85 protein-coding genes and 4 tRNA genes (1 of these 89 only partly in view) are annotated in these 99,332 nt (G+C 72.9%); 45 read left to right on the top strand and 44 right to left on the bottom strand.

Annotated elements, in window-relative coordinates; translation table 11 throughout:
- Nucleotides 1–372 precede the first annotated feature (372 nt).
- A complete protein-coding gene (locus C8D89_RS18160; protein WP_423717157.1) occupies nucleotides 373–2,493 on the bottom strand; it encodes a bifunctional copper resistance protein CopD/cytochrome c oxidase assembly protein in 2,121 nt (706 codons plus the stop codon).
- A gap of 118 nt (nucleotides 2,494–2,611) precedes the next feature.
- Nucleotides 2,612–3,082: a hypothetical protein gene (locus C8D89_RS18155; RefSeq protein ID WP_133251959.1), complete on the bottom strand. Its 471-nt coding sequence runs from the start codon at nucleotides 3,080–3,082 to the stop codon at nucleotides 2,612–2,614.
- A gap of 139 nt (nucleotides 3,083–3,221) precedes the next feature.
- On the opposite strand from C8D89_RS18155, the gene C8D89_RS18150 reads away from it, so the two are divergent.
- A tRNA-Arg gene (locus tag C8D89_RS18150) sits at nucleotides 3,222–3,295 on the top strand.
- Nucleotides 3,296–3,358: 63 nt separating this feature from the next.
- Here C8D89_RS18150 and C8D89_RS18145 read toward each other — a convergent pair.
- Together C8D89_RS18145 and C8D89_RS18140 are read right to left on the bottom strand one after the other, a co-directional pair.
- The gene (locus tag C8D89_RS18145; protein WP_165825784.1) at nucleotides 3,359–4,549 is read right to left on the bottom strand and encodes an NAD(P)/FAD-dependent oxidoreductase; all 1,191 of its coding nucleotides are present in this window, start codon (nucleotides 4,547–4,549) and stop codon (nucleotides 3,359–3,361) included.
- Nucleotides 4,550–4,584: 35 nt separating this feature from the next.
- A complete protein-coding gene (locus tag C8D89_RS18140) occupies nucleotides 4,585–5,502 on the bottom strand; it encodes an SDR family oxidoreductase (protein ID WP_116709520.1) in 918 nt (305 codons plus the stop codon).
- Between the two features lie 80 nt (nucleotides 5,503–5,582).
- Here C8D89_RS18140 and C8D89_RS18135 point away from each other — a divergent pair, with 80 nt between their 5' ends.
- The 3 genes from C8D89_RS18135 to C8D89_RS18125 all read left to right on the top strand — a co-directional run bounded on the left by C8D89_RS18135 (nucleotide 5,583) and on the right by C8D89_RS18125 (nucleotide 8,101).
- Nucleotides 5,583–5,951, top strand: coding sequence for an ArsR/SmtB family transcription factor (locus C8D89_RS18135; RefSeq protein WP_116709519.1), 369 nt, complete (start codon nucleotides 5,583–5,585; stop codon nucleotides 5,949–5,951).
- The gene (locus tag C8D89_RS18130; protein WP_243418211.1) at nucleotides 5,951–6,565 is read left to right on the top strand and encodes an SRPBCC family protein; all 615 of its coding nucleotides are present in this window, start codon (nucleotides 5,951–5,953) and stop codon (nucleotides 6,563–6,565) included. The genes C8D89_RS18135 and C8D89_RS18130 overlap by 1 nt, the downstream gene beginning before the upstream one ends.
- Before the next feature lie 105 nt (nucleotides 6,566–6,670).
- Nucleotides 6,671–8,101, top strand: coding sequence for a WS/DGAT/MGAT family O-acyltransferase (locus C8D89_RS18125; protein ID WP_116709518.1), 1,431 nt, complete (start codon nucleotides 6,671–6,673; stop codon nucleotides 8,099–8,101).
- Between the two features lie 13 nt (nucleotides 8,102–8,114).
- Here the strand turns inward: C8D89_RS18125 and C8D89_RS18120 are convergent, their stop codons facing one another.
- Complete coding sequence (locus C8D89_RS18120; RefSeq protein WP_116709517.1) at nucleotides 8,115–9,608, bottom strand: gluconokinase; 1,494 nt, start codon at nucleotides 9,606–9,608, stop codon at nucleotides 8,115–8,117.
- A gap of 153 nt (nucleotides 9,609–9,761) precedes the next feature.
- Here C8D89_RS18120 and C8D89_RS18115 point away from each other — a divergent pair.
- From C8D89_RS18115 to C8D89_RS18080, 7 genes are all read left to right on the top strand, one after another.
- Nucleotides 9,762–9,857, top strand: a tRNA-Sec gene (locus C8D89_RS18115).
- Nucleotides 9,858–9,904: 47 nt separating this feature from the next.
- Entirely contained in the window at nucleotides 9,905–13,165 is a 3,261-nt protein-coding gene (gene fdh, locus C8D89_RS18105; RefSeq protein WP_243418210.1) for a formate dehydrogenase, read from the top strand.
- Nucleotides 13,162–14,247, top strand: a complete 1,086-nt coding sequence (locus tag C8D89_RS18100; protein ID WP_116709514.1) for a 4Fe-4S dicluster domain-containing protein — start codon at nucleotides 13,162–13,164, stop codon at nucleotides 14,245–14,247. The genes fdh and C8D89_RS18100 overlap by 4 nt, the downstream gene beginning before the upstream one ends.
- On the top strand, nucleotides 14,244–15,287 hold the full coding sequence (gene nrfD, locus C8D89_RS18095) for an NrfD/PsrC family molybdoenzyme membrane anchor subunit (protein ID WP_243418209.1): 1,044 nt from the start codon (nucleotides 14,244–14,246) through the stop codon (nucleotides 15,285–15,287). The genes C8D89_RS18100 and nrfD overlap by 4 nt, the downstream gene beginning before the upstream one ends.
- A 73-nt stretch (nucleotides 15,288–15,360) precedes the next feature.
- The gene (gene selA, locus C8D89_RS18090) at nucleotides 15,361–16,647 is read left to right on the top strand and encodes an L-seryl-tRNA(Sec) selenium transferase (protein WP_116709513.1); all 1,287 of its coding nucleotides are present in this window, start codon (nucleotides 15,361–15,363) and stop codon (nucleotides 16,645–16,647) included.
- Nucleotides 16,644–18,452: a selenocysteine-specific translation elongation factor gene (gene selB / locus C8D89_RS18085; RefSeq protein WP_116709512.1), complete on the top strand. Its 1,809-nt coding sequence runs from the start codon at nucleotides 16,644–16,646 to the stop codon at nucleotides 18,450–18,452. Before selA ends, selB begins: the two co-directional genes overlap by 4 nt.
- A 200-nt stretch (nucleotides 18,453–18,652) precedes the next feature.
- The gene (locus C8D89_RS18080) at nucleotides 18,653–19,909 is read left to right on the top strand and encodes a cytochrome P450 (RefSeq protein WP_116709511.1); all 1,257 of its coding nucleotides are present in this window, start codon (nucleotides 18,653–18,655) and stop codon (nucleotides 19,907–19,909) included.
- A 141-nt stretch (nucleotides 19,910–20,050) separates the two neighbouring features.
- Here the strand turns inward: C8D89_RS18080 and C8D89_RS18075 are convergent, their stop codons facing one another.
- The 3 genes from C8D89_RS18075 to C8D89_RS29360 all read right to left on the bottom strand — a co-directional run bounded on the left by C8D89_RS18075 (nucleotide 20,051) and on the right by C8D89_RS29360 (nucleotide 21,803).
- Nucleotides 20,051–20,890 carry an RNA polymerase sigma factor SigF gene (locus tag C8D89_RS18075; protein ID WP_116709510.1) on the bottom strand — a complete coding sequence of 280 codons (840 nt, stop codon included), beginning with the start codon at nucleotides 20,888–20,890 and terminating at the stop codon, nucleotides 20,051–20,053.
- Entirely contained in the window at nucleotides 20,887–21,345 is a 459-nt protein-coding gene (locus tag C8D89_RS18070) for an ATP-binding protein (protein ID WP_116709509.1), read from the bottom strand. Before C8D89_RS18070 ends, C8D89_RS18075 begins: the two co-directional genes overlap by 4 nt.
- Before the next feature lie 92 nt (nucleotides 21,346–21,437).
- Complete coding sequence (locus tag C8D89_RS29360; RefSeq protein ID WP_165825783.1) at nucleotides 21,438–21,803, bottom strand: anti-sigma factor antagonist; 366 nt, start codon at nucleotides 21,801–21,803, stop codon at nucleotides 21,438–21,440.
- Nucleotides 21,804–22,101: 298 nt separating this feature from the next.
- On the opposite strand from C8D89_RS29360, the gene C8D89_RS18060 reads away from it, so the two are divergent.
- Nucleotides 22,102–22,419 (top strand): WhiB family transcriptional regulator, encoded by a 318-nt coding sequence (locus C8D89_RS18060; RefSeq protein ID WP_116709507.1) that lies wholly within the window; start codon nucleotides 22,102–22,104, stop codon nucleotides 22,417–22,419.
- Between the two features lie 47 nt (nucleotides 22,420–22,466).
- Here the strand turns inward: C8D89_RS18060 and C8D89_RS18055 are convergent, their stop codons facing one another.
- Entirely contained in the window at nucleotides 22,467–22,970 is a 504-nt protein-coding gene (locus C8D89_RS18055; RefSeq protein ID WP_423717158.1) for a bacterial proteasome activator family protein, read from the bottom strand.
- A 108-nt stretch (nucleotides 22,971–23,078) separates the two neighbouring features.
- On the opposite strand from C8D89_RS18055, the gene C8D89_RS18050 reads away from it, so the two are divergent.
- The gene (locus C8D89_RS18050; RefSeq protein WP_165825782.1) at nucleotides 23,079–23,879 is read left to right on the top strand and encodes an ATP-binding protein; all 801 of its coding nucleotides are present in this window, start codon (nucleotides 23,079–23,081) and stop codon (nucleotides 23,877–23,879) included.
- 22 nt (nucleotides 23,880–23,901) lie between these two features.
- Here C8D89_RS18050 and C8D89_RS18045 read toward each other — a convergent pair whose 3' ends face one another.
- On the bottom strand, nucleotides 23,902–24,999 hold the full coding sequence (locus C8D89_RS18045; protein WP_243418207.1) for a DNA topoisomerase IB: 1,098 nt from the start codon (nucleotides 24,997–24,999) through the stop codon (nucleotides 23,902–23,904).
- Between the two features lie 75 nt (nucleotides 25,000–25,074).
- Between C8D89_RS18045 and C8D89_RS18040 the strand changes: the two genes are divergently transcribed.
- The 3 genes from C8D89_RS18040 (at nucleotide 25,075) to C8D89_RS18030 (ending at nucleotide 29,237) form a co-directional block, all read left to right on the top strand.
- Nucleotides 25,075–26,826 carry a RecQ family ATP-dependent DNA helicase gene (locus C8D89_RS18040; protein WP_165825781.1) on the top strand — a complete coding sequence of 584 codons (1,752 nt, stop codon included), beginning with the start codon at nucleotides 25,075–25,077 and terminating at the stop codon, nucleotides 26,824–26,826.
- A gap of 61 nt (nucleotides 26,827–26,887) precedes the next feature.
- Nucleotides 26,888–27,250 carry a hypothetical protein gene (locus C8D89_RS18035; RefSeq protein WP_133251957.1) on the top strand — a complete coding sequence of 121 codons (363 nt, stop codon included), beginning with the start codon at nucleotides 26,888–26,890 and terminating at the stop codon, nucleotides 27,248–27,250.
- Between the two features lie 43 nt (nucleotides 27,251–27,293).
- Nucleotides 27,294–29,237 (top strand): 4-alpha-glucanotransferase, encoded by a 1,944-nt coding sequence (locus tag C8D89_RS18030; protein ID WP_116709501.1) that lies wholly within the window; start codon nucleotides 27,294–27,296, stop codon nucleotides 29,235–29,237.
- A gap of 24 nt (nucleotides 29,238–29,261) precedes the next feature.
- Here C8D89_RS18030 and C8D89_RS18025 read toward each other — a convergent pair whose 3' ends face one another.
- The 3 genes from C8D89_RS18025 to rfaE2 form a co-directional block, all read right to left on the bottom strand.
- Nucleotides 29,262–30,233, bottom strand: coding sequence for a type IV toxin-antitoxin system AbiEi family antitoxin domain-containing protein (locus C8D89_RS18025; protein ID WP_207787289.1), 972 nt, complete (start codon nucleotides 30,231–30,233; stop codon nucleotides 29,262–29,264).
- Nucleotides 30,234–30,295: 62 nt separating this feature from the next.
- Nucleotides 30,296–31,138 carry a glycosyltransferase family 2 protein gene (locus C8D89_RS18020; protein ID WP_243418206.1) on the bottom strand — a complete coding sequence of 281 codons (843 nt, stop codon included), beginning with the start codon at nucleotides 31,136–31,138 and terminating at the stop codon, nucleotides 30,296–30,298.
- Nucleotides 31,135–32,712, bottom strand: a complete 1,578-nt coding sequence (rfaE2, locus tag C8D89_RS18015; protein ID WP_116709499.1) for a D-glycero-beta-D-manno-heptose 1-phosphate adenylyltransferase — start codon at nucleotides 32,710–32,712, stop codon at nucleotides 31,135–31,137. The genes C8D89_RS18020 and rfaE2 overlap by 4 nt, the downstream gene beginning before the upstream one ends.
- Before the next feature lie 143 nt (nucleotides 32,713–32,855).
- Between rfaE2 and C8D89_RS18010 the strand changes: the two genes are divergently transcribed.
- Nucleotides 32,856–33,245, top strand: a complete 390-nt coding sequence (locus C8D89_RS18010; RefSeq protein WP_133251956.1) for an STAS domain-containing protein — start codon at nucleotides 32,856–32,858, stop codon at nucleotides 33,243–33,245.
- Nucleotides 33,246–33,271: 26 nt separating this feature from the next.
- Here C8D89_RS18010 and C8D89_RS18005 read toward each other — a convergent pair whose 3' ends face one another.
- The 7 genes from C8D89_RS18005 to C8D89_RS17975 form a co-directional block, all read right to left on the bottom strand.
- Nucleotides 33,272–34,027, bottom strand: coding sequence for an SDR family oxidoreductase (locus C8D89_RS18005; RefSeq protein ID WP_116709497.1), 756 nt, complete (start codon nucleotides 34,025–34,027; stop codon nucleotides 33,272–33,274).
- Nucleotides 34,024–35,487, bottom strand: coding sequence for a PfkB family carbohydrate kinase (locus tag C8D89_RS18000; protein ID WP_116709496.1), 1,464 nt, complete (start codon nucleotides 35,485–35,487; stop codon nucleotides 34,024–34,026). The genes C8D89_RS18005 and C8D89_RS18000 overlap by 4 nt, the downstream gene beginning before the upstream one ends.
- Nucleotides 35,484–36,104 carry a D-sedoheptulose-7-phosphate isomerase gene (locus C8D89_RS17995; protein ID WP_116709495.1) on the bottom strand — a complete coding sequence of 207 codons (621 nt, stop codon included), beginning with the start codon at nucleotides 36,102–36,104 and terminating at the stop codon, nucleotides 35,484–35,486. Before C8D89_RS17995 ends, C8D89_RS18000 begins: the two co-directional genes overlap by 4 nt.
- Nucleotides 36,101–37,342 carry a glycosyltransferase gene (locus C8D89_RS17990; protein WP_116709494.1) on the bottom strand — a complete coding sequence of 414 codons (1,242 nt, stop codon included), beginning with the start codon at nucleotides 37,340–37,342 and terminating at the stop codon, nucleotides 36,101–36,103. Before C8D89_RS17990 ends, C8D89_RS17995 begins: the two co-directional genes overlap by 4 nt.
- A gap of 104 nt (nucleotides 37,343–37,446) precedes the next feature.
- Entirely contained in the window at nucleotides 37,447–38,490 is a 1,044-nt protein-coding gene (locus C8D89_RS17985; RefSeq protein ID WP_243418216.1) for a glycosyltransferase, read from the bottom strand.
- Between the two features lie 123 nt (nucleotides 38,491–38,613).
- A complete protein-coding gene (locus C8D89_RS17980; protein WP_207787288.1) occupies nucleotides 38,614–39,738 on the bottom strand; it encodes a glycosyltransferase family 9 protein in 1,125 nt (374 codons plus the stop codon).
- Nucleotides 39,735–40,280 carry an HAD-IIIA family hydrolase gene (locus tag C8D89_RS17975; protein WP_243418205.1) on the bottom strand — a complete coding sequence of 182 codons (546 nt, stop codon included), beginning with the start codon at nucleotides 40,278–40,280 and terminating at the stop codon, nucleotides 39,735–39,737. The genes C8D89_RS17980 and C8D89_RS17975 overlap by 4 nt, the downstream gene beginning before the upstream one ends.
- Before the next feature lie 215 nt (nucleotides 40,281–40,495).
- On the opposite strand from C8D89_RS17975, the gene C8D89_RS17970 reads away from it, so the two are divergent.
- The 8 genes from C8D89_RS17970 (at nucleotide 40,496) to C8D89_RS17935 (ending at nucleotide 48,266) form a co-directional block, all read left to right on the top strand.
- Nucleotides 40,496–40,969, top strand: a complete 474-nt coding sequence (locus C8D89_RS17970) for an ATP-binding protein (RefSeq protein ID WP_243418204.1) — start codon at nucleotides 40,496–40,498, stop codon at nucleotides 40,967–40,969.
- Nucleotides 40,970–41,217: 248 nt separating this feature from the next.
- Nucleotides 41,218–41,955 (top strand): RNA polymerase sigma factor SigF, encoded by a 738-nt coding sequence (locus C8D89_RS17965; protein ID WP_116709541.1) that lies wholly within the window; start codon nucleotides 41,218–41,220, stop codon nucleotides 41,953–41,955.
- A gap of 60 nt (nucleotides 41,956–42,015) precedes the next feature.
- Nucleotides 42,016–43,002: a glycosyltransferase family 9 protein gene (locus C8D89_RS17960; protein WP_116709490.1), complete on the top strand. Its 987-nt coding sequence runs from the start codon at nucleotides 42,016–42,018 to the stop codon at nucleotides 43,000–43,002.
- A gap of 21 nt (nucleotides 43,003–43,023) precedes the next feature.
- Complete coding sequence (locus C8D89_RS17955; RefSeq protein ID WP_116709489.1) at nucleotides 43,024–43,848, top strand: DUF2127 domain-containing protein; 825 nt, start codon at nucleotides 43,024–43,026, stop codon at nucleotides 43,846–43,848.
- Nucleotides 43,849–43,901: 53 nt separating this feature from the next.
- A complete protein-coding gene (locus C8D89_RS17950; RefSeq protein WP_165825780.1) occupies nucleotides 43,902–44,837 on the top strand; it encodes a YhjD/YihY/BrkB family envelope integrity protein in 936 nt (311 codons plus the stop codon).
- Nucleotides 44,834–45,655, top strand: a complete 822-nt coding sequence (locus C8D89_RS17945; RefSeq protein WP_116709487.1) for a carotenoid biosynthesis protein — start codon at nucleotides 44,834–44,836, stop codon at nucleotides 45,653–45,655. The genes C8D89_RS17950 and C8D89_RS17945 overlap by 4 nt, the downstream gene beginning before the upstream one ends.
- Nucleotides 45,652–46,776, top strand: a complete 1,125-nt coding sequence (locus C8D89_RS17940) for a glycosyltransferase family 2 protein (protein ID WP_116709486.1) — start codon at nucleotides 45,652–45,654, stop codon at nucleotides 46,774–46,776. Before C8D89_RS17945 ends, C8D89_RS17940 begins: the two co-directional genes overlap by 4 nt.
- Entirely contained in the window at nucleotides 46,773–48,266 is a 1,494-nt protein-coding gene (locus C8D89_RS17935; RefSeq protein WP_116709540.1) for a phytoene desaturase family protein, read from the top strand. The genes C8D89_RS17940 and C8D89_RS17935 overlap by 4 nt, the downstream gene beginning before the upstream one ends.
- Before the next feature lie 47 nt (nucleotides 48,267–48,313).
- Here C8D89_RS17935 and C8D89_RS17930 read toward each other — a convergent pair whose 3' ends face one another.
- Nucleotides 48,314–48,943, bottom strand: coding sequence for a CDP-alcohol phosphatidyltransferase family protein (locus C8D89_RS17930; protein ID WP_165825779.1), 630 nt, complete (start codon nucleotides 48,941–48,943; stop codon nucleotides 48,314–48,316).
- Nucleotides 48,940–49,869, bottom strand: coding sequence for a non-homologous end-joining DNA ligase (ligD, locus tag C8D89_RS17925; protein WP_116709539.1), 930 nt, complete (start codon nucleotides 49,867–49,869; stop codon nucleotides 48,940–48,942). The genes C8D89_RS17930 and ligD overlap by 4 nt, the downstream gene beginning before the upstream one ends.
- Nucleotides 49,870–49,994: 125 nt before the next feature.
- Here ligD and C8D89_RS17920 point away from each other — a divergent pair, with 125 nt between their 5' ends.
- The 10 genes from C8D89_RS17920 to C8D89_RS17875 all read left to right on the top strand — a co-directional run bounded on the left by C8D89_RS17920 (nucleotide 49,995) and on the right by C8D89_RS17875 (nucleotide 58,793).
- Nucleotides 49,995–50,207: a hypothetical protein gene (locus C8D89_RS17920; protein ID WP_116709484.1), complete on the top strand. Its 213-nt coding sequence runs from the start codon at nucleotides 49,995–49,997 to the stop codon at nucleotides 50,205–50,207.
- A 67-nt stretch (nucleotides 50,208–50,274) separates the two neighbouring features.
- On the top strand, nucleotides 50,275–52,311 hold the full coding sequence (locus C8D89_RS17915) for an SDR family oxidoreductase (protein WP_116709483.1): 2,037 nt from the start codon (nucleotides 50,275–50,277) through the stop codon (nucleotides 52,309–52,311).
- Nucleotides 52,308–53,933 (top strand): AMP-binding protein, encoded by a 1,626-nt coding sequence (locus C8D89_RS17910; RefSeq protein ID WP_116709482.1) that lies wholly within the window; start codon nucleotides 52,308–52,310, stop codon nucleotides 53,931–53,933. The genes C8D89_RS17915 and C8D89_RS17910 overlap by 4 nt, the downstream gene beginning before the upstream one ends.
- A gap of 58 nt (nucleotides 53,934–53,991) precedes the next feature.
- Nucleotides 53,992–54,498: a PH domain-containing protein gene (locus C8D89_RS17905; RefSeq protein ID WP_116709481.1), complete on the top strand. Its 507-nt coding sequence runs from the start codon at nucleotides 53,992–53,994 to the stop codon at nucleotides 54,496–54,498.
- Nucleotides 54,495–55,970, top strand: a complete 1,476-nt coding sequence (locus tag C8D89_RS17900) for a PH domain-containing protein (protein ID WP_116709480.1) — start codon at nucleotides 54,495–54,497, stop codon at nucleotides 55,968–55,970. The genes C8D89_RS17905 and C8D89_RS17900 overlap by 4 nt, the downstream gene beginning before the upstream one ends.
- An 11-nt stretch (nucleotides 55,971–55,981) precedes the next feature.
- On the top strand, nucleotides 55,982–56,656 hold the full coding sequence (gene orn, locus C8D89_RS17895) for an oligoribonuclease (RefSeq protein ID WP_116709479.1): 675 nt from the start codon (nucleotides 55,982–55,984) through the stop codon (nucleotides 56,654–56,656).
- 98 nt (nucleotides 56,657–56,754) lie between these two features.
- Complete coding sequence (locus C8D89_RS17890) at nucleotides 56,755–57,183, top strand: cupin domain-containing protein (protein ID WP_116709478.1); 429 nt, start codon at nucleotides 56,755–56,757, stop codon at nucleotides 57,181–57,183.
- Between the two features lie 78 nt (nucleotides 57,184–57,261).
- Nucleotides 57,262–57,334: transfer RNA gene (locus C8D89_RS17885), tRNA-His, on the top strand.
- Nucleotides 57,335–57,396: 62 nt separating this feature from the next.
- Nucleotides 57,397–57,469, top strand: a tRNA-Lys gene (locus tag C8D89_RS17880).
- A gap of 100 nt (nucleotides 57,470–57,569) precedes the next feature.
- Nucleotides 57,570–58,793: a tyrosine-type recombinase/integrase gene (locus C8D89_RS17875; RefSeq protein WP_133251955.1), complete on the top strand. Its 1,224-nt coding sequence runs from the start codon at nucleotides 57,570–57,572 to the stop codon at nucleotides 58,791–58,793.
- Nucleotides 58,794–59,151: 358 nt separating this feature from the next.
- Here the strand turns inward: C8D89_RS17875 and C8D89_RS17870 are convergent, their stop codons facing one another.
- From C8D89_RS17870 to C8D89_RS17850, 5 genes are read right to left on the bottom strand one after another with little or no spacing between them, the layout of a single operon-like run.
- Nucleotides 59,152–62,517 carry a DEAD/DEAH box helicase family protein gene (locus C8D89_RS17870; protein WP_116709476.1) on the bottom strand — a complete coding sequence of 1,122 codons (3,366 nt, stop codon included), beginning with the start codon at nucleotides 62,515–62,517 and terminating at the stop codon, nucleotides 59,152–59,154.
- Nucleotides 62,517–63,650, bottom strand: a complete 1,134-nt coding sequence (locus C8D89_RS17865) for a restriction endonuclease subunit S (RefSeq protein WP_116709475.1) — start codon at nucleotides 63,648–63,650, stop codon at nucleotides 62,517–62,519. Before C8D89_RS17865 ends, C8D89_RS17870 begins: the two co-directional genes overlap by 1 nt.
- Nucleotides 63,647–65,110, bottom strand: coding sequence for a type I restriction-modification system subunit M (locus tag C8D89_RS17860; protein WP_116709538.1), 1,464 nt, complete (start codon nucleotides 65,108–65,110; stop codon nucleotides 63,647–63,649). Before C8D89_RS17860 ends, C8D89_RS17865 begins: the two co-directional genes overlap by 4 nt.
- Before the next feature lie 27 nt (nucleotides 65,111–65,137).
- Nucleotides 65,138–66,274 carry an McrC family protein gene (locus tag C8D89_RS17855; RefSeq protein ID WP_165825778.1) on the bottom strand — a complete coding sequence of 379 codons (1,137 nt, stop codon included), beginning with the start codon at nucleotides 66,272–66,274 and terminating at the stop codon, nucleotides 65,138–65,140.
- A 1-nt stretch (nucleotide 66,275) separates the two neighbouring features.
- Nucleotides 66,276–67,787: an McrB family protein gene (locus C8D89_RS17850; protein ID WP_133251954.1), complete on the bottom strand. Its 1,512-nt coding sequence runs from the start codon at nucleotides 67,785–67,787 to the stop codon at nucleotides 66,276–66,278.
- Between the two features lie 369 nt (nucleotides 67,788–68,156).
- On the opposite strand from C8D89_RS17850, the gene C8D89_RS17845 reads away from it, so the two are divergent.
- The 4 genes from C8D89_RS17845 to C8D89_RS17835 all read left to right on the top strand — a co-directional run bounded on the left by C8D89_RS17845 (nucleotide 68,157) and on the right by C8D89_RS17835 (nucleotide 74,299).
- On the top strand, nucleotides 68,157–68,669 hold the full coding sequence (locus tag C8D89_RS17845) for a hypothetical protein (RefSeq protein ID WP_116709472.1): 513 nt from the start codon (nucleotides 68,157–68,159) through the stop codon (nucleotides 68,667–68,669).
- Nucleotides 68,670–69,002: 333 nt separating this feature from the next.
- On the top strand, nucleotides 69,003–70,250 hold the full coding sequence (locus C8D89_RS17840) for a hypothetical protein (protein ID WP_116709471.1): 1,248 nt from the start codon (nucleotides 69,003–69,005) through the stop codon (nucleotides 70,248–70,250).
- Nucleotides 70,251–70,823: 573 nt separating this feature from the next.
- Entirely contained in the window at nucleotides 70,824–71,246 is a 423-nt protein-coding gene (locus C8D89_RS31170; protein ID WP_423717145.1) for a DUF6166 domain-containing protein, read from the top strand.
- 464 nt (nucleotides 71,247–71,710) lie between these two features.
- On the top strand, nucleotides 71,711–74,299 hold the full coding sequence (locus C8D89_RS17835) for a tetratricopeptide repeat protein (protein ID WP_116709470.1): 2,589 nt from the start codon (nucleotides 71,711–71,713) through the stop codon (nucleotides 74,297–74,299).
- Nucleotides 74,300–74,966: 667 nt separating this feature from the next.
- On the opposite strand, the gene mobF is transcribed toward C8D89_RS17835, so the two are convergent.
- The 11 genes from mobF to C8D89_RS17780 all read right to left on the bottom strand — a co-directional run bounded on the left by mobF (nucleotide 74,967) and on the right by C8D89_RS17780 (nucleotide 87,002).
- Complete coding sequence (gene mobF / locus C8D89_RS17830; RefSeq protein ID WP_116709469.1) at nucleotides 74,967–79,412, bottom strand: MobF family relaxase; 4,446 nt, start codon at nucleotides 79,410–79,412, stop codon at nucleotides 74,967–74,969.
- A 301-nt stretch (nucleotides 79,413–79,713) separates the two neighbouring features.
- On the bottom strand, nucleotides 79,714–80,577 hold the full coding sequence (locus C8D89_RS17825) for a hypothetical protein (protein ID WP_133251953.1): 864 nt from the start codon (nucleotides 80,575–80,577) through the stop codon (nucleotides 79,714–79,716).
- Nucleotides 80,578–80,582: 5 nt separating this feature from the next.
- Nucleotides 80,583–80,939, bottom strand: coding sequence for a hypothetical protein (locus C8D89_RS17820; protein ID WP_116709467.1), 357 nt, complete (start codon nucleotides 80,937–80,939; stop codon nucleotides 80,583–80,585).
- Nucleotides 80,936–81,661 (bottom strand): hypothetical protein, encoded by a 726-nt coding sequence (locus tag C8D89_RS17815; protein ID WP_207787287.1) that lies wholly within the window; start codon nucleotides 81,659–81,661, stop codon nucleotides 80,936–80,938. Before C8D89_RS17815 ends, C8D89_RS17820 begins: the two co-directional genes overlap by 4 nt.
- Complete coding sequence (locus C8D89_RS17810; protein ID WP_116709466.1) at nucleotides 81,658–83,112, bottom strand: hypothetical protein; 1,455 nt, start codon at nucleotides 83,110–83,112, stop codon at nucleotides 81,658–81,660. The genes C8D89_RS17815 and C8D89_RS17810 overlap by 4 nt, the downstream gene beginning before the upstream one ends.
- Nucleotides 83,113–83,279: 167 nt before the next feature.
- Nucleotides 83,280–85,181, bottom strand: a complete 1,902-nt coding sequence (locus tag C8D89_RS17805; RefSeq protein WP_116709537.1) for a type IV secretory system conjugative DNA transfer family protein — start codon at nucleotides 85,179–85,181, stop codon at nucleotides 83,280–83,282.
- Complete coding sequence (locus tag C8D89_RS17800; protein WP_116709465.1) at nucleotides 85,181–85,498, bottom strand: hypothetical protein; 318 nt, start codon at nucleotides 85,496–85,498, stop codon at nucleotides 85,181–85,183. Before C8D89_RS17800 ends, C8D89_RS17805 begins: the two co-directional genes overlap by 1 nt.
- A gap of 16 nt (nucleotides 85,499–85,514) precedes the next feature.
- On the bottom strand, nucleotides 85,515–86,063 hold the full coding sequence (locus C8D89_RS29355) for a hypothetical protein (RefSeq protein ID WP_165825777.1): 549 nt from the start codon (nucleotides 86,061–86,063) through the stop codon (nucleotides 85,515–85,517).
- Nucleotides 86,060–86,482: a WhiB family transcriptional regulator gene (locus C8D89_RS30780; RefSeq protein ID WP_165825776.1), complete on the bottom strand. Its 423-nt coding sequence runs from the start codon at nucleotides 86,480–86,482 to the stop codon at nucleotides 86,060–86,062. Before C8D89_RS30780 ends, C8D89_RS29355 begins: the two co-directional genes overlap by 4 nt.
- On the bottom strand, nucleotides 86,479–86,718 hold the full coding sequence (locus tag C8D89_RS17785) for a hypothetical protein (RefSeq protein WP_116709536.1): 240 nt from the start codon (nucleotides 86,716–86,718) through the stop codon (nucleotides 86,479–86,481). The genes C8D89_RS30780 and C8D89_RS17785 overlap by 4 nt, the downstream gene beginning before the upstream one ends.
- Nucleotides 86,718–87,002, bottom strand: a complete 285-nt coding sequence (locus tag C8D89_RS17780; RefSeq protein ID WP_116709463.1) for a hypothetical protein — start codon at nucleotides 87,000–87,002, stop codon at nucleotides 86,718–86,720. Before C8D89_RS17780 ends, C8D89_RS17785 begins: the two co-directional genes overlap by 1 nt.
- A 198-nt stretch (nucleotides 87,003–87,200) precedes the next feature.
- Between C8D89_RS17780 and C8D89_RS17775 the strand changes: the two genes are divergently transcribed.
- The 4 genes from C8D89_RS17775 to C8D89_RS17765 all read left to right on the top strand — a co-directional run bounded on the left by C8D89_RS17775 (nucleotide 87,201) and on the right by C8D89_RS17765 (nucleotide 90,078).
- Nucleotides 87,201–88,265 carry a hypothetical protein gene (locus C8D89_RS17775; protein WP_116709462.1) on the top strand — a complete coding sequence of 355 codons (1,065 nt, stop codon included), beginning with the start codon at nucleotides 87,201–87,203 and terminating at the stop codon, nucleotides 88,263–88,265.
- A complete protein-coding gene (locus tag C8D89_RS29345) occupies nucleotides 88,252–89,400 on the top strand; it encodes a hypothetical protein (protein WP_165825775.1) in 1,149 nt (382 codons plus the stop codon). Before C8D89_RS17775 ends, C8D89_RS29345 begins: the two co-directional genes overlap by 14 nt.
- A complete protein-coding gene (locus C8D89_RS29340) occupies nucleotides 89,318–89,806 on the top strand; it encodes a gamma-glutamylcyclotransferase family protein (protein WP_279323391.1) in 489 nt (162 codons plus the stop codon). The genes C8D89_RS29345 and C8D89_RS29340 overlap by 83 nt, the downstream gene beginning before the upstream one ends.
- A gap of 77 nt (nucleotides 89,807–89,883) precedes the next feature.
- The gene (locus C8D89_RS17765; protein WP_116709461.1) at nucleotides 89,884–90,078 is read left to right on the top strand and encodes a hypothetical protein; all 195 of its coding nucleotides are present in this window, start codon (nucleotides 89,884–89,886) and stop codon (nucleotides 90,076–90,078) included.
- Here the strand turns inward: C8D89_RS17765 and C8D89_RS17760 are convergent.
- From C8D89_RS17760 to istA, 5 genes are all read right to left on the bottom strand, one after another.
- Nucleotides 90,066–91,010, bottom strand: coding sequence for a hypothetical protein (locus C8D89_RS17760; protein WP_133251952.1), 945 nt, complete (start codon nucleotides 91,008–91,010; stop codon nucleotides 90,066–90,068). The genes C8D89_RS17765 and C8D89_RS17760 overlap by 13 nt on opposite strands.
- A 314-nt stretch (nucleotides 91,011–91,324) precedes the next feature.
- Nucleotides 91,325–91,552 (bottom strand): hypothetical protein, encoded by a 228-nt coding sequence (locus C8D89_RS17755; protein ID WP_116709459.1) that lies wholly within the window; start codon nucleotides 91,550–91,552, stop codon nucleotides 91,325–91,327.
- Nucleotides 91,553–91,656: 104 nt separating this feature from the next.
- Nucleotides 91,657–92,886, bottom strand: coding sequence for a sigma-70 family RNA polymerase sigma factor (locus C8D89_RS17750; RefSeq protein ID WP_165825773.1), 1,230 nt, complete (start codon nucleotides 92,884–92,886; stop codon nucleotides 91,657–91,659).
- 601 nt (nucleotides 92,887–93,487) lie between these two features.
- Entirely contained in the window at nucleotides 93,488–94,321 is an 834-nt protein-coding gene (gene istB, locus C8D89_RS17745) for an IS21-like element helper ATPase IstB (RefSeq protein WP_207787286.1), read from the bottom strand.
- Entirely contained in the window at nucleotides 94,318–95,409 is a 1,092-nt protein-coding gene (gene istA, locus C8D89_RS17740; RefSeq protein WP_207787285.1) for an IS21 family transposase, read from the bottom strand. Before istA ends, istB begins: the two co-directional genes overlap by 4 nt.
- A gap of 899 nt (nucleotides 95,410–96,308) precedes the next feature.
- Here istA and C8D89_RS31165 point away from each other — a divergent pair.
- A complete protein-coding gene (locus C8D89_RS31165) occupies nucleotides 96,309–97,013 on the top strand; it encodes an acyl carrier protein (protein WP_116709534.1) in 705 nt (234 codons plus the stop codon).
- A gap of 588 nt (nucleotides 97,014–97,601) precedes the next feature.
- On the opposite strand, the gene C8D89_RS17725 is transcribed toward C8D89_RS31165, so the two are convergent.
- Complete coding sequence (locus C8D89_RS17725; RefSeq protein ID WP_165825772.1) at nucleotides 97,602–98,327, bottom strand: SDR family NAD(P)-dependent oxidoreductase; 726 nt, start codon at nucleotides 98,325–98,327, stop codon at nucleotides 97,602–97,604.
- 155 nt (nucleotides 98,328–98,482) lie between these two features.
- Between C8D89_RS17725 and C8D89_RS17720 the strand changes: the two genes are divergently transcribed.
- A protein-coding gene (locus C8D89_RS17720) for a 2-hydroxyacid dehydrogenase (protein WP_116709456.1) crosses the window boundary here: on the top strand, nucleotides 98,483–99,332 show its 5' portion. Its footprint extends 95 nt past the window's final position; 850 of the gene's 945 nt are visible here — the first part of the coding sequence; its start codon is at nucleotides 98,483–98,485; its stop codon lies beyond the right edge, outside the window.

The following is a 99,332-nucleotide window of genomic DNA, read 5'->3' as shown; positions in this document are numbered from 1 at the left end:
ACCCCACGACACCACAACCACAAAGCCATGGCGCCGACGAGGACAAACACACCAAACATTCAGCACACTGTTGAGTTCTCAAAGGACAACCACACGCAACTCACCCGGGCCGTTTCCGGCCGAGTTCCTCGCGGTGTTTCCCACTGTACCCGACCCGTCGTGGTGGTCCGTGGCGGGGGTCCCCGTCGGTCCGTCCCGTCGCGGGCGGGAGGCGTTCACCTCGGAGCCACCGAGGGCTCCGTCTGACCGCCGTCTTCGACTGTACCCGAGAACCGAGTCCCCGGTCGGCTCCCGGCCGGCCGCTCGTCGCGTCCGTTCCCCGGGTGCCTCACCACTGTACGCGACCCACCGGACCGGGGTGACGACCCGGGGTCAGGTACCGCGTTCGTGCACCTCTTCGCCGGGGCCGGACGCCGCCGAGGCCTCGGTCGTCGCACGGGCGTGCTCGGCGGGCTCCGCCCGTCCCGTGGTCGCGAGCGAGCGCAGCATCGCGTTGTACGCGGCGAGCTCGCTGTCGCCGTCGCGGTCGGCGCGACGGTCCTCCCGCCGGGCGGTGCGCTCGTCGGCACGGGACCACTGCACGAGCAGCGCGATGAGCACGACGAGCATCGGGACCTCGCCGCTGGCCCAGGCCAGCCCCCCGCCGGTGGTCTGGTCGGCCAGGCGGTCGACCCACGGCAGCTCGAGCTGCTGGTAGAAGCTCGCCCCGATGACGGTCTCGGAGCTCATGACCGCGATGCCGAAGAAGGCGTGCAGCGGGATGGCGACGAAGAGCAGCCCCAGCCGGCCGATCGGGGGCAGCTGCCGGGGACTGGGGTCGATGCCCACGATCGGCCAGAAGAAGAGCAGGCCGACCAGCAGGAAGTGGACGTTCATCGCGAGGTGCGCCCAGTGGGACTCGAGAGCCACGTCGAACAGGCCCGAGAAGTACAGGACGTAGAAGCTGCCGACGAACAGCGCGAGCGCGACGAGGGGCTGGGTCAGGACGCGGGCGACCGGTGAGTGCACGGCGGCGAGCACCCACTCGCGCGGTCCGGGCGGAGCACCCGTGCCCGCCGGGGGCAGGCCGCGCAGCAGCAGCGTCGCCGGTCCGCCGAGCACGAGCAGGATCGGCACCAGCATGTTGAGGATCATGTGCTGACCCATGTGCACGCTGAACATCACCGGCGCGTGGCGGCCGATGCCCGACGAGGTCGCGACGAGGAGCGCCAGGCAGCCGGCGAGCCACGCCACGGTGCGACCCGCCGGCCAGGCGTCGCCGCGGCGACGGAGACGGCGGACCCCGGCGAGGTAGAGCCCGGCGAGGACCAGCGCCGCCGTGCCGAAGACGAGGTCGAAGCGGGACTGGGTGACGAGGCCGGCGACGGTCAACGGCTCGTCGACGGCGTACCCGACGAGCGCCTCGACACGCGTCGGCGCCGGTTGCGGTGCGACGGGCGGTGGCGTCCGGCCCAGCGCGACCGCGACGCCCATCGTGGCCGCCATCAGCAGCACCTCGAGCCCGGCGAAGCGCACCAGTGCGCCCGCCCGTCCCGCGTCGAGGGCGGGGATCCCCCGCCGGCGGTGCCACGCGCCGAAGGCGCCCAGCGCCACGAGGGCGAGCGCCTTGGCGAGCACGAGCGCCCCGTAGGTGCTCGTCACGAGGTCGCCCGGCGTGATCCTGACGAGGGCGTTGACCACACCGGAGACGGCCAGGAGGATCCAGCACACCAGCGCGACCGCGGAGAAGCGGCGGACGGCGAGCCCGGGGTGGCGTCCCCCGGCCACCAGGTGGGTCACGACGGCGACGAGCCCGCCCACCCAGACGGCGGCGGCGAGGACGTGCCCGAGCAGGCTGTTGGTGGCGACGTCGTGATCGCTGCCGCCGGCCGAGTGCCCGGTGAGCGCCAGTGGCAGGAGCCCGAGGAGCGCGACGCCGAGACCGACGACGGCCGCGCCCCAGCCGAGGACGACGCGCGTGACGCCGAGGGTCACCAGGGCGGTGAGCGCGGTGAGCGTCCAGGCGGAGGTGGCCTCGATGCCCGGGACGGCGGCGGCGAGCACGCGCGCGTCGAGCATCTCCGACACCGGACGTCCGTAGGCGTCGGCAGCGCTGAGGGGGATCATGAGCAGCGCCGCGACCGACCACGTCGCCGCCCCCCACGACGCGACCCGCACCGCGCGGTACCCGTCGGCCGACAACCAGCCCGAGGACGCGGGCGGCGTGAAGAAGCCCGCGAGCAGCAGGAAGCCGATGGTCACGGCGGCGGCCGCCTGGCTCACCGCCCGCACGACGGGCAGCGCGTAGACGGTCAGCGGGCCGGGGTCGGGCAGGCCGAGCCGTGCGAAGGTCGCCGCGCCCGACAGGGTGCTCAGCGCCAGCGCGACGACCGCCGCCACGGCCAGCAGCGGACCGACCTGGGACAGGAACAGCGCAGCGGGCGTGGCGGGACGGGACGCCGGCGCGGCGTCGCTCGCCGGCGCGTCGGAGGGCGGCGGGGTCGTCGTGGCCACCTCCCCAGGGTAGGTCGCGGCGCCGGGGAGCACGTGCGGTCGGGCTCGGGTGCTCCACGAGCCGCCACCCTTGTCCTCGCGGGCCGCGGCGGTCCGTGAGCCCGTGTCGTCCGACACGTCACACGACGAAGAGGACGGGGATGTTGTTCCGGATTTGCTCGGTGGTGACCTGCTGGGTCCACCGGCTGTTCTCACCGAGGGCGACCGTGTACCGATCCGGGTCCTCGGGGATGCCGGCGACGGTGAACGGGAGCACGCACCCGGCCGGAGCGCGGTCGGTGTCCGTCCGACCGGGGCCGAGAGGCGCTGACGAGACCAGGGCACCCCAGGAGTCGATGACCCGCACGACGGTGCCGCTGTGGACCGGCCCGCTCGCGGGGACCGGACAGGGCTGACCGGCGACGGTCACGGTGCCGCCGACGACCAGACCGGGTGCCCCGTTCTCGTCCTCGAGGAGTCCGCAGCCCGCGCCGGTCAGCGCCACGACGAGGGCGACGAGGAGGGCCGGCAGGACGCGCAGGGGCCGAGGTCGCGTCGCGCCCCGGTCCCGGCGGGGTGGAGCACACGAGCTCGGCGGACGACGAGTCATGCCGCCACCGTCCGCGCCGGGACGAGGGATCGATGTGAGCCGACGCGGACGATCGCCTTGCGGATCGCGCCCGAGTGCGTTCCGGGCCGTCGCGAGCGTCGAGGGAGGGATCCGGACGTGCCGCTAGTCTGTCCGCCGAGCCCCCGTAGCTCAGCTGGACAGAGCATGGGCCTTCTAATCCCGTGGTCGCAGGTTCGAGTCCTGCCGGGGGCGCCCGCGGGCCCCGCACCTCCGCGCGTAGGCGCCCCGCGTCGGCGGTGAACTCCACGATGCGGCTCACGGCGCGCTCGCGACGGCGGCCCGCGGCTCGGCGCCGGGCCAGCGCGCGGTGCCGGGCAGGCGGCGCTCGACACCGATGGCGGCGACGACGCCCCGGACCTGGACCAGCTTGGCCAGCACGGCGGCCCGGCCGGTCCAGGCCCGGCCCCGGGCCACGTCGTCGCGGGTGGTCGGCTGGAGCACGGCGCGCCGGGTCCCCAGGCTCACGGCGCGTGCGGTGAAGCCGAGGTCGAGGGCGTCGTCGACCGGCTGCCCGAGCGCCTCGGCGCGCAGGAGGTCCGCGGCGTGTGCGGCGGAGGGGAAGGCGAACTGGCAGGACATGCTGTAGCGGTCGCCACCGGGTCCGGGCGTGTGCCCGGCGTCGCCCACCGCCAGCACCGCCGGGTGGGACACCGACCGCAGGGTGGCGTCGGTGAGCACCGCGCCCCGGTCGTCCACGGCGATCCCGGCCTCGCGGGCCAGCGGCGGCGCCGCGAACCCACCGCACCACACGGTCAGCTCCGCCGGCACCTCGCCGCGGTCGTCGAGGTGCAGCCGGCCCGGCTCGACGGCGCGGACCCGCGTCCCACCCCGGGCCTCCACTCCCAGCTCCCGCAGGGTCGTGCGCACGTGCTCGGCGCCCCGTCGTGTGAACCACGCCCCGACCTCGCCCGCGGTGACCAGCCGCACCCGCACGTCCGGGCGTCGCCCGGCGAGCTCGGCGACCGTCTCCAGGCCCGTGAACCCGCCCCCGACGACGGCGACGTCCGCGCCCGGCCGCAGCGCGGCGAAGGCCGGGCGCAGCCGCTGCGCGGCCTCCAGGTCCCCGACGGCGTGCACGTGCTCGCCGCCCGCGAGCGGAACGGCCGTGGTGCTACCCGTGGCGAGGACGACCCGGTCGAACGCGACGACGCGCACGCCCTCCGGCCCGGCCACCGTGGCCCGCCCGCCGGCGGGATCGAGGTCGACGACGCGGCCCGGCACGAGGGTGACGGCCGTCCCGAGCAGGTCGCGCAGGCCCGGCGCGGCCACCCGCCGCCCGATCGCGACGTGGTGCAGGAGGAGGCGGTTGACGAACCGGGGCCGAGGGTTCACGACCGTCACGTCGACCCGGCCGCGCGACCGGCCGGCCAGGCGTACCGCCGCGGTCGCCCCCGCGTAGCCGGCGCCGACGACGAGGACCCGCATCGCGTTCTGTGGTGTGCTCATGCTCACGGGACGAGACGGCGGTGCCCGCCGTGACATCACCGGTAGCCCGTGGTGTCCGCGGGCCGACCGGCGTCCTGGACCTCGACGAGGTAGCGCCAGCAGTCGGGCCGCGAGCCGTCGAGGTCGGTGACGCCGTAGACCGCGGCGAGCTCCCCCGACGAGGTCGACGCCGCGGACCACCGCGCCCGGTCGGGGTCGGCGGCGAGGGCCGCGACGCCGCGCCCCAGGAACCGCGGCGTCTCGGAGATCGCGAAGTGCGGCTCGCGGACCAGGGCGTCGCGCCAGGTCTGCTCGGTGACGCCGAAGTGCTCGAGCATGATCTCCGAGCGCAGCCACCCGGGCGTCACGGCGAGCGCGGTGCCGCCGTGCGGCGCGAGCTCGTGCGCCCACGAGCGGGCGAGGCGGATCGGCGCGATCTTGGCGAGGTCGTAGAAGACGTTGAGGCGGTAGTGGCGGTCGTTGTACGCGGCCGTGCCGTCGGTGACCTCGACGACCAGCCCGCCCGGCCGCCGCGCGAGCAGGCCCAGCGCGTGGTGGGCGGTGACGAGGTGGGTGTCGATCGCCAGCCGCAGCGTCCGCAGGCCGTTCGCCAGGTCGTGCTCCCACACCGGCACGTCCCACTCGACCAGGAGCTCGCCGCCCCAGATGTCGTTGACCAGCACGTCCAGCCGGCCCTGCTCGCGCTCGATCCGCGCCACCAGCGCCGCGACGGCCTCGGGCTCGAGGTGGTCGGTGGGGACGGCGACGCCGCGGCCCCCGGCGGCCGTGACCAGGTCGGCGGTGTCCTCGATGGTCTCGGGGCGGTCGTACTCCGAGCGCCGTGCCCGGGTGCTGCGCCCCGTGACGTAGACGGTCGCCCCCGCGGCGCCCAGCTCGACCGCGATGCCGCGGCCGGCCCCGCGGGTGGCGCCGGCGACGAGGGCGACGGTGGCGGCGAGGTCGGCGGTGGTCATGCCGGCACCCTGGCACGACCCCCCGACAGCCCTCGGTACCGCGCTTGACTTATATAAGCGAAAGCTGTTGATTATCGGCCGTGCACGCGATGGACGTGCTCGGCGACCCGGTCCGCCGGCGGATCCTCGAGCTCCTCGCCGACGGCGAGATGACCTCGGGCGCGGTCGTCGAGCGCATCCGCGACGAGTTCGGCATCTCGCAGCCCGGGGTGTCGCAGCACCTGCGGGTACTGCGGGAGAACGGGCTGGCCACGGTGCGCGCCGTGGGCACGCGGCGGCTCTACGCCGTCGACGCCGACGGGCTGCGCGAGGTGGACGTGTGGGTGGGGCGCTTCCGGCGGTTCTGGGAGCAGCGCCTCGACGCCCTCGGCACCGAGATCGCCCGCGGGAAGCGCGCACGCAGGACGTCCCGAGCGCACGCACCCGACCCCGACACCGAGGACACCTGATGGACCTCTTCTCCGAGCTCGACGCCATCCACCGCGAGGTCGCCCTCGACGACGTCGAGGGCGACACCGTCCGGGTGCTGCTGCGGCGCCGTTACCCCACCGGGCCCGAGGACCTGTGGAGCGCGCTCACCGAGCCCGAGCGCGTCGTGCGCTGGTTCCTGCCGCTGCACGGCGACCTGCGCGAGGGCGGGTCGTTCCGCTTGGAGGGCAACGCCGGCGGCGACATCCTGACGTGCACCCCGCCGCGCCTGCTGCGGGTGACGTTCGGCCACGAGACGAGCGTGGTCGAGCTGCGCCTGGCCGCGGACGGCGAGGACACGGTGCTCGAGCTGGAGCACACCGTGCCGCTCGCGATGGCCGGCAGCGCGGCGGGCTCCCTGTTCGTCGGCCCCGGCTGGGACGGCGCGCTGATGGGGCTCGGGCTGTTCGTGCGCGGCGAGGCCGTGGGCGACCCGGTGGCCGCGGCGAACTCGCCCGAGGTGATCGAGTTCAACCGACGGTCGATCGAGCGCTGGGTGGCCGCCACGCAGGCAGGCGGCGGCGCGACCGCCGAGGAGATCGAGGGCGGGAGGCAGGCCGCGCTCGCGCAGTTCGTGCCCGACGGCCCGCCCTGAGCCGCGACGGCCCGCGACACCGACCGACGAGTAGGTCACACTGGCGGGCGTCATGCTCGCCCGGTCGGCGCATCGGGTGGGGCTCGGGGGTCGGGAGGGGTGTCGATGGCGACGATGTCGTTCCGGGACGCGATGTTCCTGCTGGCGGAGTCGCGCGAACGGCCCACCCACGTCGGGTCGCTGATGCTCTTCGACCGCCCCGAGGGCGCGGGCCCCGACTACCTCGCCGACCTGCACCGCCGGCTCGTCAGCGGCGACGTCGACGTGGCGCCGCTGTTCCGCCGTCGGGCGATGCGCGGGGTGTCGACGCTGGGCCAGTGGGCCTGGGTGAACGACGACGACATCGACATCGAGTACCACGTGCGGCTCTCCGCGCTGCCGCGCCCGGGCCGCATCCGCGAGCTGCTCGAGCTCGTGTCCCGCCTGCACGGGAGCCTGCTCGACCGGCACCGCCCGCTCTGGGAGTTCCACCTCATCGAGGGCGTGGAGGGCGACCGCTTCGCGGTCTACAGCAAGATCCACCACGCGATGATGGACGGGGTGCGCGCGATGCGGCACCTCGAGAAGGCGCTGAGCACCGACCCCGAGCGGCGCGACATGGAGCCGTTCTGGGCGGTCGACCCGCGGCCGGGGCGCAGCAGCCGACCGGTCGGCGAGTCGGCGCCCGCACCGTCGGGGGTCATCGGGTCGGCGCGCGAGTACGTCGGCGGGGCGCTGCGCACCGCGGGGACGCTCGCCGAGACCGTGGGCCAGACGCTCAACGTCGGTCCGGCGCTGCTGGGGTCGCTCTACCGCGGGCTGGTCTCCGACGACCTGGCGCTGCCGTTCGAGGCGCCACCGAGCATGCTCAACGTGCCGATCACGGGCGCGCGTCGGTTCGCCGCGCAGTCCTGGCCGATCAAGCGCATCCAGCGCGTGCGGGAGCGCACGGGCACGACGTTCAACGACGTGGTCCTGGCCATGAGCGCGGGTGCCCTGCGGCGCTACCTCTCCGAGCGCGACGGCCTGCCGACGAAGCCGCTGGTGGCGGCGCTTCCGGTCGCGCTCGAGGACTCCGGGTCCGGCAACGCCCTCGGCGCGATCCTCGTCAGCCTCGCGACCGACGAGCCGGACCCCGCCGAGCGACTGCGCAGGATCCGGCAGTCCGGTCTCGCCGCGAAGCAGAACCTGCAGGGCCGCGACCCGATGACGGTGGCCGCGCTCAGCGCCGTCGTGGCCGCCCCCATCGGCCTGGGCCTGGTGCCCGGATCGTCGGCGGTCAACCAGGGCTTCAACCTGATCATCTCGAACGTGCCCGGCCCGAAGGACCCGCTGTACTGGGAGGGCGCGAAGCTCGACGGCATCTACCCGATCTCGGTGCCCCTCGACGGCCAGGCGCTCAACATCACCGCCATGTCCTACGCGGACGACATGGAGTTCGGCCTGACCGGCGACCGGCGGGCCGTGCCGCACCTGCAACGCCTGCTGGGTCACCTCGAGGAGGCGCTGGTCGAGCTCGAGGCCGTCGCCGACGCGACCGACCCGGCCGTGGGGTGACCGCGCCCGCCGGCTAACGGTCCAACGCCGCGCCGACGTCCGCGAGCGCGGCGTGGACCTGCTCGAACAGCGGCAGGCGCGCGTCGTACACCTCCGCGTCGGGGCCGGGGTGCAGCGTCTCGCCGAGCGGCACGCGCTCGGCCGCGGCCTCGAGGCCCTCGGGTCCGGGCGGCAGCAGCCCGACGCCCTGCATCCCGAGCAGGGCGGCGCCGAACGCCGAGCCCTGGTCGACGGCGGGGAAACCGACGGGCAGGCCAAGAGCGTCGGTGAGCAGGCGGCGCCAGAGCTCGCTGCGCGTGGCCCCGCCCGTGGCGCGGACCTCGTCCACCGCCTGGCCGGCCTCGCGCATCGCGTCCAGCACGAGCCGCAGCTGCAGGCACACGCCCTCGAGCAGGGCGCGCGTGACGTGGCCGGCGCCGTGGCGACGGTGCAGGCCGACGAACGCCCCGGCACCGACGGAATCCCAGTGCGGCGCACGCTCGGCGAGCAGGTGGGGCAGCGCGAGCAGGCCGTCGGCGCCGGCGGGGACGGCGGCGGCCGCGGCGAGCAGGTCGTCGACGTCGCGGTGCAGCGTCTCCCGCGCCCAGTCGAGCACCAGCCCGCCGTTGGTGATCGCCCCGCCCACCACCCACCGCTGGTCGGCCAGGCCGTAGCAGAACACGCGGCCGCGGGGGTCGACGGCGGGGCGGTCGACGGTGACGCGCAGGGCCCCGCTGGTGCCGATCGAGCAGGCGGCCACGCCGGGGCGGACGCCGCCGACCCCCAGGTTCGCCAGCGGCCCGTCCCCACCCCCGGCGACGACGGGCACACCGGTGGGCAGGCCCCAGTCGCGCACGCGCAGCCGGCCGACGACCGCGGTGGGCGCCACGGGTTCGCCCAGCGCGTCGGCGGCGATGCCGGCGATGTCGAGGGCCTCCGGATCCCAGGTGCCGGTGGCGAGGTCGAGCAGCCCGGTGCCCGAGGCCCCGGAGGTGTCGGCGACGCGGGCCCCGGCGGCCCGGGCCAGCACGAACTCCTTGACCCCGCCCCACGTGTGCGCCGTGGCGTGCAGGCTCGGGCGGGCGCGGCGCAGCCAGGCCAGCTTCACCAGCGGGCTCATCGGGTGGATCGGCGTGCCGGTGCGCCGGTGCAGGGCCAGCGCGCCGTCCCGTCGGCGCAGCTCGCGGGCCGTCTCGGTGGCGCGGCTGTCCGCCCAGGTCATGAGCGGCCCGACGGGGTCGCCCTCGGCGTCGAGGGCGAGCAGCCCGTGCATCGCCGAGCTGAAGGCGACGGTGGCCACGCGCGCGGGATCGAGGTCGGCGACCGCGTCGCGCACCGCGTCGCCGACGGCCTCCCAGAGCGCCTCGGGGTCCTGGACGGCGGCGCCGGGCTCGGGCTCGTCGAGCCGGTGCGGGGACTCGCCGCGGCCGTGCTCGGTGCCGTCGGGGGCGAAGGCGACGGCCTTGGTGGCCGTGGTGCCGATGTCGACGCCCAGGACGAGGTCGGGGACGAGGTCGGGCGCCGTCATCGGGGGACCGGGCTCGACGGCAGCACGACGGCGGCGGCCGGGGGCCGGGTGTCGCTCGCGGTCCACACGCCGGTCCTGTTCCCCCGCCGGCGGCCGCCCACCCCGGCGCGCCCCGATCTGCGCCGGGCCGGGGCCGCACCTAGGCTCCCGAGCGGAGGCGTCTGGGTGCCTGGTGGCCCCCGCGGTCTTCAACACCGTAGTGGTCGAGCATCTCGGCCAGGCGGGTTCGATTCCCGTCCGCCTCCGCCAACACCACCACCGCAGCACGACCTCCTCGACCCCCCGGGAGGACCTCGATGGGCGTCCGCACGTGGCTCGGCGAGTGGCCGATGGTCCGCCAGGCGACCGGTCCCGACCCGCTCGCGCGGGGCGCCGCCGTCCAGTCGCCGCGGACCCGCACCCTCGAGGCGCGCACGCACGGCGCGGACGAGGTCGTCAAGTCGGTGTGCCCGTACTGCGCGGTCGGCTGCGGGCAGAACATCTACGTCCGGGACGGGCGCGTGACCCAGATCGAGGGCGACCCCGACTCGCCGGTCTCCCGCGGACGGCTCTGCCCCAAGGGGTCGGCGTCGACGTCGCTGGTCACCTCCCCGACGCGGGTGACGACGGTGCGCTACCGGCGCCCGTACGGCACCGAGTGGGAGGACCTGGACCTCGACACCGCGGTCGACATGATCGCCGACCGGGTGATCGACGCCCGCCGCAAGGGCTGGCAGGACACCGACGACGAGGGCCGCGTCCTGCGGCGCACGCTGGGCTTCTCGAGCCTGGGCGGCGCGACGCTGGACAACGAGGAGAACTACCTCATCAAGAAGCTGTTCATGGCGCTCGGGGCGATCCAGGTGGAGAACCAGGCGCGCATTTGACACAGCGCCACCGTCCCCGGTCTGGGGACCAGCTTCGGCCGCGGCGGCGCCTCGAACTTCCAGCAGGACCTGCAGTTCGCCGACTGCATCGTCATCGAGGGCTCCAACATGGCGGAGGCCCACCCGGTGGGCTTCCAGTGGGTGATGGAGGCGAAGGCCCGCGGGGCGACGATCATCCACGTCGACCCGCGCTTCACCCGCACCAGCGCGGTCGCGGACCTGCACGTCCCGTTCCGGGCGGGCACCGACATCGCGTTCCTCGGCGGACTGATCCACTACGTGCTCGACAACGAGCTCGACTTCCGCGAGTACGTCACGACCTTCACCAACGCGTCCGAGATCGTCGGGGAGGACTTCGCCGACGCCGACGTCAGCGGCATCTTCTCGGGCTACGACCCCGAGACCGGGCGCTACGACCCCATCTCCTGGCAGATGGAGGGAGGGGTCTACGAGGCCCCGGCCGCCGGCCAGCGCGACCACTGGGAGCCCGAGCTGCGCGAGCACCACGCCGCGCACGCGTCGGACACCGCCGGGGGCGCCGGCGAGCAGGCGCACGCGCCGGCCGCGCCCGAGCGCGACGACACGCTGCAGCACCCCCGCTGCGTGTACCAGGTGCTCAAACGGCACTACGCCCGCTACACCCCCGAGGCCGTGTCGCAGGTGTGCGGCATGAGCGTCGAACAGTTCCTGGAGGTCGCCCGCGCGATCACGCGGAACTCCGGCCGTGACCGGACGACCGCGTGGGTCTACTCCGTGGGCTGGACGCACCACACGGTCGGCGCGCAGTACATCCGCGCCGCGGCGATCCTGCAGACGCTGCTGGGCAACATGGGCCGCCCCGGGGGCGGCATCCTCGCGCTGCGCGGCCACGCGTCGATCCAGGGCTCCACCGACATCCCCACGCTGTACGACCTGCTGCCGGGCTACATCCCGATGCCCAACGCGCACCTGCACACCGATCTGCAGAGCTTCCTCGACGCGGACGCGGCGAAGACGGGCTTCTGGGGCCACATGGACGCCTACCTCGTCAGCCTGCTCAAGGCGTGGTGGGGCGACGCGGCGACGCCGGAGAACGACTTCGCGTTCGACTACCTGCCGCGGCTGACCGGCAACCACGGCACGTACGGCATCGTCCGCGACCAGATCGACCGCAAGACCTACGGCTACTTCCTCGTCGGCGAGAACCCCGCGGTCGGCCACGCCAACGGCAAGATGCAGCGCCTCGGGCTGGCGAACCTCGAGTGGCTCGTCGTCCGCGACATGCAGATGATCGAGTCGGCGTCGTTCTGGAAGGACGGCCCCGAGATCGAGACCGGCGAGCTGCGCACCGAGGAGATCGGCACCGAGGTCTTCTTCCTCCCGTGCGCGAACCACACCGAGAAGTCGGGGACGTTCACCAACACCCAGCGGCTGCTGCAGTGGCGCCGGGAGGCCGTGCACCCCCCGGGTGACGCCCGCTCGGAGCTGCACTTCTACTTCCACCTGGGACGGAGGATCCGGGAGAAGCTGGCCGAGGCCCACCGCCGTGGGACACCCACAGCCGAGCAGATCGAGCGCGACCGTCCGATCCTCGACCTCACCTGGGACTACCCGACGTTCGGGGTGCACTCCGAGCCGGACCCGGAGTCGGTGCTGGCGGAGATCAACGGATTCGACGCCGACGGGAACCCGTTGTCGAGCTACACGCAGATGACGGCCGACGGCTCCACGTCGGGCGGCTGCTGGATCTACACCGGTGTGTACGCCGGCGGCGTCAACCAGGCCGACCGGCGCAAGCCCGGGTCCGAGCAGGACTGGGTCGCGGCCGAGTGGGGCTGGGCGTGGCCGGCGAACCGGCGCACGCTCTACAACCGGGCCTCGGCCGACGCCGAGGGACGGCCGTGGAGCGAGCGCAAGGCCTACGTGTGGTGGGACGCCGACGCGGGGCGGTGGACCGGGCACGACGTGCCCGACTTCGAGGCCACCAAGGCGCCGTCGTACCGGCCGCCGGAGGGCGCGCAGTACGAGGACGCCCTCGCCGGCACCGACGCGTTCATCATGCAGGCCGACGGCAAGGCGTGGCTGTACGCGCCGACGGGGCTGGCCGACGGGCCGATGCCCACGCACTACGAGCCGGTCGAGTCGCCGGTGGCCAACCTGCTGCACGACCAGCAGGACAACCCGGCGCGCGAGGACATCGACCGCGCCTGGAACCGGCTCAACCCGGCGATGTCGGACACCTACCCCTACGTCTTCCTCACCTACCGGCTCACCGAGCACCACACCGCCGGCGGCATGAGCCGCTTCCTGGGCTACCTCTCCGAGCTCCAGCCGGAGTTCTTCTGCGAGGTCTCCCCCGCCCTGGCCGCCGAGCGGGGCCTCGAGCACCTCGGGTGGGCGACGCTGATCTCGACGCGCACGGCGATCGAGGCGCGCGTCGTCGTGACCGAGCGCATGAAGCCCCTGCGGATCGGGGACCACGTCGTCCACCAGATCGGACTGCCCTACCACTGGGGGTCCAACGGCCTGTCCGTCGGCGACCCGGCGAACGACCTGCTCGGCGTGACCATGGACCCCAACGTGCACATCCAGGAGTCGAAGGTGGCCACCTGCGACATCCAGCCCGGGCGTCGACCCCGCGGACCCGCGCTGCTCGAGTTCGTCGAGTCCCACCGGCGCAAGGCCGGGGTGGAGCCGGGAGGCATCACGTGACCAACCTCTTCGATGCGTTCACGGGGACGGCGAACTCGCTGTCCGGCCCGCTGCCCGATCCCCAGACCGACGCCGGCTGGTCGGACGCGCACCCCAAGCGGGTCGGCTTCTTCACCGACACCTCGGTGTGCATCGGCTGCAAGGCCTGCGAGGTGGCGTGCAAGGAGTGGAACCTGGTGCCCGACGACGGCACCGACGCCTCCGACCTCTACCGCCTCACGGGGATGTCCTACGACAACACCGGTGACCTCGGGGCCTCCAGCTGGCGGCACGTGGCGTTCATCGAGGACGTGCGCCCGCACGGCACGGCGACGCCGGCGCACGGGGGCCAGGAGACGGGCTTCCTGCCCGCCGGGCTGCCCGCGGTGCACGGCGGCGGCAACGGTCACACGCCGCGGGACGCGGCGAGTGCGCCGCCGGGCCCGGATCCCGCCCAGCCGGGCACCGTCGACCTGCTCGCCCTGCTGCCCGACGGCGGCGCCCACGGCCAGCAGACCCCGGACGACGAGCGCGACGTGCGCTGGCTGATGTCCTCGGACGTCTGCAAGCACTGCACCCACGCCGGGTGCCTCGACGTCTGCCCGACCGGCGCGCTGTTCCGTACCGAGTTCGGCACCGTCGTGGTGCAGGACGACATCTGCAACGGCTGCGGCTACTGCGTCCCGTCGTGCCCCTACGGCGTCATCGACGTGCGCGAGTCCGACGGCGGCGCCCACAAGTGCACGCTGTGCTACGACCGTCTCGGCGAGGGCCTCGAGCCGGCGTGCGCGAAGGCGTGCCCCACCAACTCGATCCAGTTCGGCGACCTCGACGAGCTGCAGGCCGCCGCCGACGCCCGGCTGGCCGAACTCCACGGGCGCGGGGTGCACGAGGCCCGCCTCTACGGCCGGGACCCCGACGACGGCGTCGGTGGCGACGGGGCGTTCTTCCTGCTGCTCGACGAGCCCGAGGTCTACGGGATGCCGCCGGACCCGATCGTCACCACCCGCGACCTGCCCGAGATGTGGCGCAACGCCGCGCTGACCGCCGTCGGGCTGGGTGCGGCGCTCGTCGCGGCGTTCTGGAAGGGGGGTCGGCGGTGACCGACGCGAACACGGAGATGCCCGAGCGGTTCGGGCACGACCGGGGCGACGACCGCGACCGCGGCAGCGGGAAGCGCCGCGGGCGCAAGGGCGAGCAGCTGCAGGTTCCCGAGGCCGACTTCCGCTCGTACTACGGCCGGCCGATCATCAAGGCGCCGGTGTGGAAGAACCCGGACGTCCCGCTGTACCTGTTCCTCGGCGGCCTGGCCGGCACGTCGGCCGGGCTCGGGGCGCTCGGCGCGGCCACGGGCCGGCCGACCCTGCGGCGCACCGGGCGGCTCGCCGCGGCCGGCGGTGCCGTCGGCGGCACCGCCTTCCTCGTCCACGACCTGCACCGCCCGTCGCGGTTCCTGCACATGCTGCGGGTGCTCAAGCCGACGTCGCCGCTGTCGGTGGGCACGTGGATCCTCTCGCCGTTCGCGACCTTCGCGGCGGCCACCGCGGCGTCGGAGGTGACGGGCCTGGTGCGTCGCGCCGGCGACGCCTCCGGGGTCGTGGCCGCGGTGATCGGGCCGGCGCTTGCCACCTACACCGCCGTGCTGTTCTCCAACACCGCCGTGCCGACCTGGCACGAGGCGCACCGGGAGCTGCCGATCGTGTTCGCGGGCAGCGCCGCCGCCGCCGGTGGGGGCATGGGCCTGGTCGGGTCGTCGGTGCGCGACAACCTGCCGGCCGCGCGCCTGGCCGTCGGGGGCGCGGCGGTGGAGCTCGTCGCGGGCGAGGTGATGGAGCGCAGGCTCGGCCTGCTCGGCGACGTGTACGGCAAGGGCCGCGCCGGGGTGCTGATGAAGGCGTCGAAGGCGTGCCTGGCCGCCGGCGCCGTGGGCGCGGTGCTGGGGCGTCGGCGGCGGTGGTCGGCGGCGCTGTCCGGGCTCGCGCTGATGGCGGGGTCGGCGCTGACCCGCTTCGGTGTGTTCGACGCGGGGATCGCGTCGGCCAACGACCCCGCGCACATCGTCGTCCCCCAGCGCGAGCGCATCCGGGCGCGGCAGGCGACGAACCAGGTGGACACGGCGCCCTCGGATCGGGCCTTTGCCTGATGGCTTGTGAGTGCTTGTCCGTGCTGGGGCACGGACAAGCACTCACAAGCGCGAAGCGCCAAGATGGGCCTCGATGAGTGAGGACCCCCGCCGGCGGGTGCCGCGCACCGACGCCGTGCTCGCCGACGCCCGGCTGGGGCAGGCGCTCGCCACGCTCGGGCGTGCGCGGGTCAAGGAGGTCGTGGTCGCGGCACAGGGCCGCGCCCGAGCCGGAGAGATCGCCCCGGAGGCGGTGGCCGACGAGGTCGTCGCGACGCTGCCGCGCACGGCCGCCTCGATGCGGCCGGTGATCAACGCGACCGGCGTCCTGCTGCACACCAACCTCGGGCGCGCACCGCTGTCCGGCGCCGCGCGCGACGCCCTCGACGCGGCGGCGGGCACCACCGACGTCGAGCTCGACCTCGCGACGGGCGGGCGCGGGCGGCGCGGCGCGGGCGCGCTCGCGGCGCTGGCCGCGGCGGTCCCGGACGCCGGGGGTGTGCACGTGGTGAACAACGGGGCCGCGGCGCTGACCCTGGCCGCGACGGCGCTGGCCGCCGGGGGTGAGATCGTCATCGCCCGCGGCGAGATGGTCGAGATCGGCGACGGCTTTCGGCTGCCCGACCTGCTGGAGTCCACCGGTGCCCGGCTGCGGGAGGTCGGCACCACCAACCGCGTGCGCCGCGAGGACTACGCCGCGGCGGTCGGCCCGCAGACCGGGATGATCCTCAAGGTCCACCCGTCGAACTTCGTCGTCACCGGGTTCACGTCGTCGGTGCCGGCGGGCTCGTTGACCGACCTCGGGGTGCCGGTGGTCAGTGACATCGGGTCCGGGCTGCTCGCGCCGCACCCGCTGCTGCCCGCCGAGCCCGACGCGGCGAGCGAGCTGCGCGACGGCGTCCCGCTGGTGACCGCGTCCGGGGACAAGCTGCTCGGCGGCCCCCAGGCGGGGCTGCTGCTCGGTGACGCCGACCTCGTGCAGGGCCTGCGCCGCCACCCCCTGGCCCGGGCGTTGCGGGTCGACAAGCTGACCCTCGCCGCGCTGGAGGCGACGCTGCGGGGGCCGACGCCGCCGGTGCGGGCGATGCTCGAGGTCCCCGTGTCGGAGCTGCGGGCGCGGGCCGAGACCCTGGCCGCGCGCGTCGGTGGGGCGGTCGAGGTCGTCGCGTGCGACGCCGAGGTCGGCGGGGGCGGCGCGCCGGGGGTGGCGCTGCCCAGCGCGGGCGTGGCGCTGCCCGCCGCGGCGGCGGACGCGCTGCGGGCCGGTGAGGATCCCGTCGTGGCGCGCGTCGAGCAGGGGCGCTGCGTGGTCGACCTGCGGTCGGTGCCGCCGGAGGCCGACGCGCGGCTGGCGGCGGCGCTCGCCCGGGTCCTGCGATGAGGGTGGTCGCCACCGCCGGCCACGTCGACCACGGCAAGTCGACGCTGGTCCGGGCGCTCACCGGGATGGAGCCCGACCGGTGGGCCGAGGAGCGGCGCCGGGGCATGACGATCGACCTGGGGTTCGCGTGGACGAGGTTCGCGGGTCTCGAGGAACCCGTCGCGTTCGTCGACGTCCCCGGCCACGAGCGGTTCGTGACGCAGATGCTCGCGGGCGTCGGTCCGGTGCCGGCGACGATGTTCGTGGTCGCCGCCGACTCGGGGTGGATGCCTCAGTCCACCGAGCACCTCGACGCGCTCGACGCGCTCGGGGTGCGCCACGGGCTGCTCGTCGTCACCCGCAGCGACCTCGCCGACCCGGAGCTGGCGCGGGACGAGGCGCTCGAGCACCTCGCGGAGTCGTCGCTGGGGCGGCTGCCGGCGGTGTGCGTGTCGGGGGCGACCGGCGCGGGCCTCGACGCCCTGCGTGCCGCGCTGGCCGACCTGGTCGGCGGGCTGCCGCAGCCCGACCTGGACGCCGACGTCCGCTTGTGGGTGGACCGCGCGTTCACGGTGCGCGGTGCGGGGACGGTGGTCACCGGGACGCTGGGGGCGGGCACGATCCGCGTCGGGGACGAGCTGGCGCTCGGCGAGCGGACGGTCGTCGTGCGGGGGATGCAGGCGCTCGGGGAGAGCGTCGACCCCGTGCGCGCCGTCGCGCGCGTCGCGCTGAACCTGCGCGGGGTGGGGCTCGACGAGATCGGGCGGGGCGACGCGCTGACCACGCCCGGCCGGTGGCTGCGCGGCGACGTCGTCGACGTCCGCGTCGGGCCGCCGCGCGGCGCGACGGCCGCGGTGGACCTGCCGCAGCAGGTGATGCTGCACGTCGGCTCGGCGGCGGTGGCCGCGCGCGTGCGTCCGCTGTCGCGGGAGGACGCCCCCGACGACCCGTCGGGCGTGACCCGGACGGTGCGCCTGACGCTGCGCGAGGCGCTGCCGCTGCGCCCCGGTGACCGCGCGCTGCTGCGCGACCCGGGCGCGCACCGGGTGCTGGGCGGGGTGATCGTGCTCGACGTGCGCCCGCCCGCGCTGCGCCGGCGGGGGGCCGCGAAGGCGCGCGCCGGGGAGCTGGCGGCGGCCGAGGGCGTGCCGGACGCCGCCGACGAGCTCGCGCGGCGGCGCCTGATGCGGCGTGACGACCTCGTCGCGCTGGGCGCCGAGGTGCCGTCCGACGTCCCCGGGGCGGCGGGCTGGCTGGTCGACCCGGCGTGGCTGACGGTGCTGGCGCAGCGGCTCGTGGCCGCGGTGGCCGCGCACGCCGAGGCGCAGCCGCTCGACCCGGGCCTGCCGGCGAAGGCGGCGGCGCGGGCCCTGGAGCTACCCGACCCCCGGCTGCTCGACCTGGTGCTCGCCGAGCCGGCGGCGTCGTCGCTGGCAGCGGTCGGTGGGCGGGTGCGGGCTCGGGACGCGGGCGGGCTGCCCGACACGGTGCGGAAGGCGGTGGCGACCGTGCTCGCCGACCTCGCCGACGCCCCGTTCCAGGCACCCGAGGCGCACCGGCTCGCCGAGCTGGGGCTGCGGAGTCGCGAACTGGGCGCGGCGGTGAAGGAGGGCGCGCTGCTCAAGGTCGGCGACGGGATCTACCTGGCGCCGGACGCGGTGGAGGTCGCCGTCGCCCGGCTGGCGGACCTGCCCTCGCCGTTCACGCTGTCCGAAGCGCGCCAGGCGCTGGGCACCACGCGCCGCGTCGCCGTGCCGTTGCTCGAGTACCTGGCGAAACAGGGCCGCACCCGCCGCGACGCCGAGGGCCGCCACGCGCTGAAGTGACCGACCCGCGGCGGGCCTTCGTGCTCGAACACGGGGTGTTCGAGCAATGCGGCTTTGCTGGCGTTCAACGCCAGGATCACCACATCGTCGCGGGCGCGACACGCCGGGAATCGCCGGCGCGGCGGGGGGCTACGTCGGCGTCCGACGACGAGGTCGCCGGCTGGCTTCCACCGCGTGCCGGCGCCGAGCAGGATCGCGTCATGGACCTGCGTCGCGACGTCGCGCTCGGCGCGCGGCTGGCGGTCGTTCGTACCGGGGGCCTCGCGTTGGCGCTGGCCGGCGACCCGGTGCTCCGCCTGCTCTACCGGCCCTGGATCGACGACCCCGTGCCCATCCAGCGCCGCCTGCGGGAGGCCGCCCAGCCGTACCCGAGCCGCAGCGGCGTGCTCGTCGTCGCCACCGCCGCCATGTGCCGCGACCTCGTCCGTGACCGCCGGTTCATGGTCCGGACGCGGTCCGGGGGTTCGCTCGGCGGCTCCGTCGACGGCGGGCGTGACCCGCTGCTCGAGCCCGTCGACCTGTCCTTCCTCGGGATGGACCCGCCCGAGCACACGAGGCTGCGGCGGTTGGTCGGCGGCTGGTTCACGCCGGCGCGGGTGAACGCGTACGAGCCGCTGGCCACCCGGCTCGCGGAACGGCTGGCCGACGACGCGGCCCGGCGTGGGCGCTTCGACCTCGTCGCGGACGTCGCGACCCCGCTGCCCGTCGCCGTCATCGCGGAGATCCTGGGGGTCCCCGACGACGACGCGGACGTGTTCGCGCGGTGGGGGCAGGCGGTCGGGGCGGGGCTCGGCGGGGTGCGGTCGCTGCGCGCGCTGCACCGTCTCGACGCCGCCGTCGCCGAGCTGCGGGGGCTGCTGGGCGGCCTGCTCGAGCGCCGGCGCCACGACCCGGCCGACGATCTCCTCAGCCACCTCGCCGCCGAGGACGTCGACACCCACGAGACGATCAGCCTGGCCGCGCTGCTGCTGCTCGCGGGGTTCGAGACGACGAGCACCCTGCTGGGCAACGCCGTCGCCGCGATGACCGACGCCCGCGAGCCCTGGGCGCAGCTCGCCGCCGACCCGGCGCGTAGCGGCGACGCCGTCGAGGAGAGCCTGCGCCTCGACGCGCCCATCCAGTTCACCGCCCGCACCCCGCACGAGACGGTCCGGCTGGGCGAGCGCGACGTCACACCCGGCACGGTGGTCATGGCGATGCTCGGGGCCGCCGGCCGCGACCCGGAGGTGCACGACGACCCCGACGTGTTCGACCTCGACCGGCCGACGAAGGGCGAGCACCTGGCGTTCTCCGGGGGCATCCACTACTGCCTCGGTGCGCCGCTGGCCCGGCTCGAAGGGCGTGTCGCGCTCGCGGCCCTGGCCGAACGGACCCCGTCGCTGCGTCGGGTCCCGGGGGCGGTCCGACGGCGGTCACTGTTGCTGCGGAGCTACCAGAGCCTGCCCGTCACCGTGTGACCTGCGGGCCCTGTTCACGCCCGGCGTGTCGTGCACGCGAGGATGTGGCGTTTCTGGCGTCTGACGCCAGCAAAGCCGCATTGCTCGAACACCCCGTGTTCGATCCGCCAGCGAACGCCGACGTCGGGGTCGGCGCGGGGCTCAGGACGGGGGCGAATCGGTGAGGTCGGCGCGCAGGGTCGCGAGGGTGCGGGTGAGCAGGCGGGAGACGTGCATCTGCGAGACGCCGACGCGCTCGGCGATCTGGGTCTGCGTCATGCCGCCGAAGAAGCGCAGCATCACGATGGTGCGCTCGCGCTCGGGGAGCTTGCGCAGGGCCGGCTGGACGGTCTCGCGGTGCTCGACCTGCTCGAGCTCGGCGTCGGCGCTGCCCAGCACGTCGGCCAGGCGCCCGGACGACGGGTCGTCGACGAGCATGTCGTCCAGCGAGCTCGACCGGTAGGCGTTGGCGGCCTCGAGGGCCTCGAGCACCTCCTCGCGGCTGCGCTGCAGGTGCTCGGCGAGCTCGCCGGCGGTGGGCGCGCGGTTGAGCTGCTGGGACAGCTGCGGCATCGCCGACCCGATGGCCAGTCGCAGGTCCTTGAGCCGGCGGGGCACGCGCGTCGACCACGCCTTGTCGCGGAAGTAGCGCCGCACCTCGCCGGTGATCGTGGGCACCGCGTAGGACAGGAAGTCCGAGCCGCGCTCCGGGGAGAAGCGGTCGACCGCGTGGATCAGGCCGACCGTGGCGACCTGCTCGAGGTCCTCCTGGGGCTCGCCACGCTGGGCGAAGCGCCGGGCGATGTGCCGGGCGAGCGGCAGGTAGCCCTCGACGAGGCGATCGCGCAGGGCCTCGCGCCGGGGGTCGTCCGCCGGCAACCCCGCGTGCTCGGTGAGCAGCGGGACGAGGTGCTCGTAGGAGTCTTCGTTGCGGGAGCCCGACGAGGAGCGCGGCGACGGCCCCTCCGCGTCGCCCGCGAGGGCGCGCGCCGGCTCGCTCACGGGTTGAGCCGTTGCTTGCGCAGGTGGATGCCGAGCCACTCGGGGTCGGCGTCGAGGACCTGGGCGTCGTCGGTGAGCGTGGTGAGCACGCGCCAGCCGAACGTGTCCTGGCGCAGCGTGGCCCCGTCCGACACCGGGACGCGGCAGATCACGTCGATCCGGCCGTCGGCCATGGCGAACCCGCACCGCAGCTGGCCGCCCTCGCGGGCCAGCGGCACCAGCGCCGAGCAGGCCTCGTCGACCGCCATCCGCAGGTCGGACACGGCGTCGAGGTCGAAGTCGGCGCGGGCGGCGAGGTCGGCCGCGACGGCGCGGACCGACGGGATCAGCGCCGGGTCGGCGTGCACGCGGACCTCGACCGGCGTCGGGGTCTCGGCCAGCCCGCCGGGGCCGCCGGCACCGGGATCGGTGGCGGTGGACGAGCGATCACGCTGCTGCGGTTCCGGCGTCTGCACGGCTGCTGATCTCCGTTCGCGGCAGGTGAGGAGGTCGATGGCGGCGCCACCGTATCGGCGGAGCCGGGGAGGGCGGCAGGCCCCCGGCCCGGTCACCCGGCGAGGGCGGCCTCGACCGACGGGTAGAGCGCGAACAGGTCGGTGAGCCCGGTGGCCTGCAGCGGCCGGCTCACCGGACGCGAGTTCGCCACGAGACGCAGCGCGACGTCGCGGTTGCGCGACTCGTCGAGGGCCTCGACCAGCAGCGCCAGGCCGCTGGAGCCCAGGAACTCGACCGAGAGCATGTCGAGCACGAGCACCGAGGGCTTGCCCTGGAGCTCCTCGTTCACCTTCGCGCGCAGCGCGGGCGTCGTCAGCATGTCGATCTCGCCGGCCAGCCGGATCACCGACGCGCCGTTCGACCGCTGCACGTCGACGCCGAGCGGGTCCTCAGCAGTGAGGTCGTCATCGGTGGCCACGACGTCTGGTCCCCCTCCGGTGGGTCGGTCCGCTCCGAGTCGGTCGCGGGACGGCGCCGCACTCGTCGCCCGTCCCGCCGCAACGTAGCGGGTAGTGGGCGACAGCCTACTCGTCACCCCCCGTGGACACCTCGACACGCCGCCCCCGGCCCGGTCACATCCGCACGCTCCACCATCGTGGCGTGTCCTGGGCCGTTCGAGGGTGTTTGCCGCCGCAGGCCCGAGGGGATACCGGCGCCACAGGACCGAGCCGGGGGTACAGCTCCTCCGTCCGGGCCCCCCGACTGGGAGGAACGCCATGGCCGACATCCGCCTGCTGCCCGGCCCGATCATCGACGAGTGGGACTGGCAGCTCCACGGGGCCTGCCGCGGGATGGACTCGAGCTTCTTCTTCCACCCCGACGGTGAGCGTGGCCCGCGCCGCGAGCACCGCGCCGCCGAGGCCAAGAAGGTCTGCGCCTCCTGCCCCGTGATCGAGCCGTGCCGCCGCCACGCGCTCGCCACCCGCGAGCCCTACGGCGTCTGGGGCGGACTGACCGAGGACGAGCGTCGCCTCGCGCTGCGCGGACGGTCCGGCGACGCCGAGCGGGGCGCCGTCGTCTACGAGGCCCGCTGACCCGTCCCGCTGACCCGCCCGTCGACCCGTCAGCCGCCGGCGGCGGCTCACAGGTACTGGCCGCCGCCCTCCCCCGCCGTGGCCGCCCGGCCCGGCACGCCGGCCACCCCACGACCCTGACGCATCTGCTCGAGCTGGCCCCGCGCCGCCATCTGCTGCGCGAGCACGGCGCTCTGGATGCCGTGGAAGAGGCCCTCGAGCCACCCCAGCAGCTGGGCCTGGGCAATCCGCAGCTCGGCCTGCGACGGCGCCACCTCCCCCGCGAACGGCAGCGTGATGCGGTGCAGCTCGTCGCGCAGCTCGGGCGCGAGCCCCTGCTCGAGCTCCTGGATCGAGCGCTCGTGGATGTCGGCGAGCCGCGCGCGTCCCGCTTCGTCGAGCGGGGCCGCCCGCACCTCCTCGACGAGCTTGCCGACCATGCCGGCCACCCTCATCACCGCGCCGGGCGAGGCCACCAGGTCCCCCGTGCCGGCGCCGTCGCCCGCCCCGGAGGCGGCGGCCGCGGCGAGGGCGGAGGAGGGCCGTTCGTCCTGCTCGCTCATGCGCCTCATCATGTCGTGCCGCGGCGCACCCGTCGCGTCGACCCAGCCGCCGCGAGGCGTCGACGAGCCCGTGCTTGGGTGGGGAGACGGCGGGGTACCAGGGGCCGGAGGTGAGTGGTGGACACGAGTATCGAGCTGGCCCTCGAGACGGTGGGGCACAGCGACGCGGACGACGAGGCGGCCGCCGCCGACGGGGATCCCGTCGATCCCGGCGCGCCCGGGACACCGCTCGTCCTCACCCTGCGCGGGCCGCTCTCCGAGCGGACCGCCGGGCCGCTCGTGGACCGGCTCTGCCACCTGCTCACCCGGCACGGCGGCGTGGTCGTCGACCTCTCCGGGGTGTCGCTGACGCACTCCGGCGCCGTGCACGCCTTCTCCGAGGCCGCCGCCCGCGCCGGGGAATGGCCCGACGTGCGGCTCGTGCTCGCCGCTCCCGACGCCACCCTCGCGGCCCTGCTCGTCACCTCCCGCGTCGCCCAGCGCGTCCCCGTCCATCCGGACGTCCCCACCGCGGTCGCCCACCTCGACGACCGCCCCGAGGTACTGCGCGGGTACTGGCACTTCGACGTCGACCCCCGCGCCCCCGGTGACGCCCGCGGCCACGTGCGGCGGGTCTGCCGGCACTGGGGCATCGACGAGGACACGCGCGAGGCCGCTGAGATCGTCGTCACCGAGCTCGTCACCAACGCCGTGGAGCACGCCTCCAGCGCGTCCGTGGTCGAGGTGTGGCGCCGTGACCACTCGCTGCGCCTGACCGTGCGCGACTTCGACCTGACGGTTCTCCCCGAGGCGCACCTGCCCGACCCCTCCGCCCCGCGCGGGCGCGGCCTGGCGATGGTGGCCGCGGTGGCGCGGACCTGGGGCGTCGAGGCGCACCGCGACGGCAAGACCGTGTGGGCGGAGATGGAGACGGTCTGAGCCGGCCGGCCGCAACCGCCGGTCAGGCCGCGGCCACGGCCACCGTGTCGGCGCCGCCGGCGAGGCGTTCGTCGAGCAGCTCGAGGACGGCCCGCTCGATCCGCGCCCGCACGGCGTGGTCGTCGTCCCCGGCGCCCTCGCGCAGGACCCGGGCGATCGTGCGCCCGCTCTCGAAGTGGGAGACGAGCACCGGGTCGACGTAGGAGCGCTTGGTCACCGCCGGCGTGTTGCCGAGCTGCTCGGCGACCGTCTTCATCGTCTTCGTCACCGCGCTGCGGCGGCGGCGCTGCGCACGCGGCGGACAGCCCGACTCGTCGCACTCCCCCGCGAGCGCCACCGCGGCCTGCACCCCGGCATTCCAGGTGCGCAGGTCCTTGGCCGTGAACTCGTCGCCGATCAGCTCGCGCACCGCGTCGTTGACGTCCTGGGCGGTGACGTCGTGCCACGGACCGCGGTCGCCACCGCGCCCGCCGCGCCGGTAGGCCAGCAGGTCCTCGCCGCCCCCGCGACGGCGCTTGAGCGAGGTCACGAGACCGTGGACGTGCTCGTCGTAGAGGGTGACGCGCCGGGGCACGCCGGACTTCGCGGTGTAGCTGAACTCCACGCCGCCATCGCGCCGGGCGATCGCGTGCTCGCGGCGCAGGGTGGCGAGGCCGAACGACGCGTCGCCGGGCGAGTCGTCGCTGGCGTACTCCTCGCCGCCGACGCGGAAGACCCCGAGGTCGAGCATCCAGACCGCGCCGGCGAGCACCCGGTCGCGCCCGAGACCCCGGCTGCCGGCCAGGCGCGCGGTGATCTCCTCGCGCGCGCCGTCGAGCACGTGGCCCAGGCGCGCGACGCGGACGAACTTCTCCTGGTCGCGTTGCCTGGTCCACTCCTCGTGGTACCGGTACTGCCGTCGACCCGCGGCGTCGTTGCCGACGGCCTGGATGTGGCCGTCGGGGTCCGGGCAGATCCAGACGTCCTCCCACGCCGGCGGGATGACGATCGCCTTGATGCGGTCCAGGGTGGCGGCGTCGGCCACCGTCTCGCCGGTCTCCCGGTCGAAGTAACTGAAGCCCTTCCCCCGCTTGCGACGCCCGTAACCGGGGCCGTAGGGCTCCATGTGCACCAGTTCCACCGGGCCGGGCTACCCCCCGGGTGTACGCACCGAACGCCCCGTTTCCGGCGGCGCCCGGTCGGCTACCACCCGCCGGTGACCGACTCCTCCTCCCGCTCCGACGAGGGACTCCTGGGCCCCTGCGGGCCCGTCACCCCCGAGGCCCTGGACGCCGTCGCCGCGGCCACCGCCCGGGTGCTCGGCGAGGGCGCCGAGCTCGGCGACGGCCAGCGCGACGCGGTGCTCGGCGCGCTCGTCGACGACTGCCTGGCCGTCCTGCCCCCCGCCGCCGGCAAGACCGCGGTGTACGCCGTGACCGGCCAGGTGCTGGGCGGACCGACCGTGGTGGTGTCACCGACGCTGTCGCTGCACCACGACCAGGTGTCCCACCTCGTGGACGCGGGCCTGCGCGCGGAGATCCTCAACTCGACGCTGGCGAAGGGGAAGCGCTCCGAGGTGCTGGACGTGTTCGGTGCCGGCGACCTCGACGTGCTCGTCACCTCGCCCGAGCAGCTCGCGCGCGCCGACGTGCTCGACGCGCTGGCGCAGGGCGCACCGCCGCTGCTGGCCGTCGACGAGGTGCACTGCGTGTGCGACTGGGGCCCCGACTTCCGCCCCGACTACCTCACCCTCGCCGTCGCCCGCCGCCGCCTGGGCCACCCGCGGGTGCTGGGGCTGACCGCGACGGCGTCGGTGCCCGCCCGCGGGGAGATCCTCGAGCTGCTCGGCGTCCCCGACGCCTGCGTGGTGGTGCGCGACCCCGACCGCCCGAACATCCACCTCGCCGCCCACCTCGTGCACTCCGAGGACACGAAGTGGGACCGCGTGGTCCGCGAGGTCACCGGGCTCGCCGCTGACGGAGCCGCGGGCATCGTCTACGTCACCACGCGCCGCCACACCGAGCTGGTGCGCGACCGGCTGCGTGACGAGGGGGGTGGTCTTGTCGCCACCGAGGCCTACCACGGGGGGATGAAGGCCGCCGAGCGCGGCCGCATCCAGGACGCGTTCATGGCCGGCGAGGTGCCGGTCGTGGTCGCGACCAGCGCGTTCGGCATGGGCATCGACAAGCCCGACGTCCGCTGGGTGGTCCACGGCGACACCCCGACCTCGATCGACGCCTACCACCAGGAGGTCGGCCGCGCGGGCCGCGACGGGCAGCCCGCGACCGCGGTGCTGTTCCACCGCCCGCAGGACCTCACCCGCCCCAAGCTCTTCGCGTCCGGCCGGGACGCCGGGCCCGAGGCGCTGTCGACGGTGCTCGCCGCCGTCGCCCAGAACCCCGACGGCGTCGACCAGGGCTCGCTCGCCGAGCCGGCAGGGCTGTCGAAGGCCGCGCTGTCCCGGGCCGTGCCGGCGCTGGTCGCGCTGGGGGCGGTGCGCCGTCTGCCCGGGCGCAGGCTCGCCCCCGGCGACGCGCTCGGCAGCGACGGCAGCGACGGCATCGACGTCGCCGAGCTCGCCGCCGAGGCGGCCGGGCTGGTCACGCGTCGTCGGGAGCGCGAGGTCAGCAAGGTCGAGCTGGTGCGCCGCTACGCCGAGTCGACCGGGTGCCGGCGCCGGACGTTGCTCGAGACGCTCGGTGAGCCGCGCGACGAGCCGTGCGGGTACTGCGACGAGTGCGATGCCGGGCACCCCGGCGACCCCGGCGACCGGTCGGGGCTGCACGAGGAGGGCGTCCGGCAGGAGGGTGACCCCGTCCCCGGCGAGGCCGTGCAGCACGAGCAGTGGGGCCGCGGCACGGTCACGACCGTCGCCGAGGAGTCGGTCGTCGTGCTGTTCGACGAGGGCGGCTACCGAACGCTGTCGTTGCCGCTGGTGCGCGAGAAGCACCTGCTCGAGCCCGCGTGAGCGTCACGTTTCCCGTGATCCGCGCCCGCCGATCCCGGGGGCACGACGACGGAAGGTGATCGTGCTCCACGAACCGATCGACACCACCCTGGCCCCGCCGGCCGCCACCCCCGACCTGACCACCACCGACCTGACCACCACCGACCCGGCCCGCTCCACGCCGGAGGCGCCGGACGACCTCCGCGCCCTCGCCCGCCGGGCGCGCCGTGACGTCACGGCCGCGCGGGAGCTCGCTGCGGCGCTGCTCGCCCGCGGCTGGGCCGCCCGCCGTGCCGCGGCGCTGTCCGGGCTCGCCGAGACCGCGGTCGCCGCGTTGGGTCGTGTACGCCGGCCCGGTACGGCGGCGGGCTTCGTCGCCGACGACGTCGCCGCCCGCGCGCGGCGCCGCGCCGACGCCGCCCACACCGCGCCGTCCCGCACCTGACATCCTGCGCACCCCGTCCCGCCGAACCCCGTAGGAGCAGCCGGTGGCCGTCGAGCCCGACCTGGCCGAGCTCGCGTCCGCCCACGGTGTGGCGGTGCGCTATCGCGACGCCGACGAGCGCGAGGTGGAGGTCGACCGCGACGTCGTCGTCGACGTCCTCGCCGCCCTCGACGTCGACGCCTCGAGCCCCGCGGCGCTCGAGGCGTCGCTGCAGCAGCTGCGCGACCGCGATCCCGACGCGCTGCCGCCGACGCTGGTGGTCGACGAGGGCCACGGACGGGCGCTGCCGGCGCCGGGGCGGATCACGCTGGAGGACGGCGGGGTGCGCGAGGTCGGCGGGTCGGTGCCCGCGGACCTGCCCGTCGGCTACCACCGGCTCGCGTGCCGGGGGCAGGACGTCACGCTGATCGTCGCGCCGCCGCCGCTGGAGCCGCCGCCGCCGACGTGGGGCTGGATGGTGCAGCTCTACGCGCTGCGGTCGTCGGGGTCGTGGGGCGGCGGCGACTTCGCGGACCTCCGCGTGCTGCTCGAGCGGTCCGCGGGCGAGCAGGGGGCCGGCGCGCTGCTGGTCAACCCGCTGCACGCGCTGGCGCTGTCCGCGGAGGTGGAGCCCTCGCCGTACTCGCCGTCGACCCGGCGTTTCCTGCACCCGCTCTACCTCCACGTCGAGGACACCGCGGCGTACGGCGCGGCGCCGGCGTCGGTCCGTGCCTCCGTGGACGGCTTGCGACCCGAGTCGGGGGACCTCGTCGACCACGACGCGGTGTGGGCGGCGAAGCGGCGGGCGCTGGAGACGCTGCAGCCGTACGACCCCGCGGCGCCGTCGGACGTGGACGCCCTGGACGAGGAACGCCGCGACGTCGCCACCTGGTACGCGCTGGCCGAACGCCACGGCAGCGACATCGCGGAGTGGCCCGAGGACCTCCGGCACGTGGACGGCAGCGGCGTGGCGCGGGCGCGTGCCGAGCTCGCCGACCGGGTGCTGTTCCACGCGTGGTGCCTCGACCTGGCCGACGCGCAGCTCGCCGCCGCCCACGAACACGCGGCGGGGATGGCCGTGGGGCTGATCGCCGACCTGGCCGTCGGGTGCTCGGCGGGCGGCGCGGACGCGTGGACGCTGGCCGGGGCGCTGGCACCGGGGGTGACCGTGGGCGCACCGCCCGACGACTTCAACCAGCAGGGCCAGGACTGGGCGCTGCCGCCGTGGCGACCGGACGCGCTGGCCGCGTCGGGGTACGCGCCGCTGCGATCGATGATCCGCGCGGTGCTGCGGCACGCCGACGGCCTGCGCGTCGACCACGTCGCGGGCCTGTGGCGGCTGTGGTGGATCCCGCCGGGGCGCGGCGCGCGCGAGGGCGCGTACGTGCACTACGACGCGCGGGCGATGCTCGCCGTGGTGGCGATCGAGGCGTTGCGGGCCGGCGCGGTGGTGGTCGGCGAGGACCTGGGGACCGTGGAGCCGGAGGTCACCGAGGGGCTCACCGAGCACGGGATGCTCGGCTGCGCGGTGCTGTGGTTCCAGCGCGACGACGACGGCGCGCTGCTGCCCCCGCGGCGGTGGCACCCGGACACGCTCGCGAGCATCTCCACCCACGACCTGCCGACGGCGGCGGGGTTCCTGCGCGACGAGCACGTGCGGGCACGTGCCGAGGCGGGGGTGCTCACCGACGTGGACGCGGCGCGGGAGGACGCGTCGCGGGACCGCGCCGAGCTGCTCGACCTGCTGGAGTCCGAGGGCTTCGGCGTCGACGACCCGTCCGACGAGGCCGCGGTGATCGTGGCGATGCACCGGCTGCTCGCCACGGCGCGCTCGCGGATCGTGCTCGCGGCGTTCACCGACGTCGTCGGCGACGTGCGCCAGCCCAACCTCCCGGGCACGGTCGACGCCTACCCGAACTGGCGCATCCCCCTCTCGACCTCCCTCGACGACCTCTTCACCGACCCCCGCGTCACCGCCGTGGCCGCAGCGCTCCGCGCACGTGCGTGATCTTCTGAGCTATAGCTCAGAAGATCACGCACGACAGCCGGCGCAAGGGACCAACGTCCCCTCCCAGCCACAGAGGCGCAGGACGGCCTCGAGCTCGCGGGCCGTCCGGCACGGCGCCTGCGTCACCTCGTCCCAGCCGTACGCGAGCGAGATGGCGCGGGCCAGGACCGCGGCGAGCCCACGGCGACGGTCGAGCAGGGCCGACTCCCTGTCGCGGTGGTATCGATGGCCATCGAGACGGACGATCACCCGACCAGCTGGGCAGTCGTACGCGATGTCCTCGTAGCGCCGCACCCCGTCGACGAGCACCGGAGACTGCCGCCGGCCGACGGGCAACCCGTGGGCGACCTCGACGTCGAAGGCGTAGCGGCGCTCGAGAGCGGAGAGGACGCCGTCACGCAGCATCGCCACGGTGTGAGCGATCGCGCGGCGGTACCGCGGCGGCCGCCGCAGCTCCGACGCCCGCTCCAGAGCGGCGGCCGGGACACCGGCATCGAGCGCGAGCTGGTGAGTACGTCGCATCGCCTCGGCCGCGTCCGGCGCCCCGACGGCCAGGTCGAGCACGGTGTGGGCACGACTGGTCCGTGGCGGCACGGCACCCGGTGCCGCGATGTGGACGAACGCCCGCGACCGGTGGACCCGCAGCCCGTCCGACCGGAACGCCGACGTGCCGTAGGGGACGGTGACGTGGATCGGACGGGCCGCGTCCGGGGCCACGAAGCCGTGGAGCTCGCCCGCCGTCTCGTGGCTGAGGAGCGCGACCCCTCGGCAGGCGAGGAGTGCCGCGATGCGAAGCGCATCCGGGCTCGGTGGCCCGGAGAACAGCGCGTAGACGCCCTCGTGCAACCGCTGCCACCGGCCGGCGTCCACCTGGGCGGCGATGCCGCCGTCGGTGAAGCCCCTGGCCAGGAGCTGGGCGCGGGTGACGACCTCGTGCTGGTCCTCCCGCAACCGTCGCCACTCGTCGAACTCGTCCATGCCCTGTTCGACGTGCATGGTGGACCGTGGGATCCACCGGAGGCCTACGTGCGTGATCTTCTGAGCTATAGCTCAGAAGATCACGCACGTAGGGCGTCGACGGCTGAGACGCCGCGGTCCGGGAGGGCGGTGGGCGATTCCTGGTGGTAGGCGCCCGGCGGGAGGATGCCGGCGGCACCGCGGCGCGCCATCACCCGCTGCTGCGAGTACACGTCCTCGCCGTGCGCGTCGGAGGGCACGTCGCGCCAGAAGTCGAAGCCGCCGGCCTCGAGCAGCGCCTCGCGATCGAACAGCACGCATCCCGCGACCCACGCCACCTTGTACGGCACGTACTCCTCGGGCGGCGGGACCGGGCGCGACGGCCCGTCGACGCCGAGCGACTCGGCCAGGTGCAGCGCGTTGGCGGCGTTGTGCAGCCGCCAGCGCTCCCACCCCGGCCCGTCCTTGACTAGCGTCTCGGGCTCCACCCCGCCCCGCCACACCTCGAACGACGTGACCTCGTGCGGGCGGCGGTCCTCGGCGTGCCCGAGCCCCTGCATCGCCGCGCCGACCATCCCGCACCGCAGCTCCCGCAGCGCCCCGTGCAGCCGCGCCAGCACGCCCGGCTCGAGCCAGACGTCGTCGTCGAGGTAGAGCACCGCCGGCGCCGAGGCGCACGACAGCAGGAACGCGCGCTGCTCGGCCATCCCCCGCGGCGGCAGGTGGCGGTGCAGCGCGACCTCCACCCCGCGCCGGCGCAGCCAGCGGATCAGCGTCCACGCCGGCGGGGTGTCCCACGAGGGGTCGCCGTCGGACTGGTCGGAGATCGTCACCCGGTACGGCACCCCGGTCTGCGCCGCCAGCCCGGCGAGGGTCGTCGCCAGCTCGACGGGCCGCCCGCGGGTCGGGACGAGGACGTCCACCAGCACGTCGGGAGCGGTCACGACGCCGCCCCGCCCCGGATCCGGTCCACCAGCGACGTGGTCGAGCGGTCGGGCAGGTAGTCCAGGATCACCACGCGCCCGCCGTAGGACGCCACCGTCGCCGACTCGCGCAGCATCTCCGGGGTGTAGTCCCCGCCCTTGGCGTAGACGTCGGGGCGCAGCAGCTCGAGCAGCTCGGCCGGGGTGTCGGCGTCGAACGCGGTGACGTGGTCGACGCAGCTCAGCGCGCCGATCACCGCCGCCCGGTCGGCGAGCGGGTTCAGCGGCCGCTCGGGGCCCTTGAGCCGCGCCACCGAGTCGTCGGAGTTCAGCGCCACGACGAGCACGTCGCCGAGGCGCTTGGCCTGGTTGAGCGACGCGACGTGCCCGCGGTGCACGACGTCGAAGCAGCCGTTGGTGAACACCACGCGCCGCCCCGCCACGCGGTGCTCATCGACGATGGCGGCCAGCGACGTCGCGTCGAGCAGCGGGCCCTCGGCCGCGGCCACGCGCTCGGCGAGCTCGCCGGTGCCGCACACCGAGGTCCCGGGCCGGCCCACGACGACGTCGGCGGCGGCCTGGGCGAGCTCCACCGCCGTCGCCGCCGGCGTGCCCGCGGCGAGCGCGAGCACCAGCGCGGCGGTGAACGTGTCCCCCGCCCCGCACGTGCGGCTCTCCGGCGCGGGGCGGGCGAAGGTGCGGTGCGCGGGCGCCCGCTCGTCGCCGGTGGGGTCGGGCAGCAGCAGCGCGCCGTCGCGGTCGAGGGTGACGACGACGGCCGCGGCGCCGGAACGCTCGCGCAGGTCCGGGCCCGCGGCCTCGGCGGCGGCGACCCGGTCGGGCCCGCCGAGCTCGCGGCCCAGCAGCAGCGCCGCCTCCCCCGCGTTGGGGGTGACGAGGTCGGGGCGGGCGGACGCCCAGCGGGCGGGGTCGTGGGCGTCGACGACGAGCCGGCAGCTCCGGTGCCCGGGCGGGCCGACGACCTCGGCGACAGCCGCGACGACCTCCTCGTCGAGCAGGCCCCCGTCGTAGTCGCACACCACCACGGCGTCCGCGCCGTCGACCGCCGCGCGCAGCGCGTCGCGCACCGCCGCGCGCGTGCCCGCCCCGGGCGCCGCACGCGGCGTGGTGTCGAACCGGGCGACCAGGGCGTCGTCGGCGAGCACGCGGCGCTTGGCCGCGGTCGGGCGGGCCGGGTCGGTGACCACGCCGTCGAGACCCACGCCGTACCCGGCGAGCAGCTCGCGCACCGTGGCGGCGTCGGCGTCGTCGCCGAGCACCGAGACCAGCTCGGTGCGCGCGCCGAGGGCGGCGAGGTTGGCTGCGGTGTTGGCGGCGGCGCCGGGCGAGCCGGTGGTGTGGTCGACCTCGACGACCGGCACCGGCGCCTCCCGCGACAGGCGCCGCGACGGGCCGGTCAGCCATTGGTCGAGGACGGCGTCGCCGAGCACGACGACGCGCGGGGCGGCCTGCGCGAGCCGCGCGGGCAGGTCCGCGGCCAGCGGCGCCGACGCGAGCGGCGGCACGGCCGGGTGCGCGCGCAGCGCGGGGTCCGTGCGCACGCGGCTGCGGCGGGGCACGTCGGGGGCTGCCATCAGCGATCCGTCCTTCCGGGGGAACACGCACAGGTCCGGTCGGCGGCGGGCGTTCCCGCCGGGCGGCGCGGGGCGGATGGTCTCGGTACTGTCACCGTTCGTTCCGTCACCGACGGGGTGACCGGCCCGTCCCGGGAGTGCCGATGGCCAGCGACCAGTCCCAGCCCGACACCGCCACCGTGGGCGACGACACGCTGGACGTCTCCGCCCGCCGCGTGACGCCCTCGGTGGCCGTGCTGCGGCCGGTGGGCGACGTCGACACCGCGACGGCGGGCCCGCTGCGCGCGGCGATCGGCGAGCAGGTCGCGGCCGGCGCGGTGCACGTCGTGCTGGACCTGTCGGCCGTGGACTTCATGGGTTCGGCGGGCCTGGCCCTGCTCATCGCCGAGCGCGAGGCGGCCATCGCCCGCGACGGCGAGCTGCGTCTGGCCGGGGTGCCGCGCACCGCAGGGCGGGCGCTGAGCCTCACCGGCCTCACCGAGCTGTTCGACACCTACCCCGACGCCGAGGCCGCGGCCGCCGACCTGCGCTGAGGGCACCGGGCCCGGCACCCGCGGGCTCACGGGTACGAGCCCTCCTCCGACGACGTCACCACGAGCTCGCGCACCTCGCTGCCGGGCGGGCGGGTGAGCGCGTAGAGCACGGCGTCGGCGGTCTGCGCCGGGTCGTTGAGCTTGGCGTCCGCGCCCGGCTTGTACTGGTCGGGGCGGTCGTCGAAGAAGTGGGTCCACATGCCGCCGGGGATGAGCAGCGTGACGCCCACCGAGCCGGCGGTCTCCGCGGCGAGCGCGCGGGTGAAGCCGACGACGCCGAACTTCGAGGCGCAGTAGGCCGTCGCGTCCGACACCGCCTTGACCCCCAGCGTCGAGGAGACGGTGACGACCCGGCCGCGCCGCGACTCGAGCTCGGGCAGCGCGGCGCGCACGACGGCGGCGGTGCCGAGCAGGTTGACCGCGACGACGCGCTCCCACTCGGCGGCGTCCACGTCGACGAGGCGCCCGCAGCGGTCGATGCCCGCGGCGGTGACGACGGCGTCGAGCCCGCCGAGCTGCGCGGAGGCCTGCGCGACGGCGGCCTCGGCGGCGCGGGTGTCGGCGAGGTCGACCTCGACGAAGGCGTGCCCGGCGTCGGGGGCCTTGAGGTCGAGGACGACGGGCGTGCCGCCGGCGGCGACGACGGCCTCGGCGACGGCGGCGCCGAGGCCCGACGAGCCGCCGGTGACGAGCACCCGTCCGGGGCCGTCCCGGCGGTCGCCCGCAGCCGTGGTGGCGGCGGGGTCGGCGGCGGGCACCGGCGATGCGGCGGCGCTGGTCATGGGGTACCTCCGGTCAGGCTGGGGTCGGTTCGGGGTTTCGTGCCGGGCTCGAGGCGGGCGAGCAGCCGGGTCGACGAGCGCCCGGCGTGGTACGGCACGGCGACGACCTCACCGCCCCAGCCGCGCACCAGCGGGGTCTCGAGCAGCTCGTCGGTGGCGTAGTCCCCGCCCTTGACCCAGACGTCGGGCCGCAGGCGGTCGAGCACCGTGCGCGGGTCGTCCTCGTCGAAGACCTCGACGGCGTCGACGGCGGCGAGTGCGGAGATCATCTCGACGCGGTCGGCCTCGGCGACGACGGGCCGGTCGGGGCCCTTGAGGCGGCGCACCGAGGCGTCGGAGTTCAGGCAGACGACGAGCACCCCGTCGTCCCCGGCCAGGCGGCGGGCCGCCTCCAGGGTGCGGGCGTGCCCGGCGTGCAGGAGGTCGAAACACCCGCCGGTGGCCACGACGGTGCCGCCGCGGGCCCGCGCGGCGGTGATGACGTCGTCGGCGGTGATGGCGCCGTTCGGGGAGGAGGGGCCGGGCGCCGGCTCCGGCGGCGCGTCGTCGGCCAGGGCCGCGGCACCGCCGGCGGCGACGAACGACGCGGCGGCGGCCACGGCGGCGCGCACGGCGTCGTCGACCGCGGAACCATCGGCGAGCGCGACCGCGACGGTGGCGGCGAACCGGTCGCCGGCCCCGCACGGGTCGCCGCCGCGGGCGGGCCGGGCGGGCGTCACCGAGGTGCCGGACGCCGAGCGCAGGACCGCGCCGTCGCGGCCGGCGGTGACGGCGACGGTGTCGACGCGCCAGTGCGCGCGCAGCGCGTCGCCGAGCGCGGCGGGTTCGTGCGGGAACCTACGTGCGTGATCTTCTGAGCTATAGCTCAGAAGATCACGCACGTAGCCGCGGGCCTCCGACAGGTTCGGGGTGACGACGGTGGCGCCGGGGACGGGCGGGGAGCCGTTCGGGTGGGGGTCCCACACGAGCGGGACGCGGGCCGCAGCGGCCTCCAGCGCCTCGCGGACGACAGGGTCGGCGGTCAGTCCGCGCCCGTAGTCGCTGACCAGCACCACGCCGGCGCCGGCGATCGCGTCGAGGACGTCGGAAGAGGGCGACACGGCGACGGGCTCCAGCCCGCCCTCGTCCACGCGCAGCAGCACGCGGTCGTCGGCGAGCATCCGGGTCTTGGTCGGCGTGGTCCCGCCCGCGGTCACCGCGACGACGTCGACGCCCTCGAGCAGCCCGCGCACGTCGTCGGCGTCCTGGCCGAGCACGGTGACCAGCCGCACGGGCCGGCGGGTGCTGCGCGCGGCCAGCAGGGCGGTCAGGCCCGCGCCGCCGGGGCGGGCGCGGCGGCGGTCGGCCGCGAGCACGGGGGCCGGCGCGTCGGGGCACAGGCGCTCCACGGCGCCGTGCACGTCGACGTCACGCAGGCAGTCGCCGACCACGACGATCGACTCGCGGGTGCGGGGGCTCACGGGACGAGCTCCTCGGCCTTCGACGCCGGGGCGCTCGGCGCGATCACCGACCGTCCCAGCGTGCGGTCGACCATCTCGCACAGCAGGTGCACGGTCACCAGGTGCGCCTCCTGCACCGACGGCGTCGCGCCCGGCAGGCAGAGGGCCTCGTGGCTCGCGGCGGCGAGCGGGTTGGGGCCGGGGCCGGTCAGCGCCCACACCGTGAGCCCGAGCGAGCGCCCGGCCTCGGCGGCGGCGACCAGGTTGGGGCTGCGCCCGCTGGTCGAGAGCAGGACCAGCACGTCACCGGGTCGGCCGTGGGCGCGGACCTGGCGGGCGAAGACCTCCTCGTAGCCGTAGTCGTTGCCCAGCGCGGTGACGGTGGAGGTGTCGGCGTGCAGCGCGATGGCCGAGAGCGGCTCGCGCTCGCCGCGGTAGCGCCCGACGAGCTCGGCGGTGAGGTGCTGGGCCTCCGCCGCGCTGCCCCCGTTGCCGGCGGCGAGCAGCCGCCCGCCGCGGCGCAGGCGCGTGGCGAGGTCCGCGCCCCAGCGCTCGAGGCGCCGGGACTCCCCCGCCAGCCCGTCGAGCGTGGCGCGCAGCCCGCCGAGGTGGTCACCCACGACGTCGTCGAGGCTCATGCCGGGCTCCCCGTCGTCAGGACGCCGACCCGCGGCGCCACCGCGGACGCCGCCACCGCGGCGTAGACCCGCTCGTGGGCGGCGGCGACGCGGTCCCAGCCGTACTCGGCGACCGCGCGGCGGCGTCCGGCGCGGCCCTGGGCGCGGGCCCGGGCCGGGTCGGCGCGCAGGGCCTCGAGCGCGGCGGCCACCGCCGCCGGGTCGCCCGCGGGCACGTGGTGGCCGGTCACGCCGTCGACGACCGTGTCGGCGAGCCCGCCGACCGCGGCCGCGACGACGGGCCGCGCGCACCCCATGGCCTCGAGCGGCACGAGGCCGAACGGTTCGTAGGTCGGCACACACGCCACGACGTCGGCGGAGCGGTACAGCGCGGGCAGCGCGTCCTGGCCGACCGCGCCGACGAACACCACGCGGTCGGCGACGCCCTCGGCCCGCGCCCGGTCGCGCAGGCGTGCCACCTCGGGGTCGTCGTCGAGGCCGGCGGCGGGCGGCCCGCCCGCGACGACCAGCTCGACGTCGTCGGGCAGCCGGCCGAGCGCACCGATGACGGTGTCGACACCCTTGCGCGGCACCAGACGGCTGACGGTCAGCACGCGGAAGCGCTCGCCCCGCGAGGCCGACTCGCCCCCGGGCGTGAAGTGCCCCACGTCGACCCCGCACGGCACGACGGTGGCCTGACCGGCGGGGACGCCGAGGGCGAGGAGCTCGTCGACCTCCTCGCGGCAGGTGGCGAGCACCCGGTCGACCGAGGCGCCGAGGTCGCTCTCGACCGCGACCCGCCGCGGCGGGCTCGTGTCCTCCGCGCCCTGGTGGCGACGCTTGACCGACCCGAGCGCGTGGAACGTCTGCACGATCGGCACCCCGAGCGCGCGGGCCGCGGGCAACGCCGCCATGCCCGACATCCAGAAGTGGGCGTGCACGACGTCGGGCAGGTCGCAGCGCCAGCGGGCGGCGAGCTCGTCGGAGAAGACGTCCATGTGGTCGACGAGGTCGTCCTTGGGCAGCTCGCGGGCCGGACCGGCGTCGACGTGGTCGACCACGACGCCGGCAGCGAGCGGGACCCGGCGCGGCGTGGTGGGATCGGTCCGGCGGGTATGGACGACGACCTCGTGGCCCGCGTCGGTCAGGGCCAGCGCCAGCGCGCGCACGGCGACGTTCTGGCCGCCGGCGTCGACCCCGCCGAGCCCGCTCGACGCGGCCAGCGGGCTGGCGTGCTCGGACACCATGGCGATCCGCATGCGCACTCCTCCCTCGGTCCCGCGAAGGGACCGGGTGTTCGTTCGGGGACGGCGACTGGCGCGCCGGGACGACGAGGGATCGCGGGACCGTCCCGCGACCCGCCTCAGAGGGCGGGCTCGAGCCGGCCCGGGGGCCGGTCGGTGCCGGCGACGTCGTCCTCGACGTCGCGCCGTCCCCGTGCGGGCGCCCCCTGGACCACCTCGTCCAGCAGGCGGTCCCACTCGACCAGGAAGCGGTCCACCCCGTGCCGGGCCAGGGCGGAGGCCCGGGCCGCGGCGCCGGCGGCGCGCGCCAGCTCGGGGTCGTCACGGTAGGCCCGCAGACCCTCCCGCAGGACCTCCAGGTCGGTGGCGACGACGCCGGCCTCGGCCGGGACGTCGACCGCGGCCTCGGTGGTGGCCAGCGCCACCACCGGCATCCCCAGCATCATCGCCTCGATCAGCGACAGGCCCAGCGACGTCCACCGCACGGGGTGCAGATAGACGCGGTGGCGGGCCATCTCGGTGTGCAGACGGTCCTGCGGCAGGTCGCCGCCGATGGCGACGTCCGGATGGGTCACGGCCTCGCGGAGGCGTTCGCTGCCGATCCCGTAGACGTCGAGACCGACGGTGTCCGCGAACCCCGCAAGGAGGTCCGTGCCGGTGACCCGGCCGCGGCGGACCGGTTCGTTGACGACGACCGCGGCCCGGTCCAGCTCGCCGGTGTAGCGGTCGCCCGGGTCGAGCACGCCGTGCTCGACGACGCGCACCGGGGCCCGGCCCGTGTCCCACATGAGCGCGTTGAAGTGGGTCACGTGCACCACCGGGATGTCGTCCCGGTCGGCGAGCGGGTGGCGCGTCGTCGGCACGTCACCCTTGGGGGTGTTGTGCTCGACGAACAGCGCGGGCAGGTCCCGCCCGGGCCGCCGTCCCGTCCAGCGCTCCGTGAGCTCGATCTCCTCGGGGCGCTGCAGCACCACGACGTCGATCTCGTCGGCACGCTCCCGCATCTGGGCGGGCGTGGCCTCCTGCGCCTGCGCGGGCCAGTCCCACGCGGCCGGTCGACCACCGCCCCACGGTCCGCCCTCGGGCAGCACCGGCAGCAGGCACGTGTGGCGGCCCTGGACGAAGGCCGTGCTCCACGAGCCGTGGACGTGCCAGTGCAGCACGGTGCGCGCCGGGCCCCGGTCTGGTCCAGGGGCCGGCGTCCGGGCGGGCGCGGGGGTCGGGTACAAGGTCACCGGCGAGGTATTGGTTACGCGTCGAACCCATAAACTCCGCCCGGCGAACTACTACTCTCCGTATAGCAATGCGGCGACCGCGTCGACGATATGTGCACCCCGGACCGAGTCCAGACACGGATGACCAGGCACGGGACACGTCCGGGCGCGGGTGCCGCGGCAGGGAGCGTCCTGGTCGCCGAGCAGAATCCGTCGCACTCCGTAAGGGGCCCACCGCTCCGGCGGCACCACGGGGGCGAAGAGGGAGACGACCGGCACACCCACCGCGGCGGCCAGGTGGGCGGGGCCCGTGTTGCCCACCACGACGGCCTGCGCGCCGGCCAGGACCGCGGCCAGCGACGCGAACGAGGTGCGCCCGCCGAGATCGACACCGCGCCCGCCCGGGACGGCCGCGGCGACCTGCGCGGTGAGCGCCCGCTCCCCGGGCGCGCCGGTGACGACCACCCGGTGCCCGGCGGCGGCGAGCGCGGCGGCACCCTCGGCCGCGCGGTGCGGCGACCACGCCCGCGCCGGCACCGAGGCCCCCGGGTGCAGCACGACGTAGCCGCCCTCGCCACCGCCGTCGCCACCGCCGTCGCCACCGCCGTCGCCACCGCCGTCGCCGCCCCCGGCGGCCAGCAGCGCGGCCGCCGCCCGGCGCGCGTCGTCGTCGATGGCCACCGCCAGGCGGCCGTCGTCGCCCGCGGGCAGCACGTACCCGGCCCGGGCGGCCACCGCGAGCGCCCGCTCGGGCTCGGGCAGGTCGTCGGGCAGGTCGACGGTCGGGTCGACCGCGGGGTCGCCGGGACGCAGCCGGGCGTCCAGCAGGCTCCCGGCGTAGTCCACCGACGCCGCGGTGATGCGCGGGACACCGGCCAGGCGCAGGACGAGCGCGGTGGGCAGCGGCGACTGGTGGAACGAGGTGAGCACCACCGCCTCGTCGGCGTGCAGGGCCGCGAGCGCCTCGACCACCGCCTCCGTGTCCCCCCGCGTCACCGGCGGGGGGTCGCCGTCCACCCACGGGCAGCGCCACACCGTCACCGCGTCCACCCCGGGCAGCAGGCCCGCGGCCTGGCGACCCTTCGGCCCGACGACGGCGACGACCTCGTCGGCGCCCGCCGCCACCGCCCGGACCGCCGGGCCGGCGAGGAGCACGTCGCCGTCGCTGTCGAGGCGCACCACCAGCACGCGTGTCACGGCCGGAACCCCAGCAGCGCCACCGCGCCCAGCAGGTCCCCGGCGAGGATGCCGCGCTCCGCGGCCGCCGCCACCTCCTCGCGGCGGGTCGCCGGGGTGGGCACGAGCACCGCGCGGGCGCCCGCCGCGTCGGCGGCCCCGACGTCGGCGGCGATGTCACCGATCACGGCGACCTTTGACGGCGCGAGGCCCAGCGCCGCCGCGGCGTCGAGCACCATGCCGGGCGCGGGCTTGCGGCACGCGCACCCGTCCCCGGCGCCGTGCGGGCACCAGCGCCACACCGCGAAGGGCCCGAGCAGCTCGGCGATGCGGGCGTTGACCGCCTCGACCTGGCCCGGCGCCAGCAGCCCGCGCGCGACCCCGGACTGGTTGCTGACGACGCCGACCGGCACGCCCGCCGCCCGAATCCGAGCGAGCGCCTCCGCGGCGGCCGGCACGGGCTCCACCGCGGCCGGGTCGCCGTTGTAGGGGACGTCGACGACGAGGGTGCCGTCGCGGTCGAAGAGCACGGCGCGGGGTGGGGTGCTCACGGCCTCGGGCACGGACGGGAGCACACCACGAGCCGCGCGGGCGGGCGAGACGGGACACGCTGAGGGCCGGGTGGCGCTCCGGTTTGTGGTCGGGGGCCCCGGGTACACGCCGGGAGACCGGAGCCTCGCCGGTCTGTCCGCGGTTCCGCGGACGTGACCGATCGGGAGGAACCACGTTGATCCGCCCCCAGCCGCCCGATGACCGGGGACCGGGTGCGCCGCGTGACGTGGAAGTGCGCGTGCTGGCCGTCCCGGAAGCGCTGGTCACCGTGCGGACCGTCGCCGGTGACCTCGCGTTGCGCGCGGAGTTCCCCCTCGACGCGGTGGACGACCTGCGTCTCGCCGTGGACGAGGCCTGCACGTGCCTGGCCGAGCTGGCCCGTCCGGGGACGAAGCTGACGTGCACGTTCGTGGTCGACGACGAGCGCCTCTCCATGACCGCCTCGGTGTCGACGACCGGACCGACCGGGCTGCCGACCGACACGTTCGCGTGGCGCGTGCTGACGGTGCTGGCCGACGACGTGCGCGTGCTCTCCGAGGCCCCGACGGCGCCGGGTGAGGCGCACCGGCTCGCGCTGCGCATGACCGTCCGCCGCCCGGACACCACCCGACCGGACGGGATCGCCCCCTCCCGTCGGCCCGCTCCCGATGCCGCCGCCGTCGCGTCGATGCACGATCGTCCCGGGACCTCGGGGCCGTGACGCCCCCGCCCCACGCCGCGGCGGACACCGGTCCGTCCCCCGCAGCGTCCGACCCGCAGGGCCCGCCCACCCCCGACACCACGGACGTGAGCTCCATCGACACCATGACCGAGACCGCTGCGACGGACGCCACCTCGGACGGGACCCAGGACGGGCGTCAGGACGGCGACCAGGACGGTCGGCAGGACCGGTCCTCCGACCGCGACGACGGTCGGCGCAGCTCGTCCCGGGGCGAGTACGACCACCTCATGCCGAAGCTCGCGGAGCACGCCGCGCACGAGGTCGGCAGCCCGGAGCGGCAGCGCCTGCGCGACGAGCTCGTTCGTGGGCACCTGCCGGTGGCCCAGCACATCGCGCGGCGGTTCTCGCGACGCGGGGAGCCGGAGGAGGACCTCGAGCAGGTCGCCACCCTCGGTCTGATCAACGCCGTCGACCGGTACGACCCGGCCCGCGGCACGGACTTCCTGTCCTACGCCGTGCCGACGATCACGGGCGAGGTCCGGCGGCACTTCCGTGACCAGGCCTGGTCGATGCGCGTGCCGCGCCGGCTCAAGGACCTCAACGTCACGCTGTCCTCGGCGATGTCGCAGATGTCGCAGACGCTCGGGCGCGCGCCGAACGCCGCCGAGCTGGCCGAGCACCTGGGCATCGCGAAGGAGGAGGTGCTCGAGGCGCTCGAGGCGTCGAACGCCTACCGCAGCGGCTCGCTGGACGAGATGCTCGTCGACGACCCCGACTCGGGCACGGTCTCCGACCTGCTGGGCGAGGCCGACGCCGCGCTCGAGCAGGTGGAGTACCAGCAGTCGCTGGCCCCGCTGCTGGAGAAGCTGCCCCAGCGCGAGCGCACGATCATCATGTTGCGCTTCTTCAAGAACATGACGCAGTCGCAGATCGCCGAGCGCGTCGGCATCTCGCAGATGCACGTGTCGCGGCTGCTCGCCAAGACCCTGGCCCAGCTGCGCGACGGCCTCGGCGACGCCCGCTGAGCGTGGCGCTGCGCGCTCGTGCGTGCTTGCGCGTCCCCTGACACGGGCAAGCACGCACACGTGACCACCCCGTCCCCGCACGCCGTCGTCCTGCGCGACCTCGGGCTCGGGGACCTGCTCGTCGCCGTCCCGGCGCTGCGCCTGCTGCGCCGGGCCCTGCCCGGGCACGAGATCGTCCTCGTCGCCCCCGCCGCCCTGGCCCCGCTGGTGGCGCGGATCGAGGCGGTGGATCGGCACGTGCGTGATCTTTCGAGCTATAGCTCAGAAGATCACGCACGTACGGACGTCGCCGTCAACCTCCACGGCCGCGGGCCGGAGAGCCACGCGCGGTTGGACGCGCTGGCCCCGCGTCGGCGGATCGGGCACGCCCTGCCGGACGCAGAAGGGCCGGACGGTGACGGGCCGTCCTGGGCCGGGCCGCCGTGGACCGACGACCCCGCCCGCCCGGAACGGCGACGCTGGTGCGACCTGCTCGCCGCCGCCGGTCTGGTCGACGAGGCCACCGCGCGCGACGCCGCCGACGACCTGCGCCTGCCCGGGCGGCGCGCCGCCCCCGCCGGGCCGGTCGTGGTGCACCCCGGCGCCGCCTACGGCGCGAAGCGCTGGCCGCCCGAGCGCTTCGCGGTCGTCACCGGCGCCCTCGCCCGCCAGGGCCACCCGGTCGTCGTCACCGGCGGGGACGGCGAGCGCCGCCTCACCGCCGAGGTGGTCGTCCGCGCCGGCCTGCCGCCCGACGCCGACCTCGGCGGGCGCACCGACCTCGCCGGGCTGCTCGACCTCGTCGCCGCCGCGAGGCTCGTCCTCGCCGGCGACACCGGCATCAGCCACGTCGCCACCGCCTTGGGCACACCCTCGGTGACGCTGTTCGGGCCCGTGCCGCCGAGCCAGTGGGGTCCCCCGCCCGGCGGCCCGCACGTCGTCCTCGGTGACGCCGCCGCCCGCCGCGGCGAGCGCTTCGCCGACGATCCCGACCCCGCGCTCCTCGCGGTCACCCCCGACGAAGTGCTGGCCGCGCTCGCCCCGTTGATCCCTGCCGTTCCCGCCTGACCCCGCCTAGCATCACCTTCCGTGAAGGTGGGCTACGAGCTGCTGGGCTGTTCGCTGCACGGCCACGCGCTCGTCGGCACCGACGCCGCCACCGTGCGTGCCCAGGACGCCCTGCTGGTGCGCGAGGACGCCGACGGCCTGCGCTGGCACCGGTGCCTGCGCTGCGACGCGTGGCTGCCGCGCGCGGCCCCCGCCCGTCCCGCCCGCGCCACGGTGCCCGACCCCGGGGAGGTCGAGGTCCCCCTGCGCGGACGTCCCCTGCGCGACCGGTACGTGCTGCGCCTCATCGCGCTCGACCGCGCGGTGCACGTCGTCGTGCTCACCCTGTTCGGGACCGCCGTCCTGCTGTTCGCCGCCTACCGCGAGGCGTGGGGCCCGACCGCCGGGCAGATCGTCGGCATCCTGCAGGCGGGCATCCCGGGCCCCGTCGGCCACGGTGGTCCGACGCTGCTGGTCGAGGTCGAGCGGGCGTTCGCCGTCCCGGCCGCGACGCTCTACTGGCTCGCCGTCGCGCTCCTCGCCTACGCCGTGCTCGAATCCGTCGAGGCCGTCGGGCTCTGGTACGCGCGGCGGTGGGCGGAGTACCTGACCTTCGTCGCCACCACCGTGCTGCTGGTGCCCGAGGTCTGGGAGATCACCCACGGACCCACGCCCGTCAAGGTCGTCGCGCTCGTCGTCAACGTCGCCGTCGTCGCCTACCTGCTGGTCGCCAAGCGGCTGTTCGGGCTGCGGGGCGGCGGGCGGGCCGAGGAGGCCGAACGCGCTCACGACACGGGCTGGCCGGCCGTGGAGCGCGCGGGACCGGGGACGCGCGCCGCCCCCGTCACGGCACCTCCGGGGCCGTGACCCCCCGGGGCCGCCCTCGGTTGCCGGACACCGGGCGCGGGTACGCAGACGCAGTGCCGAGCCGCCCCCTGTCGTCGACCGCACCGGTGGAGCTCGCCCGCGCGGTGGCGTCCACGCTGCGCGGCCGAGACCTGGCCGCCGTCGCCGCCGGGCTGACCTACTTCGCCGGCCTGGGCGTCGTGCCGTGGTTGCTGCTCGCGGTGTGGGGCGCGTCGGTGATCAGCTCGCCGGAGCAGGTCGCCGTGTGGCTCGCCGACCTGCGGCTGCTCGTGCCGCCGGAGATGGGGGCACGCCCGGTGTTCGACGCCCTCGTGCGTGCGGGGCTCGAGCTGGGTCCGTGGGGTGCGCTGGTGACGATCCTGCCGGCCACCTTCTACGGGGAGGGCCTGCGTCGCGCGAGCCTGCGGCTGTCCCCGCGCCGCGACCGCTTCACCGGCTGGCGCGCGCGGTTGAGCCTGCTGCCGCTGGTGCTCGCCGTGCCGTTCCTCGCCCTCGGGGTGTTCGCCACCGCGCCGCTGCTGGCCCACCTCGCGCGCATCGGCGGGTTCGCGGGCACCCTGGGACAGGTGGTCGTCGCCTTCCACGTCTCGTTCGTCGCGATCGGCGTCGTGGTGACCTGGGGGTTCCGCGTCGTCGCGCCCGGCGGGCCGGCCTGGGTCCCGGTCCTGCTCGGGGCCTTCGGGACGTCGGCGGTGCTCTCGGGCTTCCTCCAGGGCTTCCTGCTGTTCCTCGCGCTGCCGATCGACCTCGGCATCCCCTTCGGCGGGCTCGACATCGTCGGGGCGATCGTCGCGATCGCGCTGTGGATGTTCGTGCTGCACGTGCTGCTGCTCCTCGGGTGGGCGGCCACCGAGGCGCTCGACCGGCGCCGGCGCGGCCACCGTGACGGCGTCCCGGTGGCCGACGAGGCGCCGGGCCCCCAGGGCACCCCGGACACCCCGGACGGCCCGCCGCCGGCCGCCGCGGTGACCGTCGGGGCTGGCCGGTGAGCCCGGCGACCCGCACCCGCACGGTCCTCGGCGGCGTCACCGGCCGCCCGACGCGGCACGCGGTGCCGTGGGCGCTCGGTGCCGGGGTGATCGGCGTGCAGATCGCGTTCCCCCTCACCGGCGGCGGCACCCCGACTCTCACCGTGCTCGCGGTGGCGCTCTTCGCGTGCGCGTCGGTGGCCCACGCCCTGTTCACGCGCGGTCCGGGCGCCGCGGCGGGCCTCGTCCTGGTCGCCGGTGGGGGTGGGCTGCTGGCCGAGTCGGTGGGGCTCGCGACCGGTCTGCCGTTCGGGGAGTACCGCTACACCGGCTCGCTGGGTCACGCGGTGCTCGGCGTGCCGGTGGTGGTGCCCGCGGCGTGGACGATGATGGCCTACCCCTCGCTGATCGTCGGCCGGCGCCTGACCGCCGCCCTGCGGCCCCGTCACGCCCGGCTCGCGACCACCGTGCTCGGCGCCTGGGCGCTGGCCACCTGGGACGTCTTCCTCGACCCGCAGATGGTCGAGGCCGGGCACTGGTACTGGCTCGAGCCGACACCGACGCTGCCGGGGGTGCCGGGCATCCCGGTCTCCAACTTCGCCGGCTGGCTGCTCGTGTCCCTGCTCATGATCGCGGCGCTGGACCGCGTCCTGCCCGACGCGCAGGCCGGCGACGACCGGCTGCCCCTCACGCTGTGGGTGTGGACGTTCCTGTCCTCGACGATGGCCGCCGCCGTGTTCTTCGGGCGCCCCTCGGTCGCCCTCGTCGGCGGCGTGCTGATGGGCCTGGTCGGGGTGCCGCTGCTGGTCGTGCTGCGCCGGCGCGGGGTCAGCCCGTGAGACCCCTCGTCGGTGCCGGCACCGCGCTGGCCCTGGCCTCGCTGGGCCTGACCCTCGACAACCTCCGCCGCCTCCGCACCCCCGACACCAGCGCGGGGCCGCCCACCGAGCGCGTCGCGGTCCTCGTCCCCGCCCGCGACGAGGCCGCCGGCATCCGCGACTGCGTCCGCGCCCTGCTCGACGCGGTCGACGGCTGGCCCGGGCCGGTCGAGGTCCTGGTGCTCGACGACGGCTCCACCGACGGCACCGGGACGCGGGTGCGGGAGCTCGGCGACCCGCGGGTGCGCGTGCTCGACGGGACGCCGACCCCGGCCGGCTGGCTGGCCAAGCCGTGGGCCTGCCACCAGCTCACCGCCGCCGCGCACCCCGACACCGGCGTGTACGTCTTCGTCGACGCCGACGTCCTCGTCGCGCCGGCGGGCCTCGCCGCGACCGTGGACCTGCTGCGCCGGACCGGGCTCGACCTCGTCTCGCCGCATCCCCGCCAGCTCGCCGAGGGCCCGGCCGAGCGGCTGGTGCAGCCGCTGCTCGCCTGGTCGTGGCTCGCGATGCTGCCCCTCGGGATCGCCGAGCGATCCCCGCGCCCGTCCCTGTCCGCGGCCAACGGCCAGGTGCTCGCCGTCGACGCCACCGCCTACCGGGCCGCCGGCGGGCACCCCCGCGACCGGGTCCTCGACGACATCGCCCTGTTGCGCGCGCTCAAGGCGGCCGGCCGGCGGGGGGTCGTCGCCGACGGCACACCCGTGGCGACGTGCCGGATGTACCGCGGCGCCGACGAGCTGCGCGAGGGCTACGCGAAGTCGCTGTGGGCGGCGTTCGGCTCGCCCGGCGGCGCGGTGGGCGTGCTCGCGCTGCTCGGGCTCGTGCACGTCGTGCCGGCGGTCGCGGCGCTCGCCGGGTCACGGGTCGGGCTCGTCGGCTACCTCGCCGGGGTCGCGAGCCGGGCGCTGGCCGCGCGGCGCACCGGGTCCCGCGTCGGCGACGCCGTCGCCCACCCGGTCTCGGTGCTGGCCGTCGCCGCGCTGACCGCCGACTCGTGGCGCCGCCGCCGCGCGGGGACGCTGCGCTGGCGCGGGCGCCCCGTCGAGGCCGCGCCCGAGTCCCGGCCGGCCGCCGCGTGACCGACGCGCGCGTCGTCGTCGTGGGCGGCGGGCTCGGCGGGCTGGCCGCGGCCGCGCGCCTCGCCGCGCGGGGCCACCGGGTGACGCTGCTGGAGCAGGCCGAGCGGGTCGGGGGCAAGCTCGGGACGGTCGCGGTCGACGGGTTCCGCTTCGACACCGGGCCCTCGCTGGTGACCATGCCCCCGGTGCTCGAGCGGCTCTTCGCCGACACCGGCGCCCCGCTGCACGACGTGCTCGACCTGCAGCGCCTCGAGGTGGCCGCCCGCTACCGCTTCGGCGAGGGGGCCGAGCTCGACCTGCCCGGGCGCCGCGACGAGATCGCGCCCGCCCTGGACCGGGCGCTGGGCGCCGGCGCGGGCGCGCAGTGGGAGGCGTTCCTGGGCCATGCCGAGCGCGTCTGGCACGCGACGCACGAGCCGTTCCTGGAGTCACCGGTGTCGGCGGGCGGGCTCGCCCGGCTGTCGCTGCGCGTGCGCGACCTCGCCGCCGTCGCCCCGTGGCGCAGCCTGCGCGGGGTCGGCGCGCGGTACCTGCGCGACGAGCGGCTGGGGCTGCTGCTCGACCGCTACGCCACCTACTCGGGCTCCGACCCGCGCCGGGCCCCCGCGGCCCTGGCCGTCGTGCCGTACGTGGAGCAGGAGTTCGGGTCCTGGTACGTGCGCGGGGGCCTGCGCCGGCTCGCCGAGGCGGTCGCCGACCGGTGCCGCGCGCTGGGCGCGGAGGTCCGCACCGGGGCGCGCGTGGCGGGCATCGACGTCGCGGGCGGGCGGGTGCGGGGGATCCGCACGGCGGACGGGGACGCGCTGCCGGCCGAGGTCGTCGTGGCCAACGCCGACGCCGCGACGGTGTACGGGGGGCTGCTGCCGGCGGGGGTCGGGCGCGCGACACGGTGGCGGCTGGCGCGCACGACGCCGTCGTCGTCGGGGTTCGTGCTGCTGCTGGGACTCGACGGCCGGGACCCGGCGACGCCCCACCACCGCGTGCTCTTCCCGCCCTCGCGCGCCGCGTACGACGCGGAGTTCGACGCCTACCGGGGACGCGAACCGGCGCCCTCCCCCGCCGTCTACGTGCACGCCCCCGACGACCCGGCGCTGCGCCCCGGCGACGCGAGCGAGGCGTGGTTCGTGCTGGTCACGGCCCCGCGGCACGACCCCGGGCGCGGCGTGGACTGGGACGCGCCGGGCCTGGCGCAGCGGTACGCCGAGCGCGTGCTGGCGCTGATGGCCGAGCGCGGGGTCGACGTGCGCCACCGGATCCGCTCGTGCACGGTCCGCACGCCCGCCGACCTCGAGCGCGAGACCCTCTCCCCCGGCGGCTCGATCTACGGCACGTCGTCGGACGGCGCGCTGGCCGCCTTCCTGCGCCCGGCGAACCGCTCGCCGGTCGACGGGCTCTACCTCGTCGGCGGCTCCGCCCACCCCGGCGGCGGCCTCCCCCTCGTCACCCTCTCCGCCGAGATCACCGCCGGACTTTGCGCTGCGCGCTTGTGAGTGCTTGTCCGTGCTGGGGCACGGACAAGCACTCACAAGACCGGAGGTCAAAGGCGACGGCGCACCGTCACCAGCACCTGGGTGAAGCCGACGACCGCGAGGACGGCGGCGATGGCCACGGCGATGGTCGCCGCCGGCAGGGTCGGCGTCACCACCGTCCCGAGCAGGCCCAGCGACACGAGGATGACGCGCGACGGCCGCTCCCACACGCTCACGACGCCGACGTCCGGCAGCCGCGCCGACGCGCGCACCGACTCCTGGAGCAGCGTCAGCACCCCCACCCCGACCGCGAGCCACCCCGGCGCCCCGGCCAGCACCAGCGCCACCAGGAACGCCACGTCCCCCACCCGGTCCACCAGCGGATCGAGCACCCTCCCCCACGCCGAGACGGTGTCGGTGAGCACCGCGACCGCCCCGTCCAGCCCGTCCAGCAGCGCGCAGCACACGGCCAGCACCGCCCCCGCCAGCGCACCCCACCGCCCCGCGAGGACCGCCAGCGGCACCGCCACACCGCACGCCAGCGACGCCGCCGTCAGCACCCCCGGCGGCACGCGGCGCCGCACCAGCGGACGCACCAGCACGTGCACGACGCGCAGCCACGCCAGCACCACGCCCCGCGGCGCGATCCCGCCGTGCGCCGCCGACCAGCGCGCCAGGTAGTCCTCGAGCGAGCTCACTGTTCCCGCACGACGTCCGCGGGGTCCTTGTCGACGCGCAGGCCCTGGTAGCGCGGGTGGCGCAGCCGCCCGTCGGTTGTCCACTCGCTGAACCCCACCGCGCACACCAGCTCCGGGCGCACCCAGTGCGCCCCGGACTCGCGCACCCGGTCGGCGAAGGGCGACTCCGCGACCGCCAGCGGGTCCAGCCGCTCCCGCAGCATCGCCAGCGCCGCCGCGTCGAACCCGGTGCCGACCTTCCCCGCGTAGCGCAACGCCCCCGAACCGTCGTGGTAACCCACCAGCAGCGCCCCCAGCCCCTGCCGCGCCCCCGACGGGTCGGTCCAGCCCCCGACGACGAACTCCTGGTCGCGGACGCACTTGAGCTTGAGCCAGTCCCTGGTGCGCGCACCGAGCACGTACGGCGCGTCGGCGCGCTTCGCGATCAGCCCCTCCCAGCCGTCGGCGCACGCCTCGGCGAGCAGCGCGGACGGGTCACCCTCGAGCGTCGGCGAGCGGTACAGCGGCCCCCCGAACCCGACGGCCTCGTCGAGCAGGCCGTGCCGCGCCGACTGCGGCAGCCCCGTCACGTCGTCGTCGCCCAGCACGAGCACGTCGAACAGGTGCGCGTGCACCTCCACCCCGGTGCGCCGCGCCCGCTCCGGGTCCACGACGTGCATGCGGGCCTGCAGGCTCGCGAAGGTCCCGTCGGCGGCGACGATCTCCCCGTCGACGACGAAACGCTCCGGCCCGTGCGCGTCGAGCGCCTCGACGATCTCGGGGTAGCTCGCGTCCATCGGCTTCCGGTTGCGCGACCACAGCCGCGGCGCCTCGCCCCGCTCCCGGGAGGCGATCACCCGCACACCGTCGAGCTTGCGCTCGAACACCCACCCCGCCGCGTCCAGCCCCGCCCGCCCAGGATGCTCCTTCGACAGCGTCGCGAGCATCGGCGCCCGGAACCCGGCGTCGTCGGCCCGGCGCAGCGCACGCTGCTGCTCGGACGGCAGGTCCCGGGAGTCCACCCCGCCCTCCTACCCGACCGCGCCCGCCGCGATGCCCTACCGTCGCGCCCATGAGCGAGCCCCCGAGCGAGCCCCCGAGCGAGCAGCGCCGCGAGGCCGCCGACATCGAGCAGCGCTACGTCGGCGAGTACAACGAGGAGGAGGCGCTCGTCGAGGGCCTCGACCCGGCGCAGCCCCGCGAGCAGAAGACCACCGAGGAGGTCGCCGCGGTCGGCGACCGGGTCGACGAGGACGTCGAGGAGATGGCCGACCCGGATCGATGAGGGGCGCGGTGACCCGCCGGTAACCACCCGTGGCGACGGGAGGTGGCCTGTGCCACGATCCTGCGCCATGCGGTATCTGGTGACCGGCGGTACCGGGTTCCTGGGGCGGATGGTCCTCGCGCGGCTGCTCGCCCGCGACGACTGCGAGGCCGTGTACGCGCTGGTGCGCGAGGGCTCGCGCGACCGGCTCCTGCGGCGGCTCGCCGACACCGAGGGCCACGAGAAGGTCGTGCCCGTCGTCGGAGACCTGACCCGGCCGCGGCTGGGCCTGCACGACGCCGAGGTCGACGGGCTCGCCGGGCGGGTCGACCACGTCCTGCACCTCGGCGCGGTCTACGACATCACCGCCGACGACGAGGTCAACCGCGCCGCCAACGTCGACGGCACCCGCGGGGTCGTCGAGGTCGCCGCACGCCTCGGGGCCTCCTGCCTGCACCACGTCTCCTCGGTCGCCGTGGCCGGCGAGTACGCGGGCACCTTCACCGAGGACGACCTCGACGTCGGGCAGACCTTCGGCAACCCGTACCACGAGACCAAGTACCGCGCGGAGCGCATCGTCCGCGAGGAGTCGACGGTGCCGTGGCGCGTGTACCGGCCCGCGGTCGTCGTCGGCGACTCGCGGACCGGCGAGATGGACAAGATCGACGGGCCGTACTACCTGCTGACCGCGATCTCCCTGCTCGGCCGGTTCGCCCCGGACAACTGGCTCAGTGCCCTGCGCATCGCGGTACCCGAGCTCGGCGCCACCAACATCGTCCCGGTCGACGTGGTCGCCGACGCGATGGTGCACCTCGTCCACCGGCCCGGGCTGGACCACCGCGCGTTCCACCTCGTCCACCCGCGCCCGCAGCCGCTCTCCGAGGTCTACAACGCGTTCGCCGCCGCGCTCGGCGCCCCGCAGCTGCAGGCGACGATGCCCGCGCCGGTCGGCGACCTCGTGCGCCGGGGCGCCGCCGCGGCCCAGCGGCTCGCGCCGGTCGCCGCCGCGCGCGACATCGCGCTGGCCGAGCTCGACATCCCGCCCGAGGTGCTGCCCCACCTGACCTTCGGCGCGCGCTTCACCACCGACGACACCCGCCGCGCGCTCACCGGCAGCGGCGTCACCTTCCCCGAGATCGGCGACTACGCGCCGGCGCTGGTCGCCTGGTGGCGCGAGCACCTCGACCCCAACCGCCACCGCCGCCCCCGCCCGGGCGGGCCGTTGCAGGGCCGCCGCGTGGTGATCACGGGCGCGTCCTCGGGCATCGGGCGCGAGACCGCGTTCAAGGTGGCCCGCGCCGGCGGGGTCCCGCTGCTGGTCGCGCGCCGCACCGAGGAGCTCGAGGAGGTCAAGCGCGAGATCGAGCGCGACGGAGGGCAGGGGTGGGTGTACTCGTGCGACATCACCGACGGCGAGTCGGTGGACGCGCTCGTCAAGACCATGATCAACGACCACGCGGGGCCGGACACCGGCATCGACATGCTGGTCAACAACGCCGGGCGCTCGATACGCCGCGGCGTGCGCCTCGAGCTCGACCGCTTCCACGACTTCGAGCGCACGATGGCCATCAACTACTTCGGCGCGATCCGGCTCACCCTCGCGCTGCTGCCGCACATGCTCGAGCGGCGCTTCGGCCACGTCGTCGACATCTCCTCGATCGGCGTGCAGACGGGGCCGCCGCGGTTCTCCGCCTACGTCGCCAGCAAGGCCGCGCTCGACGCGTGGGCCGACATCGTCGCCACCGAGGTGCTCGGCGAGGGCGTCACGTTCACGACGGTGCACATGCCGCTGGTGCGCACGCCGATGATCGCTCCGACACGGATCTACGACGCCTTCCCCACCGACTCCCCGGAGGAGGCGGCGGACAAGGTGATGCGCGCGCTGATCGACCGGCCCAAGCACGTCGGGACGCTGCTCGGCACCTTCGGCGCGGTGTCCGGCGCGCTCACCCCGCGGGTCAAGGACGCCGTCATGCACGTCGCCTACCGCGTGTTCCCGGAATCAGCGGCAGCGCGCGAGGGTAGTGCTCCGTCCGACCACGACGACGCCCGGACCCTCGACACGGGCCCGCTCTCCCGCGGCGCCCAGGCCATGGCCCGACTTCTCCCTGGAGTGCACTGGTGAAGACCCCGTTCGGCACCCCCACCGAGCTCGCCACCGGGGTGCGGCTGCTGACCGGCGCGGGTGTCGTCGCCCCGATCCCGCCGCACCGGCTGGCGATGTTCCCCCAGGCGCTCTACCGCTACGGGTTCACCCCGACCACGGCCTACGTCGTCTCGCGCTGGCGCCACCCCGACCGCGTCGCGGTCATCGACGACCGCGGCACCGTCACGTTCCGCGAGATCCACGAGCGCACCGACCGGCTGGCCCGCGCCCTCGCCGACCGCCGCGTGGGCCCCGGCTCGCGCGTCGCGGTGCTCTGCCGCAACCACCGCGGGCCGATCGAGACGATGCTCGCGGTGAGCAAGCTCGGCGCCGACGTCGTCCTGCTCAACACCGGCCTCTCGCCCGCGCAGATGAAGGCCGTCGCGGAGGAGCAGGGGATCACGACGGTCGTCGCCGACGGCGACCTCGCCGACCGCCTCGAGCAGGTGCCGTCGGACGTGACGCGCGTGTGGGCGTGGACCGAGAGCAGCGGGCGGTGGGGCGACGACACCCTCGAGGGCCTCATCGGCGCCGACGGCTCGCAGGACCTGCCCACCAAGCCCCCGATCGGCAGGACGATCGTGCTGACCTCGGGCACCACGGGCACGCCGAAGGGCGCCGAGCGGCCGTCGATCAGCGGGATAGGGCCGGTCAACGCGATCCTCTCCCGCATCCCGCTCACCGCCCGCGAGCCCGCGCTGGTCTCCGCGCCCCTGTTCCACACGTGGGGCTTCGCGGCGTTCCAGATCGGGTCGCTGATGGGCTCGACGCTGGTGCTGCGCCGCAAGTTCGACCCGGAGGACGCGCTCGCCGCGATCGCCCGCCACCGCTGCACGTCGATGTTCGCGGTGCCGGTGATGCTGCAGCGCATCCTCGAGCTCGACGACGACGTCAAGGCCCGGTACGACGTGTCGTGCCTGAGCACGGTCACCGCCACCGGCTCGGCGATGCCGCCGGCCAAGGTCACCGAGTTCCTCGACACGTTCGGCGACAAGCTCTACATGCTCTACGGCTCCACCGAGGTCTCCTGGGCCTCGATCGCCAAGCCCGAGGAGCTGCGCCAGGAGCCGGGCACCGCGGGGCGCCCGCCGGCCGGCACCGTCGTGAAGATCCTGGGCGACGACGACCGGGAGCTGCCCGCCGGGGAGACCGGGCGGATCTTCGTGGGCAACGAGATGCTGTTCACCGGCTACACGGGCGGGCGCGGCGAGACCGAGCAGGTCGACGGCATGCTCGGCACGGGCGATCTCGGGCACTTCGACCGCCACGGCCTGCTGTTCATCTCCGGCCGCGCCGACGACATGATCGTCTCGGGTGGGGAGAACATCCACGCGGGCGAGGTGGAGAACCTGCTGGCGGAGATGCCGGGCGTCAAGGAGGCCGCCGTCGTCGGCGTCGACGACGAGGAGTACGGCCAACGCCTGGCCGCCTACCTCGTCCTCGAGTACGGGGCCTCGGTCGACGCCGATCAGGTGCGCGACCACGTGAAGAACAACCTCGCGCGCTTCGCCTCGCCCCGCGACGTCGAGTTCGTCGACGAGCTGCCCCGCAACAACACCGGCAAGGTCCTCAAGTCGGAGCTTGGGCCTTCGGCCTCGTGAGTGCTTGCCCGTGTCCCAGCACGGGCAGGCACGCACAACGCCCAGGCAGACTGGAACCGTGACGACGCCGGAGGCGCCCGGCCCGCGGCTGCGCGCGCCGGCGCACCGCGTCAGTCCGCGCGCCCGCGCCTGGTGGACGCTGCGCTCGGTGATCGGCACGCTCGTCGTGCTGCTCCCCCAGGTCGTCGCGGCCGTCGTGGTCCCCCGGATCGCGGACGTGCTCCTGGTCACCGGCGCCGCCACGCTCGTCGTCGGCGTCGTGCACGGGCTCGTCGTCCCCCGCGTCCGCTACGCGCTGCACCGCTGGGAGATGACCGACGACGCGGTGCACACCCTCTCGGGCTGGCTGAGCCTGGAGTGGCGGATCGCGCCGATCTCGCGCGTCCAGACCGTCGACACCGACCGCGGCCCGCTGCAGCGCCTGTTCGGGCTGTCGTCGGTCACCGTGACGACGGCCTCCGCCAGCGGCGCGCTGGCCATCGACGGCCTCGACGCGGACGCCGCCGTCGCGCTCGCCGACCGGCTCACCCGCGTCACCGAGACCCTCGGCGGCGACGCCACGTGAGCGCCGCGGCCACCGACTGGCGGCGCCTGGACCGCCGCATGCTCGTCGTCCACCCCGTCGTCGACCTGGTCAAGCTCGTCCCCGTGCTGCTCGTCATCGCGATCACCGGCGGCTCCGCCGACGACCGGTGGCGCCTGTGGGGCGGGCTCGCGCTCGCCGTCGCCGTGCTCGTGTACGGCGTCTCGCGCTGGTTCACGACGACCTACCGTGTCGGCGTCGACCGCGTCGAGCTGCGCACGGGGCTGCTGCGCCGCCACCACCGCAGCGTGCACCGCGACCGCATCCGCACCGCGGACCTCACCGCCAACCCGGCGCACCGCCTCTTCGGCCTCGCCGTGGTGCGCGTCGGCACCGGACGGCGCGAGGGGGGCGACGACGCCGAGCTGACCCTCGACGCCGTGCGGCGCGGTGAGGCGGAGCGACTGCGCGCGCTGCTGCTCGGCGGCGACGAGGTCGGGACCGGCACCGACGAGCCGCCCGAGCTGGCGCGCCTGCGCTGGACGTGGGTGCGGTTCGCCCCGCTGACCTTCTCCGCGCTCGCCGTCGTCGGCGCCGTGTGGGTCGGGCTCTTCCGGCTCGCCGAGGAGTTCTCCCTCTGGCCCGACGCCGAGACCGTCGAGGAGACCGCCGGGCAGGCCCCGATCTGGCTCGGCGCGGCGGCGCTGCTGGTCACCGCGGTCGTCGGCGCCGCCGTGGTGTTCGTCGAGGGCTGGTGGGGCTACCGCCTGACCCGCGCCGAGGACGGCGGGCTCGTGCTGCGCCGCGGCCTGCTCACCCGCCGGACGCTGTCGCTGGAGGGCCGTCGCCTGCGCGGGGTTGAGCTCGACGAGCCGCTGCTCGTGCGCCTGGGCCGCGGCGCCCGCCCGCTCGCGCTCACCACGGGACTGCGTGCCGACGGGCAGGGCGAGCACGTCGGCGCGCTCGGACCCGCCATGCCGCGCCGGGAGGCCCACCGCGTCGCGGCCGGTGTGCTCGGCGTGCCGGACGACGAGGGGACGCGGGCGCCGCTGCAGCGCCACCCCCGCGCGGCCGTGCTGCGCCGGCTGATCCGCGGGTTCGGGCCGGCCGCGGTGGTCGCCGCGGTGCTGCTCGCCCTCCCCGAGGCGCCCGCCGACGGCGTCGTCGTGCCGATCCTGCTGGTCGGCGCGGCGCTGCTCGCGCTCGACCGGATCCGCTCGCTGGGCCACGCACTCACCCGTGAGCACCTCGTCGCGCGCCAGGGCGCCTGGGTGCGCCGCACGGTCGTGCTGCGCCGCGGCGGGGTGATCGGCTGGCGGCTGACGCAGTCGCTCACCCAGCGCCGCGCCGGGCTCGTGACCCTGCACGCCGTCACGGCCGCCGGGCGCGGGCGCTACGAGGTGCTCGACGTCGGCGTCGACCGCGCGCTCGAGCTCGTCGGCGACGTCACCCCGGGGCTGCTCGACCCCTTCCTCGTCGACGGTCGAGGGGCCGGGCGCCTCGTGCGGCGTTAGGGTCTCGTCACGTGAACGCCCGGCTCGTGTGGATCGACTGCGAGATGACCGGCCTCGACCTGCGCCACGACGCGCTGATCGAGATCGCCGCGCTGGTGACCGACGCCGACCTCGTGCCGTTCGGTGAGGGCGTCGACGTGGTCATCCACGCGTCCGACGAGGCCCTCGACGCCATGCCCGAGGTCGTGCGCGACATGCACGCCACGTCGGGGCTGACCGACGAGGTGCGGCGCTCGACGGTGACGCTGGCCGAGGCCGAGAAGCTCGTCCTCGACTACGTCCGCGCCCACGTCCCCGAGGGCCGCTCGGCGCCGCTGTGCGGCAACTCGATCGCTACCGACCGCGGCTTCATCGCCCGCGACATGCCCGAGCTCGACGGCTACCTGCACTACCGCATGGTCGACGTCAGCTCGATCAAGGAGCTGTGCCGGCGCTGGTACCCGCGGGTGTACTACGCGCAGCCCGAGAAGGGCCTCGCGCACCGCGCGCTCGCCGACGTCCGCGAGTCGATCCGCGAGCTGGAGTACTACCGGCGCACGGCCTTCGTGCCGCTGCCCGGTCCGACCAGCGAGGAGGCCCAGGCCGCGGCCGCCTCCGTCGTTGCCGACGACCGCGCCGGCGTCGTCGCCGCCGAATCCGCCGAGCCCGGCCCGGCCGGCGGGCAGGCGCCGCCGCCGGGGGCCTGAGTCACGTTTCCGGCCCGCTCCCGGCCGGACACCCTCTTGTCGTACGCCTCCAGCATCGCGGGGCTCGTCCACGTCCACGCCCTGCACGAGGAGGCTGGATGGCGCACGCCGTCACGACGTTGGGGGCCGACCGGTCCCCGGGCCTGGTCGCCACGCCCGAGGACTGCGAGTGGGTCGTCTGGAACGACCCCGTGCGCGGGCGCCTGCGCTGGTGCCTGATCGGCGACGGCGCGGACACCGTGCCGGCTGCCGTCACCACCGGCGTCGCGGTGCTCGACGAGGACGGCTGGATGGGCCGCCACCGCCACAGCGCCCCGGAGATCTACTACATCCACGAGGGCGAAGCCGTCGTCGACGTCGGCGGCGAAGCCGTGTCCGTCGGGCCGGGCGCGGTCGTACACCTGCCGGGCGACGTCGAGCACGGCATCCGAGCCGCCGGCAACGGCTCGGTGCGCGTCTTCTTCGTCTTCCCGACCGCGGCCTTCAACGACGTCGTCTACCACTGGGACGATGAGGGGTCGGTCTGACGGGAGCCGGTCGCAACCGGCTCGCACCCGGCTTGTACGCTGGTCCACGGCTCACCGGGGCGTCCCGGAGAGACCATGGTGGGTGTAGCTCAGTTGGCAGAGCACTGGGTTGTGATCCCAGGTGTCGCGGGTTCAAGTCCCGTCACTCACCCGGACGGCAGTGGACCACCCGCTGTCGGATCGAGATCGCTGGCTTGCTAGAGTCTCGATCACGCGCCGTTAGCTCAATGGGCAGAGCAAGTGACTCTTAATCACTGGGTTCGGGGTTCGAGTCCCTGACGGCGCACCCATCGTTGCAGGTGTCGGGCCTGCGGTGCTTTCCTCCCGGAGATCGACCGGCCGTTTACCGGCCGGAAACTCCTCCGAGCCTCGTCCGGGAGCCTTCGATGGCCCGTCCACCACTCCCCCTCGGCACGCCTGGCGCGATCACCACTAAAGAAGAGTCCGCCGGCGTCTGGGTGGCCCGCTGCCGCTTCCGCGATCACGACGGAGTGACCCGTCGGCTGTGGAAGCAGGGTCCTTCGAAGACGGCGGCGCGGGGCGCGCTGCACCAGACGATCCAGGACCGCCAGCGAGGTTCGGGCGGTGGCAGCACGCTCACTCCCGCGTCGCGGTTCAAGGACGCGGCCGAGCTCTACCTCGCGAAGGTGGACCGCAAGCGCGAGGACTCGACCCATGCGCTGTACGCGTACCACCTCGGCCGTACGGTCCTCCCGGCCCTGGGCGCCCTCCATCTGCGCGAGTGCACCGTCGCGCGCCTTGATGCCTTCCTCGAGGCCCTCGGGCCCCGCTACGCACCCTCCACGCGCCGCACGCTCCGCTCAATCGTCAGCGGTGTCCTCCAGGTCGGGGTGCTCCACGAGGCTCTCCCAACGAACCCGGTGCGGGAGCTCGACCGGATCGAGCAGCCGAGGGGCCAGGCCAAGAAGAAGCCCCGGGGCCTGACCATCGACGAGCGTCAGGCCCTGCTCGACTGGTTCGACCAGACCTCGGACGACGACCGAGTCCGGCGCCTCCAGCGGGTCGCGCGGGCCGCGGAACTGCCGGAGCTAGTGCGCTTCTCTCTCGGCACGGGCCTGCGCATTGGCGAGGCACTGGCGGTCCGTCGGCTCGACGTGAACCTCGACGGCGTGCCGGTCCGCGCCCAGGACGGCCCGATGAGGGTGCCGGTGGTCACCATCGCGGGCAACGTGACGTGGGTGAAGGGCAAAGGCCTCGTGCGCCACGACGGCAAGAGCGAGGCCGCTCTCCGCGTCATCCCGCTTCCTCAGTTCACCGCTGACCTCCTCCGCGAACGTCTCGCCCAGCCGGGCGAGGACCGGTGGCCGCTGTTCCCAGCAGCCGCGCGAGACGGGCGCATCACCTACCGCTGGCCGTCGAACGTGCGTCGCACGCTGCGCTCCGTGCGTGAGGAGGTGGGACTCGGCTGGATGACTCCACACACCTGGCGCCGCACCTACGCCACGATCCTCGACGACGAGATGACGCTTACCGACCGCATGAAGGCTGACCTCATGGGCCAAGCTGACTTCCTCAAGAACACGTATGTCAGCCGCGGCGAGCTCCACGCCGGCGCCGCCGTCCTCATTGATGCGGCCCTGGCTGGATGAGGCGCAGCACAGTTCGACAAGACGGCGCTCTCCGAACAACGGCTTGTAAGACACCGGAAGTTGTGTCCCGAGACTCCTACCAGCGACTTTGTTCTCACTCGCGTCTCTCTGGAGGCTCCAGGAGTCCCCCATAGCCTCCAGTTCGCACCACGATCCACACCACGCGGGCGATCTTGAGTTGCCCTTGGAGCCCGGACCGCAGCTCGCCGCGGTCCACGACAGTGACCGTGCGCCAGTCTTGAGCGTGCGATCATGAGCTCCGGGGCACCCGAGACGACGCCTTCGGGAAGGCTCGCGGACGACGACTGGGCAGGACCGTCCTGGGCCGCCCGACCCCATCACCCCTAGCGGCCGCGGCTCAGGCCACGTCCGCAGGAGCAGCGTGGCTCTTCACCTCGTGAAGGATGTCGACGATCACATCGACGTCGGAGCTCGGGAAGTAGTGATCGATACCCGCCGAGGAGCGGTCGGTGTAAGGCGACTCGAAGAGCCGCCCTGGTTCCATCACGCCGTTGGCGGTCAGCTCGTCGACGATGAGGTTGACGAAGCGAATCTGGTCGACGCTGAACGTGCTGCCGTCGAGGTAGCCGGCGAAGGCCTCGGTCGCCGCTTGCCGATCGAGCCCGATGAGCGAGCGAACGAACAGCCCGAGCCCCTCGGCCTGCTGCGCCGCCGACTCGATGTCGTTCTGCTGTCCAGCGCCACTGGCCAAGAGCATCTCCTCGAGCGACGACAGATCCTCGGGCGTGAGCTGCCTGTTCCGCCGTAGTTTCTGGAGCGCCACGTGGTCATCGTGCTGCCGGAGGTAAGCAGCGGCCTTGGCGCGGAACCGTGCGAAGTCAGTGCTCGGAGTGATGCCGGGCAGGACGACGTCGACGGCGTCGCCGAGCTGGTCGGCGAAGTCGATGTAGACGGGGTTGCGCGAAGTCTTATCGACGAAGCGGACGAGCCCGCGGATGCGGAGACGCGCGAGTTCGAGCATCGGCAGGGTGACGTCGGTCCACCAATGCTCGCCCGCGACCTCGTCGAGCAGTTCCTGTTGCTGGGCCACCGCGGGAATTGCGGTCTTGCCAAGCAAGGCGGCGGCGACGTCCTGGATCTGCTCGCGGAGCCGTTCGGCGGTGACCGCGTCGCCTTCGAGCTGGGCGAGCTGACGACGCAGCACGAGAAGGTCGAAGCGCTTCGCGTCCTCCTCGTCCTTCGCTGCGGCCGACGGAAGGCCGGCGAGGTGGCTAAGGATCTGTTCGGCGTCGTCGTCCGAGACCGTCGTCCAGGCATCACGCTGCGCGAAGCGCTCCACCCATTGGCGGTGCGGACGGACGAGGACGTTGTCCAGGCTCATGCCGGCGACGAACTCGTGGAGAATCGTCGCGGCGCTTTCGCGCAATTCCGCGTGGGTGTGGGCGGCATCGAGGTGTACGACGAGGCCGAGGCGGGCCTCGAAGAGCCGCTGGGTCAGGGACTTCTGCAGTGAACCCTCAGCGCCTGGCAGGTCTTGGCTGAAGAACTCGAGGTTGCCGCAGAAGTCGAAGACGAAGAAGTCCTCCTTCGGGTGGCCCGGCCCGTAGAGGTCGGGGCGAAGCCGCGTTCCGCGGCCGATCATCTGCCAGAACTTGCTCTTCGACCGCACCGTTTTGAAGAAGACGAGGTTGACCACCTCGGGCACGTCGATGCCGGTATCGAGCATGTCGACCGAGACCGCGATGTGCGGGGGCTTCTCGACGGTGGAGAAGTCGTCGATGAGGTTTTGGGCGTAGTCCGAGCCGGAGGTGATCACACGGGCGAACGATCCGGCCAAGTGCGGCCACTGGAGGTCGAAGCGCTTCACGATGAACTCGGCGTGGTGCTGGTTCTTGGCGAAGATGATCGTCTTGCCGAGTCGGTCACCACCGGCGACCTTGTGGCCCTTGTTCATGACGTGTGCGAGGACCTGGTCGACAGTGTCCTCGTTGAACAGGAACCGGTTGACCTCTTCGGCGCCGACTGCGTCGGGCGCGCCGTCCTCTCCCCAGTCGAGCAAGTCCCACTGGTCCTTCTCCTCGGGACTTAGATCCGCGTAGCGGATGCCCTGCCGCAGGAACGTCGAGCCGACGGAGATCCCGCGGGCGGGTACGAGGTAACCCTGCTCCACGGCCTCGTCCAGACTGTAAGCGTCAGTAGGCACCCCGTCCTCGAGGTGGAAAAGGCGGTAGGTGTTGTGGTCAACCTCGTCTTTCGGGGTCGCAGTCAGCCCGACGAGCATCGAGTCGAACCAGTCGAAGATCGCACCGTACTTCTGGTAGACCGATCGGTGCGCCTCGTCGATCACGACGAGGTCGAAGTATCCGGGCCCGAACTTCCGCCGCCCGCCGTCGATCTCGTTGATCAGGTTGAGCATCGTCGGGTACGTCGAGATGTACACGCGGCCGTCGACAGCCTTCTCGGTGACCAGGTTGACAGTCGTCGCCGACGGCAGATGAGCCTTGAAGGCACTCAAGGCCTGGTTCACCAGCGCGGTACGGTCGGCGAGAAACAGCACCCGCTTGACCCAGTTCACCCTCATCAGCTGATCGACGAGCGCGATGACCGTGCGGGTCTTGCCCGATCCAGTGGCCATGACGAGCAGGGCGTCTCGCTGCTTGGCGTCGAACGCGCCGTCCACTGCGCGGATCGCCCGGTGCTGATACGGGCGCTCGACGATTCCGCCGTCAATCGGGGCGTCTGAGAGCGGCGTCCGGGTCTGCCGCCGCTGGATCATCAGCTCCAGCTCGTCGCGGGTGAAGAACCCCTGGACCTCCCGCGGCGGGTAGCCGGCCGCGTCGTCCCACACCCAGTGCTCGTAGCCGTTGGTGAAGAAGATGACCGGGCGGCGGCCGAACTGCTTCTCCAAGCAGTCGGCGTAGAGCCTCGCCTGCTCCTGCCCGTTCGAGGCGCTCTTGGTGGTCCGCTTGGCCTCGACGACGGCGAGCGGAAGACCGTCGGCGCCCCATAGCGCGTAGTCGACGTAGCCGGTCCCGCCGTTGTTCGGCATCCCGGAGACCGCGAACTCACGGTCCCGGGCGTCGGCGAGCGGCCAGCCGGCCTCGGCGAGCAGGACGTCGACGAATAGGTCGCGGGTCTCGGCTTCGGTATAGTCGTGGTCGTCGACCCTCGTCTTGGCCGACTGAGCGGCGCGGATCGTCGCCCGGAGCTCGGCGATCTCGGCGTCCTTCGCCTGCGCCAGCTCGTCCTTCTCCGCGAGCGCCTTCGCGTGGGCTTCGTCCTGCGCTTGAAACTTCTCGGCGAGCTTCGCGACCTCCTGCCGCGAGAGGGGCGCTGCTCTCGCGGCGAGCGCGGGGTCGAACTGCGTCTGCGTCGGCACGGTTTGGGGGTTCGCCGAGTACCGGAACGCGGCCCACACCATCACGTGGTGCAACTCCCGCAGGACGTCCCGCGCGGCTCGTGGAGGGATCGGCTGCGTGTCATGGACCGCGGTGTTGCCAAGCTTCCGTATCAGATTCAGCTTCTGGGCGATGCCCGCTCCGGCGACGGCTTTGAAGGCGGCTTCGTTGATCCGGGCCGAGAGGTCGTCCCTGTAGGGCGCTGGGAGGGCGAGCACGTCGTACAGGTGGCCAACGAGAATCTCCTCCGCGCGACGGGCGTAGAAGCAGGCGGAGCGCGGGTCGCTCGCCAGGTACGACTCGGCCCTCTCACAGTCGGGATAGACCGTCGGCATGGTCTCGCGAACGAAGTCGAAGTTGCCCATCAGAGTTCGCCCCCGAAGGCACGAGACTGCAGAGACCGAAGCATCTCTTCAATTGCCGCCAGAGATCGCTGAGCGTTCGAGCGCTCGATGTCGACCCGCTGCTTTCGCGCTGCGAAATCTCGTTGTACCTCAAGCGGCGGAAGAAGGATGTGGAATCTCTCCGCGACGCGCTGGTAGATAGTTCGATGAATAGAACCGTCACTCGCAGAGAGGAGATGCAGGCGCGAAAAGCGTAGTGCGGCCATCAGGTAGTCCGAGTCGAGTGAGTCGCCGGGGGTCCAATTGTGAAAGTCCTGGGATGTGGCCATGGGCCGCCCTAGCTTAGTCACGAAGCCGACAGATGCGGTCCTGGAGAAGCACACCGTGCCCGCGGGAAGGACCACCGCCGAGGAGTTCGCAATACCCGCTTCAGTAACCTTGGGCTCGACGTCCACGGCCATCCGACCATCAAGCTCTCTGATCTTCGGGAGCGAGACCCAAGGAATATCACCATCCCAGTAGCCTTGCCGCGTCCGATCCGGGGTGTGCCCGGTCGCCATCCGAGCGACGCGATTCAACGGAACCCATTCCCAGCCGGCAGAGTTCTTTCCTCGGCGAGCCGTGGTGACCGAACGCCAGTCGTCGTCTCCGACCAATTCGTGAAAGATTGACCGCTCGAGCAGGTCTAGATGATGGAGGGCCTTAGATCGCCACGAGCGAATCGCATCGACTTTGTCGAGAATCGACGCGATACGATGTTGCTCGACCAGTGGTGGCTTCGGTACGTCGATCCTCTTCAAGAACTTGAAGTGTCGAGAATAGCCTGCACTCGGAAGGTCGTAGGACCGCAAGTAGTGATAGACGAACTTCGGGTAGAATTCGTCGCGACAACGGAGAAGTTTAACACCGTCGGCCCCCATTGCGAATGGAAAGTCCACGTACTTGAACGCTCGCGTGTGGTCGCCGAACACGATGATTGGCCCATTCGTCCTAGCGAGGAGGTCGGCGCTGTCGGTGTAGCCGGCGATGAGCTTCTGTCCCTGATCGACCACGGGGTGGCGGCCATATTCCGAGAACTCTGCCCGAGGAATCTTTCGGTTCCCTGCTGAGACGTCCTCGACGGCGTCGAGAAATGGCACCATTGTGAAATTCACTTGAGCATCGTTCTCAACTCTTCCAGCCCCTCGGCAATCTGCCCTTCGAGGTCCTGGATATCGGCGATTATCTCGAGGGGGGACCGGTGCTCGGTTGCGTCAGTCACGACCTCCTTATATCTACTGAGCGATAGGTCATAGCTCTGAGCGACGATGTCGGCCTTCGTAACGACGAACGACTGCTCGGTGCGTGCGCGACCGTGTTCGGTCGTGGTACGCAAGGTCCAGCGGTTGAGGGCATCGGGCAAGTCGTTGGCCTGGACCGCGTTGCGCTTGTCGTCGAGGGAGAAGCCGTCGGCGCGGACGTCGTAGAACCAGACGTCGTCGGTGCCGCCGGAGTCGGTCTTCGTGAAGACCAGGACCGCCGTCGAGACCCCTGCGTAAGGGCGGAACACGCCCGACGGAAGCTTAACCACGGCGTCGAGTTTCTGGTCCTCGACGAGCGCCTTCCGTATCCCCTTGTGGGCCGTGGACGAGCCGAACAGCACGCCGTCCGGAACGATTACGGCCGCGCGACCGCCCGGCTTGAGCAGCTTGAGGAAGAGCGCGAGGAACAGCAGTTCCGTCTTCTTCGTCTTGACGACCCGCTGGAGGTCCTTCGAGGTCTCCTCGTAGTTGAGCGAGCCGGCGAACGGCGGGTTGGCGAGGATGACGCTGTACTTCGCCGTGTCTTCGCTCGCGCCCTCGGACAGCGAGTCGCGGTAGCGAATGTCGGGCGAGTCGATGCCGTGCATCAGCATGTTCATGCTGCCAATCCGCAGCATGGTCGAGTCGAAGTCGTAGCCATGGAACATGCCGCGGCTGAAGTGCTGCCGCACAGCTGGATCGGTGAGGACCGTGGAGTGGTTCTTCCGGACGTACTCCGAGGCCGCGACGAGGAAACCCGCCGTGCCGCAGGCGGGGTCGCAGATCGAATCCTCGGGGCCGGGCGCCATCATGGCCACCATGAGGTTGATGATGTGACGTGGTGTGCGGAACTGGCCGTTGACTCCGGCGCTGGCGAGCTTTCCGAGTAGGTACTCGTAGAGGTCACCGTTGGTGTCGCGCTCCTCCATCGGGATGTCGTCAAGCATGTCGACGACACGGGAAAGCAGCGATGGGGTGGGGATGGTGAACCGTGCATCCTGCATATGCGCGGTGTAGGTGGACCCGTCGCTACCGAGCTCGCGGAGGAACGGGAAAACCTCTTCGGAGACAACCTGGTACATGGCCTGTGGGCTCCCAAGCCCCTTGAAGCGGCTCCAGCGCAGGTGATCCGTGTCTTGCAGGAAGATCGGGTTCTCGAGACCCTGCTTCGTGACGCGCGCCTTGCGCTCCTTCGTCGTCTGAAGCTCGTCGAGTCGGCGGATGAAGAGCAGGTAGGTGATCTGCTCGATGACCTCGAGGGGGTTCGAGATGCCGCCGGACCAGAAGGCGTCCCACACCCGGTCGACCTTGTTCTTCAACTCGCCCGTGATCACGCGCACAGGGTAGTTGGCCGGTAGATCTCACTCCACGCCACGCGCCGCAAGGACCGGCAGACCGCGGAGCGCGATCGTCACCTCGCCCATCCCGACGGTCCAGCTCTCCCCCTGGCCCGGAAGCACCAGGACGCCGCGCTCGCAGCGGAGGCGCCGGCAGTAGGTGAAGACCTGGAAGAGGTCGTCGGTGCTCGGGCGACCGAAGTGCTTGTACTTGGCGTCGTAGACGGCGACCGGGCGGCCGTCGTCGTCGTACTCCACGACGTCGGCGTGACCGGTTGTGCGGTCCGGCGGCTCAGTGATCGGCACGGGCACCTGCCGAGCGACGCGGTGTTCGGAAGGGGCCTCGTCGGAGATCGCCTTCTCGACGTACGCCTCCCACACCTTCGGCATCGGGAACAGAACGGCGGCCCCCTGTCGGTCGACGCCCTCGGGAAGCAGGCTGGTCCCGCGGACGACGAGCACTGCGAGGTCGAACACGTCTCGGCAGTGGGCGGGCAGCCGGGGTCGCGCGAGGCGGATCGCGCGGTCGACGTCGACGGGCCGGCTGATGGCGGAGAGGGCGGGGACCATCGCCGTCAACCGACTACGAGTGCGTGGGCGCCGCAGCGGTGCTCGCAACAACAGGGCGTGGGCATGGGCCAGTACCTGGTTCACCGCGATGTCCTGGGTGATCCGCTGCGCTCGGGTGACAAGGCGGTCCGCGCGACCGGCGTGTCGGCGCAGGTGGGTGGCGACGTCGGGCCGGCCAGCGAACGGCGGCCGGGTGAAGGTGCGCTCGACGTACCCCTTCGGCAGGCCGCGACCGACGAGTCTCTCGAGCTCGTCGACGAACGCGACGGCGATGAGGTCGACGAGGCCCGCGTCGTCCTCACCGGAGGGGACGGGGTCGTCACGGAGGAGGGACGGCGCGCCGACGTAGGTGGCGAGCAGTGCCGTGAGCTCGGCGAGGTCGAAACGGCTGCGAATGTCGATCACGAGTCCGCTGGGTAGGCGGAGCCGCCCGACGAACGGCCCAGGAACGACGACGTGACGCCCGGTTCCTGTCGGGGTCACCGACTGCAAGACCCGCGCCTCGTCGCCGCGGGTCAGCGCGACGATCGCGCGGAGGTCCTCGGGCGCGAGGTCGGCCTCCTGGGGCGCGTACTCGCGGAGGCGGAGCACCTCAGCTGCCCTCGCCGAGCAGGAGGCCAACCTCCCGATCGAGCTCCTCCAGGCGATTGGGCCGGTCGAACCAGAGCTCTGCGAGGTAAGGGTGCACCTGGAAGGTCCAGGTGCGCTCCAGCGTCGCGGCGTCGTCGCTGTTCATCCAGTAGGAGTGGCCGGGCGCCGCCGGGTCCGCGCCGACCCGTTCTGCGATCAGGTCGAACACCCGGAGGGGCAGGTCGGACGGGTCGTCGTGGGCCTTGAGCCAGTGGGACAGGACCTCCCGGTCCGGGCGCAGACCAAAGGCGTGGAACCGGCGGCGCAAGGCGAAGTCGACAAGCGCGAGGCTGCGATCGGCGGTGTTCATCGTCCCGAGCAACAGCAGGTTCTCCGGTACCCCGAATGGCTCCTGCGAGTACGGGAGCCGGGCGGTCTGCCCCCGGTACTCCAGGAGCAGGAGGAGCTCGCCGAACACAGCTGCGAGGTCGGCCCGGTTCATCTCGTCGACGACGAGGACGAACCGCTCGTCCGGGGAAGCGGCGGCCTCGGCGCAAAGTGCGCGGAACAGCCCCGGCCGCACTGTGTACGTCAGCCCGCCGGAGCCGGGATCGACCTCGGGCCGGAGCCCCTCCACGAAGTCCTCGTAGGAAAAGGCGGGATGGAACTGCACGAGGCGGACGTGCTCGGGCGAGCTGGCGAGGTGGGCCGCGAGGTGTCGGGCGACCCACGTCTTCCCCGTGCCCGGTGGGCCGTGGAAGAACGCCTGCCGGAGCCGTCCCTCCATGAGCGCTCCCACCCAGTCGTCCACAGTCTCGACCGGCAGGTGGCAGGCGCGAGCGACGTCCGCACTCGTGGTCGGCGCGGCGGTCGGTGAGGTCCCCAACGGGCCCGGCGGGTCGACGACCGGATCGGGCGCGGTCTCGCCTCCGTCCTCGCGGGACGCGCGAAGAAGGGCCGTCAGGATGGCGTCGTGCTCCTGCGGAGCGACCTCCCAGGTTCGCCGCCACGCGAGGAGTTCGTCATTGAACCGCGCGTAGCCCTCGCCGCTACGGGCTGAGTAGGGCTTGTCGACGGCCGTCGCCACCCTTAGGCCGCGCATTGTGGCGTTGATGAGAATGCCGAAACGCTCCGGATCGCGGAGGTACATCATCATCGTCAGCAGCGACGAACCAGCGCCGTGGAGTTCGCTCCGGTTCTGGAGAACGCTGCCCACGAGCGTCAGAGCATCGGGCTCCGACGGACCCCACAACACGCGCATGGCGTCGTTCAGCTCGTCGATGCGCTCGGTGGCCCGCAAGATCGAGTAGCCCGTGAAAGCCGGTGAAAATCGGTTGAGCTTCACGACCCCCTGGACCTCATGGCGGTTGAACGCCGACCCGAGTTCCACGAACTCCTCGCGGGTCATGCGCCCAGCCCTAGCGTCGAGAAGACGCCGGGCCTCGTTCTCGGCCTCCACGCGGGCAGCGACGAAGCGCGGCCCGAACTCGTCGCGCACCTGATTCAGGACCTCACGCACGGACGGGTTGGTCATGGGCGCGGAGCGTAGGAGATCGCGAAGCGTGCCCGGGCAGGCCCTTGCGATCGACGGCGGGGCCCGCCCACCCCGCCGACGAGCGTGCTGCCTGCGTCGACGGGAGACTCGCGCACCGTCTCGGCCCGGCCAGTCCGCCCTCGACAGCTCGCGACCCCGAGGGTCTCGATTCAGACATGCTGGGCGCGGCAAGGTTCGAAGCTGCGACTGACGGCTCCCCGACGCCTCCCCGTACACGACGGGCGTCGCCCCTATGCGCTTGCGCGTCACCCGACGCCGAACTTCCTCACGGTGGCCGCTACCGTGCGTGCATCCAACCCATCCGGGGCGCCCGGGCTCCGTGCGGCCGCCCCATTGGAGGTTCGGCCGATGTCGGAGATCACCCGTCAGACCATGACTGATGCACTCGCCCGCCTTGCTCGCGAGGACGTCCCCGGAATGGAGCTGCTGACCCTCGACGCCGTCATGACATGGGTGTTCTCCGACGAGAACCCGCGCGAGAGTTACGACCGCTCACACGCTTCCCTACTCGGTGGCGTGCTGTTCACCGGCCTGGACGACGCGGCGACTGTCGCCCTGAATGACCAGCCGCCAGAAACCGAGACGATCGCCCGGGCACGGGACCGGCTGGTGGAGGGCGCGCACGAGCTCGCGTCCCACGGCGAGGCCGGCCTCGACATGCTCATCGAACGCAGGATCGTACCGGCCACCATCGGAGAGCTGGAGCGCTCCGTGGACAGCCCCACCCAGCAAGGCGCGTGCACCTGGGCCTACTTGCTCTATGCCATCGCAATGGGCGAGCGACAGGACCAAGATGAGCAGATCATGGCCGGCATCTTCGAGTCGTTCGATGCCTGGAACGCGCTGCTCTCGGCACAGTGAGCGTCTGCGTCCGTTGCGGGCAGCGCCGCTGGGTGTAGGGGGGGCGTCCGAACGGCCGGAACTCCGGAAACGATGGCCGCCCCGCTCCCGATCTAGTCAACGGGCCTCTGCTTGCTCGACGTCACCCAGCGCCAGTAGCTGGGCCCGCGCGATGAGATCATGCTGCCCCGGACGAGACCGCTGCCCACCGCCGCAAGCGAGCGTCGATCAGTACCGCCGCCAGGCTCGATGATCGTTACGCGAAGTTACAGGACGCCACTCGTCCAGGGTCGGTGTCGAACCGTCGAAGCCGGAAACAGCCATGGTGTCGAGTGCGCGAGCGGGGGAGGCCAGGTGCCGGACAGGGCCGAGGTAGTGGTTTACGAGGGCGACGACGATGACGACCAGGTCGTGGCCTGGGCTGAAGGCGGTCGGCTCATCGTCACGGGCGAAGCGCTGGCGGTCGATGCCTTCATCGCCGACCTCAAGCCGGACAGGACCCTCGACCTCGAGTCGGTCAGGGCGCTCTCGACAGGGGTCGCTTCCTTCGCCACTCCCCAAGCCGTGCAAGCAGGAATCGTCGCAAAACGCTACGTCGAGCTCGGCGTCGAACGATGGAAGCAGCTCGCGCCAACAGCCGAGACCCGCAGTGAGCTCCGCAAGATCACAAGAAGCGTGAAGACTGGTCGGTTCGTCTCCAACAAGCCCGTCAAGAGCATCGCTACAGCCACTCAGCCCGAAGTTCTCATCGCCCTCGCTGCGATCCAAATGGCGATCCAGTCGCTGACTGACGCTGTCGAGGAGGTGGCGAAGAACGTCGACGACCTCAAGCGTCTCGCCGAGACCACGGAGGTCGGCAACCTCGCAGGCTTGTATCGCGTCCTCGCTAATGCCCGAGCGCAGGTCGATCGGACCGGTACCATCTCCCGCACGACCTGGGAGTCGATCGCGACGCACGAGGTGACCGCCCAGCAGTCGGCGGACCGCCTGCGCGCTTACATCCGCCGGATCCTTGAGGACATGCCGCTGGCGAAAGGCATCGGCGACCGTCAGGATTTCGCCCGCAGGCTCGTGAAGGAAGGGACCATCCGACGCTCGCTGCGCCTCCTCGTGCTCGCCGAGCAGTGCCGGCTGTTGTGGCGCTCGCTGAAGCTGGACGAGGTCCGCGTCGCGGAACCAGAGCATCTCGAGTCGGAGGCGGAAGCTGCGAAGGCGCTGCTCGCCGAGAACGCCAAGGTCGACCTCGAGTTGGTCAACGCGCTCCGCGACAGCGTCGCTCGGCTGACGAAGGTAACCCCCCTCGATGGGGTGCGCCTACGCACCCGGGGCGAACTGCCCGCTGCCGCCACCGAGCTTCGGTCACAGATCGACGAGTTCGCGACAGCTCGGAGCCAGCAATTCGACTCGTGGGCGCCAGATGACACCCCCGGCTTGAAGGATGCAGCTCGCGAGGTTAGGGACATCGCGAGCCGCGCGACGAGGAAGAGCCGACAGATCGTGGGCGGACGTATCGGTGACTTCGCATCGTGGGTATCGGGCCCGGCCGAAGAAGAAGAGAAGGCCGGGGCGAGCCGGCGACCGCGGCCCCCTGATCCCAAGTAAGACACGCCGGCAAGTGAGGCGCTCGGTTGTCACGTGCTCGCCTCGTCACGGTCGGTGAAACGGTGGGCGCGGCAGGATTCGAACCTGCGACCGACGGCTTGTAAGAACTCGGGAAGGCGCTTCTCAAGCCTGCTACCAGCGTCTTTGTTGTCGCTCGCGTGGCTCTGAGCGCTCCACGAACCTCTCGTGGCCTCTAGTTCGCACCACGATCCGCACCACGGGAGCGAAGCCATGGCTCGCCTGACGACGACCAGTCAGAGCACCTGGCCGCCACCGAGCCCGCCCTGACGGCCTGTTCTTGATCTTCGACGGCGAGGACGAGGCCCGCGACCCGCACGACGCTCTGGAGGTGACAGCCAACGCACCTCTGAGTGGCTCGAGTCGCCCCTCGCGGAGAGCCGCCGAACCTCCGCCCTCTGGGGCCGAGCTGCACCTCACCACCCCGAGGGCTTGACCGTGGACTGGCGCCACCGGCCGGCGTGCGGCACGGGAAGCAGAAGCGAGGCGAAGCAGACCTAGCTCGTCCTCGGATGGACGAGCAACGAAGTACTCGCGCCGAACGATGACCAACACGTGCTTGCTCCTAAGAGCCCGTCCGACTGGACCTACCACGGCTACAGCCTTGGTCACGACGTTGACGACGAGCCATTCCGCATCGATGTAGTCACAACCCAGCTCGACGGACCGCCAGATCGGCGCGAGCACCTTCGGAGTCTGTCCCGGGAGGGAGGGCCGTTTAACTGGGGGTACGAGGGCGGCGGGCCGCACAACGCAGCCAACGCTATGCTGGCCGATGCGCTCGAGTTGGACGAAGCGCCACCCGAACTCGTTCTCTGCTACTGCGCCGACGTGGTTTCACAGCTGCGCAGCCCTTGGCGCCTGCGCCGCGGCGCGGTCCTCCGCTACGCTCGCGGTTGGTTTGCAGAGCAGGGGAGCCAAGCGATGCCAGCTGCCTTGCGACAAATCCCACCTGCCTTGCCAACGTGGGATGACTAGTAGCCCGGCGGCTCGTAGGAACAACTGACTCTTGCTCAAGACGCCTCACGGAGACTTGCCCGACGGGAGCGCCGCCACCAAGCACGTGGCAGTGTGCCCGCAGGTTCAGAAGACGCGACAACATCCGCATCAGCCTCGAGGATGGAACGCCATATGACTCGCCGAAACTGGTTCCTGGCGGTTGTGATCGGCTGCGCGTTCACGGCTGTGCTCGGTGGGTGGACTTACTACCTGTCGGGCCAGACTCTCGACGTCATGGATAAATCCTCTAGCATCTTGTCGGGGATCCTAGCAATTGTCAGTCTCTTCGTCACCGCTCTAGCGATCGTGCAAGCGGCTCGCTCTAAGCCAGCGCCGCCGAACAGAGAAGCGACAGAACAATCACGAACTCTTGAGGCCGGCGATGTCTCAAACTCAAACATCACCCTGGGAGACAATAGCCCTATCACTCGACGAGACCGCTGATGGTTCGCGACGGCCGCCGATCAATCCAGATAGAGAACGCTACCAGCTCGTTGATAACCGTCGGCGACAATAGTCCGATCTCGGTGACGAGAGCTGACGAGCCGATCTTCGCACTCCAACCCCTTCAGGCGATCTCGTCGGTCTCCCGAACAGCCAGCCCTGCGCGCCTCCTAACGCCGCGCTACGAGCTTGTGGGTTTTGTCGGACGCGACCAAGCTGTCGGAGCCGCCAAGCAGTGGCTGAAATCCGAAGACAAGCATTCTGCGCGACTGTTAACGGGCGCGGGCGGACAGGGTAAGACACGCTTCGCGATACACTTGGCGAGATTGGCCGCCGACGAGGGATGGGCGACCCTCTTCGCGCGCCACAAACTGGATGGGGGCCTCCTCGCGCCAAGAGCCCAGGATGAGAGTACAACCGAGCGCGATGATTGTGACACCCTAGCAACACTTGTTGTGATCGACTATGCAGAGCGGTGGCCTCGGGACGACCTCCTGGAGCTCCTCAGCAGAGTAGACACGCGTGGCGGCAAGGTTCGATTCTTGCTGCTCGGCCGGTCGGGCTGGTTCTGGCCAACTCTCGCAAGGACTTTGGACGACGCCGGGTTCTCCACCAGCAGAGACAGTCTGCCCGCCTTCAGCGACGTCGACGACCGGTTACGGATGTACCTAACCGCACGAACAGCTTTCGAAACGGAGCTGTTTGGAACGCTCGGGCGGGCAAGCGACCGACAACCCACACTTCATCCGCCTGCTTTCAGCTCGCCGCTTGCGATACAGATGTCGGCCTTGATCGACACCCTTCGAGCCGAAGAGGACGGTCTGAATCCGACGTCTCGCGAGTCTCCCCCTGATGATCCGACATTACTCACGCGCGAACTCTTGGTGCGCGAGGTCCAACACTGGAACGGACTCCGCACGGCCTCGCCACCGCCGATCTCCATCTCGGATCGAGATATGGCCTGCGCGGTCGCCGTCGGAACTCTGTGCAAAGGACTTACCCCAGAAGATGCACTCCATCTACTTCCTGCACTGAACCTCGGTAATGATGCCAAGACCATCGTGCGCGATCACAGTGTGCCGTACCCGTCCGCGACTAGCGGTCAAGTTCTCGAACCACTTCAACCGGATCGCCTCGGGGAGGATTTCTTAGCATCATTCCTTCCTGGAGACAACTACCCTGAAGACAGATTGCTGGACCTACTTCGTGATCCGTTCGCGCCGGACCTACTTGCGGAAGTACTCGATCGGCAGACGCCCGCCCAAGGTCGGGTTGTACCACTTGTGGTCCTGATCGAGGTCGCACGCCGATGGCCCCACGTCGCTGCTCGCTTGTACAACTTCCTAAGTGAAGATCCCGGCAAGTTGATCGCCTACGGCGCTGAAGCAATCGCTCGAGCCGCTCCCATCCCGGCCCTGCGCCCCTTGATGCCACGGCTGGGAGAGGTTATCGGTGAGATCGTTGGAGTCCGCCAGCATGTCGACCTGGATGTGGCGGCACTGCTGGTCCAGGAACAGATCGTCGAGATTGAACGCCTCGACAACCAGGGCCCTACGCCCGGCTTAGCAAGCTCTCTCAACACTCTGTCGATCAGGCGCTTCCGAGTCGGCCAATACGACGAGGCGATTGACGCATCACAAGAGTCGATCAACTTATGGCGTCAGCTCACTGTAACTGACCCCGTCACCTACACGATTGAGTTAGCTCGCGCGGTCGGGAATTTGGCCGCCACTCAGGCCGAACTCGGAGACTTCCGACTTGCCTTCGAGAATTCCGAACTTGAGCTATCTCTCACGCGGCAAGCTGATCGATACCACGGAGGCGCCTTCCGCGGAGAGGTGGCGAGCGCACTCTCAAATCAAGCCAGCTACCTCTCCTCTCAGGGCGAACACGGCCGAGCTCTAGCTATTTCACGAGAGTCTGTCGCTCTACACGAGGCCCTCCTCAGAGAAGATCGTCAGAGTCACCTTTCCAATACCGCAGCGGCACTTGAGAGCTTCGGTCGAGTTCTCCATCACCTTAACGATAAGCATGAGTCAACCAGCACCTTCAGGCGCGCCATGGATATGCGACGCGAACTCGCAGAGATGGACCCACCTAGCCACCTTTCCGGTTTGGCGTCGTCGCTCACCAACCTTGCTATCTCTCTTGAATCCTTCGCTCCAGGCGATGCCTTCGATGTTGCCATGGAGAGCGTTGAATTGTTTCGAACCTTGCATCGTAGAAATGAGCGCGCTTTCGCCGGTAAGTTGGCTTCGGCGCTCCATGTGAAGGCAACGAGTTTAGTTCTACTGAATCGCATAAGCGAGAGTATCGCGATCTTCGACGAGGCCGTCGAACTACACCGGGCAAGCGCGCGATCTCAGCGCGCGGAGTTTGCGGCCCCGCTTGCCGAATCGCTTTTCTCGCAAGCGCTGGCCCTACTGAGCGTCGGGAGCATGCACGAAGCCCTTGCGTCGGCCAGAGAGGCTGTCTCGCTGTACGAGCGCCTGTCGACACGCGACCCGGAACTGTTTGGACCCCGCCACGCTGAGACTAGGCACCTCATCCACGCAATATTGCACGACCTCGACGGACCTGGCGACTAGTGCTCGATGCTCATTCAGCCTCTGCGCGCAACGTGCGAATCTCCGATCAGCAACTGAAAGTTCAAGACCGCCAGCGCAATTATTGCACGGGGCCAATGGGAACCGCGGTTGGTGCTAGTCGTCGCGGTTACGGCCTGTTCCCTGCGCCTGCCAGCACGAGAAAGAGATCGTCAAGTTCTTCGTTGACTTGCAGTACTCAGCGTCGACTCGCATCTGTCGCTGAGCGATGTCATCCTCTGCCGATGGAGGTAACGCAGTCAGACGTCGTCGGGATCCCTGTCGGTAACGTGCGCGTGCCTCGGCAAGTGTTCGTCGCTCAATGGCAGGCTGCGAGCGCTCGTGACGCGGAGCAGGCGGCTCAAGGCGTAACGGACTGGTACGCGGGCGCGGTCGCGTTGACCTGCCGCTGGATGGCGGCTGCCCCGACCCGAACACGGCGTGGCGGTGGTCTAACCCGCTCGCCTGCCACGCGGAGGAGGGCGCTGGCCTACGAGGAGTTAATCGAGGAGGAGTTCCTCGCGGCGCAGGACCTCGAGCAGCGGCGTCCGGACCTTGCCTCTCGCCCAGGGTGGTGTGACGGTGTGCGAGCAACGTTGCGGTGGGCTTGGCGTGCGGAGGGTCCGCCTCCATTGAAGCTGCCGGCGACCGCCCACGGCGACATGATCGATCACACCTCGGCCTGATCGAACGCGTCGACGTCATCGTGGTCGGCGCCCTCGTCAGTGCCCGTCTCGTCGGAGTGGTCGTCGGTCTCGTCCCGCACCTGCCACTCAGCGAGCTGGTCGGCACGGTGTTGCTCTTCCTCGCGCGCGTCCATCTCCTCACGAGACCGCATCTCGGCGAGGGCTCGGTTGGCGCGTTCGATGGCTGCTGAGGTCTCGTCGGCGGTCGGCACCCGGATGTTGTCCTCGGCCACCTGAGCCGGCTCCGCGTCAGCGACCTCGCGGATGTCGGGCCCGGGCGGCGCGTGCGCGCCCTGCTGCTCGTCCGCGGCTGGCTCGTCGTCGAGGACGTCGCTCGCCTCGGGCTGATGCCGCTCCGCCCGGTCCCTTTCCTTGGCGTTGATGTCTTCGGGCCGATCCGTGACGTCGGCATCAGTCACATTGCGGTGGGCCTCCTCGTCCGCGACGGCCTGGCGGTGCGCGGCGAGCCACTCCTCGGCGGTGACCTCGGGCTCGGGCGTTACGTCATCGGCGTGGCGGGCGGCGAGCTCGGCCTTCGCGCGTCCCGCAGCCGCACGAGTCCCGGCGGTATGCGCGAGCCAGCGCGAGCGCGCGTCGTCGAGCTCGGCGAGCTCGCTAGCGCGAGCCGTGAGCGTGCCTGCGAGCGCTTCCGTCGCGTCGGCGGCCTCGCGCAGGCGGGCCTGTTCGGCTTCGTCAGCGGCGGCCTGAGCCTCGGCGCGGCGGAGTTCGGCGTCCTGGCGGGCGCGCTCGGCGGCCTGGTTCGTGCCGGCGAGCTCGTTGGCGACGTAGCGCGGCGCCCAGGCCGCTTCGCGTTCGTGTGCCCGGACCCGGACCCGGAGCTGCCCGTCAGAGAGCTCGAGCTCCTCGCGATCGATGTCGGGGCGGCCGAGCGCTTGCCAAGCCGCGCGGTAGGAGGCGTACGCCTCGACCTTGCCTGGTGCGGGCGCGGGACCGAGGGCGTCGTCGGGATCGTCGTAGCCCTGCAGCTCGCGCCAGTTGCCGACGGTGCCGGCCGCGTCGAGCCACTCCTCTCGTTCCTGCGCCTGGTCGGGCACGGGACCGAGCGACTCGGTCAACCAGGGCGGGGGTGCCTCGGCCAATTGCTCGGCGAGCTCGGCGGAGCGCTGGTCGGCGGCGTCGGCGAGGGTCTCGAGGTAGCGGTTCCAGTCGGCGCGTCCGGTCGCAGGGCTCCATTCGCGCCAGGTCGTGCCCTGCGGGTCGAACGTGTGGGCGTCGCGGATGCGGGCGTGGATGACGTTGGTCAGGTTGCGGGCGCCGTCGAGTGGGCGGTCGGTGACCGCTTCGCGCAGAACCTGTTCCGCGCCCTTGCCGGCGATCTCGGCGCGCCGCAGTACGCGGGTCAGCGAGGCGGCGCCGTCCTCGGCGGCGAGCTGGGCGCGGTCGTCACCGGTGATGACACCATCGGCAGCCAAGCGGTCGAGCCAACGGCCGGTGCGTTCGGTGGCGGCGAGGGCCGCGGCGTCGGCGAACAGCTCGCCAGCGGTGCGGGTCGTCGCGGCGTCGGCGGCAGACTCGGTGGCGATGGCCAGCGCGGACTGGGCGTCGAGGCCGTCGTCCTTACCCATCACTGCGGCGAGGACGGCGACGGGGTCGCGGTGCAGTGAGTGGTCGGCGGCGAGGCCACGGGCCGGGTCGGTGGGTCCGGTGATGGTGGTGACGTGGGCGGTGTTCGCGTCGCGGCCCCGGGTCAGGCCGACGTAGGCGGCGGCGCGGCTCGTGGCCGGCGTGGCGACGAGGTGGCTGGTGTCAACGGTGGCGCCCTGGGCGGAGTGGACGGTGCCCGCGTAGGCGAGAGAGAGGTCGGCGGCGACGTACTCGGCGGGCAGCACGATTTCCTGCTGAGCTGTGGTCGGAGAGGTGTCAGTGAGGACGACGGTGAGCGAGCCGTCGTCGCCGATGGCGGTGACGCGGTAGGTCTCGCGGTTGATCGGGCCGCGTTGGTTGCCGGCGTGGCCGGTGAGTTCCCAGCCGTTGCGGCGGGCGGCGACGAGGTCGCCGATGCCGGCGTAGGTGCCATCGCGACCCAGGAAGGCGCCGTGTTCGGTGACGCGTCCGAGGCGGACGAGCTCGGCGCGTAGGGCGGCGTTGAGCCGGTCGGCTTGGTCATTGGTGTCGACAACGAGGAGCGAGCGGCGCCCGGCGAGGGTGTCGGCGAGCCAGGCGCGGGAGGCGGAGGCTTCCGCGGCGTCGAGGGTGCCGGCGTCGAGGAGGCGTCCGTGGCGGTGGTAGTCGCGCACGACGGTTTCGTCGCCGTCGCGCAGCCGCAGGGAGGCGGGGCCTTCCCAGTCGTGGCGGAAGCGGCGGGCCTCGGCGAGCTCGTAGCGGGTGCCGGTCTGGGCGACGAGGTCTATGGCGCCGCCAGCGCCGACGGCGGCGAGCTGGCGGTGGTCGCCGACCAGCAGCAGCTTCGCGCCGGCAGCCTCGGCACGGGCGTGGATGGCGGTCAGCGCGGCGGTGTCGGTCATCGCGGACTCGTCGACCACGACGAGGTCCCCGGCGTGCAGGGCCCACGGCGCGTCGGCCGGGTGGGGCCGGTCAGCATGGTCCAGTCGGTCTTGGGTCTTGAGCCAGCGGGCGACGTTGCGGGAGGTGAGGCCTTCGTCGGTGAGGATGTCGGTGGCGGCCTGGCTGGTGGCCAGCCCGAACACCCGCCCGGCGCCAGCCCCGCGCAGGTCGGGGTCGGACCAGCCGCGGGCGATCATGCCGACCACGAAGCTCTTGCCGGTGCCGGCCGGGCCGATGAGGGTCTCGACCTTCGCCCCGGAGGTGAGCACCCCGCGGACTGCGGCCTCCTGGTCGGCGCCGAGGTCGATGCCCTCGCCCTGCAACCGAGCGAGGAAGCGGTCGGCGATAGACCGCGGTGCCGCCGCGGCGTCGCCGCGGCGGCCGGCGGCGACGACCGCGCGTTCGGTGTGCACGTGGTCGGGCGTGGCGTAGAGCCGTGCCCCGGGGGCTTGGTAGGCCGACGAGCCGTCGGCCAAGCGCAGCTCGTCGGGCAGCTCGTCGGCACCGGGGCGGGCGGCGTCCAGCGGCGTGGCGAGGGCGATGCCCTGGTCGGTGAGCCGGTCGAGCAGGGTCGCAACGTCCTCGCCGTCGGCGATCCCGAGGGTGTCGGGCAGGGCATCGTTGATCGCCCGAGTGAGATCGGCGCGGGTCCACCCGGCCTTCTTGGCCTGCACCTCGGCCAACGCGGTCTCCAGCACCGCGGTCGGCGACCACGACTGCGCCGCCGGCGGGCCGTCGTGGCGGGCGGCGAGGACGTCCTCGGCGACGCCACGTAGCCCGCCGGCGACCTCGTCGCGCAGCTGGCGGTCGATGCGGTCGAGCAGCTGCTCGCGGGTCTCGCCCTCGTGGGACTTCGCACGTCGGGTGGCCATGGTCGCCTGGCGGGAGAGCCGGTCACGTTCGAGGCCGTTGGCCTCGCGACCGTGGCGGGCCTCGAACTCGGCGATCAGCTCCGCGGCCCTGGCGGTGACCGCGCGGCGGCGCGAGGAGAGCAGTTCAGTGGCGGCCTCGTCGACCCCGATGACCTCGCGGGCCTTGCCGTCGGGCCGCATCGCCAGCCGGACCCCGAGGGTCTGGCTGAGGCGCTCCTCGGTGGTGCGTTCCCCGACCGCGGCGGCGGCCGGGCGGAAGCGGTAGATGCTGCGCCCGTCGAGGGTGCGCCACTGCCCGTCCGGGCCCTCGACCCGGTTGAGGATCGGGTTGTGGATGTGCAGCTGCGGGTCATGATCACGGGAGTCGTGCTGGAAGAACGACGTGACCACCCAGTCGTGCGCGTCGACGTAGCGCCCAGCCGCTCCCCCGTGGTGCCCGACGCGGGCATAGCCGGCGCGCTCGGACAAGTAGGACAGGGCGGCGTTGTTGCCGGCCCAGATGGCGTCCTCGAGGGCCTGGCGGTACTCGCCCCACGCCGCCGCGGCCTCGTCATCACCTGCCGCCTGTGCGGCGACCTCCTGGGCCTCGAACGCGGTGTGCAGCACCGTCACCGACTTCTGAACGCTGAACGTCGCGTCCAGGAAGGCGACGTTGTGGCGGGCCTGCTTGCCCGCCTCGACGCGCAGTTCGGCCCGGCGTTCAGCCGACGCGTCCGGCTCGCGTTCAAGCGCCGCGGCGTACAACTCGTCCTCAGTGGCGTACCGGCGCCCGCGGTGACCGAGGGTCGGGCCCTCGTCCCACCGATCCGGGTCTCGGAAGGCTTCGTGGTGCGGGTCGAGGAAGTGCTCGTAGACCGCGCGCATGTCCTGGGGGTCGACCAGGCCCGTCAGCCCGAGCTTCTCCGCGCCTCTCCCCCACCAGCGACCCGGCGGCTCGCCGTCGGTGACAGCACCGGTGTAGTAGTTCTCGCGGCCGGCGGCCACTTCCTTGAGCAGGTAGTCCGGCGAGTAGCCCGACGCGACGCTCAGCATCCGGACGACCAGCTCAAGATCGATGCCGACTCCGAGCCAAGATCAACGGCGTGCGCGGGTCGATGGCAGCGGTTTCCGGGCCGGCCGAAGGCCGGCTCGTGCCCGGGGATCGTGATGCATAGGTGTGCAGCTCTTGATCTTTCCCTTGATCCTTTCGTTCTTGGGTCTTGTTGCTCGTGTCTGGCCGTCTGTTCGGCGTACTGATCGGTGTCGGGAAGTGATGTCGCTCTTGGCTCTTGCTCTTCTGCTGGCCGGTGGGTCTGGTCGGTGCTGCTGGTCGTGGTGATCGGCGCATCGGTGGTCACGGGTGGGCCTCGTCGGTGGTGTCGGGGTCGGTGGTGTTGATCAGGTGCAGGGGCAGCGGTCGGCCGCGGAGCGCTTTGAGCGCAGCGGCGGCGGTGCCGCGGGAGACGCCGGCGGCGGTCTCGAGCTCGGTGACCGTCGGCCAGGCGCCATGGCGCTGGGCGTGCCGCGAAGCGGCTGCCTCGGCCCGGTCGCGCGCCGGTGACGGCGCGGCGCGGGGCGTCGAGGCGCTCGTCGGAGCGCGGCCGGCGCACTCCGGCTCGGCGTCCTCGACCTCCGCGTCTCCTGGCGGGTGAACGGCGCCGAGGAGCGTGTCGGGTTGTACGAGGGGCGGAGTGAACGGGGGCCGTTGAACGCCGTGGTGCTGAACGGACACCACGGCGAACGCTGGGTCCCGCGGCGGCGGGGGCTGAACGGCGTGATCGGGGTGCGCGGTCGCGAGCAGGTAGAGCAGGTGCGCGACGACCGCCGCCGCGATCGCCGGCCAGGCGCCGACCCCAAACCGCAGTGCCGGCGCGACCTCGACCGCCGGCCCGCCGGCAAGGTAGGCGGCCTGGGCGAGCCCAGAGAGCCCGGCCGCCGTGACGACGACCGACCACGCGTAGCGGGCCGCGCCGTCGCGCAGACGGGCGGTGGCGCTGTAGGCCACCAGGGCGAGCCCGTCGGTGATCAGCGGGTAGAGCCACGCGATCCCGGTCGGCACCCGCGCCGCGACGGCGACCTCGAACAATCCGTGGGCGGTGGCGATGGCCGCGCCGAGCGCAACCGCCAGACCTGGGAGCCAGAGCAGCGCGCCCCTCGCGCCCGCTCGGGGCGCCTGGTTGTCGACGTCGCCCACAGGGTCGGTCTGATTCCCGGCCACCGCGATCACTCCGCGTCGGCGTCGCCGGCAGCGTGCGCGGCGTCGTGGTCGTCGCCGTGCCAGCGGGTGAGTTGCTCGCGGCGGGCTTGGTCCTGGAGGGCGCCGTCCTGGTGGGCGGCCCCGCAATTCGCGTCCCGGACTTTGATGGGCCGTCCTACGGGGTCGCGCGCCGCCTCGCGGTCCAGCTCGGCGACCGCGGCGCGGAGGTCGTCGAGAGAGCCGCAGAAGCAGTGGAACTGGTCCGGCGCGATCGCGCTCATGTGCGCGAAGTAGATGTCGCTGAGGCGGTCCCACTCGGTGCGCTCGGCGGCTTCGCATGCGCGCTGCTCCGCGCGACTCTCGGACTGGTCGGCAGCGGTCATCGCGCCAATCCCTCGCGGCCGCCGGTGCCGTTCATGGCCGTGCTGATGCCGGCCCCGTTCGGCCGGTTGGTGTCCTCGGCCGCTGGCTCCGGGGGCGCGTCATCCCGAGCGGCGGCCCACCACCAGGCGATCGATGTCGCCGCGTCGGCTCCGGGGACAGGCGTGGCGCCGAGCGGGGCGCTGTTCCACCCGGGGCGGGTCTGGTGCCGTTCCCGCGAGCACGACGCAACCGAGGTCTTGAGCCGGCGCACGACCCCGGGGCGCTGGCGGTCGTGCCAGTCCCCGGCCAGTTGGACCGACGCGCCCCGGCCCTCGTAGGCCGCGCGCCATGCGTGCATGAGCCAGAGCAGCTCCTCGACGACGTCGGGGTGCCAGAGCCAGCACTCGGGCAGCACCGCGACCCCGTCGGGGTAGCGCAGGAAGACCGCGTACAGCCACCGGCAGAGCTCGCCGAGCAACGCCGCGAGGGCTTCGGAGTCGGTCGGCGCGGCCAGCCACGAAGACGCGACGGTCGGGCCGGGCCGTGCGGGCACGGCGGCGACGGCGTCGGCGAGCTGGGCGACGGTGCGGGCCAGGTCGTCGACCCGCGTCGGCGTCCCGACGAGCGCCTCCAGGCCGCGACGCAGGCCGTCCACCTCACGGGCGAGGCCGGCGAGGGCCTCGACCCGGGCGAACTCGTCGCCGCCGGTCCCGCCGGGCTGTCCCGGTGGGCGGCGGGTCACCGGGCCCACCCCGGCTCGCCGTCACCGTCGCCCCGCGTGTCCAGCTGCACGTCGGTGGCGCGGTGATCGTCGTCGTGCCAGCGGATCAGCTGGTCGCGGCGCTCACCATCAACGCTCGCTTCCCGACCGGCGATCGTGGCCCGCAGGTCCTCGACGCGCTGGCGCAACCGCTCGGGGCCGTCAGGTTGCGGCGCGTCGTCCGCGGTGACGGGGCCATGAGCACCGGCCGCCTTGGTGGTCACCGCACCGGTCGACGACCCGCCGCTCCTGCTGTCGTCGAAGCCTTCCTTGTGGGCGACGTTCTCGGTGACGTGGCGGTCCTCGCCGTGCCAGTCCTGCACCAATCCACGGTCCGGCTCGTCGCGGCCGATGCGAGGTAGGTCGTTGAGGGCGTCACGCTCGGGCAGCGGGGCGAGCTCGGCGAGGGCCTCGAGGCGTCGGTACTGCGCCCACGCGTAGGGGTCGTGGTCGTGGGCCCAGTCGGAGTGGATCGCCCGCTCGCGGGCGTCATTCAGGGCGTCGTCGACTTCGGTGCTCGGCGGCAGCGACCAGCCCGCCGCGGGCGGGGTGTTCTCCTCGAGCCACGCGGTGCGTGCCACGGCTTCGGCGTCCGAGGCGGGCTCGCGCCAGTCCGGGTCGCCGTAGTCCGCGGCCGGGTTGAACGGCGAGGTCTCGCCGGGCCGGCTGTCGAGGTATGCCTCGTGCTCGCCCGCGGTCCACCGCGCCGGCGGCGTCGATTGGCCGTTGCGGACCTGCTCGGCCAGCGTCGCGCGCTCGTCGGCGGCCAGCGGGCGGACGCCGCCGAGCGCGGTCCGGTCGAGCAGGACGAACCCGTCTCGCTCGGCGATCGCGGAGGACGCCTCCCAACCGACCGCGCCCTGATTCCCCGCCGCGGGCAGCCCGTCGAGGCGGACGACCTGCCCGGTGTCGGGGTCGGTGTAGACGTCGGTGTCTGGGTCGTAGCCCGCGACATCGAGCCCCGCGGCCTGGGCCAGGCTCTGCGCGCGGTCCGCGCGCTCCCCCACCGTCAGCTCGCCGCCAGCACCGCGCGCGGCGGCGGTGCTTGGGATGCGGTCGGCGGCGAGGTCGAGGGCGTGTCCGCTGGACGGCAGCGCGGTGTCGAGCTGCTGGCGCCAGGTGGCGGCCTCGGCGGCCAGCGCGTGGTCGTCGTCCTCGCGGACCAGCCCGATGTAGCCGGCCACCTGCGCCGGCACGCTGACCGGAGGCTGCCCGGCGGCGCGGCGCTCGGCCTCGTCCCACGCGGCGTCGAGGTCGCGCAGCGCCGCGGCCTGGTCGGCGGGGCTGCCGGTGTGGGCGATCTCGTCGCAGTAGGCGGCCCGTGCGATGAGCTCGCGGTCGGTGAGTTGCTCGGGTGGCAGGGTCGGGTCCGGCGTCGGCCATGCGGTCTCGGCCTCGACGGTGCGGGCGTGCTCGTCGGTGGGCTCGTTCATCCAGGGCTCCTGTACGAGTGCGGCGCGCTCGACGCGGTCGAGGTCGTGCCGGGGTTCGTCCGCGCGTCGAGCGGTAGCGGTAGCGGTCGTGGTCGAACTCGGGGCCTGCCGTCAACGCGGCTGCCTCCGCGCGCTCGACCTGCTGGGCGGCGGCAGGTCGGGAGTGGTCATCGCGACCACGTCCGATCACCGCGGTGCTCGTGGTCGTGCTCGCCGAGCACGGGAGGGGCGACGGGCTCGACATCGATCACCAACGGCGGCCCGTCCTGCGTTCGTGCAGGGGGCGCCGAGCTCGTGGTCCGCCGGCAGGCGTTCACCAGCCAGCGCCACCAGGCGTCAGTGCCAGCGATGCGGCGGCGCCGCGGGTCGGCGACCCGACGCCGCAGGGCGGCGAGTCCGACCTCGGCCCACGCGCGGGTGCGCTGCCACCGGCCTCGCCACCCGGTCGCGACCTGCTGACGCTGGGCGCGCACGTCGCTGCGGGTCCAGGCCATGCGCGCCCGGCCGATCACCGGGGCGATCCCGCGCCGGTAGACCACGACCTTCCCCGCCGGGAGGTTCGCGATCTGCGCCGGTGCGAGCACCGGCACCTTGCGCACCGTCCGCGAGGCGACTCGCCCGCGCATGTCGGTGGTGGTGATCCGCTCGTCGCGCTCGCCGGCCAGGGTGGACCAGAAGTGCAGGTCGGCCTGGTCTCGAGTGCCGCCGAACAGCAGCACCGAGCCGGTGTTGTTCAGGATCGTGGCGGTCTTGTGCTCGCCATAGCGGGCGAGCAGCTGAGCCCGCGATTGGAACGGGGCGATGATCGTGACCCCGCGCCCGCCCATGTCCGCGGTCCAGTTCTCCAGCGGCACCGGACTGATCAGCGCGGCCTCGTCGAGCGCCAGCAGCAGCGGCGGGTCCAGCCGCCCGGATGGCTTCTGCACGGCAAGCCGGCGGGCCTCGCGGGCGATGTGCCCGGTCAGCGCGCACACCAGCGGGCCGGTGTCGGCCTCCTCGGCGCCGAGCAGGAACACCGTCGCCCGCGCCTCGAGCAGCTCCTCCACATCGAAGTTGCGCCCGGACGCCGCGGACGCGGCAGCGGGATGGTTCAGCCACCCCAGCGCCGGCATGATCGAGTTGGTGATGCTGGTACGGGTGCGGTCGTTGGTCTCGACGAACTGCTCGGCGGCCTTCTCGAACGACTCCACCTGAGACCGGCGCAGCAACGCCGGCACCTCACGCGAGGCACGAGCGTTGTCCGCGACCCACCCGAGCACGTCGCGCATCGACCCGCCCCCGAGCGCCGCGGCGTGTAGCAGCGCCGCCAGCACCCGGCGGGCCTGGGCGTCCCACCGCTCCGCGTCCCCGTGGGTGGCGCGGGAGGTGGCGGACACCATGTCGGTGGCGCGCTCCATCGCGGTCACCGGGTCCGTGCAGCCGGTCAGCGGGTCGAAGCTGATCGTCGAGCGCAGCCCGCCGAGCCCGACCGGGTTGAACACGAACACCGGGCCGCGGTTCTTCTGCCGGATCGGGGCGCACAGCTCGAGCAGGTCGGTCCGGGTCGAGGTCACGACCGCCGCACCGGGGGCGTCGAGGACCCGGCCGGCGAGCCAGCCGGTCTTGCCGGTGCGCGGGCCGCCGAAAACCAGGGTCACGTCCTCGACCGAGGACCACACCCGCTGCAGCCCGACCCGGCACAGCTCCACCCCGACCGCCGAGGTCGGCGTCGCCCACCCCTCGCGGCGCAGCAGCGGCCCCAGCGACGGCCTCACCGTGCTCCCGCGGCGTCGTGTCGCGACCGTGCCCGCGTGCCGCGCGATGTCGATCGTGGACGCGACCCCCGCGCGGCGTCGCGACCGCGCCGACCATCGCGTGACCGTCGCCCGCGACCGCGACCAGCGATGCCACACGACCAGCGCGAGCACGGAAGTCCCGACCAGCAGCGCCGGCCACGACAGCGCCTGCAGCAGAGTCGTCGCCGGCAGCGCCGCCAGCGCCCCGCACACCATCGCCGGCCGGATTGCCCCGCGCGTCAACGACACCGCTGTCGCCGCGACCAGCAGCACCAAGATCACGAGTGTGCCCATCACCGTGACCACCCGCCGTGGCCGGACGGGGCGCGATCAGCCCCGTCGGCGAGCCAGTAGCCACCGTCGCGATGGCCGAGCTGGAAGCGCGCGCCGTCGCCGAGCATCCGGCGTGCCCATCCCTGGGCCGCCTCGTCGGTCATGAGCTCGTCGGTGCGGCCGACCAGCACCGCGTCGACGAACAGCGCCCACGTCACCGGCCCGCCGGCCGGGACCTCCCCCAACGGCAGCCCGAGCATCGTGGCCGCGACATCGGCACGGACCAGCTCCGTGCCCAGCAGCAGCGGCGCGGTCTGCCCCAGCGCTGCGGTGGGCACCGACCTCCTGCGACCTCTACTCCTCGACATGGGACCCTCCCTCCGTCTCGCGGCGCCACGCCTGCAGGGCGGCGGCCCGTCGGGTGCAGCCATCGACGTGGCCGGTCTCGCGGTCGTCCGGGTGTGAGGCGAACGGGCCGGTGTCCCGCACACGTCCTCGGCACGTCGTGCACGTCCACACCGCCGACCCAGGGCAGCCGGGCTCGCAGGACGGCGCGGGCGGGCGATGCTCGACCAGCCACTCCCACGCCGCCTCAGCGCGCGTCCCGCCCTCGACGAGGGCGGCGGGCAACTCCAACGCCTCGCCGACGTCGTCCCAGGTACGACCGGCACCCCGGGCGCGCAGCGCCCACTCCCGCAGCTGGCCCGCGGCGACGTCGGACACCAGGCGCCCCGCGCGCACCCCGGCCAGCGGGTCGTCCAGCGCCGGACGTGACAGCTCGTGGAACCCCTCGATGGGCTCCCGGTGCTCGATCGAGTCGAACGCGGTCACCGCCACTCCGCGCACGAGCTCGCGGGTCCTCCACGCCGCCTGCTCACGCCGGCTCACCTCGGGCGCGCTCATCGGGCACCTCCCTCGGCTCCGGTCTGCTGATCACGGCGCAGTCGGGACGCCCAGCGCTCGACGGTCCGCACGCTCACGCCGAACAACCGCGCCACCTCGGGATGCGGCCGGCCGGCCTCGAGGAGCGCGCGCCACCGCGGAGCGCCCAGGCCGGTCGCGGGGCGCAGGTGGCGGCGTTCCTGCTCGGTCAGTCCGCCGGCGATCCCGTAGGGCATGCGGCGCAGCGCTTCGGCGAGACAGCTCGACCGCACGGGACAGCGACGACAGACCGCCTTGGCAGCCATGACCTGGGCCTGGTAGGCCGGGCCCAGCGACGCCAGGGGGAAGAAGAGCTCAGGATCCTCGCCGCGACAGGCCGCCCAGGCTCGCCAGTTCTCGCGCGCTGCGCCCGCATCGGTGCCGGGCGTGGAGGGGTTCATCGCGGCCCTCCCTCGGCATCGGCGTCTTGCGTGCCCGACAGGGCCGGGGTGGTGGCCTGGTCGACCGTCGACATGAGCGTGGAGATCGCTCCGGGCAGGCTCTGTCCGGCAGGAGTGCCGATGAAGAGCACCAGGGCGACCAGCGAGAACACGACGGCGCCGGCGGCGGAGCGGGTCTTGGCGCAGATGAAGGCGCCGAGGATCGCGAAGAGGATCAGAAGGCCGACGCTGGGCATCACGCGCCTCCCAGCATCTGGCTGTCGGGGTGCGCCATCGCGGACGCGGCGTCGGACCCGGCCGCCCACGCCTCGGCGATCGCCCGGTTCACGTACCAGCGGTTACCGATACGGCGGGCCGGGAGGACGTGAGGAATGAGCCGCCGAATGCGTTGGCAATTCGTGCTGGCCGAACCGTTCTTCCCGACCTCACCGAACCAGAGGCGCGCCACCTCCTCCACGGTGATGAGTAGTCCGCTGTCGCCGCGCTCGATGACCTCGGGCGCTTTCTTGCGCTCTTCCATGTCCGCTCCCGCTCTCACGTCCCTCGTGCTGCGGCCCTGACGGCCACCACCCGTTGACGTGCTGAACGGTGCTGTGACGAGGCGTCGCGTTGCGACGCCTCAGATGTCGCATCTCCGCCGTGAGCGTCTCCCGACGTTGCGTCCGTGTCTCGTTTCGTCGTACAATTGACGCTTCCGGGAAAGAGTTGGGGAGTCGGAATGGCCGATCCCGTTGTCCTGCGCGACCTACTTCGCGAGAAGCACTGGCAGAAGTACCAGACGTTTCTTCGTGAGTACGACAAGGCCGCGGCGAGCATCGACAGCTCGTTGGTGGGCACGGCGCCGAGTCGTGCGCAGCTGCACCGTTGGCAGTGCGGTGAGCTGAAGGGCCTGCCGCATCCTCAGCACTGCGAGGTCCTCGAGGCGATGTTCCCGGGCCGCAAGGCGGCCGAGATGTTCGTCCCCGCTCAGCGCAGTGCCGCGCCCAGCACCGCCGACCTCGCGGCCGCCGTCGGGGACGGCCTCGAGGGCGTGGCCCCGGTTCCTTCGGCGTGGTCGACGCCCCTCCGTCCCGTGCCCGAGTCCTCCGGCCCGCTGCCGGCCAAGACGCTTCGTGGTCCCGCCCACGACCAGGCCGAATCCCTGGCGAGAGCGCTCCAGCTCCTGGGCAAGCGCCGGCGCATCCCCGACGAGGAGATCGCGGAGCTGGCACTCCTCGCCGGCCACCTCGTCGACCTGGAGATGGAGTGCACCATCGACATCGAGCCCGACGGGTGGTCCTCGGTCACCTACCGGTTCGAGCTCCTCAACCTGACGAACGCACCGATCAAGCGCCTCCTCCGGGAGCAGTGGTTCGAGAACACCGACGGAGTCCGCATCGAACCGCATCCCGACGGTGAGCGACGGGTCTCGATCCAGCGGCTGCACGACATCGGCAACATGACGAAGTTCGCCTGCGTGCTCTCGCCGCCGATCGAACCGGGCGGTATCGGAACGGTCTCATACACTTCCCGCGGGGGCCGCTTCGTCCATGACCATTATTGGCAACAGTCCACTCCGCGGAACACTCGGCACCTCACGCTGACGATTCGTCACCGCGGCGTGGACATGCTGGTGGGTTGCACCGCCGTAGAAGACCAGCCGGATGGCGCGCAGGTCTCCGCCATCGATGACCTGTTCTGCGTCGAGGACGACGAGGGCGCACTCATCACACTGACGCGCGATTATCTCCAGCCCGGCCAATCGGTAACGATTCGATGGGAGGTCGCACGTGGGGGATCGTGACCGCTTAGAACGGCTCGTCCGCGGGTGGCACGACCTCGAGAAGAAGGCCGGCTCGAGCGCGGTCATCGACTTCGACTGTGCGCCCGATGTCGTCGGGGATGACGTCCAGGACAGGTTGGATGTTCTCGACCGTCTCGTCGCGTTGCGGTCCGAGGTCCACGGGGACGACGTCGGTGCCGTGCTGGACGCCCACCTCGCCTACCTGCGGGCGTTGCTCGGCGAACGACTCGCCCTCACCGAGTACGTCGACCTCACTCAGGGCTCGCGCACCAACGGCTGGTCGCCCGACTATGTCGCTGCGGTCGGCGACGTCGCGCGCCGCGCTCTCGCGGACGTCGACGTCGCGTGGGACAAGCAGACGCGGACTGCTTTCGACGCCTTGAGCCCCACCGTACCGGCGGAGGACGCCAGCGACGTGATCCGCGATTACGCGCGCGAGTACGAGGCGCAGGTCAGGAGTCTGACGGGGGCGGAGACCACCTTCGAGCTCGACGTGGAGACGGTGGAGGTCGACGCATACTGGTCGTACTGGCTGGACGGCGATGGCCGACGAGCTCGGCTGCGGATCAACCGGCGCAACGCGTCCTTCACCCAGGTCGACGCCTACCGCTTCGCGCTCCACGAGGTGCTGGGGCACGCGCTGCAGTACGCCAACCTCACCGACGTCTCCGAGCACGCGGAGACGTCTTGGCCCCGGCAGCTGGCCATCCACTGTCCACACCAGGTCCTCTTCGAGGGCCTGGCGCAGGTCCTTCCTCTCGCGGCGAGCCCGGACGACCCCCTCGTGCAGGCGCGGACCCGGCTCGACCACTACGTGCAGCTCGTCAACGCCGAGCTCCACCTCATGGTCAACGCCGGCGCCAGCGCGTCGGCCTGCCGTGACCACGCGCTGTCGAGGTTGCCGTTCTGGCGACCGGCCGACGTCGCGTCCGCCCTTCGCGACCGGTCGCTCGATCCCCAGCTGCGCTCCTACCTCTGGGCGTACCCGGCCGGCATCGACTGGTTCCTCAACGTGCACGATCACGGCGGTAGCCTCCTCGCGGAGGTTCTGCATGCCGGTTACCAGCGACCGCTTGTCCCGCGCGAGCTCGAGCAGCTCTGGCCCGCCGGACCGCGGATCGGCGGGAACGCCTGACCTGTTCGTCTACGGCACCCTCGCGCTCGACGACGTGGTGCGGACGTTGATCGACCGTGTTCCGGCAAGCGAGCAGACGAGCGCTCCCGGGTGGCGGGCGGCGCGGCTGCCGGACCTGCCGTACCCGGGTCTCGTCCGAGACCCCGAGGCCGAGGCGACGGGTCGGGTGTACACCGACCTCAGCGAGACCGAGTGGAGCGTCCTCGACGCCTTCGAAGACCCGACGTACTCCGTCGAAGTCGTGCGCCTGAGGTCGGGACGGTCGAGCCTTGCCTACGTCTGGCCCGACGAGGTGCTGGACGACAGCTGGACGACGGGCTCGCTCGTGGGCGCCGACATGCAGGCCTACCTCGAGCGTTGCTCCCGTTGGCGCGCCGGCTGGGAGACCCGCAGCGGAAGTGGCTGAGCGCCGCCTCACCCGCTCGCGCGACATGCCGGTGTCGTCTCCCCGTCGATGTCGGTGGTGCTTCCTACCGTTCCTCCGTGCCCGAGGACTCGCCGCAGGGAGAAGACGCCCGCCCGCTCACCGTGCTCGAGCGGCTCGTGCACGCCGGCATCGGGGAGGAACGGGCGCGCACCTGGATCCACTCGGGTGGTGCTCGGGTCGATGGCGAGCCCGTGACCGATGTGGACTACCCGGCCGCGCCTCCCCGCCGCGTCGTCCTCTACCCCGCGTGACTCCTGAAGTCCTCTCGGCCTCCACGCGACTCAGCGGTCGGTGCTGAGGCGAGCTGTTCGAGGAAGCGGTCGAGACCGACGCGGTCGTAGAGGTCCTTGGCGTCCTCTCCGAGCTCGCCGACGAGCACGCGGGCGTGGGGCAGGGCGACGACGAGGCGGGCGAGGCAGGCGAGCCCCGCGTCGTCGTGGTCGGGGACGATGACGACGTCGGCGCCCTCGAGGACCCGGGTGAGGGTCTCGACGGGTGGGCTGCCAGCACCCCCGGCCCAGGTGGTCGCGTAGACGCCGTGCAGGGCGTCGCAGGAGGACTCGCTCTCGCAGAGCACGACACTCTCGCTGGCGGCCGCGGCCATGCGGACCTCGTCCTGACGGTAGAGGGGCAGGTCTGCCTCGCGGGTGCCGAGCAGGCCCGGGACCCACTCCCCCCGCGCGTTCCGCGACTCCCACCGCATGGTCTTGGAGCCGTCGGCTCGGCGCATCCGTTGCTTCGCGTGGTCGGGGCCGTAGAGGTGCCAGGCCTCGTGGCGGTAGCCGGCCCTCTCCGGGTGGGCGGCGTTCTTCAGCTCCGGCCATTCCCGACGCAGCCCGCGGAGGTGGACGTAGCGGCTGGGGGTGATGTGCGGCGGCCGTTGCAGGTGGTTGGGGCGCAGCCCGAGGGCGCGCAGGACGGCGGTGACCGAACAGCCGGCGTGGCAGTGGAGCCAGGCGCCTCGATCGTCGTCGCGACGGCCGATCGCGAGGGCGGCGGAGTGCAGCCCGGTGTGTCCGTGCGCGGGGCACTGCCACTTAAGTCCGGCACGGCGGCAACCCATGGCCGCGAGCACCTCACCGAGCCAGTGTTCGGGCGAGGGCGTCGGCGTGCCGGGACTGCTGCGTTGGCTGGGGACCCGCGTTGTCGGGCTCGACGTGGTGCGGGCCTCAGTGTCGGTCATGACGTTCTCCTCGGACTTGTTGAGAGGGTCCCCGTCCGAGCGGTGTCCCGATCCGCGTGTGGTGCAGATCGGGGCTCGGGATGATGGGTGGAGGCGCGCTGTCTGCCTCCACCACCCAGCGGGCGCGGTGCGGGCTGCGGAGGCTCGTGGTCCAGTGGCCGGACGCAGTCCGGTCGCGTTGCGACGCGCGGCGCCCTTGACCGCGAGGGCGGCCCGATCAAGCTCCGCCGGGTCCCGACAGGAACAGGGACAGCGACGCGAAGCGGCTCCGCCGCCGGTCCGGAGGGTCGCTCGGCCCGGGCGGCCTTGAGCCCTCACTCGATACCGCCCTGGTCGCGGACGAACTCGGCGACGGCGAGGGCTTCGAATGCAGCAGCGGCGGTCGAGTCCCAGGGGGCCAGGTCGGCGAGCTCCTCGCCGGCGAGCGGATCACCGTCGAGGGCGGCGGCGAAGAGCCGGCCGACGTAGCAGCGTCGCGGCGCGGCCGTGTCGTCCTCCGAGCGGCCAGCGGTGGTGGTCGGCGGAGTGCCGTCGTAGCGCATATCGGTTGGAAGGTCGGAGCCGCGCTCGGGTTCCTCGCCCGCACGGCCCTGTGGACAGGGGCCTCCGGAGCGGCGCCCTCGTTGCGAGGGCGCCGCCCGGCGGGTCAGAGCGGGAACCGCAGACCCCTCGCAGCGGCGGCGGCGCCCATAGCCGCGCGGGCACGGGCGCGCCGGGACTTGAGGGTGCCCTCGGCGACCTCGAGGCGGGAAGCGGCCGCACCGATGTCGAGGCCCTGCAGGTCGACGAGTTCGACGGCAGCGCGCTGCGCGGGAGTTAGCACCGCCAACAAGTCGTCGAGGACTGCGGTCGCCTCCATCTGTTCGACCGTTCCGGGGGCCTCAGAAGGACCGTCGAGAGCGCGCCGCATGTCGGTGGCGACCTGTGCCGGGTCGCCGAACAGCTCAGCCGGGCGGGACTGGGCCCGGCGGGTCGCGTCGAGGGCGGCGTTGTGCGCGATGCGGTAGAGCCAGGTGCCGACGGCGGCATCCCCGCGGAAGGTGTCGGCCTTCGTCGCCACCTTGATCCAGGCGTTCTGCACCGCGTCGTCGACCTCTCCGCGCGCGCCCAGCACACGACGGGCCGCGCCGACCATGACGTCGTGGTACCGGGTCGCCAGCACCGCCAGCGCGCCACGGTCGCCGTGCTCGGCGTAGGCGCTCAACAGCTCGCGGTCCCCCCGCTCGTCGTCGGCGGACGCAGCGACGCGTCCGGTCGTGGGCGTCGTCGCCCTGCGGGCCAGGTCGCTCGGGTGGCACGCCGCGACGGCGTCCGCCGTCCCCGGCTGGCTCAGCGCCGGCGTGCTCCGCTGCGGCGCGGGCTCCACGTCGTCAGGGCGGAGGAACGGCGCGGGAGGAGCGGTCGGTGAGGTGAGAAGTCGCGCGCAGTGGGTCCAGACCTCGGCGAGTCGGCGGGCGGCCACACGGTCACAGATCTGCCAGAGCACCGGTCCCACGCGGACCCAGACGTGGGCGGGAACGATCTGCCCGCTGATCTCGCGGCGGGGCTGGTAGCCGACGGAGCTGGCAGCCGGGGTGTCGTACCGAAGGAGCAGGGTCGGCGGGTACGTGCCGGGCTCGATGCCCAGCCAGGTCAACGACGCGGTCCAGGCGAGCTGCTGGCGCTCGGCCAGGGCCAGGGCATCGGTGAAGGCTCGCGCGATCCCCGCCGCAGCATCGCCGGTGGTGACGTAGGTCAGCGTGTCACCGGCGCGGACCCCGATCTGCTGGGACGGGGTGCCGTAGTGGTGGGCGAACGCTTCCGTGGCGAGCCGTCCGGCCACCCGGGTGGTGACCGAGCGGATGACCGAGGTGTGCGAGCTGGGGTCGACGGACATGCGAGCCTCCTGGGCCATGGCCGGGGCTGGTGGGCCCCGGGGCGATAGGTGGAGGCGCTTGCCTGCCTCCACCGCCCGAAGGGCGCCGACCGGGCCGCCGAGGCTCGCGGTCAAGGGCCGGACGCAGTCCGGTCGCGCAGCGACGCGTAGCGCCCTTGACCGGGAGAGCGGCCCGATCAAGCTCGCCGGGGCCCACCAGACCTCGCCGCGCAGCGGCGTCCGCGCGGGCCGAAGGCCCTCGGCGGGTGAGCGCCCGATCGCGCGTGCCGTCACCGCCGCGTCGACCGAACTCGCGAACCTCGTCGCCGATGAGTACTGATCCTCAATGTTGCGCTGAGCGCTGACCGCTCGGCACCGGACGCCTTCGCGCCGCGGCAACGGACCGTCGCCCGTTCCAGCCTCCCGGACAGCCGCCCGAGCGATGCACGTCGACGAGGCGCGAACACGGCCCGGAGCCCACCCGGACGCCGACGCTCAAGGAGGAACACCATGCAGTAGCTCATCGACGAGGTCTCGGCTACTACGGCTGTGGGTCTGGACTCGGTCACCGGCACGGCGTTACATGGATCAGGTCATCTGTGCTCTCTGTCGGAGGACGGGCTCACGTGTCGGTCGGGGGACGACCTGACGTGTCGGTGGCCAGCGCGGGGTGACTATGGCACGGCGGCTGCCGCAGGGGTGAGGGTTCGGTCCTTGAGCCGATAGCTGGGGCCGTTGATGGCGACGACGTCGCAGTGGTGGAGCAGCCGGTCGAGGATGGCGGTGGCCCAACGTCGTCGGTGAAGACCTGGCCCCACTCGGAGAAGGCCTTGTTGCTGGTCAGGATGATCGTTCCGCGTTCGTAGCGGCGGCTGACCAGCTGGAAGACCATGTTCGCGGCGGCCCGGTCGCAGGGCAGGTAGCCGACCTCGTCGAGGACGAGGACCGAGGGCCGTAGGTAGGTCTGGAGCTTCTTGGCGAACCGTCCGGCGGCTTCGGCGGCGCGGAGCTGGCGGACGCAGTCATCCAGGGTGGTGAAGTAGATCGAGTAGCCGGCCTGGCAGGCCGCGACCGCCAGCGCGACCGCGATATGGGTCTTGCCGGTGCCTGGTGGGCCGAGCAGGGCGACGTTGCTCGCGGTGGCGCTGCTGTGTCGGGGCAGGAACGGCAGGGCCGCGAGGTCGCGGACCTTGCGGGGGTCGAGGTCGGGTTGGAAGGCGAAGTCGAACTCGTCGAGGGTCTTGTGATGCGGCAGCCCGGAGAGCTTCAGGGCGGTGCGCAGGCGGCGTCCTTCGCGCAGGCCGAGTTCTTCGCCGAGGAGCAGGTCGACGAACTCGCGGTAGCCCATGGTGTCGGCCTCGGCGCGGTCGACGAGGGTCTCGAGGTGCTCGGCGAGATGCGGGAGCCCGAGCCGGGTGGCGTGGTCGTGGATGCGGGTGGTGACCAATTCGGTCATGCCGCACCGACCAACGTCTCGGGCAGCGTCGCGGTGGTGTCGAGGTCCGCGACCGGTGTCGGTGTTGGTGGGGTGAGGCCGGCGACGACGTCGTAGTCGGCCAGCGGCCGGTGGACGACCTCGACGGCGAACCCGGGCCTGGCCTCGGTGCGGACCGCCGGTGCCCGGTGGGTGTCCTCGACCGCGACGCTGGTGTCGATCGGGGGCTCGGGGTCGATGGTGGTGGCGCGGGTGTGGCCGTCGGGCAGCTCGGCCCAGTGCGCCGGGTCCACGACGCGCTGAGCTTTGGTGCTGGCGTGTGGGTGGCGGGCGAGCTCGATCGCGGTGCCGGTGGGACTGTCAACGGGTAGCCGACGGATGACCAGCTCGGTGGCCTCAAGGCGCACCTCGACGCGCTGCCCGGCACGGGTGACCCGGCCGTCGCCGGCGCGGGCGGCCACCGAGTAGCTGGAGCCTTCGAAGGAGATCATCGAGTCCCGCCCGACGCGACGCAGGTGCGACTCGGCGACCAGCAACGGGAACGCCGGCAACGCCGCGAGGGCGGCGTGATCAGCCCCGGCGCGGTGACCGATGACCTGCCCGTGGGTGCGATGGACCTGGCCACGCCGGATCGGCACCCACGCCGCGAAGGCGGCGTCGAGCTCGGCCAGCGTGCCGAACTCCCGGCCGGCCAGGACATGGTCGCGGATGATGGCGACCTGCCGCTCCACGCGGCCCTTGCCGGTAGGGCGGTAGGCGGCGAGCACGTCGATAGCGAACCCGTAGTGGGCGGCGAACGCGGCGGCCTGCGGGTGCAGCGGCACCGCCTGGCGGGGGGCGACGTGGCGGCGCACGACGGTCTTGGTGCGGTCGTAGACGATCGTCGCGGGGACCCCGCCGAAGTGGGCGAACGCGCGGCGGTGACAGTCGAAGAACGTCGCCAGGTCCTGGGAGTGGGTGAAGCAGACGAACGGGTCCCGGGAGTAGGACAGCGTCATGTGGAACGAGTAGACCTTCCGCGGCTCACCGGCCGCGGCCAGCAGGGCGCCTTCGTCGCCCCAGTCGACCTGAGCCTGGGCGCCGGCGACGGTCTCGAACCGGCGGTGCACGCTGGCGGACGCTCACTCGGGTCGGCCTCGAGCTCGAGGCGCTCGCGGGCTTCGCGGACGTAGTTCTTGATCCGCTGGTAGTGCCCGGTGAACCCCGTAGTCGGCCAGCAGCCGCTCGTGGATCACCGAGGCCCGCAGCCGCGGCTCGGTCTCAAGCCAGGTGTCGATCACCTCGACAAACGGGTCCACCAACCGCGGCTGGGTCCCGGCCCGCGACGGCGCCCGCGGCGGACCCGCCGGCGCGTCCGGCGAGAGATACTTCCGTGCGGTGCGCCAATCGCAGCCGGCCTCGGCCGCGATCTCGGTCCACGTCGCCCCCGCCGCGCGTAGCGGGGCGAACCTCCTGATGTCCATCCATGCCTCCACAGGCAGGATCACGGGCGACCCCCTCCGGGCTGGTCTGTTTGGCGGCTGACAAGCCCGGAGGGTGGTCCCTCCCTGAGATGAGCAATCGGTCCGACGCGCCGGACCAACGACATGTCAGGTCGTACCTACAGCGACACGTGAGCCCGTCCCCGGACACTCTCCACCCCTGAACGGGGCGGAGCCACAACCGCCTGCCCCGCCGGGCCGTGCTCTCCCCGAACAAAGTGTCGCGACCTCCGGGACCCGCGAGAGGAGCAGATGATGGACGAACGCCCCGCCTGCGCGGCCACGTGGAGCTCGACGGCCGCGAGCTGCGCTCCGACGACGGGCGCCGGTTGATCTCCGCGATCGACGCCCTAGCCGCCGCCCAGACGCGCGTCTCGGCCCCGTCGCTGACCTGTCACTGCAGAGCGACCGCGAGCTCGTGGTCGGAGCCGGCTACGGTCCCGTCACTTCCCGGTCTTCGCGCCCGGTGCACGAGCTCGTGCGCGCCGCTGCCGGCCGGCGCCCCACGCCGTCGCACTGCTTGCCGCATGACACGGGCTCTCCTACGCGACGCTGGCCAGCGCGGCCTCCGTGATCGCCCGGCAGCTCCTCGCCGCGGGTTGGCGCTCCCGACTTCCCCGCTCGGTGGACGCGCTGGCACGGTCCGGCCGCACCCATCCCGACCCGCGGGGAGTCCCCGGGCGACGGTGCCCAGGCGCGCGCTCGACGAGGCAACCGACGGCGTCAGGGCCGCAAGGGCCGAGGTTCTGGGCCGAGCCGACGTGGGCCCTGCCGACACGCTCGGCGACCTGGGCGGGGACTCCCTCGCTGCCACTCGGGTGGCAGCGCGAGTGCGGTCCCGCTGGGGCGACGACGTCCCGCTCCGGCGGCCGCTCAAGGCCAAACCCGTCGAGGACATGGTCGCGGCCGTGCGCGGCACGACCCAATTCTTTCCCGCGTCGGCGAGACGCCGCGACCGACTTTGCCGGCTCGGGGTCGAGCCCAGCGGGATACTCGACGAGCGGCGGTACCTGCTCTTCCAACCCGCCGACGCCGATACCCTGACCTGGGCGTGGCGAAGCGGCGTCGACTCAGTCGACTCCGCTGAGCTGTGGCTGCCCGCGGACCCGTTCGAACCGACCTTGCAGTCGACGAACCCGATCTCGACCCTGCCTGCGCTGCGCGCAGGGCTACCGCGCGGCTCGGAACTGCGCTCGGTCGACCCGCCAGGGTGCACGCCCTCCGCCCGATAATCGACGAGGTCCTCGGCCTGGCCGGTATCAATCTGGACTTCACCCGGGAGAAGTCGGCCTACCTCAGCCTAGCCGGCCTCTTGGACGCTCCACTGGACCCGTCGTCCCGGGTCGCCGTGGTGATCTCCGGATCTCGAAGCTTTCGAACGTTCCTCGACCCACCGGCCCGGTTTCAGAAGGCCATTTGATAGCCTCGAGCTTCAGGTCGGGACGCCGAGCACGCGCAGGGAGGCATTCCGGCAGCGCGACGGTAGCCGCCGCGGAACCGGGTGGTGGCGCTGGTGCCCTACTAATCCGGGCCGGCCAGCGAACGGGGTGCCCGGTCATGCGAACGCGGGCGCATCGTCATGCGGTCGCCCGGGTGTGCGAAGCACCATCGCGCCGGGGCAAATCACCTCGTCGATCGACCGACCAGCCTGGCAAACGCCTGGGGTCGATGGCGTGGGAGTGGGTCGCCCAGCGGCGACCGGCGTAGGCACGTGGTCAGCATGACCTTCCCCCGGCTTCGCGGACACCCACCTGAGGTGGCTCGGGCTGCCGGGGAGGCCGTGCTTGCGGAAGCCACCTTAATCCTGCCCAACGACGACTCTATTTGATCGTGAGCGACCATCCGCCATCAATAATCATGTTCACTCCCGTAACTGCCCGATTACTCGCAAGAAACAACACTGCGTCTGCAATCTCCGCCGGCTCTATCAGCCGACCAATCGGGACACCTTCTAACCACTTCTTCACCTGTTGGGGTTGAACGCCATCAAGATAGGCAGTTCGAACATAACCGGGAATTACGCAGTTCACACGGACCCGTGGTGCCAACGCTCGGGCTAGAGATGCCGTCAAAGATGAAACTCCTGCCTTTGCAGCGGAATACACAGCGCTGTCCGTCGTACCACGATTCTCTAGACCACGGATCGAACCAAGGTTGACGATGACCGCTTCGGCACTACCAACCGAACGCAAGAACTCCTGCGACGCGAATGCCGCGCTCCGCAGATTATTGTCGAGAAGCTCGTCCCACGCTTCCTCAGACCACCCGCCGAGCGGCAATCGAAGGTTCTGACCGGCACAATTGACTAGAATCTTCGGATCCGAAACGTCCCTGAAGAGCGCATGGGCGCCTGCGACGGTCGAGACATCGCTTTGCACAAAATACGAGTCGACCCTCCCCAGGTCCTTAACCGATTCCAAGGTGTCGAGACCGCCACTAGTGTCTGTTCGTGCGTTAACAACTACATCGTAACCCTCCGCTGCAAACGCTAGGCATATTGCTCGACCGATTCCAGTCGAGCCTCCGGTAACTATCGCAGTGGGCAAGGACAATCCCCAATCCCGTGATCGGCCACAATCGCGATTGAGGCCGTGTCTTACGCCCGCTACTTTCCCGGTTGATTCGCGCCGTATTTCGGAGTAGCGTAGCCCCTGTCCACCAAACCTACAAGGTAACCTGCGACAGCGAATCGGAGCCTCCCATGACGGACCCCGACCCTCACCCAGTCGCGATAATACAGCTACCGCCTGACAGAGTTTCGTCGCACCTGAAGCGATCGTTCGACGAACTCGTCCAATCAGCTTGGGTTGAGACGCTCGAGGAGTGCACGAACGAGCAAAAGAGCATCGCACGCATTCTCGTTGCAGCGAATGGAGATTTAGGCCGCAACTCACTCGTCCAACTGCCCAGCCTGAACCTCGTGGTATGTATCGGTACTGCGTACGACAATGTCGATCTCGACTACTGCAAAGAGAACGGCATCGTCGTCGCTAACACACCTGGCTATGCAGGACCGTCCGTAGCGGAACACGCGCTGGCCTTGATGATGTCGCTCAATCGCCGTGTATGTGAGATAAACTCTCACGTTCAGGCTGGTCATGTCGACACCACAGGGTTCATTGCTCGTGACCTGCGAGACAAGACGGCTGGCATTTTCGGCCTAGGAGATATTGGTGGTCGCATCGCTTCGATGGTAGACGCTATAGGCATGAAGGTGATCTTCACGAGCAGGCAAACGAAGACGTTCCCCGGTGCGCGTCAAGTCGATCGAGAAACCTTATTGAGGGAGTCAGACATCCTGTTCCTTTCGGCACCGTTAACGGACGATACTGCAGATCTAGTGAACCGACAAACGCTCAGCAGTATGAAGCCGTCCGCCCAAATCATCAACATCTCGGCCGACGAGCTAATCATCGGCGCGGACCTAGTCGCATCCATTAAGGCGGATCGCCTGGGCGGAGCAGCTCTTGACGTAATTGGGGACCCAGCAGTGTACCGAGGCCAACCCAAGATAATTCTCACGCACCTCAATGGGTGGTGGACGATCGAGT

The organism is Actinomycetospora cinnamomea, from assembly GCF_003096675.1.
Lineage (GTDB): Bacteria > Actinomycetota > Actinomycetes > Mycobacteriales > Pseudonocardiaceae > Actinomycetospora > Actinomycetospora cinnamomea.
The sequence above is the reverse complement of the archived record's forward strand: the minus strand, read 5'-3'. Positions and strand labels throughout refer to the sequence as shown.

Excerpts from the sequence above, each read along its gene's own strand:
- C8D89_RS18155 (WP_133251959.1), bottom strand. The coding sequence starts at position 3,082 with ATGACTCGTCGTCCGCCGAGCTCGTGTGCTCCACCCCGCCGGGACCGG.
- C8D89_RS18145 (WP_165825784.1), bottom strand. The coding sequence starts at position 4,549 with ATGAGCACACCACAGAACGCGATGCGGGTCCTCGTCGTCGGCGCCGGC.
- C8D89_RS18140 (WP_116709520.1), bottom strand. The coding sequence starts at position 5,502 with ATGACCACCGCCGACCTCGCCGCCACCGTCGCCCTCGTCGCCGGCGCC.
- C8D89_RS18130 (WP_243418211.1), top strand. The coding sequence starts at position 5,951 with ATGGACCTCTTCTCCGAGCTCGACGCCATCCACCGCGAGGTCGCCCTC.
- C8D89_RS18125 (WP_116709518.1), top strand. The coding sequence starts at position 6,671 with ATGGCGACGATGTCGTTCCGGGACGCGATGTTCCTGCTGGCGGAGTCG.
- C8D89_RS18120 (WP_116709517.1), bottom strand. The coding sequence starts at position 9,608 with ATGACGGCGCCCGACCTCGTCCCCGACCTCGTCCTGGGCGTCGACATC.
- selA (WP_116709513.1), top strand. The coding sequence starts at position 15,361 with ATGAGTGAGGACCCCCGCCGGCGGGTGCCGCGCACCGACGCCGTGCTC.
- selB (WP_116709512.1), top strand. The coding sequence starts at position 16,644 with ATGAGGGTGGTCGCCACCGCCGGCCACGTCGACCACGGCAAGTCGACG.
- C8D89_RS18080 (WP_116709511.1), top strand. The coding sequence starts at position 18,653 with ATGGACCTGCGTCGCGACGTCGCGCTCGGCGCGCGGCTGGCGGTCGTT.
- C8D89_RS18060 (WP_116709507.1), top strand. The coding sequence starts at position 22,102 with ATGGCCGACATCCGCCTGCTGCCCGGCCCGATCATCGACGAGTGGGAC.
- C8D89_RS18055 (WP_423717158.1), bottom strand. The coding sequence starts at position 22,970 with ATGAGGCGCATGAGCGAGCAGGACGAACGGCCCTCCTCCGCCCTCGCC.
- C8D89_RS18025 (WP_207787289.1), bottom strand. The coding sequence starts at position 30,233 with ATGCACGTCGAACAGGGCATGGACGAGTTCGACGAGTGGCGACGGTTG.
- rfaE2 (WP_116709499.1), bottom strand. The coding sequence starts at position 32,712 with ATGGCAGCCCCCGACGTGCCCCGCCGCAGCCGCGTGCGCACGGACCCC.
- C8D89_RS18010 (WP_133251956.1), top strand. The coding sequence starts at position 32,856 with ATGGCCAGCGACCAGTCCCAGCCCGACACCGCCACCGTGGGCGACGAC.
- C8D89_RS18005 (WP_116709497.1), bottom strand. The coding sequence starts at position 34,027 with ATGACCAGCGCCGCCGCATCGCCGGTGCCCGCCGCCGACCCCGCCGCC.
- C8D89_RS17995 (WP_116709495.1), bottom strand. The coding sequence starts at position 36,104 with ATGAGCCTCGACGACGTCGTGGGTGACCACCTCGGCGGGCTGCGCGCC.
- C8D89_RS17990 (WP_116709494.1), bottom strand. The coding sequence starts at position 37,342 with ATGCGGATCGCCATGGTGTCCGAGCACGCCAGCCCGCTGGCCGCGTCG.
- C8D89_RS17965 (WP_116709541.1), top strand. The coding sequence starts at position 41,218 with ATGCCGAAGCTCGCGGAGCACGCCGCGCACGAGGTCGGCAGCCCGGAG.
- ligD (WP_116709539.1), bottom strand. The coding sequence starts at position 49,869 with ATGCTCGCGACGCTGTCGAAGGAGCATCCTGGGCGGGCGGGGCTGGAC.
- C8D89_RS17920 (WP_116709484.1), top strand. The coding sequence starts at position 49,995 with ATGAGCGAGCCCCCGAGCGAGCCCCCGAGCGAGCAGCGCCGCGAGGCC.
- C8D89_RS17915 (WP_116709483.1), top strand. The coding sequence starts at position 50,275 with ATGCGGTATCTGGTGACCGGCGGTACCGGGTTCCTGGGGCGGATGGTC.
- C8D89_RS17890 (WP_116709478.1), top strand. The coding sequence starts at position 56,755 with ATGGCGCACGCCGTCACGACGTTGGGGGCCGACCGGTCCCCGGGCCTG.
- C8D89_RS17875 (WP_133251955.1), top strand. The coding sequence starts at position 57,570 with ATGGCCCGTCCACCACTCCCCCTCGGCACGCCTGGCGCGATCACCACT.
- C8D89_RS17870 (WP_116709476.1), bottom strand. The coding sequence starts at position 62,517 with ATGGGCAACTTCGACTTCGTTCGCGAGACCATGCCGACGGTCTATCCC.
- C8D89_RS17850 (WP_133251954.1), bottom strand. The coding sequence starts at position 67,787 with ATGACCAACCCGTCCGTGCGTGAGGTCCTGAATCAGGTGCGCGACGAG.
- C8D89_RS17845 (WP_116709472.1), top strand. The coding sequence starts at position 68,157 with ATGTCGGAGATCACCCGTCAGACCATGACTGATGCACTCGCCCGCCTT.
- C8D89_RS17835 (WP_116709470.1), top strand. The coding sequence starts at position 71,711 with ATGGTTCGCGACGGCCGCCGATCAATCCAGATAGAGAACGCTACCAGC.
- mobF (WP_116709469.1), bottom strand. The coding sequence starts at position 79,412 with ATGCTGAGCGTCGCGTCGGGCTACTCGCCGGACTACCTGCTCAAGGAA.
- C8D89_RS17820 (WP_116709467.1), bottom strand. The coding sequence starts at position 80,939 with ATGACCGCTGCCGACCAGTCCGAGAGTCGCGCGGAGCAGCGCGCATGC.
- C8D89_RS17810 (WP_116709466.1), bottom strand. The coding sequence starts at position 83,112 with ATGAACGAGCCCACCGACGAGCACGCCCGCACCGTCGAGGCCGAGACC.
- C8D89_RS17805 (WP_116709537.1), bottom strand. The coding sequence starts at position 85,181 with ATGGGCACACTCGTGATCTTGGTGCTGCTGGTCGCGGCGACAGCGGTG.
- C8D89_RS29355 (WP_165825777.1), bottom strand. The coding sequence starts at position 86,063 with ATGAGCGCGCCCGAGGTGAGCCGGCGTGAGCAGGCGGCGTGGAGGACC.
- C8D89_RS30780 (WP_165825776.1), bottom strand. The coding sequence starts at position 86,482 with ATGAACCCCTCCACGCCCGGCACCGATGCGGGCGCAGCGCGCGAGAAC.
- C8D89_RS17785 (WP_116709536.1), bottom strand. The coding sequence starts at position 86,718 with ATGCCCAGCGTCGGCCTTCTGATCCTCTTCGCGATCCTCGGCGCCTTC.
- C8D89_RS17780 (WP_116709463.1), bottom strand. The coding sequence starts at position 87,002 with ATGGAAGAGCGCAAGAAAGCGCCCGAGGTCATCGAGCGCGGCGACAGC.
- C8D89_RS17775 (WP_116709462.1), top strand. The coding sequence starts at position 87,201 with ATGGCCGATCCCGTTGTCCTGCGCGACCTACTTCGCGAGAAGCACTGG.
- C8D89_RS29340 (WP_279323391.1), top strand. The coding sequence starts at position 89,318 with ATGCCGGTTACCAGCGACCGCTTGTCCCGCGCGAGCTCGAGCAGCTCT.
- C8D89_RS17760 (WP_133251952.1), bottom strand. The coding sequence starts at position 91,010 with ATGACCGACACTGAGGCCCGCACCACGTCGAGCCCGACAACGCGGGTC.
- C8D89_RS17755 (WP_116709459.1), bottom strand. The coding sequence starts at position 91,552 with ATGCGCTACGACGGCACTCCGCCGACCACCACCGCTGGCCGCTCGGAG.
- C8D89_RS17750 (WP_165825773.1), bottom strand. The coding sequence starts at position 92,886 with ATGTCCGTCGACCCCAGCTCGCACACCTCGGTCATCCGCTCGGTCACC.
- istB (WP_207787286.1), bottom strand. The coding sequence starts at position 94,321 with ATGACCGAATTGGTCACCACCCGCATCCACGACCACGCCACCCGGCTC.
- C8D89_RS31165 (WP_116709534.1), top strand. The coding sequence starts at position 96,309 with ATGACACGGGCTCTCCTACGCGACGCTGGCCAGCGCGGCCTCCGTGAT.